Here is a 115,343-nt window from a genome sequence, read left to right on the forward strand (position 1 = left end):
CCCCGCGCAGCGGGTGCTCGTGCGCGGCTCGGGCGGCATGGCGAAGGCGACCGTCGCGGCGTTCCGCGGCGCGGGGTTCGACCACGTCACGGTGCTCGCCCGCAACACCGAGCTCGGGCCCGCGATCGCGGGGCAATACGGGTACGAGTGGGTCCCGACCGACCCCGAGCCGGGCACCGCCGACCTCATCGTGAACGTGACGCCGCTCGGCATGGCCGGTGCCGACGCCGACGCGCTCTCGTTCTCGCGTGCGCACGTCGACGCCGCGCAGGCCGTGTTCGACGTCGTGGCGTTCCCCGCCGAGACCCCGTTGATCCGCGCTGCGCGCGAGGCGGGCAAGACCGTCATCACGGGAGCCGAGGTGCACGCGCTGCAGGCCGCGAAGCAGTTCGAGCGCTACACGGGGGTCGCGATCACGCGCGAGCAGGTGGCGCGGGCGGCCGCCTTCTCCCGCGCACCCTGACGCTGCACCCGCGCGCTCCGCGCCACTTCGGCCCCCTCCGCGCCGGCACAGCTGGCGCAGGGCCGCCCAAGTGGCGCGGAGCCCGGGTCAGCGGCGTGCGGCCTTCAGTTCGTGGCCGTGCACCGTGAGGGCGTAGATGACGAGGATGTCGAGCGTGAGCACCACGAGCGACCACCACGGCTGCACGGGCAGCAGCGCGAGCTGACCGAACGCGTTGAGCGCCACGAGGATGATGGCGACCACGCGCGCCCACGTCGCACCCGTGATGAGTGCGGCACCGACCAGGATGAGCAGCACCCCGAGGATCAGGTGCCACCAGCCCCACCCCGAGGTGTCGAACAGGATCAGCCCACCCTCGGCGGCGACGAAGTATGCGCTGTTCGGCATCAGGATCGCCACGAGTCCGTAGATCGCATCGAAGACGCCGGCGATCATGATGACGATGGCGGCGAACCACCCCCACCCGACCCAACCGGTCGTATTGGTGTCCACTGTGCTCATCGGAACCCCCTCGGTTCGAGCATTCCTCATGGAATGCGCCTACGCGCATCATCCACCCAGCGAACACCCAGGGTCAAGCGCGCCGCGCCGGGTCTCGCAGCGCACCCCGTCGGCGGCCGGCCGGCGTGCGGCCGGCGCCCGGCGCGGCATCGGGCCCACGGAGGGCCGACGGCAGGCCCACCCGCCCCGCGCGGCTAGACTTGGCAGGTCAGGCACCCGCCCCGCGGCATCCGCCCGCCGCCGTTCTCTGGAGCTCGCCACCTGTGACCGCTGAAGCATCCGTCCCGACCGCGCCCGCGACCGGCTCCAAGCCGGTGCTCGACACCGTCGAGGTCGCCGCCTCCACGCCCGAGAAGGAGCAGCCGTACGCGGCGCTCGGCCTGAAGCCCGACGAGTACGAGCGCATCCGCAACATCCTCGGCCGCCGGCCCACGAGCGCCGAGCTCGCCATGTACTCGGTCATGTGGAGCGAGCACTGCTCGTACAAGTCGAGCAAGGTGTACCTGCGCCAGTTCGGCCAGAAGGTCACGCCCGAGATGAAGCAGCACCTCATGGTGGGCATGGGCGAGAACGCGGGCGTGCTCGACATCGGCGAGGGCTGGGCCGTCACCTTCAAGATCGAGTCGCACAACCACCCGTCGTACATCGAGCCGTTCCAGGGCGCCGCGACCGGCGTCGGCGGCATCGTGCGCGACATCATCTCGATGGGCGCGCGCCCCGTCGCGGTCATGGATGCGCTGCGATTCGGCGACATCAGCCACCCCGACACCGCGCGCGTCGTGCACGGCGTCGTCTCGGGCATCAGCTTCTACGGCAACTGCCTCGGCCTGCCGAACATCGGCGGCGAGACCTGGTTCGATCCGGTGTACCAGGCGAACCCGCTCGTCAACGCGCTCGCGGTCGGCGTGCTGCGGCACGAGGACCTGCACCTCGCGAACGCGAAGGGCGCCGGCAACAAGGTCGTGCTGTTCGGCGCCCGCACGGGCGGCGACGGCATCGGCGGTGCCTCGATCCTCGCGTCCGACACGTTCGCCGAGGGCGGGCCGACCAAGCGCCCCGCGGTGCAGGTCGGCGACCCGTTCGCCGAGAAGGTGCTCATCGAGTGCTGTCTCGAGCTGTTCGCGGGCGACCTCGTCGAGGGCATCCAGGACCTCGGCGCGGCCGGCATCTCCTGCGCGACGAGCGAGCTCGCCAGCAACGGCGACGGCGGCATGGCCATCGTGCTCGACGACGTGCTGCTGCGCGACCCCACGCTCACGCCCGAAGAGATCCTGATGTCCGAGAGCCAGGAGCGCATGATGGCCATCGTGCGGCCGGAGAAGCTCGAGGGCTTCATGAAGGTCGTCGAGAAGTGGGACGTCGAGACCAGCGTGCTCGGCGAGGTCACCGACACCGGCCGCCTCTCGATCATGTGGCACGGCGAGGAGATCGTGAACGTCGACCCGCGCACGGTCGCGGTCGACGGCCCGGTCTACGAGCGCCCGGTCGCCTACCCGACCTGGATCGACGCGGTGCAGGCCGACTCGGCCGCGGGCCTCGCCCGCCCGCAGACCGGCGACGGGCTGCGCGCGCAGTTCCTGCAGCTGCTCGGCTCCCCCAACCAGGCGGATGCCTCGTGGATCACGAACCAGTACGACAAGTACGTGCTCGGCAACACCGCGCTCAGCTACCCCGACGATGCGGGCATGGTGCGCGTCGACGAGGCATCCGGTCTGGGCGTCTCGGTCGCGACCGACGCGAACGGCCGCTACTCGTACCTCGACCCCCGCCAGGGCGCGAAGCTCGCCCTCGCCGAGGCGTACCGCAATGTCGCCGCGACGGGTGCCGCCCCGATGGGCGTGAGCGACTGCCTCAACTTCGGCTCCCCCGAGAACCCCGAGGTCATGTGGCAGTTCAGCGAGTCGGTCGAAGGTTTGAGCGACGGATGCCTCGAGCTGGGCATCCCCGTCACTGGCGGCAATGTCAGCTTCTACAACCAGACCGGTGACGTGCCGATCCACCCGACGCCCGTCATCGCCGTGCTCGGCGTCATCGACGACGTCGCGCGCCGCATCCCGAGCGGCTGGCAGGACGACGGACACAACATCTACCTGCTCGGCGACACGGCGCTCGAGCTGGATGGCTCGGCCTGGGCCGGTGTCGTGCACGGGCACCTCGGCGGGCGGCCGCCCGCCGTCGACCTCGGGCGTGAGAAGGCACTCGCGGAGCTGCTGCACGCGGCCGCGATCGAAGGTCTCGTCGACTCGGCGCACGACCTCTCCGACGGCGGCCTCGCGATCGCGCTGGCCGAGGCGGTCGGCCGGTTCGGCGTGGGCGCACGCGTGTTCCTCGGCGAGGTCACCGAAGACGCCGGCATCGACGTGGCGACGGCGCTGTTCTCGGAGTCGACCGGGCGCGTCATCGTGACCGTGCCACGCGAAGACGACGTGCGCTTCCGCGGGCTGTGCGAGGGGCGCGGGTACGCGGTGCGACGCATCGGCGTGACGGATGCCTCGTCGCAGGCGCTCGAGGTGCAGGACGCGTTCACCGTGTCGGTCGACGAGCTGCGTTCGGTCAATCGCGCGCCGCTGCAGGACGCGTTCGGGCCGGTCGTCGGGTACTGATCACGAGTCGGGTGCGGCGGCATGCGCCGCCCGCTGCGTCTGCGCCGCGCTCCACGTTCGCGGCACGTCCGTCGCGGGTGGCGCGGAACCGCGGACACGGCGGGATGGGCTGCGGTGAGCGCGGCCGGTGAGGTGAGCGCGGCCGGTGAGCGGATGCCTCGCGGATGCCTCGCGGATGGCGACGGCGTCGCTGATACGGCGGACGGCGTAGAGTCGGCGGCGGACGCGGGCCGGCTGGCGCGAGGAGGCGCGAATGGGCGAAGCACGACAGCGATACTCCGAGGAGTACGCGGCGAGCCATGGCCGGTTCGCGCTGATCCCCGCCTCCTACGTGTTCCTGTTCGACGGATCCCCGGGCGAGGCCGACGAACGCGTGCTGCTGCAGCGCCGTGCGAACACCGGGTACTACGACGGCTGGTGGGCGGCGTCGGCCGCGGGCCACGTCGACCCGGGTGAGTCGGTGTTCGCGTGCGCGGCCCGCGAGGCGGCTGAAGAGATCGGCGTCGAGGTGTCGGAGTCGTCGCTGCAGCCGCTCACGGCCATGCACCGTACGACGCGGGGCGGCGGCCCCATCGAGCAGCGCCTCGACGTGTTCTTCGCGTGCCGCTCGTGGGCGGGTGAGCCGCGGCTCGTCGAGCCCAAGGCCGACGCCCTCGAGTGGTTCGCGCTCGACGCACTGCCCGACCGGGTCGTGCACCACGAGCGCTTCGTGCTCGAGGGCCACCGCGACGGCACGCTGCTGCCCGTCACCGCGTTCGGCTTCTGAGCCGCACGCGGGCCTGTACCCACAGGCCGAGATCCAGGCGAACCCCGGGGCCGTCGATCTCCTCGGCATCGAGAAGTCACGGATGGCGGGTCAGCGGCGAGCGCACCCACCATCCGCGACCGTTCGAGGAGATCTGCGTCACGGGCGGGGTCGGACGGCGTGCCACAGGGCCGACCAATCGGCCGGGGCGAGGCGCGCGGGGAGGGCGTCGGCCCGGATGCCACGGCGGGTGAGCCACGTCTTCGCGTTCGGGAGCGGCCGCGACGCGCGCGACAGCACCTGCGCGAGTCCACGACCGCGGCCGCCGAAGACGGACGCGACGTAGGCCTGGTAGGCGCGACGCTCCCGGTCGGCCACGAGCGGCTCCGCCCGGCGGCGGATGGTGAAGAGCCCGCCGTCGACCGACGGTGCCGGACGGAAGGCGCGGGCCGGCACGCGCCGATCGAGCTCGAACTCGAACCACGGCGCCCACTGCACGGTGAGCTGGCTCGTGCCGCCGACCCCGCACCGGCGCCGCGCGACCTCCCACTGGGTGAGCAGCACCGCGTCGGTCCACGCCGGCTCGGCGAGGATCCGACGAAGGATCGGCGTCGTCACGTGGAACGGCACATTGCTCGCGATCACATGCGGCTCCGAGGGGAGTGGCCAGGTCAATGCGTCGCCCGTGACCACGCGCACCGGGCGCGAAGCTCCAGCGCCACCGGGTGGCGCGTGGTCGCGCTGACTCCCGTGGCGACGACCGTCTCGCGCGGTCCGATGCATCCGACCCGCGTGGCGTCCGGGATCCGCCGCGCGGCGGTGATCGGCGCGGCCCGCGCGGCTCACGCCGTCCCCCAGCTCTCGCCGAAGCGCATCCGCGCGACGCGGGTCGAGCTCGACGGCCGTGAGCGGCCGACCGAGCGCGGCGAGTGGACGCGTGAGCGCGCCACCGCCGGCGCCGAGTTCGACGATCGACCCGTCGGTCGCGCCGACGAGCTCGACGACGCGATCGATCACGCGGCGATCGATGAGGAAGTTCTGGCCGAGCTCGTGCCGTCCGCCAACGGGTTCGAACGCACTCGGCGCATCGGCGGCCGGCCGCGACCGGCCCCGCGCCGGCCGCTCGGGCCGATCCGACCCGATGCGGTCGTGTGCCTGCGCGCGGCCGGGGTCATGGTGGAGACGGTCGGGCCGGCCGGACGGGCGCCGGTCGGATGGGTGACGTGAAGGGTCTGAGGATCGATGGGTGTGCAACTGCTGCTCCGCTGGCGAGAAGACCTGCAGCCGGGCACGCCGAACGCGCACCGGCCATGGACAGGTGGCCGAGGCGAAGGGTCGCGAACGAGGGTCGGACGCTCCGCCTCAGGCGGTGCGGGGCCGAATGATCATCGCGGAGAAGTCAGCTGACACAGTCGGCGAGCCTAGCAAGCCGTGTGGAGTCGTCGCAATCTACGGGCGCGGCGGGCCGAACACCCGTACATCGTGACGGTGTGGAAACGGTGGGTCGCGCGGGACGCGGCTGCTCGGGCGGCGTCGGGTGGGGAGCGGGCAAGCGGGGGCGGATGCCTCGGTCAGGCGCCCTGGGGCGGGTGCGCGAGCAGGTCGGCGCGCTCGGCGAGGTAGCGGTCGAGGGGGACGAGGGCGTTCGCCTGGGTCGGGCTCCAGCGGACCTGCACGACGCCGTCGCGCACCTGCACGTCGGCGTCGGGGTCGGTGAGCTCGACGGCGTCGAGCGCGATCGGGCGCGCATCGAACACGACGGTCTCGCCCTCGGCGATGCCGCCCTTCACCGCGGCCGCACGGAACGCGCGATGCTCGGCGACGGCGTTCGCCGTGATCGAGCGCCGGGCCGGGCGTTCGGCGCGGACGACGCGGCCCGCCTCGTACAGCCGGCCGGCGTCGTCGAGCACCAGCACACCGAGCCGCCACACTCTGCCGAGCGGCCGCAGTCTCGGCGCCCGCGGGATGCCGAGCACGCGACGCGGCGGCTCGTACTCGGCCAGCACTTCGGTCCTCGCGCCTGCGGCGCGGAGCGTCTCGACCGCGTCTGCCACCGCCGCCCGCGCGACGGCGAGCGCGGCGGCCGCACCCGAGGCATCCGGCCCACCCGAGGCATCCGGCCCGCCCGGGGCATCCGGCCCGCCCGAGGCAGCCGGCCCGCCCGAGGCATCCGGCTCGCTCACCGCGACCGCCCGATGAGCTCGAGCAGCGCGAGGCCGTAGGCCTCGGCGGGCTCGGGGTGCTCGAACCGGCGCCGCTCGCCGTCGAGCTCGATCTCGACCTCGAAGGCGTCGTCGAGTCGGCGCAGCAAGCGGAACGACCCTCGCAGCAGTTCGCGCAGCTGATCCTCGCGCGGCAGCCAGACGGCGTCGCCGAGGCTCACCGAGTCGAGCGCCCACTCGGTCGTTCCGTTGAAGCCCAGGATCGTCGCGCCCGAGGGCGTGCGGTGCGACTCGATGGTCATCTCGCTCACCGTGAACACCTGCGCCTCGAACTCGGGCTCGACCTGGTCGGAGAGGTCGAGCTGGAAGCGGTCGCCAGACGCCGGGCGCCAGACGAGCCCGACGCGCTTGAGCGTGACGGCGAGCTCTCGGCTGATCATGCGTCCCACGCTACCGAGTCGCGCTCGGAACCGGGTTACGGCCCCGAAATGGCGTAAGCCCCGCCGGGGTGAAGGGCGGGGCTTACGCGGTAGGCATCGCTGCCTGGCGCGAACGACGGCTCCGGGGTGGTGAGGGTAGAGCGTCGATCACGTGATTCGAGAATAGCACACTGATATATTCTCCGCAATGAGACCTGGGCAGTATTGCGGTGTTCTGGTGAGAGGTGTAAACCGACAGGCGACGCGGAGGTTCAGGGGTGGGTGCGTTGCGTCAGTCCTCGATGCAGCAAAGGAGTTCCATCATGTGGAGGACAGCACCCAATCACCCGATCACGCCCGCGCGATCACTCACCCACGACGACGTACGACGCCGCCCGCACTGGAGGCGCACCGCCGTCGCCATCGGGCTCATCGCCGCCCTGACCGGCGCCGGGGCCGCCCCCGCGCTCGCGGCACCCGAGCATCAGGGCGTCATCGCCTGGGGCAGCCAGACCCCGCTGCCGATCCCCACGGCTGCCGAATCCGGTGTCGCCGCGGTGAGCATCAACCGATCGCTGCCGCTCACGGCGCTCGCGCTCAAGACCGATGGCACGGTCATCGGCTGGGGCAACAATGCCAACGACATGGCCACACCGCCGCCGGCCGCGCAATCCGGTGTCGAGGGGATCGCCGTGGGAAGCACGTTCTCGATGGTGCTGAAGGCCGACGGCTCGGTCGTCGCCTGGGGAGCCACGAGTGCCGGGCAGACCCCCGCCCCTCCGGCCGCGCAGTCGGGGGTCGTCGGCATCGCTGCCGGCGCGACGCATGCGCTCGCGGTCAAGTCCGATGGCAGCGTCATCGGCTGGGGCTCGAACTCCGTCGGCGAGATCACCATCCCTCCGGCGGCCCAATCCGGGGTGATCGCCGTCGCCGCGTCGAGTGGCTTCTCGCTCGCCCTGAAATCCGACGGAACCGTGGTCGGCTGGGGACTGAACTTCGCGGGCCAGGCGACGCCGCCGCCCGGACTCGCGAACGTGACCGCCATCTCCGCGGGCTCCTTCCACGCACTCGCGCTGAGATCCGACGGGTCGGTCGTCGGCTGGGGCGACAACGGTGCGGCGCAAGCCGCACCGCCACCCGCCGCATCTTCAGGGGTGGTCGCCATCTCTGCAGGCGCCGCGCATTCGCTCGCGCTGAAGTCCGACGGGTCGGTCGTCGGGTGGGGAACCGGCACAGCCGTAAGCCCTCCGCCGGCCGCAAGCAGTGGGGTCGTCGCCATCTCCGCCGGCAACGAGGCATCCCTCGCCGTGAAGGATCTCTCGGTCGCGCCGACGATCTCGGGGACGCCGCCGAGCGGCGCGGTCGGGACGCCGTACTCGTTCGCGTACGACGTGAACGGGGTCCCGGCGCCGAGCACCTCGGTGTTCGCCGGCACCACACTGCCGCCTGGGCTCAGCCTGTCTGCTGACGGGGTGATCTCCGGGACCCCGACCGAGGCGGGCACGTTCTCGTTCGTCGTGGTCGCGTTCAACGGCGTGAGCCCGGACGCCGCGCTGGAGTCGACGATCACGATCAACCAGGCGCCGACGATCTCGGGCACTCCGCCCGGGGGCACGGTCGGGCAGCCGTACTCGTTCGGGTACACGGTGACGGGAACGCCAGCGCCGACCGTCGCACTCCTGGCCGGCACGTCGCTGCCGCCCGGACTGACACTGTCGGCGGCGGGGGTGATCTCTGGCACGCCGACCACGGCGGGCACGTTCAGCTTCACGGTCGAGGCCTCGAACGGGGTCAACCCGACGGCGTTGCTGGAGTCGACGATCACGGTTCAGGCGGCGCCCAAGCCGAAGGCGGATGTCTCGGTCGCGATCACCGGGCCCGCCACGGCGAAGAAGGGCACGCCCGTGTCGTATCAGGTGACGGTGAGCAATGCCGGACCGCAGACGTCGGTCAACGTGGGGGCGACGATCCTCGTGTCGACGGACTTCACGATCCAGACGATCCCGGCCGGTGCGACCCGGATCGGACAGCTCGTGACCTTCCCGACGGCCAGCTACACCGCCGGCCAGCAGCGGCAGTTCACGATCACGCTCGTGCCGAAGGCGAACTCGGGCACCGCCCTGCTCGCCGCCGCGACCGGGTCGCTCGTCACGCCTGATCCGAAGCTGGTGAACAACGCGGCAGCGAAATCGGTGAAACTCACCAAGTAGTCCGCGGTGCGACCGGCGGGACCGCCTCTCGGGGTGGCCCCGCCGATCTCTGGGTGAATGTTTCGACCACCTGGAGACCGTATGCTGATATGCTAGCCGACGTACGATGACGTTCACCGCAAGGGGAAAACACCGATGTTTTCACTCCGGCCCGGGAGCGCCGCGCTCGTCGCCGCGCTCCTCACCGCCGCTCCACTGACCGCCGACGGCCCCGCCCGAGCGGAGCCCCCCGACCTCGCGGCGACGACCTGCATCGCGCGGATCGGCGTGCAGGTCTCGTGCAAGGTGCTCGACGCCGCCCAGTTCAGGGCGGCAGACGCCCGCGTGGCGGCGACCGTGCTGCCGCCCGGACTCGAGCTCACCGACGACGGGCGGATCGCCGGAACGCCGACCCACGCGGGAATCACCCACGTGAGCCTGACGACGGGTGGCACGACCACCAGCGTGCCGGTCGTGGTCTCCGATGTCGACTACCTCGCGGTGACGCTCTCCGCCGACGGCAAGACCCTGCGCGGGACGCGGTGGGACGGCGCCCATGTGGTGCTCCATCAGGGATTGACCGCGAGCGACGTGCGTGGCCTGGGCATCCACCCGAACGGCTCGGTGTATCTCTTGACCGAGCGGACGCTGCTCCGGATCGTCCGCCCCGGCCAGGTCAGCGTGGTGCTCGACGGCCTGCAGGCCGAGGCGATGGACCTCTCGCCGAGCGGCGAGATCCACATCGCCTCCCGGACCGAGATCCTCAGCCTGCAGACCGACGGGCAGGTGTTCCACCGTGCCCGCAGCGGCAAGGTCATGGACGTCCTCGAGGACGACGCGGGCGACATCTGGACCCTCGAGTGGGCCGGTGAACGGCGGGTCCTCCATCACATCGCGGTGGACACCTGTGAGTGGCACGCGCACGACGTCGGCTACTCGCCCTCCTCCATCGCGGACAACCGCGGCCAGATCTATGTCACGACCAACGCGTCCCTGTTCGACCCGTACCACGTCGTGGCGACCGACCACTCCGGGAGCCTGACCACGCTGCCGCTGCCCGATCGCTCGTTCCGTCTCGAGTACAGCGACCTCTTCGGACTGCTCGCCACGGATCGGCACGAGAGCGCGCAGCTCGCACTTGGCGCGCCGCTGGCACACAGCCAGCTCGCCGACCCGACCTTCCAACGGGTGGCCGCAGCCGAACATCTCACGCACACCGAGTGACTCCCCGGGGAGGCCTGCGGAACCCGTCGACGCCGGAGCCCCCGGTGCAGCCGGGGCTCGGGCGTCCACGCTGTGGCATGCGGTGACTATTTCACCTTGCTCGGGTGATTCTCGACGAGGACGCGCTGGCCCCGAGCGATGAGGTCCGTGGTGATCGCGGCGTACTGCCCGAACTGGTTCGGGTTCGAGAGCAGTGCCCGCGTGCCGTCGTAGAGGAGACGGTCGCTCACCAGGCGCAGCTGTTCGGCCACGTGGTCCTGCTGCGCCAACGGCAGGGACGCGGTGCCGGGCAGTGCGATCGTGCGGAACTGGACGCTGACGGTCGTGCCCGTGAGACTGTGCAGTGCGGCCCCGGCCGCGGGATCCATGAGCGCGCACGGATCCCATCCACGCTCGTCGCACGAGCCGACCGCGAGCCCACCGGCGCCGGTACCGTCGGTGAGCAGCGTGTTCGCCATCGGGCGGAGCGGGAGGGAGTGCGAGGGTGGCGCCGTCTTGGCCCCGTCGGTACGCAGGAGGGCCTTCACCTGGCGGTTCTGCTGCGTGGACTTCATCGAGAAGGAGACCCCGATCGAACTGCCCGCCGCCGCGCTGAGCCCCTCGTTGGCGTATTGACCCGGCTGCAGCGAGAACATGACCAGCTGGTTCGGGTCGGCCGGGTCGCCGAGCCCCGTGATCAGCGACTCGGTCGAAGGGTCGCGGAAATAGATCCGCCGGTACAGATCGGCGTGCGTCTCGGTGTCGAGCCCCTGCGACGAGCTGTTCAGGAGCGTCACGCGCATCGGCGCCTGATCCAGTCCGTTCGCCCGCGGCGTTCCCGTGCCGGAGAGGTTCGGCCGCGCCACCTGCGTCGTCGCGGGCGGCGCTTCGAGCGCGTGCGCGTCGACCACGGCAGACGTACGCCCACCGACGACGACCCGGAAGTATCGGTAGTCCCGCTTGGCATCGGGCGAGGTCTGCCAGTCGAACACCGAGTGCCCCAGCGTGACCCGCTCGCCCTCGAGGGTCGGAGTCAGCGGCGAGGCGAGCGTGCCCAGCGCGTTCCAGGTCACGCCATCGACGGAGCCCTCGGCGACCGGGAGCGGAAGGGTGACCGAGGTCAGATCGGCGGTCGCGCCCGGAACCTGCCAGGCCGTGCCGGACACCGCGAAACGGTACACCGGCCGCGACGGGTCGTCGGGTGACGATGTGGGGACGGCATCCACCGGTGCCGGCGTCAGCCGAGACGCCTCGATCGTCGGGGCGTCCAGGATCGTCGGCACGGCATGCCGGTTGGCGATCACGATCCGGAACCCATGCAGGCCGACGGGTTCGACGTGCGCGACCAGGCGGCCCGTGCCGACCTGGTCTTTGACACTGACCGTGTACTTCTCCGCCTGGAACTGCACCACCTGCCGGTGGCCCGACTCGCCCACGGCCTCCAGCTGCGCGTAGAACAGGCCCGGATTGTCTCCACAGGAGTCGCCGAACGTGACCTGCGCGGTCGCGAAGGGGCCGGCCGACGACCCCACCGGGATCTTCGTCAGCTGGGCCGGGAGCGGCGCTGCGGCGCCACCCAGTTGCGTGTTCCGCCAGCATCCCTCCGCGCGGGTCGGGCTCGCGAAGGTCCGCAGCGCGACCTCGGATCGCGAGCGGTTCTCGATCTGCACCGACCACGCCCGGTAGCCGGGGACCATCCATTCCAGATCGCGCTCAGCGCCGTTCTCGATCACGACCGGCCGACCCGCGGGATCGTGCTTGGCCACATGCGAGGACCACCCCTCGGCGCGGCCGTGCCGGTACCCGACCCGGGGCTCACCCGACGCCTCCGTGAAGAACCGCACCGTGCCCACCACGCCGCCCTCGATGTCCCCGCGGTCGGTGCCGTCGACCGCGTCCATGAAACTCAACCGGCCCAACGTCGGCCAGCCCACCGCGATCTGCACCCGCCCGTTCACCTCATACGGGCTGAACTCGACCTCCTGCGGCCACTCAAACCGCGCCGGATCGTTCGGGCGCAGATTCTTGGTCCACAACTCCTGCCCGGTGTTCGCGTCGAACGCCAACAACGCCGGCATGTCCCCGGTCAGCACCCCGACCATCAACTGCACCCGGCCCCCGACCACCCCGAACCCCAACTCGGTGATCTGATCCCGCTCATTCGTCGGCAACGACCCGAACCGATCCGGACCCTTGAAATGCTCCATCAGCGCGTGCACGTCCGGCAACCACGGCACCGTAGGATCAGCGATCCGCACCCCCGAATAGTTCAACCCGATCGCCAGATACGGCTTGCCCTCATGCTCGAACCCCGCCAACGACGTCACCGCGAACACGCCCGGGAACACCCGCTCACCCACCTGCACCCCATCGGGCGTGTACTTGCGCACCACCGACCCATCGACGACCTTCGGAACGAACGGCCCCCCATCCTTGGTCCGCAAATTGCTCACATAGATGAACCCGCCAGCCACCGCGACCCGGCTCGCACTGTGCCCGGTCACCCGATCGGCCATATTGACCCCGCCATAGAACATCGGAATGTCCCACAGCCGCGGCCACGCCTGCGACGCCCCCACCTCGAACGACCGCACCACCGCACCACCCCGCGTCACCGGCTCCGCGACCTCCACCCGCGACCCGTTCAACCGCACCACCTGCTCGTACCCCACCCCGAGCACATCCACCGCAACCGAGTTCCCCCCAGCCACCGTCACCCCCGCACTCGACGGCAACACGGCCGCAGCGGCAGACGTCGACGACTCGGCCGCCGAGACATCCGTCGCGGGTGCCGGTACCTCGTGGCCGGCCGCTTCCTCGATCGTCGCGTCGGTTCGCGGCTCGGCCGCGATCGCCGGCACGCTCACGCCGGACGCGGTCGCCAACACGCTCACCATGGCCGCCGCCCACACGAGTGGCCGCGTACGGCGTCGCGGACGCGTGCGTACGATGTTCATCTCTGGCGGCTCCGCCCTGCTCATCGGATGCTCCGGTTCTCGAAAGTGATCCGCTCACCGTGCGTGACCACGTGTGACGTGATCGTCGAGACGGGGCCGAACGCATTCGGATTGGAGAGCGTGGCTCGCCCCGCGCCGATCAGCACGGTGTCGCTCGGCAGTGGCTGAATGAGCGCGCCCCCCTCGGGTCTGAGCATCGGCAAGGACCCCGAGCCCGGAACGGCTCCGGTGCGCAACTGCACGCTGACGCTCGTCGCGGTGAGGCTGTGCAGCGCGGGCGCTGCCCCGGGATCGGCGAGCACACAGGCACCCTCGGCGCACGAGCCGACGCTCAGGCCACCCGCACCCGTGCCCTGCGTCGTGAGCGCATGCTTCGCCGGGCTGACCCACTGCCCGGCAGGCGAGCCATGGGCCGACTTCTTGGTGCCGTCCGACTTGAACACCGCGATGATCTGGCGGCCGGCCTCGGGCGACCGGATCGAGAAGAACGCGCCGATCGAGCTCGCCTGAGCGCTCAGCCCATCGTTCGGGTACTGTCCCGGCTGCAGCGAGAACATGATCGCCTGGTTTGGCACCGTCGGATCGCCGAGACCGGTGATGAGGGCTTTGGTCTCCAGGTCCCGGTAGTAGACCCGCGCGTACAGCTCTGGATAGTCCGTGGGATCCAGTGCGGCACCGCCGTGCAGCGAGACTCGCATCGCGATCTGGTCGAGCCCGTTGCCCCTCGGCGTTCCGGTACCGGACATGTCCACCTTCGTCACGATCGACGTCGGTGTCGGGGCGGCCAGCGTGGTGACGTCGACGACCTGCGAGATCGCGCCGCCCGCGGCGACCCGGAAGTACCGGTAGTCGTTCGCCGCACCCACGGCGGTCTGCCAATCGAAGACGGCGGCGCCCATCGTGACGCGGTCACCCTCGCGGCTCGGCGCGAGCGGCGAGGCGATCGTGCCGAGATCGTCCCAGCGTTCGCCGTCGACCGAGGCCTGTGCACGCGGGAGCGGCAGCGTCGCGTCGGCGAGATCCGCGTCCGACCCCTGCACCCGCCAGGTCACACCGGACACGGTGAATCGGTGTACGGGCCGCGTGGGGTCGTTCACGTCGTCGCCCGGCTGGTGGCCTTCTGCCGGCGCGGGGGTCAGCCGGGCCGCCTCGATCACGGGGGCGCCCACGATGGACGGTGCCGCATGCCGGTCGGTCACGACGAGCCGCACGCCGCGCGGGCCGTTGGGCTCGGTGCGCACGGAGAATCGACCCCCGCCGACTTGATCGTGGACCCAGAGTCCGTGGCCGTCGGTGATCACTTGCGCCACCTGGCGGTGACCCGGCTCGCCCAGAGGATCCAGCTGCATCGAGAATGCTCCGGCCCGCGCGAGCCGGCACGCGTTCCCCGGCTCGCCCCAGAGGATGTGCGCGGCGACGTACTGCGCCGATGACGCGCCCGCGGCGACCTGCACGGGCTGCGAGGGGAACGGGCTGGTGACGCCCTGCATACCACTGTTCATCCAGCAGCCCTGTTCGTCGCTCGCCCCCGTGAACAGCTGGAATCTGAGCCCGACGCCCGTGCGGTTGTCGATCTGCACCGACATCGCCCGATACCCGGGCGCCATCCACGCGAGCTCGGCGCCGCCGCCGCTGGCAGTGGCGGCCAGCTCGCCGTCGGCACCCACTTTCAGGACGAACGACTCGAACACGTGGCCGATGCCGCGACGCAAGGCGACCCTCGGCTCGCCCGACACGCTCGTGAAGTACCGGGCCGACGCGAGCACACCACCGTCCCAGCTCTTCCACGTGTCACCTGTGGCCAGGTCGATGATGTTCACGTTGCCGAGGGTGGGCCAGCCCACCACAGCCTGCGGCTGCCCTCGGAGTCCGGACGTGCCGATCGACACCACCTCGGGCCACTGCCACGCGTCGGTCGAGCTCCGGAAGTTCTTCGCCCAGATCTCCCGATCGTTGGTCACGTCGTAGCCCAGCAATGTGGGCATCGAGAAGGTCAGCACACCGACCACCACCAGCAGGTTCTCGCCGTCTGTCCCGAGCTCGACCTCGGTGATCTGGTCCCGATGATGCGTCATGAAGAGCTCCTCGCGATCGGGACCCGAGTAGTGCGTCATGAATACCCGGAAGTCCGGCATCCCCCACTGGCCGGGCTTGACGATCCGGACCCCCGAATAGTTGAGCCCGATGGCGAGGTACTCCTCCCCTTTCCACTCGAACGCATCCAGCGCCGTCACCGCGAACTCGCGACCCTCGGTCCGCCAGTTCTTCACCTCGCCGTCGACCGTGAACATGGTCGTCACCGTCCCAGCCGCTACGAGGCGGGGCCTGCCGATCGAGTCAGGCACCTGCTCGGACCTCATGGTCGTGACGTAGATGTGCGACTTCGTCACGGCGAGTCGACTGGCGCTGTGTCCGACGAGCAACGTGGTCATGTTGCTCCCCCCGTAGAACAGCGGGGCGCCGACCTCGGTCTTCGGCCACGCCGCGCTCGCTCCCGCCTCGAACGACCGGAGCACGTGCGAGCCGCGCGTCACGGGTTCCACGATCTCGACACGGGACCCATTGAGGCGAACGATCTGCTCGTAGCCCAGGCCGAGGATGTCGACGGCGTGTTCGTTCTTCCCGGACGGGACCGTGATGCCGGAGTCGGCGGGAAAGCCCGGGCCGGAGTCCGCCGAGGCGGCGGCGGCGGCTTCCGTCTGATCTGCGGGAGCCTCCGCCTGATCTGCGGGAGCCTCCGCCGCGCCCGCGGTGGGCACACCGATGCCCACCACCAGTGCGAGACTGACGAGCATCGTCAGACCCGCCCTGCGAAGTGTGCTACTCATGCGGACCTCCTGGTTGTGATACATCAGTATTTTACACGATCACGCGATGGCCGGCGACGGTCGGCGCACGCCCGCTCGGCTATTTGGTCCTGATCCAGTGGTTCTCTGCGACGAGCCGCTCTCCGTGCGCGACGAGATCCGTCGTGATCGTCCCGTTGTAGGCGAATTGGTTCGGGTTCTCGAGCATGGCCCGCGTGCTGTGGTACATGAACGAGTCGCTCTGCAGCGGCAGCTCCTCGGGCACCCGGTTGGGCTGGGTGAGCGGCAGCGATGCCGCTCCGGGAACCGCGATCGCCCGGAACTGGACGCCCAAGCTCGTCGCCGTGAGGCTGTGCAGTGCAGGCGCCTCCCAGGGATCCGCGAGCTTGAGTGCGCACCGGCTCTCGCCGCACGCGCCCACGCTCAGGCCGTTGGCGGCCGTGCCCATCGTGAGCAGGTTGTTCGTCGCCGGCGCCAGCGTCACGGCTCGGTTGTGGGTACGAAGGTCCCGACCGTCCGCCTTGAACACCGCCATGATCGGGCGGGCCTGTCCCAGGCGTGTCGAGAAATACACACCGATCGACGTGGTCGCGGCTGCGTCGAGCAACTCGTTCGCGTACTGACCGGGTTCGAGCGAGAACATCACCAGCTGGTTCGGCTCCGCCGGGTTCCCGAGCCCGGTGATCAGCGCCTTGGTCTGCACGTCACGGTAGTAGATCCGGTCGTAGAGAACCCCGTACTCGGCCGCGTCGAGCGCCTGTTCCGCCGATCCGCGCAGGCTGACCCGCATCGGGATCTGGTCGAGCCCATTGGCCCTCGGGGTGCCTGCGCCCGTGATCGTGAGCGACAGCACGGCCAAGGACGGCTCGGGCGCGCTGAGCTGCGTCACGTCGACGACGTTCGACGAGACACCGCCGGACACGACCCGGAAGAACCGGTAGTCGTTCGTGGCGCCGGGCGCGGTCTGCCAGTCGAACACCGCGCCGCCCATCGTGAGCTGATCGCCGTCGAGTGCGGGCGTGACCGGCGACGCGACGGTGCCCAGCGCATCCCACCGTGCTCCGTCGACGGAGCCCTCGGCGACCGGGAGCGGCACCGCCACCTCCGAGAGGTCGGCCTCGGCCCCCGGCACGTTCCAGCTGAGCCCCGACACGCGGAACCGATGCACCGGCCGCGACGGGTCATCCGGGTCCATCGTCACCGTGCGGCCCGGCACTGCGGCCGGCGTCAACCGGGAGGCCTCGAGCACCGGGGCGTCCACCTGGACGGGAGTCGCGTGCCCATCGGTGATCACGAGCCGGGCCGCGAGACCGCCGGTGCGCTCGACCTGCACGTTCAGCCGACCGCTGCCGACCTGCTGATCGACCTCCATCGTGCTCATCCTCGTCAATACGCGTGCGACGCGCCGGTTGCCCGGCTCGCCCGTGGGTTCCACCTGGAGGTAGAACACGCCGGGCGTGCTCTGGTCGCAGGACTGGCCACGCGTCGTGTGGCCGGCCTGGAATGGGCCCGTCCGCTCGCCGGCGGCGGCGTGCTGGGGTTGCGATGGGAGCGGGTTCGTCGCACCCCGCAGCGCAGTCGTGAGCCAGCACCCCTCCGCACGGGACGACCCCGCGAACGAGTTGAACGTGACCGCCGACCGGGAGCGATTGTCGATCAGGATGGACCACGGCCGGTAGCCCGGCACCATCCATTCCAGGTCACGTTCGGCACCATTGTCGAGCACGACCGGCCGCCCCGCGGCATCCTGCTTGGCCACATGCGACGACCACCCCGACGCCCGCCCGTGCCGATACCCGACCCGCGGCTCCCCCGACGCGTCCGTGAAGAACCGCACCGTGCCCACCACACCACCGTCGATGTTGCCCCGGTCGGTGCCGTCGACCGCGTCCATGAAACTCAACCGGCCCAACGTCGGCCAACCCACCCCGATCTGCACCCGCCCGTTCACCTCATACGGACTGAACTCGACCTCCTGCGGCCACTCGAACCGCGCCGGATCGTTCGGACGCAGATTCTTCGTCCACAACTCCTGCCCCGTGTTCGCGTCGAACGCCAACAACGCCGGCATATCCCCGGTCAGCACCCCGACCATCAACTGCACCCGGCCCCCGACCACCCCGAACCCCAACTCGGTGATCTGATCCCGCTCATTCGTCGGCAACGACCCGAACCGATCCGGACCCTTGAAATGCTCCATCAGCGCGTGCACGTCCGGCAACCACGGCACCGTAGGATCAGCGATCCGCACCCCCGAATAGTTCAACCCGATCGCCAGATACGGCTTGCCCTCATGCTCGAACCCCGCCAACGACGTCACCGCGAACACCCCCGGGAACACCCGCTCACCCACCTGCACCCCATCGGGCGTGTACTTGCGCACCACCGACCCATCGACGACCTTCGGAACGAACGGCCCCCCATCCTTGGTCCGCAAATTGCTCACATAGATGAACCCGCCAGCCACCGCGACCCGGCTCGCACTGTGCCCGGTCACCCGATCGGCCATATTGACCCCGCCATAGAACATCGGAATGTCCCACAGCCGCGGCCACGCCTGCGACGCCCCCACCTCGAACGACCGCACCACCGCACCACCCCGCGTCACCGGCTCCGCGACCTCCACCCGCGACCCGTTCAACCGCACCACCTGCTCGTACCCCACCCCGAGCACATCCACCGCAACCGAGTTCCCCCCAGCCACCGTCACCCCCGCACTCGACGGCAACGACCCCGCAGCCGCAGACGTCGACGCCGACGCAGACGCAGACTCTGCGGCTGGGTTCGGAGCGGCAGGCGTTGCGGTTGCACTGGGCACACCGACCGCGAGCGCGAGCGAAACCGCGCTCACGGCCGTCGTCACCCACCGCGCCCACCGCATTCCGCGCGGGCCCCGCTCAGCGCGCCGGCCTCCGTTCGCGGACCTCATCGCGAGACCCCCTGCTTCAGACGTAGAGGTTCTCGAGAGCGACGCGTTCGCCATGACTGATCACCTGCCCCGAGATCGTCGCGTTGTACCCGAGCACGCTCGGATTGCGGAGGCTCGCTCGGCTACCCGAGATCTCGAACGAGTCCTCGGCCACGGTGAGCACCTCACCCGGCGTATTGGGTGCCGACAGGGGCAGCGACGCGCCGCCGTGGACCGCGATCGCTCGGAACTGGACACTGACACTCGTCGAGGTCAGACTGTGCAACACGGGCGCAACCGACGGATCGGCGATCGCGCAGGGCCCCTCGGCGCACGTGTCGATGCTGATTCCTGCAGCGCCGGAGCTCTCCCGGCTCGGAACGAGGAAGTTCGTGATCGGGGTGAGCGGAGCGCTGCCCTCGAACGCATCGGGCCCGACCGCATTGTGCTTGAACATGGCCCGCACCTGGCGGCCGGGCTGCATCGAGCGGGTCGAGAAGTACGCCCCGATCGAGGTGGTCGCCGACGCGGACGCGCTCTCGTTGGCGTACTGCCCCGGCTTCAGCGAGAACATGACCAGCTGGCTCGGGTCCGCCGGATCGCCGAGGCCCGTGATCAGCGCCTTCGTGAGGCCGTCGCGGTAATAGATGCGCTGGTAGAGCTCGGCGTGCGCGGTCGCGTCCAACTCGCGGAGGTCGGAGCCGACCAGGCTGACCCGCATGGGCGCTTGATCGAGCCCGTTCGCCCGGGCGCCGCCGTCGGCCACCATCGAGACGCCCTGCACCAGGTCGGCCGCAGGCGGCACCGGGAGCCCCACGAGATCGACGACGTTCGAGATCGCGCCACCGGCGTTCACGCGGAGATACCGGTAGTCGTTCGCGGCACCCGGCGGGGTCTGCCAATCGAACACGCCCTGCCCCATCGTCACGCGGTCGCCGTCACGGGTCGGCGCCAGCGGCGAGGCGACCGTACCCAGCCGGTGCCACGTCTGCCCGTCGACGGACCCCTCGGCGAAGGGCAGCGGGAGCACGGCCTCGCTCAGGCCGCTCGCGGCGCCCGGCACCGTCCAGCTGACGTCGGAGACCGTGAACCGGTGGACCGGGCGCGACGGGTCGTCGACCTTGTCGGTCGGTTGCCGGCCCTCGGCCGGGGCCGGCGTGAGCCGCGCCCCCTCGAGCTTCGGTGTGCCCGCGACGGTCGGTGCGGCGTAGGTGTCGGTCACGACCAGACGGGCTCCGTACAGGCCGTCGACGGAGGCGTTGCGCGGCTCGACGCGCACCGAGAGCCGGTCGCCGCCGACCTGCTCCTTGATGCGGACACCGTCTTTGTCGCCCTGCAATTGCACGATGCGCCGGTGCCCCGGCTCGCCCGGCAGGTCGAGCTGCAGATAGACGACGCCCACATCCGACGAGTAGCACTGCTCGCCGACGGTCCGCCAGGCGGACGTGTAGGGCCCGGCGTTGGCACCGGGCGCGATCCGCACCGGCTGCTTCGGCACCGCGGGTGCCGCACCCTTCAGCTCGGACCCGTACCAGCAGCCGCGTGTGCGCGTCGACCCCGAGTAGGTCTTGAAGCTGAGCTCGGCGCGCGACCGATTCTCGACCTGCAGCGAGACGGGCCGGTACCCGGGCACCATCCACTCCAGATCCCCCGCTCCTCCGTTCTCGGTGAACGCCGGCACACCGCCGGCGTCGAGCCGCGCGACATGCGAGGTGAACTCCATGCCGACGCCGCGACGAATGCCGACCCGATGCTCCCCCGCGGCGTCCGTGAAGAAGCGGATCACGCTCACGACACCGCCGTCGAGCCAGCCCTTCTCCTGACCGGTCTCCGCATCCATGAAGCTCACCCGGCCTTGCGTGGGCCAGCCCATGGCGACGTGCGGCCGACCCTCGGCGCCGAGCGCGCCGAACGCGACGACCTCGGGCCACTCCCAGCCGAGCTGGTGCGGGCGGAAGTTCTTCGTCCAGAGCTCAGCGCCCGAGAGAGCGTAGTGCACCGCGAGCGCCGGCATCTCCTGCGTCACCGCACCCATCGCCACGAGCAGCCGGCCGTCCGTGTCGGTTCCGAACTTGACCTCGATGATCTGGTCGCGCTCGACCACGCCCCCGGGCCGGTCCGGACCCTTCCAGTGGGTGAGCAGCTCCTGCACGTCTGGCATGCCGTCAGGCTTGCCGTCGACCGCCGGCTTCACGATCCGGACGCCGTACTTGTTGAGCCCGAACGCGAGATACTCCTCGCCGTTCCAGACGACCCCGTCCAGCGAGATGATCGCGAAGTCGGCCGGCAGCCTCCGCTGATCGACGAACATGCCGGTGGCGGTGTACCTGGTGAGCGTCGAGCCGTCGGCCTCGATGACCGCCTTGCCCCATGGGTCGAACGACGTCTTGGTCAGCAGATTGCTGACGTAGATGTGCCGGCCGGCCACGGCCACGCGGGTCGCGCTGTGCCCGACGACCTTCGTGGTCATATTGGTGCCGCCGTAGAACAGCGGGAGGCCGAAGCCGTAGGTGGGCCATGCCTGCTTCGCGCCGACCTCGAACGACTTCAGCACCTTGGAGCCGCGGCTGACCGGCTCGACCACCTCGACCTTCGACTCGTTGAGCCGTACGACCTGCTCGTAACCGAGCCCCAGCACATCGGCCGCGACCTCGTTCTTGCCACCCGGAACGGTGATGCCGGTGTCGGCCGGCAGCGTCGACGTCTGTGCGGCGCCCGCCGTCTCCGCAGCCTCCGCCTCCTGCGGAGCCACGTGTTCCGCGGCCACCGGCGCGGCGGACGCAGGCCCGCTCACCGACGCAACCGCGTTCGCGCCCAGCAGCAGCGCCATCGCTCCGATCACCGCACTGAGCCGCTTCACGCCCACCGTCGTCTTCACCGGTACTCCATTCGCCGCGTGCATGCAACTCCAGTATTCTAGCATGCTCAGCGCGGTCGGAATAGAGGCCAGACGAACGGCGGATGCCACGGAGATGCGCGATGTGCCGGCACCGTCGCACCCGAGTGGCTCCCGCCGCCGACGCAGCGGCGCTGCCGCCGTCGCGGCCGATCAACGCCGGGGTCGCCCGCTCAGCGCCGCCGTCGCGCCCGATCAACCCCGTCGCGCCCGATCAACGCCGGGGTCGCCCGCTCAGCGCCGCCGTCGCGCCCGATCAACCCCGTCGCGCCCGCTCAGCGCCGACGCCTCCCAGCGGCAGCACCCAGTCCGACGAGCAGCAGTGCCACCACGAGCAGTCCCCACCGCCCGGCGGCCACGGCGATCACGGCGCACAGCACGCCCGCGATCACGAGCACGCGCGCGATCACGAGGCGAACCTTCGGCCCGATCCCGCTCACTGCAGCCCGCTCACAGCCCGCTCACCGCCCGCTCACCGCCCGCTCACCGCCCGCTCAGCAGCGGTCTCACCGCGGCGCGATCGCCGCGACGTCGAACGGGACGCCCGTCGCCTGCTCTGCGACGGCCCACACGCGCGCACCGATCCCCGCATCCCGCGAGACTCGCGTCGCGTTCGCGAGCACCGGCTCGCCCTTGGTGCGGAACCGCGGCCCCCAGAACTGACCGCCCTCGACGTCGCGCGCCGTGAGCGCGTGCAGCACGGGCTCGGCGCCGCGGTGCTTGCCCTGCGCCCAGAGCCCCTGCAACTGGTCCGCGAACCGGCTGCCGCGCGACGGCTCGTTGACGCCCGGCACGAACGGCGTGCGGCCCGAGATCGAATATCCGGGATGCGCAACCACGCTCAGCACGCTCGACCCGGCGGCACGCAGCCGCCGGTCGAGTTCGAACGCGATCGACTGCGACGCGATCTTCGACTGGGCGTACGCGCGCCAGAGGTCGTACCCGCGCTCGAGCTGCAGGTCGTCGACGCGGAACGTCGACAGCTGCGTCGACAGCGACCCGAGCGACACGACCCGACCATCGGCTCCAAGCCTCCCGAGCAGCCGCGCGAGCAGCGCGAAATGGCCGAGCACGTTCGTCGCGAGCACGAGCTCGTTGCCATCGACGCTCAGCTCGCGGCGGGCCGGCGTGTGCACGAGACCGGCGTTCAGCACGAACCCGTCGAACGGCACCCCGCCCGCGAGCGAGGCGGCCTCGGCCGCTCCCTCCGCGACCGACTCGAGCGACGATTGGTCGATGACCAGCGTGGTCGCGGTCCCTCCGGCCTCGCCCGCACGCACGCCCTGCGCCACCCGCGCGTTGATCACATCGGCCGCGGTCTGCAGGCGTTCACGGCTCCGCCCCGTCATCACCACCTGCGCGCCCGCACCCACGAGCCGCGCAGTGGTGAAGAACCCCAGGCCCGCGTTGGCGCCGGTCACGAGGAACTTGCGCCCGGTCTGGTCGGGCAGCGGAGCCGGGTACCAGCTCACAGCGCCACCATGCTCACAGCGCCACCCAGCTCACAGCGCCACCATGCTCACAGCACCACCATGCTCACAGCACCACCATGCTCACAGGCCCTCGGCGCGCTCCGAGCCACGGCCGTTGCCGGCGAGCTCCTCGTGGTGCTGGATCACCTCGGCCACGACGAAGTTGAACCACTTCTCGGCGAACGCGGGGTCGAGGTGCGCGTCCTCGGCGAGCGCGCGCAGGCGCGCGATCTGCCGCTTCTCGCGATCGGGATCGCTCGGCGGCAGCCCGTGCGTCGCCTTCAACCGCCCGACCTGCTGCGTGAACTTGAACCGTTCGGCGAGCAGGTGGATGAGGGCGGCGTCGATGTTGTCGATGCTCGAGCGGATGCCGAGCAGCTCCGACATCGCGGCGTCGCGGTCGTCGATGGCACTCATGCCTTCGACCCTAGAGCACGGACCCGAACGCACGGTCGACCCGTCGTCGCCGTGGCGAGCACGCACCGGATCGCACGAGCAGGCCGAGCGCAACACACCGGCGCAGGTGTCAGCCGTGGCTACGTCACCACCGCCTGCGCCGAGTCGGAGGCGGCCCGTTCGAGCACTGGACGGGTCGCACGTAGCCCGAGCCAGACGACGCCGATGCCGGCCGCGAGCACGGCCGCGATGACCACGAGCGAGAGCGGGGCGACGATGAGCGTGATACCGGTGAGCGGCAGCATGACGATCGCGGCCGCGACGGCCGAGCCGATCGCGGTGATCCGCAGCGGCGACATGACGGCTCGGCGGCGGGCCGCGTCCATGGTCGAGATCGGCATGCCGAGCAGGCCGAGCGACCGGTACACGTCGCGCCGGTCGAGCACGCCGGCCGCCTGATTGACCCCGACCGAGCACGCCACCATGAGGAACGAGCCGATCACCGTGATGAGGATGCCCGTGCGGATGTCCTCGATGAGCAGCATCGACACGCGATCTCCCGCGTCCGTGCCCATGACGTCGAGCACGGCGACCCCCGACCCCGCGAACACCGCCATGAAGCTCGTCATCGCGACCCCAGAGACCTGACGCCACGCCGCCTTCGGCGATTCGAGCACGGTACGTGCCGCGATGAGGCGCGCGGTCGTCTTCGCGCGCTTCACCTGGGCGGATGCCACGAGCCGCAGGATCCACGGACCCATGAGGTTCAGCACGGCGATCGTGCCGCCGAAGGCGGCGGCGAGCATGCCGAGGATCACGAGCACGGTCGGCGCGACCTGCAGCGCGGCCATGGCGCCGAACGCGAGCACGACGACCACGAGGCCGATCACGATGCGCAGCCAGTGCGGACGCGGCGCCTCCTGCTTGGTGCGCACGCCGAGCGGCGAGATCACGACGCGGCGGAGGCTCACGATGGCGCTCACCACGGCGAGCGCGGTCACGCCGAGCGGCACGAGGGCGACGGATGCTCCGAGCCACACCCCCTCGATGCCGAGCGCCTGCCCGCGGAACGGGATGAGCGCGAGCGCGGGCAGCAGCGCGGCGTAGAGCACGACCCCGACGAGCGCACCGATGCCGGCGAGCACGCCGGCCTCGATGACGGCCAGGGCGGACACCGTCGCGGGCGTCGCGCCCAGCAGGCGGAGCGTCGCGAGCCGGTCGTCCCGACGACGGGCCGACAGCCGGGCGGCGGAGCCGCCGAGCGACGCGAGCGGCACGACGAGCAGCACGAGCGCGATCACCGCGAGCGCCTGGTAGGTCACGGCGAGTTCGTCGGTCCACGTCCAGAACGTCTGGGCGCCGCCGAGCACGGTGAGCAGCAGCGCGGTCACGATCGCGAACGCCGTCACGGGGAGCGCGATGGTCGCGACCCCCTGTCGGCCAGGCCGAGCGAGCAACCAGGCCACGCGCGCGATCACAAGCGCACCGCCTCGCCGGTCGCGCTCACGGCAGGCGCGGCGCCCGAGGCATCCGTCCCACCCGAGGCATCCGTCCCACCCTCGCGACCCGTCGCCGGGTGCCCCGCCCGCTCGGCGACGATCCGGCCGTCGCGCACCTCCACGATGCGCGCACAGCGCGCGGCGACCCCCGCGTCGTGCGTCACGAGCACGAGCGTGCGCCCCTGCCCGACGGTCGACTCGAGCAATGCGCGCATCACGTCGGCCGAGGTCGCCGAGTCGAGCGCGCCCGTCGGCTCGTCGGCGAACACCACCGGAGCGCCCGTGACCTGGGCCCGCGCGATCGCGACGCGCTGCGCCTGCCCGCCGGAGAGCTGACCGATGCGACGATCCTCGAGCCCCGCGAGCCCGAGCGCGGCGATCCAGCCGCGAGCGTGCTCCTCGGCCTTCGGCCGCGGGATGCCGTTCAGCATGAGCGCGAGCGCGACGTTCTCGGACGCCGTGAGCTCCGGGATGAGCAGGCCCTGCTGGAACACGAAGCCGAACGCCTCGCGGCGGAGCCGCGAGCGCTCACGCTCGGACAGTGCGGTGACCTCGGTGCGAGCCGTGCCGTACCGGAAGGCCACCGTGCCGGCGTCGGGCGCGACGATCCCCGCCAGGCAGTGCAGCAGCGTCGTCTTCCCCGAACCCGACGCGCCCATGATGGCCACGGACTCGCCCGGGCGCACCGAGAGGTCGACGCCGTCGAGCGCACGGGTGGAACCGAAGGACTTCACGAGGCCGGCGGCCTCGAGCACGTAAGAACTCATGCTCGCAAGCCTCGCGCGCCGCCCGCGGGCGGCGCGTCGGGCCGGAGCATGAACCGTCGGAGCATCCGTCATCCCGCAGGATGACCTGCCCGCATCCCCTCCCCATCCCCGCATCCTCGCGATGGAGGTCGTTTTTCGTATGGGAGGTCGGTCCTGACCGACCTCCCATACGAAAAACGACCTCCATCGTGAAAGCGGGACGTGGGCGGGATGCGTGAAGCGACGCGGCATCCGCCTTGGGGGGACGGATGCCGCGCCGCGGACTGTGCCCGCAGGATCAGCGGGGCGTGGCCCTCCGGATGACGAGGAAGCCGGCGACCGCGAAGAACGCCGCGAGACCCAGCACGATCGTGAACACGCCCACGACCCCGATGCTGCCGAACCAGGTGAACACGCCGACCCACGAGTCGGTGAAGGACGCGATGGCGATGAGACCGAGCACGAGGACGACCGCGGCGAGCGCGACGATCAGCATGCCGCGGGTGCGCCAGCGCATGTACACCGTGGTCGCGCTCGCCCCGATGAAGAGCACGAGCAGCTGCAGCGCGAACGTCGTATAGAAGTCGACCAGCCAGCCCTCCTGGCCGTACCAGAGCGAACTGAACATGGCCGCGCCGATGCCCCAGCCGTCGGTCGCGAGCTCGATCTGCACGAGCGTCGCGATCGCCACGGCCATCTCGAACGACACGAACAGGAACATCAGCGCGGTGCCGAGCCAGAAGTCCCGGCGCGTCGCGCCGAACCCGAGTGCGAACGAGAAGGTGTACGCGACGGCCTGCACCCCGACGACGACGAGGTACCACTGCGGCGAGAGCACCGCCCAGCTGTACCCGAAGCCCTCGGTCATGTCCGCGCCGGCGCCGCCGGCCCCGCGGATGATGAGCGCGATCACCATGGTGACGGCCCAGGCCACGCCGAGGATGATCCACGGGATGCCGAAGAACACCGACGGGTTCACGGCGTGCAGCCGGATGATGCGCCAGAGCTCGTTGGGGCGGACGCGCGAGGTCGAGGTGGCGACGGGCGCGGTGGCGACGGCGGTCATGCTGCGGCCTCCTGTTCGGACGAACCGGCGAGATCGGTGCCGGTGAGGTGGACGATGAGTTGCTGGAGCGAGACCGGCGCGAGCTCGAGGCCGAGCTGGGCGGCCTCGACGCGCGCGGCCTGGTCGAGCCGGCCGTCGATCGTGACCGACGCGAGCCCGCCGAGGCCTTCGCGGCCGATGACCGGCCGATCCGCCGTGAACTGCTCGACCGCGGCCTTCGGGCCGGCGACCGTCGTCGCCGAACCGCGCACTTCGTCGGCGTCGCGGTCGAGCAGGATGCGGCCCTGATCGATGAGGATCACGTGCTCGAGGAGGTTCGCGACCTCGTCGATGAGGTGCGTCGACAACACGACGGTGCGCGGGTGCTCGGCGTAGTCCTCGAGCAGCCGGTCGTAGAAGATGTGCCGCGCGACCGCGTCGAGGCCGAGGTACGGCTCGTCGAAGAAGGTCAGCGGGGCGCGCGACGCGAGGCCGACGATGACACCGACCGCCGAGAGCTGGCCGCGGCTCAGCTTCTTGATGCGGCGCTTCACCGGGAGCCGGAAGTCGGCGATGAGCCGCTCGGCGAACTCCTGGTCCCAGTTCTCGAAGAACCACGGCGCAGCCTTGAACACGTGCGCGGCCGTGAAGTCTTCGGGGTAGCGCTGGGACTCGGCGATGAAGCAGACCTTGCGTAGGACATCGGCGTGCTCGGCCGGCGTGCGACCGAACACGTCGAGCGTGCCGCCATCGGCGAAGAGCTGGCCGGTCAGCAGCTGCATGATCGTGGTCTTGCCCGCGCCGTTCCGGCCGAGCAGGCCGTAGATGCGGTTCTCCTCGAGGCTGAAGCCGACGCGGTCGAGGGCGGTGAACGAGCCGTAGCGCTTGGTCAGCCCCTCCACGCGGACGACGGTGGCGGTCATGATTCGATCCTTTCGGCGCGGAGCAGACCCGCGAGCTGGTCGATGTCGATGCCGAGCTTCTCGGCCTCGATGATGAGCGGTCGGATGTACTGGGCACTGAACTCGGCACGCCGCCGTTCGACGAGCCGGTCCCTGGCCCCGACGGTCACGAACATGCCGATCCCCCGTCGTTTCTCCACGATGCCGTCGTCGACAAGGCGGTTCACCCCTTTCAGTGCGGTTGCCGGATTCACCCGGAGGAAGGCCGCGAACGCGTTCGTCGACGGGATCTGGGTGCCCTCGGGCATGCTCCCGTCGATGATGTCGTTCTCGATCTGCTCCGCGATCTGGATGAAGATCGGTCGTGATTCGTCCATGCCCGCCTTCACATACCGGTTCGAACCTCGCTGGTTCATTACTTGTGTAACTAACCAACCACCCCGACGATGGCACTGTCAAGTCCGTTTCGGGGCCTCGGCCGGAATTTCTTGCTCAGGAAGATCTGCACGACTCGCCGTGTCGGCGTGTGCAACACGCCGCGCGGCAGCGCGAAGTTCCTGAGCAAGGAAATTCGGGCGGGCGGGCCCGGGCGCGTCGCGGGCGGGTCGCGGGCGGGCGCGGGCGGGTCGCGGGCGGGTCGCGGGCGGGTCGCGGGCGGGCGCGGGCGGGCGCGGGCGGGCGCGGGCGGGCGCGGGCGGGCCCGGGCGCGCGCGGGCGCGCGCGGGCGGGCGCGGGCGCGGGCGGGCGGACGAGGGGGCGCGAGGGTTACGCCGGCACGCGCCGCCCGAGCCGGAGCCGGCCCTGGGCGAACAGGATGCCGAGGAACACGACCAGGGCGCCGACGGGCTCATGCCACGAGAGCCGCTCACCGAGGATCGCCATGCCGAGGGCGACGCCGACGACGGGCGTCACGTAGGTCACGGTCGAGATGCCGGTCGGCCCCCAGGCGCGCAACACGTTGATGTTCCAGATGTAGGCGAGGCCCGTGCCGAGCACGCCGAGGGCGAGCAGCGAGAGCACGATCGGCCACGTGAGCGTGACGGGCTCGAGCGCGAGCACCGGGGTGAGCACGAGCATGACGACCGCGGCGGTGCCGATCGAGAGGAACGCGAACGTCGCCGGCGCGATCGGCCGCTGGCTGAGGAACCGGCGCTGGTACCCGAACGTGATGCCGTAGCAGAGCGTCGCGATGAGGCACGCGATCTGCCCGGCCAGGCTGCCCGTGAGGCCCGCGAGCTGCCACGGCCCGATGACCACGAGCACGCCGAGGATGCCGAGCCCGACGCCGAACCACCGGCTCGCACCCAGTTTCTCGACGCGGAACACCAACGTCGCCATGATCGCCGTCATGATCGGCGTGGTCGCGTTGTAGATCGACGCGAGACTCGACGAGACGTACTGCTCGGCCCACGCGAAGCACAGGTAGGGGATCACGCAGGTCGTCAGCGACACCACCAGGAAGTGCACCCACACGATCGGCTCTCGCGGCAGCACCGGCCCGCGAGTGCCGTCGGGCGCCGTCACGTGCGGCCGGGTCACGAGCACGATGAGGCCGAGTGCGAGCCCGCCGAGCACCGTTCGGGACCACGCGACCTGACCGAACGACACCCCATCGAGCGCGACCTTCATGAACAGGAAGCTCGCACCCCAGACCAGCCCCATCGCGAGGAACTGCACCCACGCAGAGACCGGTCCAGGTTTGGTGGCGGATGCCCCGGGCTGGGTCTGCTGCAACGTGCGCGGTTCACTCACGGCCCGAGCTTAGGACCGGCCGCCGACACCCGCTCGCCCCCGCCGGCACGTTGTCCGGAATCCGCCGGTCGTCGGCAGGCGAACGCGTCGATCGCGTCGAATCGGACGGCGACCCCCGTTCTCCGCTAGGTTCGCGCCATGCCTTCCCTGAATGCATCGAGGCGACGCCGCCTCCGCATCGCCGGCCTCACCGCACTCGCCGGGCTCGCCGCAGCCGTGACGCTCAGCGCCTGCGCCACGACTCCCGCCACCCCCGCGGCCGACACCGCAGGCCCGGCCACGACGTCCGCCCCCGCCACGACCCCGCCGTCACCCGTGACCGTCGAAGAGCTCGGCGCAGGCGAGACCGAGGCCACCGTCGAGGTCGACGTTGCGGGGCCGGTCGCGGTCACGTACCGGAGGATCACGATCGCCCCTGGCGCCGGCACCGGCCTGCACTGCCACTACGGCCAGCTCATCGCGGTCGTCGAGTCCGGCGAGTTCACGCATCGAGCGCCCATCTATCCAGACGGCGTCCACATCTACGAGGCGGGCGACTCGGTCGTCGAGGGCGCGGGCTACGTGCACGAGGGGATGAACGAGGGCGACCAGGACCTTGTGCTGCTCGTGACGTACGTCACCGAAGAGGGCAAACCCCTCGCCGAGACCGATCTGGCGAACTGCGAACCGACCGCGCACTGAGCCGGACCACTGCCCGAGACATCCGGCCGCCCCTGCCGCGGGCCGACCGACCGGCCTAGGCTGGCCCGCATGAGCCACTTCGACGTCATCGTTCTCGGCGCGGGCCCCGGCGGCTACGTCGCCGCCATCCGCGCCGCGCAGCTCGGCCAGAAGGTCGCGGTCATCGAGGAGAAGTACTGGGGCGGGGTCTGTCTCAATGTGGGCTGCATCCCCTCGAAGGCACTGCTGCGCAACGCCGAGCTGTCGCACATCTTCCACGACCAGGCCGCGACCTTCGGCATCTCGGGCGACGTGCACTTCGACTTCGGGGCGGCGTTCGACCGCAGCCGGCAGGTCTCCGAGAAGCACGTCAAGGGCGTGCACTTCCTGATGAAGAAGAACGGCATCACCGAGCTCGACGGGCGCGGTACGTTCCGCGACGCGAACACGATCGACGTCGCGAAGGCCGACGGCACGACCGAGACCGTGACGTTCGCCAACGCGATCATCGCGACCGGTTCGAGGGTGCGCCTGCTGCCCGGCGTGCAGCTCTCGGACAACGTCGTGACGTACGAGACGCAGATCCTGACGCGCGACCTGCCGAAGTCGATCGCGATCGTCGGCGCCGGCGCCATCGGCATGGAGTTCGCGTATGTGCTGCGCAACTACGGCGTCGAGGTCACAGTCATCGAGTTCCTCGACCGGGCGCTCCCGAACGAGGACGTCGAGGTGTCGAAGGAGATCACGCGGCAGTACCGCAACCTCGGCATCCCGATCCTCGCGTCGACCAAGGTCGAGACGGTGACCGACAACGGGTCGTCGGTGACGGTCACGTACACCGGATCCGACGGCACGCCCGGCTCGCTCGAGGTCGACCGCGTGCTCATGGCCGTGGGCTTCGCGCCCAACGTCGAGGACTTCGGGCTCGAGCAGGCCGGTGTGCAGCTCACCGAGCGCGGCGCGATCGGCATCGACGAACGCATGCGCACGAACGTGCCGCACATCTACGCCATCGGCGACGTGACCGCGAAGCTCATGCTCGCGCACGTGGCCGAGGCGCAGGGCGTCGTCGCCGCCGAGACCATCGGCGACGCCGAGACCATGGAACTCGGCGACTACCGCATGATGCCGCGCGCGACCTTCTGCTCGCCGCAGATCGCCAGCTTCGGGCTCACCGAGCAGCAGGCGCGCGACGAGGGCTACGACGTGGTCGTCGCGAAGTTCCCGTTCACCGCGAACGGCAAGGCCAACGGCCTCGGCGACCCGGTGGGCTTCGTCAAGTTGGTCGCCGACGCGAACCACCTCGAGCTGCTGGGCGGTCACCTCATCGGTCCGGATGCCTCTGAGCTGCTGCCCGAACTCACGCTCGCGCAGAAGTGGGACCTCGGCGCCCTCGAGCTCGCCCGCAACGTGCACACCCACCCGACGCTGTCGGAGGCGCTGCAAGAGGCCTTCCACGGCCTCACCGGCCACATGATCAACATGTGAGCCGGGGCGATATCGCTTCTGCACAGCACGCGCGTGGTACTCGTTCTCCACGGTTCGGGGCCGGTTCTCTACACCCTTACCGTCGGCGCTGGCAGACTCCCTCCCGATATACAAGAATGGGAAGGTGATCGAGTTGACAGAACCTCAGATATGGACGGTGATCGGCGCATTCACGACCCTCATGGTCGGGATGATCACGATCGTATCGATGGCGTTTGTTCGCGCCGTCCACGCCGAAAGTCGCATCGTGCAAGCAGAGATCCGCGGCGTTCGTGAAGAGATCAAGGGAGTGAGCTCTCGGATCGACGGACTCGATCGCGATGTCCAGGCCCTGGTGAAGCGCACCTTCGGGCTCGACCGCGGCTGACACACGGGCGACGATCGAGATGACTGAGGCGCAGATCTGGGTGGTCCTCGGAGTGTGTTCGGCGATCTCGGTCGCCGTCTTCATGATCGCCCTGATCGATTTCATCTGTGTGGTGCGGGAGAGCCTGCGCGCAGATCATGGCGTGACGCGCGGGACGCCTTCGGACTGACTGCAGACGTGTTTCGGCCCGGCCCCGGGCAGGCGATGCGGGGGGCCGGGCCGAAGTTCGTCTCCGGGCGGCGGGGCGCTAGTGCTGCGTCGCGCCCTCGGCGCCGACGCCCGTGAGCGAGCGCACCTCCATCTCGGACTGCTTCGCGGGGTCCTCCTTCTCCTTCGACAGCACGGTGCCGAGCCAGCCGAGGAAGAACGCCAGCGGAATCGACACGATGCCCGGGTTCGACAGCGGGAAGATCGCGAAGTCGATCGCGTCCGTCTTCAGCATCGACGCCTCCGACCCCGACACGACGGGCGAGAACACGATCAGCACGATCGCCGAGATCAGCCCGCCGTACATGCTCCACAGCGCGCCCCGCGTCGTGAACCGCTTCCAGAACAGCGAGTACACGATCGTCGGCAGGTTCGCCGACGCGGCCACCGCGAACGCGAGGGCGACGAGGAACGCGACGTTCTGCCCGTTCGCGCCGATGCCGCCGACGATCGCGACGACGCCGATGATCACGACCGTGCGGCGCGCGACCTTCACCTCGGCACCCGGCTCGGGCTTGCCCTTCTTCACCACCGACGCGTAGATGTCGTGCGCGAAGCTCGCCGCCGCGGTGATGGTGAGACCGGCCACCACCGCGAGGATCGTCGCGAACGCGATCGCCGAGATCAACCCGAGCAGCAGCGGACCGCCGAGCTCGAACGCGAGCAGCGGCGCCGCCGAGTTCGGGCCGCCGGGCGCAGCGGAGATGACCGCGGGCCCCACGAGCGCAGCCGCGCCGTAGCCCAGCACGAGCGTGAACACGTAGAAGATGCCGATCAGCCAGATCGCCCACACGACCGACTTGCGAGCCTCCTTCGCGGTGGGCACCGTGTAGAACCGCATGAGCACGTGCGGCAGCGCAGCCGTGCCCAGCACGAGCGCGAGCCCGAGCGACACGAAGTCGACCTTCGCGATCTCCGAGACGCCGTACTTCAGGCCCGGGTCGAGGATCGCCGGGTTCTCAGCGACAGCGACGGCCTTGTCGAGCAGCGCCGAGAAGTCGAATCCGTTCACGGCGAGCACCCAGATCGTCATCGCGCCGGCGCCCGCGATGAGCAGCACGGCTTTGATGATCTGCACCCAGGTCGTGCCCTTCATGCCGCCGATCAGCACGTAGAGGATCATGAGCGCGCCGACGACCGTGATCACGAGCGCCTGGCCGAGCTGGTCGCCGATGCCGAGCAGCAGCGACACGAGACCGCCGGCTCCCGCCATCTGCGCGAGCAGGTAGAAGAAGCAGACGACGAGCGTGGTGGTCGCCGCCGCGATACGCACGGGCTTCTGCTTGAGCCGGAAGCTCAGGACGTCGGCCATCGTGAACTTGCCGGTGTTGCGCAGCAGCTCGGCGACGAGCAGCAGCGCCACGAGCCAGGCCACGAGGAAGCCGATCGAGTAGAGGAACCCGTCGTATCCGGTCAGCGCGATCGCGCCGACGATGCCGAGGAAGGAGGCGGCCGAGAGGTAGTCGCCCGCGATGGCCGACCCGTTCTGGCCGCCCGTGAACGACCGGCCCGCGGCGTAGTAGTCGGCGGCGGTCTTGTTGTTGCGGCTCGCCCGGAACACGATGACCATCGTGATCGCGACGAACGCACCGAAGATCGCGATATTGAGCCAGGGCTCGCCGGGCGCGGTCGCCGCGGCCTGTTCGAATCGCAGCATCAGCGCCCACCGTCCTTCGCCTCGGGGTGCGCCCGCGTGTCGAAGTCGTCCGCGAGGATCTCGTCCCGGATCTGCCCGGCCAGCGGGTCGAGCCGCCGGTTCGCGAAGCTCACGTACCAGGTCGTCACCGCGAACGTGGTGATCACCTGGGCGAGCCCGAGCACCATGGCGAGGTTGACGCTCCCCCAGACACGCGTCGACATCAGGTCGTGCGCGTACACCGCGAGCAGCACGTACGCGAGGTACCAGACGAGGCACGCGCCCAGCACGGGGAAGACGAAGCGGCGGTGCCTGCGCCGTAGCTGCTGGAACTCCGGGGACTCTTGCACGGCGCGGTAGTCGACATGCTCGAGGGTGGCACGTCCCGCACTCAGGGCGTCGTTGCCCATGACATCTCCTTCGATGGTCGCTGCACGACGCGCGAGTCGGGCGTCTGCAGTTCGCACCATCGTGCCGATGCGGTCGCCTGCACCGCGGGTGGGCACCACTCGTCGTCGGTGAGCGGTGGGCATGGTGCGACGAACGGTGCCCGAGGCCCGACGAACGACGGTTAGCGTTGAACCATGCCCGAGTCGATGCTGCTCGCCGCCGCAGGCGGTGTCGTGGCCGGTGCACTCGCCGTGGGCCTGGTCGTCCTGCTCCGGCGCATCGTGCTGGCCTCGCGCGAGCTCGGCACCGACGAAGAGCGCGCGACGTACCGGACCCTGCATCTCGCGTCGCGCGCCGCGGCGCACCTGCGGAACGGGCTCGGAGAGCCCGACGCGGCACGAGCCGTACGTCACCTCCGCACCCTGCTGGGGAGCGAGGGGGTCGCGCTCGTCGATCGCGCCGGCGGCGTCGCGCTCGACGGCGACGACGCGATGCGCTCGGCGGCCGCCGAGCTCGCCGCCCAGGTCACCGCGAGCGGACGGCCGCAGATCCGGCGAGGCATCCGCTCGGGTCGTCGCGAATCGGATGCCGCGGCCGCACCCGTCCGCGTCGGCGGCCGCGCCGTGGGCGCGGTGGTCGCGTTCGAGCCGACCGTCCGGGCCGGGCTCGTGCGCGCCACCGGCGAGGTCGCGGACTGGGTCGCGGCGCAGGTCGAGCTCGGTGAGCTCGACGCGTCGCGCGCCGCGCTCGCAGAGGCCGAGGTGCGCGCCCTCCGCGCCCAGATCAGCCCGCACTTCATCTACAACTCGCTGAACGCGATCGCGTCGTTCATCAACACCGACCCGGCGACCGCGCGCGAGCTCGTGCTCGAGTTCGCCGACTTCACGCGGTACTCGTTCCGGCGTCACGGCGACTTCACGACCGTCGCCGAAGAGCTGCGCTCGATCGACAGCTATCTGCGGCTCGAGCGCGCCAGGTTCGGCGAACGCCTGACCGTGACCCTGCAGATCGCCCCAGAGGTGCTCTCGACGGTCGTGCCCTTCCTCTCGATCCAGCCGCTCGTCGAGAACGCCGTACGGCACGGGCTCGAGTCGAAGGAGGGCGGCGGGCGCATCTCGATCACGGCCGTCGACTCCGGGGCGTATGCCGAGCTCAGCGTCGAGGACGACGGCGTCGGCATCGATCCGGCCGCGCTCGAACGCGCGCTCGCGGGCGGTGCGGCCGGCGAGCACGTCGGCCTGCGCAACGTGGACGCCCGGCTCAGGCAGGTCTACGGCGACGAGCACGGCCTCGTCGTCGAGACGAACGTCGGCGCGGGCACGCTCGTGCGCATGCGGGTGCCGAAATCGCAGCCGCGCCACGCCCCCGATGGAAGGATCGAACGGTGATCTCCGTCCTCATCGCCGACGATGAGCAACCCGCGATCGACGAGCTGGCCTTCCTGCTCCGGCAGGATCCACGCGTCGGCGTCATCCACGTCGCGTCCTCGGGCTCCGAGGCGATCCGGCTGCTCACGCGCGAGCCCGTCGACGCGGCCTTCCTCGACATCCACATGCCGGGTCTCAACGGCTTCGATCTCGCCCGCGCGTTGCAGCGCTTCGAGCGCGCGCCCGCGCTCGTGTTCGTCACGGCCGACGAAGAGGGCGCCCTCGAGGCCTTCGATCTCGCAGCGGTCGACTACCTGTTGAAGCCGGTGCGCACCGAGCGTCTCCAGCGATCGGTGTCCCGCATCGTCGAGAACCTGCGTGCCGGCGCGACCGCCGAGCCGGCGCCGCCGCGGCAGCCCGAGACCATCGCCGTGACCCTCGGCGGCACGACACGCATGATCCGCCGGGACGACGTGCGGTATGTGCAGGCGCAGGGCGACTACGCCCGCCTGCACACCGAGGAGGCGAGCTACCTCGTGCGCGTGCCCATGGCCGACCTCGAACGGCAGTGGGCCGACGCGGGGTTCGTGCGCGTGCACCGCTCCTACCTCGTCGCGCTCGGGCACGTTACCCGCGTGCGGCTCGGGGCCGACCAGGCGAGCGTGACCGTCGGCGGCGCCGAGCTGCCGGTGAGCCGCCGGCTGCTGCCCGCCCTGCGCGAGCGGCTGGAGTCGACGACGCTTCGGGTGCGGCCGTGACGGACGCGGATGCGCGCGATGGCGGGCCGGATGCGCCTGACGGCGAACCGGATGCCTCGCCGGCCGGTGGCACCCCACTCGGCGGCGAGCCGACCGGGGCGCATGACGCGGATACCCCTGCTGCACCTGCACCTGCACCCGCGCCGCCCGCCCGCGTCCGGGTCACCGCGCCACGACCGATCGCCTCGCACGAACCGACCGTCGCAAGCGATGCCGTCACGCTCGGCCGGGCCGGCATGCCGGAATCGGCATATGTGGCCGGCGCGGCATCCGCCGCCCGCTCGCGGACCGCGGCCCGCGGACCCGGCGCGACCGATGCGACCGACGTCCCGGGCGTGTACGTACGCTCGCTGATCCGCTCGCAGCTGCGGCTCGCGCTCGTGTGCGCGGGCGGGTTCGTCATCGCGACGGCCCTGTTCGTGCTCGCGATCGTCTGGGCGCCCGCACTCGACGACACCTTCGTCGCGGGCGTCCCGGTGTCATGGCTGTTGCTCGCGATCGGCGTCTATCCCCTCGCGCTCACGATCGCGGCGCTGTACGTGCGCGCGGCGGCCCGCAACGAGACCCGGTACCGATCGCTCGCGGACGACTCGTGAACCCGGTCATCGGCTACACCGCGATCGCGCTCGTCGCGGTGGCCTCCGCGCTGATCGGGTTCTACGGGCTTCGCGTATCGCGCACCACCGGCGACTTCTACGTCGCGAGCCGCACGGTGCGTCCGTGGTGGAACGCATCCGCGATCGGCGGCGAGTACCTGTCGGCGGCCTCGTTCCTCGGCGTCGCCGGGCTGATCCTGCTGACGGGCGCGGGCGGGCTGTGGTTCCCGATCGGGTACACGGCCGGATACCTCATGCTGCTGCTCTTCGTCGCGGCACCGCTGCGACGATCCGGGGCGTACACCGTGCCCGACTTCACCGAGGCGCGCCTCGACTCGGTCGCGGTGCGGCGGGTCACGAGCACGCTGGTCATCGTGATCGGCTGGTTCTACATCGTGCCCCAGCTGCAGGGTGCGGCCCTCACCGTGCGGATCACGACCGGCCTGCCATCCTGGGTGGGTTCGCTCGCCGTGGCGGTCATCGTCGCCGCCGTGGTCGCGATGGGCGGCATGCGCTCGATCACGTTCGTGCAGGCGTTCCAGTTCTGGCTGAAGCTCACCGCGCTCGCCGTGCCCGTCGTCGTGGTGCTGCTCGTCATCGGGGGCGGCGAGCCGCGGCCCGAGCTCGCGCAGGATGCCGCGTTCCCCGCGTCGGCCGGGCCGGGGTCCCTCGACGCGTACCGCACGATCTCGCTCATGGTGGCGCTGCTGCTCGGCACGCTCGGCCTGCCGCACGTGCTCGTGCGGTTCTACACCAACCCGGATGGCCCGGCGGCACGACGGACGACCCTCATCGTGCTCGGCCTGCTCTCGGTGTTCTACCTGTTCCCGACCGCGTTCGGTCTGCTCGGGCGAGCGTTCGCGCCCGACCTCGCCGTGCCGGGCGAGGCCGACGCACTCATCCTGGTGCTGCCCGACCGGCTCGTGCCGGGCCCGGTCGGTCAGCTGCTCACCGCACTCGTGATCGCGGGCGCGTTCGCGGCGTTCCTGTCGACCTCGTCAGGACTCGTGGTCTCGCTCGCGGGCGTGATCAGCCAGGACCTGATGGGCGGAAGCGTGCGCGGCTTCCGCGTCGCCGCGGTGATCTCGTCGCTCGTCCCGCTCGGGGTCGCGCTGCTCACCGAGCCCGCCGGCCTCGCCGGGAGCGTCGGTCTCGTATTCGCGTTCACGGCCTCGACGCTCTGCCCCGTGCTGCTGCTCGGCATCTGGTGGCGCGGGCTCACCGCACGCGGAGCGATCTGGGGCATGGTCAGTGGCGCGCTGCTCTCGGGCATCGCGATCCTCGCGGTGCCGGCGGTCGCGGCCGCCGCGCCCGGCCTGTCGCCGTTCGTCGAGCAACCCGCGGCCTGGACCGTGCCGATCGCCATCGCCGTCACGGTCCTCGTCTCCCGCCTCGACCGCGGGCGCGTCCCGCGCGGCGCCGACGCGTTCCTGGCGCGGTTGCACGTGCCGGAGCGGTAACCCGCGGTCGACTCGGCGGGTGGCAACCCCTTCCAGGCGAGACATCCGACGCCCTAGCATGTGGCCGATGACGCCGTTTCGTCATCGCGTGATGCGAGGGAGGAAGCTTCGATGGGTGCACTGGACGACCTCGGCAAGAAGGCACAGGACTTCATCGCCGACAACAAGGACAAGATCGACGAGGCGCTGAAGAGCGAGCAGGCCGAGAACGTCAGCGACAAGATCCTCGGCGGCCTCGCCGAGGGCGTGAAGAAGATCACCCCCGACGAGCACGACGCGAAGATCGACGGCGTGCGCGAGAACCTCGACAAGAAGATCGGCAACCAGTAGCCCTTCCGCCGCCGGGTAGCGCCGACACGCGGTGGCGACGCGTATCGAGAACCGATGAGCGAGTCCAAGGATCGGCTCATCGGGTCTCGATACGCTCGCTGGCGCTCGCTACTCGACCAGCGAGCGGCGACGGCGCACGAGCAGCCACGCGCCGGCGGCAAGCGCGAGCACGCCGCCGAGCAGTGCGGTGGCCTGCCATGGGCCGAGGTCGAGGCCGGTCGACGCGAGGCCCGGGATGACCTCGTAGTCGTTCGTGGCGGTGAGCGCGACCGATGCGCCCGGCTCGGCTGACACCGTGACCACGACGGCCGGCACCCCGGACTCGGCGACGGCGCGCACGCGCTCGTCGTCCGAGGCCCAGCTCACGCCCGTCCAGCGCACGTCACCCGGAAGCGCCCGCTCGGTCTCGCCTTCGACGAGCCGGACCTCGACGCCGAGCGGAAGCTCCTCGAGCGTCGCGGATGCCCCGGCCTTCAGCTCGACGCGGCGCTCATGCTGCTCGCCGAGCAGGTCCGTCCAGGTCGCCGTCACCGGGAAGACCCGGTCGGCCGGGAGCTTCGCCGCACCGGCACCCGTGAGCGCCTTGGTGAGCACGAGCTGCCCGGTCGAGGCGATCGCGGCGTTGGTCAGCTCGACCTCGGCCACCGTGGCCGCGCCGATCGTGAGCGTCGCGGTGCCGTCCTCGTTCGCGACGACACCGGTGCCCGCCCACTGCGGCGCCGCCCACGTGAAGCTCGGCGCATCGGCCAGCGCGACCTCGGTCAGCGTGACCTCGGTGAGATGCGGCAGGACTTCGCCGAAGTCGACCACGGTGCCGTCGGTCGGCACGGTCAGCTCACGAGACTGCTCGATCTCCTCGTCGTCCAGCCAGGTCGCGACGACCAGGACCGACTCGGGCACATCCGGGTGATCGAGCGCGATCCCGGTCACATCCTTCGAGATCGAGAAGGTGCCCGGCGCCCAGGTGGCCTCGTTCACGACGGTGACCAGCGTGACGTCGTCCTGCAGATCGGAGACGACCACCGTCGCGCTGCCGTCGCCGGCATCCTCGACGCGCTCACCGCTGATGACGATCGAGCCCCAGACGACCGTGTCGATCTCGGGGCGATCGCCCTCGGTGATCGTCACCACGGTGCCGGCCGGCAGTTCCTCGCCGAGCGAGGTCGGCTCGAGCGCGCCGATCAGCAGGTCCCTCGACTGCTCGACGCCCTCGGCGTCGGTCCACGTCGCGGTCACCGGGAACTGCGCGTCAGGGTCGACCTCGCCGGCCGCCTCGCCGCCGATGCCCTTCAGCAGGCTGATGCCGGCCGTCGACGTGGCGGCGTGATTCTGGAGTGCGACCGCGGCCGAGGCATCCCGGCCGATCGTCACGATCGCGGACTCGCCCGCGAGCTCGACGCCCGTGCCCGACCAGACCGGCGCACCCCAGGCGATGCCCGATCCGTTCACGAGCGGCGTCTCCGTGAGTGTGACCTCGGTGCCGACGAGGAGATCCGCGCCGAACGGCACCGAGGTGCCGTCGGTCGGGAGGGTGAGGGTCGTCGAGCCCGGCGTGCCCTCCTCATCCCAGGTCGCGGTGACCGTCACCTCGGCCGGGACGGCCGGGTTCTCGGCTTCGTCACCCGTCACCGTCTTCGACAGCGCGAAGGTGCCGACAGTCCGCTCGACCGTGTTCGTCACCGAGATGACGACCGGCTCCGCGAGGTGTGCCGGAAGGACCTGGATGCTGCCAGGCTCGATGACCGGCTCGGACCAGGTCAGCACATCGTCATCGGTCGGCTGCGTCTCGGAGAAGGTCACCGTCGCGCCGATCGGCAGGTCTTCGAGCACGTACGTCTCGCCCGCCGTGACCGCGAACTGACGGTCCGGCTGGGCCGGGAAGCCCGCCCCGAGCGCCGTGACGTCGATCGCCGCGGTCATCGAGAACTCGCGGTCCGCGTCGACGAGGCCGGCAGCCGGACCCTCGACCGTCTTGACGATCTCGGCCGCACCGAGCTCGGCCGAGTTCGTCAGCGACACCGCGATGTTCGACGCGGGGACGAGCGCCGCGGTCGCGACCGTGCCGTCCTCGCTCACCGTCACACCGTCGGTCTCGGCGAACACCGGCGCGCCGAAGACCACGCCGGGAATCGTCGGGAACGTGGGCTCGGAGAGCTCGACCGTCCAGCCCGTGCCGCGCGAGTTCGGCCCGCTCACCGGCGCGCCGTCGATCGGCAGCTGCAGGTCGTACTCGATCTGCACGGCGCCCGTCGGATCGATCTCCTTCACATGCACCGAGAACGTCGCGTTCTCGGGCACGAACGCCGCACCCGGCGTGTCCGCGAGCGACTTCACGATGGCGACCGAGCCGCGCGTGACGCCCGTGCCGGTGCCGCTGCCGCGATTGTTCTGCGTCACCGACTGCGTGTACGAGTTCCCCGCGACCTCGGCGGCATTGCCGTAGGTCGTGCCCGGAGCATCCATGCCGCCGCTGGTCGTGCAGGTCGCGTAGCTGACCACGTACTGGTACTCGCGGCTGAAGCCCGTCGCAGAGCTGCCGCCCGGCAGCGCGAGCGTGGGCTGCGGGATCGTGACGATGATCTGACCCTCGACGAGCGCCACGGCCGCACTCTCGGTCAGGTCGACCGTCGCGAGGCCGCCACCCGAGATCTGGTCGCGCGCCTCGACCCGCAGTCCGAGCCGGTCGACGAGGTCGCCGCCCGACCCCGCGCACACCTCGTGCGCGCCGGTCAGGGTGTCGGTGACCGTCAGCGGGCCACCGACCTCGGCGACCTCCTCACCCGGAACCGTGATCGTCCAGCCCAGCGTGGTCTGCGGGAGGTAGGTCACGCCGTCGAGCTCGACCGGTGCCGTGTTGATACGGCCGCCCTTGCCCTCGGATCGGCCCGGCACGGTCGCCTCGCCGCCGTCGATGGCGCCGTCGACGCTCGCGGCGTTGCCGAAGGCCGTGCCCGCCTCGGGGAGGCCGTCGGTGTTCGCGCAGGTCTGGTACCTGATGACGTAGAGGTAGTCGGATGCGCGGAACTCGAAGCCGGAGCCGGCGACGACGTCGAAGTCGATCGTGAAGCTGGTCCGTTCCAAACTCACGGCGGTCGCGCCGAGCAGATCGGCACCGATCGAGCGCGTCAGCGCCTGACTGGGCCCGTACCGCTCCTCGACGCTCAGCGCCCGAACGGTGTAGCCGCCCGCGCTGTCGACGCAGAGCTCGTGGGCGCCGGTCAGCAGGTCGCTGAAGGTGAACCCGTCCTTGCCGACGAGGTGGTCGCCCGCGACGGTCACGGTCCACTGGATGACGCCGTTGCGGTTGGCTCCGCCGAGCACGCTGCCCTGCTTGTTCAGCAGCCCCGAGAACGCCCAGTCCTGCTCGACGCCGATGACGCCGGAGGTCTCGCCCCAGATGTCGACGGTGGCCTCGTTCAGGTACTCGGTGCCCTGCGGGTCGATCTGTCCGTCGGGGGTGCACGTGTCATAGCTGATGCGGTACGTCACGCCGGGGTCGAACCCGCCGTCGGGGGCGGTCAGCACGATCGAGAAGTCGTACGGGTCGGCGACCTCGGTCGAGGTGGCCGCGATCGAGGTGACGTCGACGACCGTCGATCCGCGCACCGTCTCGACCTTGAGGTTCGACGGGTCGCAGAGCTGGTGGTTGTCGCTCACGTCCTCGAGGATGTTGACGACGTCCTGGCCGGCGAGGCGTGCCCCCGGCAGCTCGATGGTCCAGGACATGGACCACTTGTCGTCGTTCAGTGCGCCGGACTTGGTCCAGTCGTCGGGGATGACGATGCCGTCGTCGATGCCGCCCGTACCGGGCAGGTCGACGAGGACGTCGGAGCCGTTGAGGTTGAAGACCACCTGCTCCTCGGTCGTCGCCCGCACGGCCTGCACGTCGAACTCGAACGTGCCCTGCACCAGCTCGGGATACAGCGCGACCTCGGACGTGAGCGTGCACGTGGCGATACCCGTCGCGGGGTCGGTCAGGCAGTTCGCCCACGTGACGTTCGTACCGCTCGGGTTGGGTCCGGTGAGCGCGAAGGGCACGGCCTGCCCGAACGCGAGCTCGACGGGCAGCCCGATCGTGAACGTGTCGCCCTCGTGCGGGTCTGCGGTCGTGGCATCCCATGTGCCCGAGACGGTCAGCGTGTCGCCGACCGTGGCCTGGCCGCCGTCCGCGCTCGTGACGGTGACATCGCCGACGACGATCGCCGGGTTCGGTGCCGCGACGGCCGCCGCCGGCAGCATGACCGCCGACGTCACGGTGAGCGCGAGCGCGGCGAGCACGGCGCCGACGCGCCGGAGCACGGGGCGCCGCGAACGCGGACGCCGGCTGACGGGTCCGGGGTGGGCGTGGGCATGGGCGTGCGGAACCAGGCGTGCCATGTGCGGGCCTTTCGGGCGGCTCGAGATTCGCCGGCGGGCAGCGTAGGGGACCCACCGTCGCGATGCCCTCCCCGGGGCACCGTCTCCGACCTTAGCAAAAAACGGAAGTCACGCTCCAAATCGGAGTCGCCGCGCGATACCCCCGCCGAGTGATGACGAAACGCGCAAAACGGGTCGTCATTTCGTACTCACTCGGCGCATTTCGTCAACACTCGGCGGGGGTGGTGCAGCGGGGCGGGGCCGGGCGGACGGGGCGGGCGGACGGGCCGGGCGGGCCGGGCGGGCGGGCGGGCGGGTCAGTCGAGCAGGTCGTGCACCTGGACGATCTGGTCGCGCTCGGGACCGACGCCGATCGCCGAGATCCGCGAACCCGACATGGCCTCGAGCTCGCGCACGTAGCTCTGCGCGTTCGCGGGCAGGTCGGAGAGCTCACGCGCGCCGGAGAGGTCTTCGCTCCAGCCGGGGAACTCCTCGTACACCGGCTTCGCGTGGTGGAAGTCCGACTGCGAGACCGGCACCTCCTCCATGATCACGCCGTCGACGTCGTAGGCGACGCACACCGGGATGCGCTCGATGCCCGTCAGCACGTCGAGCTTCGTGAGCACGAAGTCGGTCACCCCGTTGATCCGGCTCGCGTACCGCGCGATGGGCGCGTCGTACCAGCCCGTGCGCCGACGGCGGCCGGTCGTGGTGCCGAACTCGTGGCCGTGCTCGCTGAGGAAGTCGCCCCACTGGTCGAAGAGCTCGGTCGGGAACGGCCCCGCGCCGACGCGCGTCGTGTATGCCTTCACGACCGCGATGACCCGGTCGATCGCGTTCGGCGCGATGCCCGAGCCCGTGACGGCCCCGCCTGACGTCGCGTTCGACGACGTCACGAACGGGTAGGTGCCGTGATCGACGTCGAGCATGGTGGCCTGGCCACCCTCGAACAGCACGGTGTCGCCGGCGCTGATCGCCTGGTGCAGCAGCAGCGACGTGTCGGTCACCATGGGGCGCAGCCGGTCGACGTACGTCAGCAGTTCTTCGACGACCTCGTCGACGCCGATCGCCCGCCGGTTGTACACCTTCACCAGCAGGTGGTTCTTCTGATCGAGCGCGCCCTCGACCTTCTGCCGCAGGATGTTCTCGTCGAACAGGTCCTGCATGCGAATGCCGACGCGGTTGATCTTGTCGGCGTACGTCGGCCCGATGCCGCGACCGGTCGTGCCGATCTGACGCTTCCCGAGGAAGCGCTCGGTCACCTTGTCGAGCGTGCGGTGGTACTGCGTGATGACGTGGGCGTTCGCGGAGACACGCAGCTTCGAGACATCCACCCCGCGGCTCTCGAGCCCCTCGAGCTCCTCGAACAGCACCTCGATGTCGACCACGACGCCGTTCGAGATGACCGGCGTGACACCGGGCGTCAGGATGCCCGACGGCAGCAGGTGCAACGCGTACTTCTCGTCACCGACGACGACGGTGTGGCCCGCATTGTTGCCGCCGTTGAACTTCACGACGTAGTCGAGGCGCGAGCCGAGCAGGTCGGTCGCCTTGCCCTTGCCCTCATCGCCCCACTGTGCTCCGACGAGTACGACCGCGGGCATATCAGTCCTCTCCGGCGCCGGCGGCGCCACCGGCATCGAGCGAGCCGGGCGTGGTGACCTCGTCGCCGACGACGGCGAAGGTCGGGGTGGCGCGGCCGATGGCCGCTTCGACGTCGGCGATCGACAGGATCTGGGTGGGCGTGAACTCGCTCGCGATGCGCGCGGGCGCCTCCGCGTCGGCGGCACGGAGCTCCTCGGCGAGGCGCTCGGCACGCGCGTCGAGACCGAGTGCACGCGCGGCGCGGCGCTGGGCATCGAGCGCGCGCAGGTACGCACGGTTCGGCTCGGCCGACCAGACCACCGGCGTACCCGGCTCCCAGCCGGCGTCGCGGAGCTGCTCGCACGCAAGGTCGACCGCGACGACCGCATACGCGAACGCGTCGACGGGTCGCCCCTTCGAGTCGGCGACGTCGGCGAGTTCGGCCCACGCGAGCGGGGACGACGGATGCTCCGCCACGACCTCGCCGACGGCACCGCGCTCGCGCTCGGCGAGCGCCGCGCGGACTTCGGGTTCGTCGGCGAGCGAGGGCACGCTCGCCGGTGATGTCTGGTCTGCAGTCACACCTCACTGTATCGCGGGGCCCCACGCGGGCCCGGGAGGCGGAGTCGCGAGGCACACGTGCGCGCCCGAGGCATCCGGCCCGCGTCGTCTCGCGCCCGCGCGCGCAAGTAGGCTGGTGCGCATGTCCAAGGTCCTCTCCTCCCTTCCCGTCGGCGAGCGCGTCGGCATCGCGTTCTCCGGTGGTCTCGACACCTCGGTGGCCGTCGCGTGGATGCGCGAGAAGGGGGCCGTGCCCTGCACGTACACCGCCGACCTCGGACAGCCCGACGAGCCCGACGTCGAAGCCGTGCCCGGTCGCGCGCTGGAATACGGCGCCGAGCTGTCGCGCCTCGTCGACTGCCGTTCGGCGCTCGTCGAAGAGGGGCTCGTCGCGATGCAGTGCGGCGCGTTCCACATCCGCTCGGGCGGCAAGACCTACTTCAACACGACGCCGCTCGGCCGCGCGGTCACGGGCACCCTGCTCGTGCGCGCCATGATGGAAGACGGCGTCGACATCTGGGGCGACGGCTCGACCTACAAGGGCAATGACATCGAGCGGTTCTACCGCTACGGCCTCATGGCCAACCCGCGCCTGCGCATCTACAAGCCCTGGCTCGACTCCGAGTTCGTGACCGAGCTCGGCGGCCGCACCGAGATGAGCGAGTGGCTGCAGGCCCGCGACCTGCCCTACCGGTCGAGCGTCGAGAAGGCGTACTCGACCGACGCGAACATCTGGGGCGCGACGCACGAGGCGAAGAAGCTCGAGGACCTCGACGCCGGCGTCACGATCGTCGAGCCGATCATGGGCGTGCGGTTCTGGGACGAGTCTGTCGCGATCGCCGCCGAAGACGTCACGGTGCGGTTCGAGCAGGGCCGCCCGGTCGCGCTCAACGGCGTCGAGTACACCGACGCGGTCGAGCTCGTGCTCGAGGCGAACCGCATCGGCGGCCGGCACGGGCTCGGCATGAGCGACCAGATCGAGAACCGCATCATCGAGGCGAAGTCGCGCGGCATCTACGAGGCGCCGGGCATGGCGCTGCTGCACCTCACGTACGAGCGCCTGCTGAACGCCATCCACAATGAAGACACGATCGCGAACTACCACAACGAGGGTCGCCGTCTCGGCCGGCTCATGTACGAGGGTCGCTGGCTCGACCCGCAGTCGCTCATGCTGCGCGAGTCGATCGTGCGCTGGGTCGCCTCGGCGGTGACGGGCGAGGTCACCCTGCGCCTCCGCCGCGGCGACGACTACACGATCCTGAACACGACCGGCCCGGCGCTCAGCTACCACCCCGACAAGCTCTCCATGGAGCGCGTCGGCGACCAGGCGTTCGGCCCCGAGGACCGCATCGGTCAGCTCACCATGCGCAACCTCGACATCGCGGACTCGCGGGCACGTCTCGAGCAGTACGCACAGCTCGGCATCGTCGGCGGCGCGACCGCGGCCCTCGTCGGCGACCTCGCCCCGGGCGAGGCGGCCGAGATCGCGGCCGGCGTCACCGAGAGCGACCTCGAGGCCGCGACGGATGCCGCGAACGAGGCCGCGGCGTTCGACCTCGGTACCGACTGAGCGCGGACCCGCACAGCACGCACGCCCGCCTCTGCACGCCCGCGCCACCTCAGCACGCCCGCGCCACTTCTGGCCGCCAGAAGTGGCGCAGCAGTGCAGAGGTGGCGCGGAGCGCGAGACGGTGCCGCCCAGTCCACGCGGCGCCCCGGGCGAGCGGATGCCTCGGGGCCGGCGCCGACACCGAGGCATCCTCACCCGTGACGCGGGCGGACCACCCGGGTAGCGTGGAACCATGACCGAGATCACCGACGATCTGCCCGCCCGCCTGCTGCACGAGGAACACACGGGGTGGCGCGCGATCCTCGCGGGCCGTGGCGGCGAACACTATGCGCGGGCGATGACGCGCGATGCGCTCATGGTCATCGAAGGCGCCGTGCTCGGCCGCGACGACATGATCGCCGCGTTTCGCAGCGCTCCGCCGTGGGATGAGTACGAGCTGCACGAGCCTGCCGTGATCCGGCTCGGCGAGCACGCCGGAGTGCTCGTCTACCGGGCGGTCGCGAAGCGCGGCGACGACGTCGCGAACCTCCGCATGTCCACCACGTACCTCTACGACGACGGCGCCTGGCACGTCGCGGCCCACCAGCAGACTGCCGCCTGACCCAGCGACTCGGCTCTGCGCCACGTCACGCGTCTGCGCGCCACCCGTACTGGCGCAGGGCTGCAGAAGTGGCGCAGCGGCGAACGGGCGGGGAGTCAGCGCGGCAGGTCGGCGTGGCTCAGCACCCAGGAGTGCATGGCGATCGCGGCCGCGGCGCTCGCATTGAGCGAGCGGGTCGAGCCGAACTGCGTGATCTCGACGACGGCGTCGGCCGCGGCCTGCGCCTCGACTGAGAGACCAGGCCCCTCCTGGCCGAAGAGCAGCACGCAGCGCGCGGGCCATGCGAACGCCTCGATCGGCACGGCGCCGTCGACGTTGTCGACCGCGACGACCGGAAGCCCGGCCCCTCTGGCCCAGGCCACGAACGCCGGGACGTCCTCGTGATACGCGAGGTGCTGGTAGCGGTCGGTGACCATTGCACCCCGCTTGTTCCAGCGCCTCCGGCCGATGATGTGCACGGTGTCGGCCGCGAACGCGTTCGCGCTGCGCACGATCGAGCCGATGTTCATGTCGTGTTGCCAGTTCTCGATCGCGACGTGGAACGGGTGCCGCTGCGCGTCGAGGTCGGCGACGATCGCGTCCATCAGCCAGTACCGGTACTTGTCGACGACGTTGCGGGTGTCGCCCGCCGCGAGCAGCTCGGGGTCGTAGTGCGGGTCGTCGGGCCACTCGTCCGGGCCGCCAGGCCAGGGGCCCACGCCGTGCATGGGCAGGCCCGGAGCATCCGCCTCGCCCGGAGCATCCGTCTCGCCTGAAGCATCCGCCTCGCCTGCAGCGGCCCGCTCGTCGTCCACCCGCTCACGCTATCGCCCCCCATCGCCGGTTCCCCAGCTCAGGAAGCGCGGATGCCTCCGCGGCGCGCCGCGGCACCGTGTGCGGCGGGTCGGCGCGATCTTCCTGAGCAGGCGATGGCGTCGGCGCAGAACACATGCGCGCGGCGGGTTTTCGGCGACCCGAAATATGTGTACGATTTAGGCGTGCCGAAAACCCTCGAAGACGAGTCCGTCGATCGCAATGCGCCAGCCACCCCCACTCGGACGTCACGCACCGGCGTGCCGCGCGTCGCCTGGCTGATCGGCCCGGCGCTCGTCGCGGGCGTCGCGTACCTCGACCCGGGCAACGTCGCGAGCAACATGACCGCGGGCGCACAGTACGGCTACCTGCTGGTCTGGGTCGTCGTGCTCGGCAATGTGATGGCCTGGCTCATCCAGTACCTGTCGGCGAAGCTCGGCATCGTCACGGGCCGCAGTCTCCCCGAGGTGCTCGGCGGCCGGCTGCGCAACGCCTGGGGCCGGCGCGCGTACTGGCTGCAGGCCGAGCTCGTCGCGATGGCGACCGATCTCGCCGAGATCATCGGCGGCGCCGTGGCGCTCTACCTCCTGTTCGGCATCCCGCTCGTGTGGGGTGGACTCATCACCGGAGCGGTGTCGATCGCCCTGCTCGTGCTCCAGTCGAAGCGCGGGCCGCGAACCTTCGAGTTCGTCATCATGGGCCTGCTCGCGATCATCGCGATCGGGTTCACGGTCGGAGTGTTCATCGCACCGCCCGACCCCGCAGGACTCCTCGCCGGGCTCGAGCCGCGCTTCGAGGACACGAACTCGGTCCTGCTCGCGGCCTCCATCCTGGGCGCCACGATCATGCCGCACGCGATCTACGCGCACTCGGCACTGAGCCGCGACCGCTTCGTCTCGCCCGGCGCGCGGTCGCGCGAGGCCGGAGGCGTCACGGCCGCCCGAGGCATCCGCTCGTGGTTCCGCGTGACTCGCGGGACCGACCGCGTCGAGCTGCTCCCCGGCACCGCGACCAAGCTGCCGACCGACACCCTGCTCCGCGCGACCCGCATCGACGTGACCGTCGCGATGGCGATCGCGGGCACCGTGAACCTCTGCATCCTGCTGCTCGCGGCGGTCAATCTCGCGGGCGTCGAGGGTACCGACAGCCTCGAGGGCGCGTACGCCGCGCTCGACATGTCGCTCGGCCCGGTCATCGCGACCCTGTTCGCGGTCGGCCTGCTCGCATCGGGTCTCGCCTCCACCTCGGTCGGGGCATACGCGGGCGCCGAGATCATGCACGGCCTGCTGCGGGTGCGGATCCCGCTCATCGTGCGCCGCCTCGTGACGCTCGTGCCCGCCCTCGTGATCCTCGCGCTCGGCTTCGATCCCACGCTCTCGCTCGTGCTGAGCCAGGTCGTGCTCTCGTTCGGCATCCCGTTCGCGCTCGTGCCGCTCGTCGCGCTGACCGCGCGCCGCGGGCTGCTCGGCCGGTGGCGGAACCACTGGGTGACGACCGCTGCCGGCGTCGGCGCCTCCGTCTTCCTCATCGCGCTCAACGGGCTGCTGCTGTGGCTCGTGTTCACGGGCGCGTAGTTACCAGCGGCGAACCGATCGCGTTCTGAGGCAACGCTCAGATTCCGGATGCCTCGGCGGCACGCCGCCCGCCGTCGCGGGCGACGAGGCTCCCAGGATCTCTCAGGGACCGACGCCGTGCGACCCGGATCCCGGGCGAGTCGGCGCCACCGCGCAATCCGATTCCGACCCGGCGCCGGACCCCTTCACGTCCCGGGCAGCACGGCCACCGCACGGTAGCCGGCCCGGATCCACGACGGAAAGGAAGAGTTCACATGAACGCGTTCACCGGCACCCGTAAGACCCGCGCCACCGCCATCGGCTTCTCGGCCCTCGCCGCGGGAGGCCTGCTCGCCGCGGGCCTCGCCATGCCCGCGACGGCCGACGACTGGTCGAACGACTCGTCCACCACGGACACGACGACCTCGACCTGGACCGACATCCTCACCGACGTCGTCGGCAGCATCTCGACCGGCCTCGGCGTGGGCGACGTGGTCGGTGACGTCGCGAACGGTGGCGTCGCGAACGGCGACGTCTCGAACTCGAGCCCCGTGGTCGTCGCGCCCGGCGACATCGGTTCGGGCAACGCCTCGGGCAATGAGGTCGGCGACGTGGGCTCGGGCAACGAGGTCGGCTCGGGCAACGCGATCGGCTCGGGCAATGACGTGCAGGCGCCCATCGGCTCGGGCAACGAGACGAACGTGGACCTCGGCGGCGTGAACGCCGACGTGAACGACGTCGTCGGCGACGTCACCGGCAGCGTCGACGGCATCGTCGAAGACGTGATGGGCAGCGTGGACGTCGGCGGCATCGTCGAAGACGTCACCGGCGCCATCGACCTGGGCGGTCTCGGCAACTGACCGCCCGCTGAGCGGCGGGGCGACTGACGAGGATCGCACCCGCTGAACCGGCCGCCCCGGTCGCCCGCATGAGGTGACCGGGGCGGTCTCGGTCGCGCCCGAGGGAGTGCTGCGCCCCAGAGTCGGTCGCGCCCGAGGACTGTCGTGCCCGGCAGATCGGCTCGAGACATCCGCCCGATGCCGCCCATCGGTATCCTGAAGCCGATGCCCACGACCGCCAGCCCCGCCATCGAGGACTACCTCAAGACGGTGTACGCCCACACCGAGTGGCAGCCCGACCCCATCACGCCGTCCGTGCTCGCCGCGAAGCTCGGCGTGGCGCCGTCGTCGGTCACCGAGATGGTGAAGAAGATGGCGGCGCAGGGCCTCGTGCAGCACGTGCCGTACGGCCCGCTCCGGCTCACCGACGCGGGCCGCGCCCACGCGCTCGCCGTCGTGCGCCGGCACCGGCTCATCGAGACCTGGCTCGTCCGCGAGATGGGCTACGGGTGGGACGAGGTGCACGACGAGGCCGAGGTGCTCGAGCACGCGGTCTCCGATCGACTGCTCGAGGCGGTCGACGCGCGACTCGGGCGCCCCACCCGGGACCCGCACGGCGACGCCATCCCCGCCGCCGACGGCACGCTCGTGAGCGAGCCGTATGCGCTCCTCGCCGACGCGCCCGTCGGCCACGCCGGCCGGGTGATCCGAATCAGCGACCGCGACCCCGCGATCCTGCGCGACCTCGACGACGCGGGGCTCGGGCCGGGTGCGGTCGTCGAGGTGACGGATGTCTCACCCGAGGCGGTTCGCGTGCACCTCGCCGGCGGCGAGGCATCCGTCGTGCTGCCGCGCCTCGCGGCCGAGGCGATCTGGGTGAGCGCCTGACGCATCCGACACCCGCCCGCCCCTCGACCAATGCCGGGCCGTGGGGCAGGATGGCGGCATGGGAGCCCCGCACCCCGACATCGTCCCCGAACTGACCGACGCGCAGTGGGAGCGCCTGCGGCAGTACGGCACGCCGGTCGAGACCCACGCCGGCGACGTGCTGTTCCAGTCGGGCGAGCGATGGTACGACCTCATCCTCGTCGAGACGGGCACCATCGACGTCGTGCGCGACGCGCTCGCCTGGATCGACGAGACGCACATCGCGACGCTCGGCCCACGCACGTTCGTCGGCGAGCTCGGGCTGCTGAACGGCCAGCGCGCATTCCTCACGGCGCGCGTCGTGCAGCCCGGCCTGGTTCGCCGCGTCGACCACGAGGCGTTGCAGCGCATGATGGCCGATGACGACGAGCTCTGCGACCTCATGCTGCGCACACTCTGGGCGCGCCGCGAGGAGCTACGCCGGGGGCCCGCCGCGTGGACGCTGAAGATCGTGGGCTCTGAGCGCGACGGGAACGCGGTCGCGCTGCGCCGCTACGCGGAACGTCTCGACCTCGTGCACACCTGGTACGACATCGACCAGCCGGGCGGCGCCGAGTCGATGGCCTCGCACGGGTTCCGGCCCGACGACCTGCCGGTCGCGCTCGTCCAGGGCGAGCCGATCCTGCAGGCCACGCCCGGCCGGCTCGCGGAGGTCATGGGGCTCGCGTACACCGCCGAAGACGACCAGTCCGTCGACCTCGCGGTCGTCGGCGCCGGGCCCGCCGGGCTCGCCGCCGCGATCTACGGGGCATCCGAGGGGCTGCGCACCGTACTGCTCGACTCGGTCGCCCCGGGCGGCCAGTCGGCCGCGACGAGCCGCATCGAGAACTACCTCGGCTTCCCGTTCGGCGTGAGCGGCGACCAGCTGACCTCGCAGGCGTCGCTGCAGGCGTTCAAGTTCGGGGTACGCGTGATCGCGCCGTGCGAGGCCGTGCGGCTCGAACAGGCGACGGGCGGGCTCGAACTGACCCTCGCCGACGGCGCGACGGTGCACGCCCGCGCGGTCGTCGTGACGACCGGCGTCGCGTACCGCTCGCTCGGGCTCGACCGCTGGAAGGACTTCGAGGGCGCCGGCATCCACTACGCGGCGTCGACGCTCGAGCTGCGGCAGGTCGCGGGGTCGGAGGTGACGGTCGTCGGCGGCGCCAACTCGGCCGGGCAGGCGGCGCTCGCGCTGGCCGCGAACGGATGCCACGTGCGACTCGTCGTACGCTCGAGCGACCTCGGCGCGCAGATGTCGAGCTACCTCACCGACCGCATCGTCGAGGACGCGCGCATCGACGTGCACACCGGCACGCAGGTGGTCGAGCTGCACGGCGACGACCGCCTCGAGCGCGTGACACTCGCGGGCTCGGTCGCGGGCACCGTCGACTGTGCTGCGCTCTTCTGCTTCATCGGCGCGGAGCCCGCGACCGACTGGCTCGGCGCGGTCGAACGCGACGAGCACGGCTTCGTGCACACGGGCGCCGACGTCATCTCGCTCGGCGACCCGTGGCGGAGCCTCGGCCGCATGCCGCTGCCGTTCGAGACGAGCCTGCCGCGCGTGTTCGCCGCGGGCGACGTGCGCCGCGGGTCGATGAAGCGGGTCGCCGCGGCGGTCGGCGAGGGGTCGAGCGCCGTCGCGTCGGTGCATCGGGCGCTCGCGGCGGCCGAGGTGTTCGCGTGACGCCGCTCGCGCCTGCACCGTCGGGCACGGGCTGCGTCGACTGCGTCGAGACCGGGGGCTGGTGGTTGCATCTGCGCCGGTGCGTGGAGTGCGGGCACGTCGGATGCTGCGACTCGTCTCCGTCGCAGCACGCGAGCGGGCATGCGCGCGACACCGGGCATCCGGTCGCCGCGTCGTTCGAACCCGGCGAGGGGTGGTTCTGGAACTACGCCACCGGCACCGCCGCGCGCCCGGTGCCGCTCACGCCGCCGCGCTGGCGGCCGGAGGAGCAGGAGTGCCCGGGGCCGAACGGGAGTGTGCCGGAGGACTGGCAGAGCCGGCTGCACTGAGCGGGTGTGCCGGGGCGGTGTGCTCGGGGCGGTGCGCCGAGGGCTGAGTGCCGAGGGCTGTGCGCCGAGGGCTGTGCGCCGAGGGCTGTGCGCTCGGGCCGCGCCGATGGGCCGTTCGTGGCTCGGGCGGAAATGTGCGCGGAACCTGCCCGACCCGGCGGGCCTCTACGCTTGACGCATGGAGCGCTTGCGAGGACGTGACGAGGTCGAGGCCTGGCTGACCGACATGGACGGGGTGCTGGTCCACGAGAACCATGCGCTGCCGGGCGCCGCCGAGCTGCTGCAGCAGTGGGAGGACGCGGGCACGCCGTATCTCGTGCTGACCAACAACTCGATCTTCACCGCGCGCGACCTGTCGGCGCGCTTGCGCGCGTCGGGGCTGAACGTGCCCGAGGAGCGCATCTGGACGTCGGCGCTCGCGACCGCCGACTTCCTCAAGCAGCAGGTGCCGGGCGGGTCGGCGTTCGTCATCGGCGAAGCCGGGATCCTCACGGCGCTGCACGAGGCGGGGTTCGTGATGACCGAGACCGACCCCGACTTCGTCGTCGTCGGCGAGACCCGCAACTACTCGTTCGAGGCGATCACGAAGGCGATCCGGTTGATCGGCAAGGGCGCGCGCTTCATCGTGACGAACCCCGACGCGACGGGCCCGAGCGCCGAGGGCCCGCTGCCCGCGACGGGCGCGATCGCGGCGCTCATCACGAAGGCGACCGGCAAAGAGCCGTACGTGGTGGGCAAGCCGAACCCGATGATGTTCCGCTCGGCGCTCAACACGATCGGCGCACACTCGGAGAACACCGCCATGATCGGCGACCGCATGGACACCGACATCGTGGCGGGCATCGAGGCGGGGCTGCACACCGTGCTCGTGCTCTCCGGGATCAGTGACCAGCGCGAGATCGAGAAGTACCCGTTCCGGCCGGATGAGATCTTGCAGGGCGTGCACGAGCTGGTCGCGGCGGAGCCGCGCGAGACGGAGCTGTAGTCGGAGGCGCAGGCACGGGCGTCAGTCGTACTTCGGTGTCGCGCCTCCGCCACGATTGAACTGCGGGGGGATGCTCTCGGGTGGAACCCAGTATTCGTCGCCGCCGTAGAGACGCCACGAGTGCGACGGCTTGGGTCGCGGCGGCCGACCTTTCGTTCGACTCACCAGGACCTCCGCCGCGTCTCCCCACTCTGCCCACCACCGCTTGGAGTAGTCGTCGAGTGTCTTGACGTTCCGGACGACGTTTCGCAACTGGTCCTCCGTGCGTCGCGCGGTGGGAGCTGCGAGCAGCGGCCTCGTGAGCCAGGATCCGCCTGACGCCTCCGTGATCTTCCATGAGTCCTTCAGCAGGGTCTTCGTCTGAGTCAGACGACCTTCCTCGTGGGCTATGGCGTCATCGATGAGCTTCCGATCGCGGTCGAATCGCTCGAATGTGCCGGTACGGAGCTGTTCGTCGACGTGCCCGCCGTTTCGCTTGAGCCAACCCTGGAAAGCCGTTCGCCGCGATGGAAGCTCGGCGATGTCGTTGAGCTCGGTGAACGTGAGCTTCGACGCCGCGGAGTGCAGTTTTTCGGCTTTCGGCAAGTTCCTGACCGTGTGCGCGAGCGCTCCCACCCCCACCGCGGTGAACGCGATCTCGGTCGCGAACAGTGCCGTCTCGACCTCCGGATCGATTGCTCTGCCTCGCACCGTGGCATCAAGCCGGTAGACCGAAGTACCGATCGTGACCGCGTCGGCGACCCACCCGGCGATGCCGAGCATCGTCAATGACCAGCCGCCGGTGAAGATCGCCGCGGCCGCCATGCTGAAGGCGAGGGCCACGGCTGCGGTGAGTACGACCAGGTCGACGGCGGTGTCGTACTCCGGGGCACGGCCGCTCGGGTCGACCAGCATGATCGGGTTGAGGTCGGCGAAGTTGTAGCCGTTCAGCAGGTCGGCCTCGTCCATGGTGAGGAAACGCATGGCGACTGGGTCGTAGGTGCGGACCCGCAGCCACTGCGTGCCGTCGGCATGCGTGTAGCCGCCCGCGTATTGGAACGGGTTCGTGCGGAGCGGGTCGGACTCGGCCCCGCCACCCCGCACCGTGACGCGCCCGTAGTCGCTGTACACGTAGCGCGTCGTGATCGCGCCACCGCCGTCGGTGAGCTCGGTGACATTGCCGTGCCGATCGGTGCCGTAGTACGCCGTCTCGGTCGCCCCCTGCGACGGCGCGACGACGCGCGCGTGCCGGCCCGCCCCGATCAGGTACGACGCCATGCCGGCCGCGCCGGCCGCGTCGCGGTGCTCCTCCGTGAGCAGCGTGTCGCCGTCCCAGTAGAAGGTCACCGCACCCGCGTCGCTCGAACGGCCTCGCCGCGCGCCGTCGGCCCAGTACTGCGTGTCGGTGCGCTGCCCGTCGCGGATCTCGGCAACGACCCGGTTCGCGGCGTCATAGCGATACTCGGTGCCGTCGGCCGCACGTGCGAGGTTGCCCGCGACGTCGTACTCCTGGGCGACACGCTCGCCGTCGGTCGTCACGGCCGCGAGCTCGCCGAGCGGCGAGTACTCGAAGGTGCGGGTGACCGGTTCGTCGACCAAGCCGGTCGCGTCAGCGGGCGCTGCGTCAGCGGGTGCCGCGTCTGCGGGCCCCGGGTCGGCCGAGGGCGCCTCAGGGGCCTCAGGGGCCTCACCGGACGCCACGTCGGCGGGCTGCGTGTCAGCCGACGCCCACACCCGTTCCGTTCGGACGTCGCCGCCCACCATCGGGTCGTACTCGGCCCGCGACGTCTCGGGCGCGTCCGGCGCGTCCCCGCCATACGACGTCGAACGCACCGCATTGCCGAACGCGTCGTACTCGACGCGGTTGCGCCGCGTGCCGTCGTCGGTCGCGATGACCCGGCCCAGGACGTCGTACCCGGCGGCCTGCTGGTTGCCCGCGGCGTCGACCGACGAGACGGCACCGCCGTGCACGAGCGACACGGTCGTCGCCGTGGTGGCCTCGGCCTCGGTGCCGGCGGCCATGGTCTCGGTGACGGTCCGCTCCCCCGCGGCGAGGTCCGTCGTCCGCTGCCACCGCGTGATCACCGGCGTCGCGGCCGGGTCGCCCGACGGATACGCGCGCTGCTCCGACACGAACCCATCGGCCTCGACGGTGAACTCGGTGCGCGACGTGACCGTGAGCGCCTCGGGATCGTCACCGGCCAGCGTCTCGGTCGCGACGACGGCGCTGCCTGCGGCGTCGAGCGTGTGCCGCGTCTCGGCGATCGATCCGTCAGGCCCGGTGACCCGCTCGCGCACGGCGAGGCCGATGGGCGGCCGGGTCGCGCCGGGCTCGCCCGGAGCGTACTCGGTCTCGGTCACCGTGCCGTCGACGCCCGACTCTCGGACGGTGCGCCCGAAGTCGTCGATCTCGTACTCGGTGCGCACCGCACGATCGGCTCCGCCCTGGCCGAGGTGCGTGAGCACGGCCTCGGCAGGCCGCGACCAATTGCCGGGCAGCGCACGTGGATCGGGCAGCTCGCCGCCCTCGGCCATGGGGTAGCTGTAGGCGTGTCGTCGCAGCACCTGCTCGCCCGACGCGCCGGACACGCGCAGGTCGCGCGACTCCATCGTGTGCAGGCTGCGGTACGTCGAGCGCACGCTCGTCGCGCCGTCGGAGACCTCGGTCACGTACCGGAACGCGGCGTCGTGTGAGAAGAACAGCTCGCGATCGCCGCCGTACTGCGGCCACCCCGACGGCAGCGCCCCGCCGACCGGCTGCCAGTGCCGCACGCTGAGCTCCGCGCCGCCGGGATCGACGGTGCGGATCGTCTCGATGCGCGGAACCTGGTCTGTGTAGGCGCGCCAGGTCAGCTCGGTGTGCGCGCCGGACGCCGCGCTCGCGCGGCTCACCAACCCCTCGCGCGTGTACCCGACGGCGAAGGCCGCGCCGACCGGGTCGACGACCCGCTCGACGCGCCCGCCGTCGAGTCGCACGCGCCAGATGCGCTCGACGCCGTCGTCGGCCGGCGGCAGGTTCACGGCCTGACGGACCAGCACCTCGCCGGGATCACGCCAATCCAGTTCGGTGACCACCCCGTCGGCGCTCACCGATGCCCGCAGCTTCGCGGCGTCGCCGGCCTGCCCATCCCACCGCCAGTCGGCGCGCAGCCCGCGCGCCCCGATGCGTGCGACCGGACGACCGTCTGTGTCGAAGTAGGTCACCGCACCGCCGAGCTCGGCCAGCGTGTAGGCGTACGCGATCTCGCCCGCGGCGCCGTCGGCGCGGCCCTCGAGCACCCGACCCGGTGTGACGTCGAACCTGAGGTCGCCGACGCCGTACCCGGCGAGCCCGGACGGCTGGGTGTCATCGGCCTCGTGGACCCCGCCCGAGGGCAGGGCCACGGTCACCCCGCCGTGCACGCCGAGCCGAGTGAGCCCGAGCCCCCACCCGCGCCCGAATCCGGTCTGATCGCCGGCCGCGACCGCCCTCGAGTCCCAGGTCAGCGCGAGATCTGCGACAGGGACCGAGAGCTGCACCGAGCCGTCACGCTCGTCGATCATCGCCTCGGTCGCGTCACCGACGCCGAACCCGCCGACCACCGGCGCCTCCGCCGCGCCGCCCTCAGCGCCGGCCCCCCATGCCGCTGTGACGCCGCCCGCGGCGATCGCCACGCTGACCAGCCCGCCCAGCAAGGCCGACCCGAAGGCGCGGTTGCGCTGTGCCATGATCGATCGCCCCCGTCACGTCGAAGATTCGAACAGCATATCACTATGCTGGTGCGCGGGCTGGTCGGATTAGTCAGGTGGGGAGAGTTCGAGCTCGCGCGCTGCATCCCACGGCTCGCCCCAGCCGAGCCGCTCGAAGACCTGATCGAGCAGCATCGCGGTGAAGCCCCAGACGAGCTGGCGCCCACCGTCGGCCTCGACGAGGAACGCCGGGCCTCGCCATTCGCGCCCGTCGCGCCGCACCACCGAGGTGTACCGGTTGCCCGGGTCGAGCAGGTCGGCGACCGGGGTCCGGAACACGACCGCGGACTCGGCGACGTCGACCACCCGAACGGGCGACGGCACGACCCACCAGCCCAGCACGGGTGTCACGACGTGCCCCGAATACGGCAGCGGGATCTGACGCAGGCGGCCGAGCACCTCGACGCCCGCCGGGTCCAGCCCCGTCTCCTCGCGCGCCTCGCGCAGCGCCGCGTCGACCGGACCGCGATCGTCCGGGTCGACGCGCCCACCGGGAAACGCCACCTGCCCGGGGTGCGAGCGCAGCGTGGCGGCTCGCGCGAGCAGCAGGACGTCGAGATCGGTCGAGACCGCGCTCGCCTCGGCGTCGCGAGCGCTGCGGACCCGGTCGAGGACGCCGAAGAGCATGAGCACGGCAGCGGGTTTCGGCTCGAGCCCGTCGGGCCAGTGCCCGCTCTGCCAGTCGGCGAGCAGCTCGGGGTCGCCGACGAGCGCCGCGAGCTGCGCCCTCGCCGCCCCGGCCGCTTCGCTCACCGGCTCGGCGGAACCCATGCCCCGACGCTATCGCCTGAGCGGCCGTCGACGAACCTCCGGCCTCGGGCCGGAGGCGGATTATCCTGCGGCGACGACGCGCTGTCGCTGGCTCCCGAGACCGTCGATGCCCAGCTCCACGACATCACCGGCACGCAGGTACGGGAACCGGCCGGAGAGCGCGACCCCCTGCGGTGTGCCGGTGTTGATCAGATCGCCCGGCTCGAGCGCGAGGTACCAGGAGAGGTGCCGCACGATCTCCGCGACCGAGAACACCATGTCGGCCGTGTTCGAATCCTGCCTGGTCTGCCCGTTCACGCGCGACCAGAGCCTGAGCGCCTGCGGATCGACCTCGTCGGCCGGGACGAGCTCAGGGCCGAGCGGATTGAACGTGGGCGCCGACTTGCCTTTCGACCACTGCCCGCCCGACTCCCGGATCTGCCAGTCGCGCTCGGAGACGTCATGGCTCACCACGTAGCCGGCAACGCAGGCGAGCGCCTCGGCCTCGGTGGCGAGCCGGTGCGCACGCCGGCCGATCACCACCCCGAGCTCGACCTCCCAGTCGAGCGCCGACGTCCCCGGAGGGGCTTCGACGTCGTCATCGGGGCCGACGATCGTGTTCGGATGCTTGAAGAAGACGATGGGCACCGCCGGCGGCGCGTCACCCGACTCGGCGGCGTGAGCGGCATAGTTCTGTCCGATGCAGACCACGGCCTGCGGCCGGGCGATCGGCGCGCCGACCCTCAGCGACGCTGCGTCCGCGAGGATCGGGAGCCGTTCGAGCTCGCGTCGCGCACGCGCGATGCCGTCCGCCGCGAGGAAGTCCCCGGTGAGGTCATCGGTCACCGGCCGAAGGTCCCGCACGAGACCATCGGCACCGCGCGCGGCGGGGATCTCGGCTCCGCGGGCGCCGAGTCGCATCAGCCGGAGCGTCGGGGCCGTCAACGGTCGAACCTGACGAGGATCTTCGCGGCCACCGCACCCGGAGCGGTGAGCCGACGGAACGCGTCATCCGCCTCCTCGGGCCGGACCTGCTCGCTCACCATCAGGTCGAGGACGTCCCGGCGCTCGGCCGCGAGCGCAGCCGCGCGGACGAAATGCGCGTCGCTGTAACAGAAGCTGCCCACGAGGGTCCGCTCCTCGGTGCTGACCTGGTATGCGGCGAGCGCGATCTCGGGACTGCCCATTCCGACGAGACAGATGGTCGCGCCGGAGCTCGACGCGGCGAACGCGTCGCGCAGGGTGGCGGTCACCCCGACCGCGTCGATGACCACGTCGACCGGGCCTCCGGCGTGCTGGTGCACCAACTCGGAGATCGTTCCGTCCGCCGGGTCGATCGCGATCGCGCCGAGCCGCTCGCAGAGGGCGCGACGAGCGGGATCGGGCTCGGAGACGATGACGAGCCGTGCCCCGGCGGCGAGACCGGCCAGCACCACGGACTGACCGATGGGCCCGCCGCCCAGGACCAGGATCGGCAGCCCCTCCACGGCGCCCGCGCGGGCCACGGCATGAACGGCGACCGCGAGCGGTTCGATGAGTGCGCCGTACTCGACCGGCAACGCCGGGTCGAGCGGGACGACGTTCTCTGCGGGCACGAGCACGCGATCCGCGAAGGCTGCGGGGACGTCCGGCGCGACCCCCAGCACCTTCCGATCCGGGCAGCGCTGTTCCCGGCCCGCGTACGCCCTGCGCGACTCCGGGGTGAGCATGACCGGGTTGACGGTGACCCGGTCGCCGACACTCACCGACTCGACCCCGTCGCCGACGGCCTCGACGATCCCTGCGGTCTCGTGGCCCATGATCTGGCCTGGAACACGCCGGCCGTTCTCGCCGGTGTACCCGTGCAGGTCGGAGCCGCAGATGCCGGTCGCGACGACCCGGACCACGACCTCGCCATCGCCAGGCGGCGGGACCTCGAACCGGGTGGGCACGATGCGCCCGAACGCTTCGAGCACCAATGCTCGTGTGCTGCTCATTCATCCTCCAGTCGGAACACGCGGGTCAGGTACAGGGGCCGGCCCTCTTCGTCGGCCACGGCTTCGAACAGGTCGCCGAGCGCTTCGGTCCAGGCGCGCTGCACGTCGTGCGCGGCGAGACGCGCCATCGTCTCGCCGAACGGCTCGCGGGTGCGGAGCGAGCAGACCACGATCTCCTCGTGCCGGAAGATCTCGTAGTCGTGCACCCCCTCGGCACGGAGCAGCGCCGTGAGCTCGGGCCAGACCTCGCGGTGACGACGGTCGTATTCCGGACCCGCGCCGGGCCTCAGCCGATACAGGTAGCGGACGGGCGGTTCGGTGCTCACTTGACCGCCCCGGCCATGGCTCCCGCGAGGATCTGACGCTGGAACACCAGGTAGATGATCATCACCGGCAGCAGAGCGACGACGAGCGCCGCGCTGATGAGCGGGATGGAGATGTCGTACTGTCCCGACAGGAGCGAGACGCCGACCATGAGTGTCGCGTTCTCGGAACCGCCCAGGATGACCAGCGGCAGGATGAGGTCGTTCCACATCCAGACGAAGTTGAAGATCGCCAGGGACGCGATGGCCGGCGTGGCGACCGGCAGCATGACCGAGAACAGCGTCCGGACATGGCCGGCGCCGTCCATGCGCGCCGCCTCCAGCATCTCGTCCGGCACCGCTCGGAAGTACGTCGCGAGCAGATAGACGGACAGTGGCAGGCCGAAGGCCGCGTACACCAGCACGACGCCCGCGAGATTCCCGCCGAGGCCGACCCCGATCACCGTCTCGTAGAGCGGATAGATGATGGCCTGACTCGGGATCACGAGCATCGCGATCATGAACAGGAACACGATGCTCCGCCCGGGGAAGCGCATCTTCGTGGTGACATAGGCGACGAGCAGCGCGGCCAGCGTCGAGAGCACCACGCCGCCGGCGCTCGCGAGCAGGCTGTTCACCAGCAGTCGCGGCACATTCATCCGCTGGAACGTCTCGAGATAGTTGTCCCACGTGATCGTCGCCGGGAGACCCATCGGGTTGCCGGCGAAGTCGCTGTTCTCCTTCAGCGAGTTGATCACCGTGTAGAGGAGCGGATACAGCGTGACCACGGCGATCATGACGAGGACGCCCGTCACGATCCAGCGCACGACACCGGACCGGACGGCCGCGGAGCGGGGCGGTGTGAGCGATCGGCGGCTCATGCGGACTTCCCTTCCCGGTACATGAAGCGCACCGCAAAGATCGAGATGAGCCCGACGAAGAGGAACAGGACGATGCCGATCGCGGAGCCGTACCCGCGGTCGAGGAACTGGAAGGTCGTCAGGAACACCAGGAACTCGGGCAGCATGGTGGCGTTGCCCGGCCCGCCCTTCGTCAAGGCGTAGATGAGCGGGAACATCCAGATCAGCACGCCCGAGGCGCACAACACCGTCCAGTAGCCGACCACCCCGCGGATGAGCGGGAGGATGATCTGGAAGAGCAACCGCCAGAAGCCGGCTCCGTCGATGCGCGCGGCCTCGATCGTCTCCGCCGGAACGGTCGACAGGCCGGCGAGGTAGGTGAGCACGCCATAGCCGAAGAAGCACCACAGCGCGACGCCGACCAATGAGAAGAGCGCGCTGACCGGTCCGTTCAACCATTCGATCGCGAGGGCGCCGAGCCCCATGCCGCGGAGGATCTCGTTCAACGGCCCGTCGGGCGCGAGGATCTGCCGGAACATGATGCCGACGACGATCGGTGCGATCGTGTACGGCAGGAAGTACGCCGCTCGGAAGAACCGCCACCCGGGCGTGCGCTGGTGGATCAGGACGGCGAGCACGAGCGGCAGCAGCACCCACACCGGCAGGGTCAGCGTCACCACGATCGCATTGCGGAACGCCTCGAGCACCACCGGATCGCTGAGCATCCGCTCGTAGTTCGCGAGGCCCGCGAACTCCGGTTCGGCGAATCCCTGCGTGCGCTGCAGGCTGAGTGAGACGCCCCCGGCGAGTGGAATGAGCTTGAAGCCCACCGCGAGCAGCACGCCGGGAAGGAGGAAGAGCGCGCCGATCAGGAGATCACGCCGGAGGCGCGCCTTCTTGGGCTCTGAGGCCCGATCCGCGGCGGGACGCACCTTCTTCCGAGCCGGAACTGCCGCCGCGGACCGCTCGGCGGCCGCGTGAGTGGGGATCGTCATGGAATCGACTCCTGGGTCGGAGGGGACGAGGCGCGCGCGCCCCGCCCCCTCGGCGTCCTACTGCTTGCCCGGCGAGTTCTCCAGGGCGGTCTGCATCTGCGCCGCCCAGTCGTCGACGGTGAGCTGGCCGAGTGCGACCTGCTGCCAGCCGCGCGCGAGCGCGTCGGTCTCCTGCCCGCTCAACATCACGCCGACGTGCAGGGTCGGGTCCGCGATGATCTCCTGGATCTGCTGGAGGGCGGGCGAGTCGGGGAAGGCACTCGTGTCGACCTGGGTGTTCAGCGGCTGTCCGTTCACGATCTCGGCCCACAGCTGGCCGTTCTCCGCGCCCGCCATCCACTTCACGAACTCGAACGCGGCCTCCTGCTTCGTGCTCCAGGTCGTGACTCCGTAGACCGAGCCCTCGATTCCCGAGAACTGCTTCACGCGCGGCGCATCGGGAACGATGGCCGGCCACAGCATGGCGCCCAGGTTCTCCGGGCCGATGGCCTCGCCGAACGCCTGCCAGTTGACGGCGTCGGAGAGGATCGTGCCCGCGAATGCCGCCTGTCCGCTCTGGAACAGGTCGGCGCCGTCGGGGAGCATGGTGATCGACGGGGCGTTGCTGTTGTTCCAGCCTGCGTCGGTGATGCTCGCGAGGCCTTCCAAGACCGAGACCATCTTCGGGTCCGTCCAGTCGAGCTCGCCCTTCAGCACCGCTCGCACATCGTCCTCGCTGAGGTAGTTCTTCGCGACCTCGGGGAAGTCCCAGTAGGCCGGGAAGACACCGGTGAGGCCGAGCGCGAGGCAGGTCTTGCCCGCGGCGGAGACCGCATCGCACGCGGCGCCGAACTCCTCCCACGTGGTCGGCGGGGCCTCGGGGTCGAGCCCGGCCTCGGCCAGGACCTGCTTGTTGTAGTACATGACGTTGCCCTGATACGAAAAGGGCAATCCGTAACACGGGTTGGCCGTGTCGAAGTCCAGACAGGCGCCGCTGTACGTCAGCAGGTCCTCACCGGCCGCGAGCACCTCATCCGGCAGCTCGACGTAGGCCGAGACCCGGTCGAAGAGCTCGAGGCCGGCGTTGTTGGCCATGACGTCCGGACCGGTCTTGCTGGTGATGTACGGACCCTGGACCTCGGGGTACCGGTCGAACGGCACGGTCTCGAGCTCCACCTTGATGTCGGGGTGCGCGGCTTCGAACGCCGCGACCGTCGCATCCCAGAACTCGCTGCCTCCCGGCTCCCAGTTCAGCACCTTGATCGTCGTCACGCCGTCGGCGCCGGTATCCGATCCATCTGCCGAGCATGCGGTCACCGTCAGGGCGACCGCGGCGGTCATGGCGATCGACGCTGCGATGTTCCGGCGCCGTACACGTGAAGGCCGACTGTTCATCTGTCCTCCTACTGCGTTGTATGCCGCGGTCCGTCCCGAGTGGCCGAGTGCCGACCCGTCCGCGATTTCGTCCAATGTATAGGTACGTCGTTCTATCTGTCGAACGTTTTTTGTTTCAATTCGATGAAATGCACTGACACGCCGACCCCGACACGCCGGCGACGGTCGCGCGAACAGCGCTCGCGTGGATGCCGCGCGTGCGGCCGCGCGGAGCCCTCGAACCTCTCGCCCGCGTACCACGGACGACGAAGCCCCCGGGCGGCCGTCCGACCGGATGCCGACTCAGGAATGCTCTGGATACTGCTGGACCGTGACCAGTCGCGCCGGCCCGCCCAGGGCGTGATAGAAATGTGGCCGATCAGCCGGGAACGTGAACATGTCGCCCGGGTCGAGCTCGGCGGAGTCGAGGTCGGTGCCCACGCGGACGCGGCCTTCCACACACAGGACGCGCTCGATGATCCCGGGAGCATTGCCCTCGGAGTTGCGCTTGGCCCGATCGCCGAAGATCATCACGCACAGCTCGACCTCACCGGTCGGCCGCCAGAGCGACAGGAGCTGCGCACGAAAGTGGTCGCCCTCCTGCACCATGATCGGGGCGTCGTCGAGGCGGAGCAGCTCCACCTCGGGCTTGCCGCCCGGCTCCTCGAAGAACGAGCCGAGCGAGATGTTCAAGCTCCTCGCCAGCGACCAGAGGGTGTCGAGTGACGGGTTGCCGTTGCCCCGCTCCAGCTCCGAGACGACGGACTTCGACAGCCCCGCCTTGGCGGCCAACGCGGAGAGCGACAGGCCGCGCCGCTGACGCCACACCTTGAGATTCTCCGAGAGTGGGGAGATCGGAGCACCCTCATCGGCCATCGCTCGACCCTCCCTCGCCGGGTTGCAGGACCCCCGCCTGCACAGAGCACCATATCGCGATCATTCGGGACGCACCGCGACCGCCTCGATCTCCACCCCGTAGGCAGGGGCGAGCCGGACGCCGACCGTGCTGCGGGCCGGACGGTGCTCGCCGAACACCTCACGATAGGCGGCGTCGAAGACCGGGAAGTCGTCGAGGTCGGCGAGGAAGCACGTGGTCTTGAGCACATCCTCGAGGCCGAGGCCGGCCTCCGCCAGGACGGCCGCGATGTTCGCGAGCGCCTGTTTCGTCTGGTCGCCGACGCCCTCCGGCACCCGCCCGGTCACGGGATCCAGGCCGACCTGTCCAGCGGTCATCACGACCGCGCCGCGGGCGACCGCGTGGGCGTAGTAGCCTCCGGGCGGCGGCGCCGCCTCACTCATGATCGTCTCGACACTCATGTGCTCTCCTTTCCTGTCCAGGGCGCTCCGGCCCCGTATCCGGCAGCCAGCCGGGCGTAGATGCGTGCCGCCTGTCGCAGTGCGCGGAGGGAGACACGTTCGTTCGGCCCGTGCGCGTGCGCGATCAGGCCGGGTCCGAAGGACGGCAACGTGGGCACGTCCGCCTCCGTGAACCACGGCGCATCGGTCGCGCCCGGGAAGATGCTGATCGGCGGCGGCGACCCGAGGACGTCGCGAGCGGCCGCGGCGGTCGCCGCAACCAGCGGATGCCCCGGAGCGAGGTCGCTCGGAGGAACCCACTCGAGTCCCGGCTCGAACACCAGCTCGACGTCGAGCAGCGGGTCGAGCGCACGGCGGCGGTCGAGCCAGCCCTCGATCGCGGTGCGGACACCCTCGAACGTCATGCCCGGCACCGTCCGCAGGTCGCACGCGAACTCGGCCTCGCCGGGCACGACGCCGAACCAGGTTCCGCCCGCGACGGTCACGCCCCGGTTCAACGTCGGGCCCGTCTGACCGATCGGATGCGGTGTGAACGGCAGCTCGAGCTCGTCGGCCATGTCGACGAGCAGGCGCGCCATGCGCTCGGACGCGTTGACGAAGGGCAGCCGGTCGCTGAGGCTGGAGTGACCCTGCGTCCCGCGTACGCGGATCCGGAAACAGCTCGAGCCGCGCGAGACCAGGTGCAGGCCCTGCCAGTCGTGGGTCCACCCGCTCGGCTCGCCGAGGAGGAGCCCGTCGACGTCGCCGAGCTCCGGGGCGACGAGTCGCGCCCCGCGCGAGCCGCCCGCCTCCTCGTCGGCGACGAGCGCGAGCACCACGTCGCCGGGCGGGGTCCCGGTCGCCATGACGGCGTCGAGCGCGACGATCATGGCGGCGATCGCACCCTTCATGTCGGCGGCGCCGAGTCCATGGAGCTCCCCGTCCACGATCACGGGGTCGAGCGGGTCGGTCCGCCACTGGTCGCGCGCCGACCCGACCGGCTTGGTGTCGATGTGGCCGGCCAGGGCGAGGACTGGCCCGCCGTCCCCGGTGAGGCGCGCGACGACGCTCGGACGCGCGTCACGGTCACCTGCGAGGCGCACGTCGAGTCCACGGTCGGCGAGCACGTCGACGAGGAAGGCCGCGATTGCCCGCTCATCGGCGTGCGGCGGAATCTGACTGTCGATCGCGATGAGGTCTCGCGCGAGTGCGATGAGTCGATCGTCATGCGCGACGAGGTAGGCATCGAGTGCGGCGGCGGTCATGGCGCCGCCGGGAGGGTCTCGAAGACGTCGGCGAGCCCCGCCATGAGGCGATCGACGTCGTCGAGTCGGTTCATGACGTGACTCGAGGCCCGCACGCGCCCGTCACCGCCCCACACGTAGATCCCCGCATCGGCGAGCTGGTCGGCGACCTCTTCGCCGCGCGGATGCAGGAAGGAGACATTGCCGAGGCGGCGATCCGGGTCCTCCGGCGTGGTGATCGAGAGGCCGAGTCCCCGGAACCCCTCGTACACGCGGGCGGTGATCGCCGCGGCATGCTGCTGCACCGCGCCGAGCCCCAGGTCGGCGAGCACGCGTGCGCCCTCCCCGAGCGCGGCGATGTCGCTCAACGCCGGCGCACCGAGCTGGAAGCGCCGGCCGCCGGGAGACCAGTCGAGATCGCCGAAGCGGCCGGGGCGGAAGATGTCCTCCACGGACCGCCAGCCGACATTGCCGGGTCGGAAGTCCGGAAGCCGGTCGCGGTTCCAGTACACGATGCCGACCCCGTAGGGTCCGAGCGTCCATTTGTAGGAGGCGCTCACGATGAGCGCGGCGTGGCTGAGGGCCAGCGGCATGACGCCGAGCGAGTGCGAGACGTCGAGAATGACCGGGATGCCGCGCGAGTCGGCGAAGGCGGCCACCTCGGCCGGGTCGTAGCGCAGTCCGGTGACATATCCGACGTGACTGAGGCCGATCGCCACCGTGCGCTCATCGCACGCGGCGGCCAGGTCGGCGAGCGGCAGGTCCCAGTCGTCCCGGCGGCGGACGAACCGGACCTCGAGGCCACGATCGCGCAACCGGATCCACGGCGCGAACACGCTCGGGTGCTCGAACTCGTTGAGCACGACATTGTCTCCGGGCTTCCAGTCCCAGCCGTTGGCGATCGAGCTCCAGGCGGTCGAGGCATCCCCCAGCAGCCCGACGTCATCGGCACTCGCGCCGTCGACCAGCCGCGCGACCTGCTCGCGCGCGGCCTCCTCGCGTTCGAAGAGGTGCGCGCGACCGCGCGGTCCGGTGCTCTTCATCGCGTAGGCCCACTCCATGGCAGCGGCGCCGGCCTTGAGCCCCGGGGCATGGGCGCCGGTGTAGAAGTAGGCCTCGTCCTCGAGCCCGATGAATGCACTGAGCGGAAGGAGCGGCTGGGCGCCGACGGTGGTCACGTGTCCTCCAGATGTTCGATAAATCAACTGTTGTTCACTGTATCGAACGAGAGTCCCGAGCGAAACGGTTCCGGTCCACTCGGTCGGCGAGTCGCCACCAGCGGTCCGCAGCGCCGCCCGCCGGCGCATCCGCCGCGCCGGCCCGTACGCGGGCGACCAGCGCGTCGGCCTCTGACGGCGCCAACGGATCGCCCTGCAGGACGTCGGTGATCGCGAGATACTCGTCGGCCGCCGTCTCCCCGCCGAGCAGCGGGTCGACGACCTCGGCCCGGAATCCCGCCCAATCGCGGTCCGGCGTCGTGCCGAAATAGGCGAAGGCGAGGTAGTTGAGCTCATTGGCTCCCGTGTAGGGCGACGCCTCGCCCCAGATCGTGAGCCCCTGCATGCCCGACCGCGCGGCGACCCGGGCCGCATCGGCGATGTCCCGCCCGATGAAGGCGTGCCGCTCGGTGCGCTCGTCGCCGTTCCACTGCGAGCCGAGGTGCAGACGAAGCGCGCTGACCGGGTACGGCAGAGCGGCGATCCGCTCGGCCGTGAGCTCGTGACGCAGCCGGTCGAGGTAGCTGCGGTTGGCCGTGTGCTGGTAGATCGCACGCGGCGGGAGCCCCTCGTGTCGGTGCTCGTCGGGGTCGAGCACGTTGTCCCACTGCAGCTCGCAGGTGATCCAGAGGTCGTCACGGACCGCGCGCGCCGCGGCCTCGAGCGGCGGGAAGTTCTCGGCGAGATCGTCGTGAGACCAGGTCTCCCCGCCGTCTCCGGTCGCCGCGCCGCGCCGACGCAGGCAGCGGTCGCAGCCGCACACCCCGTAATCACCGCTCTCGATGTTGATGCCGCCGATCTCGAACGTCTCGGCGAGCCACTCGACGCTGTCGCGCATCCAAGAGAGCGTCTCGGGGCGTGACGGGCATGCGGCCTGCGTGTAGTCGCTCCGCGGGAACGAGAGCGGGAACCCGAGGTCGTCGATCGAGAACCCCACGCCCCCGTGCAGGCTCGCCGCATGTTCGGGGTGCTCACGGAGCCAGGTCGACAGGTTCGCGGGGTGATCGCCGTCCCAGTAGACCCCGCCGTACGCGCCGATCGCGATGCCGGGGACGATCCGGACACCCCGTTCCTTCGCATAGCGGCACAGCTCGGCCGCGGCGTCGACCCCGCCGTGGGCGTCGCGGAGGAACCCGTAGACGACGATCGCTCCGATGCGGTTCCGGCTGCAGAAGTCGACCATCGCGCGGTAGTCGTTGAGGAATCCGCCCGGCGGCTTGCCGTATGGATTGAACACCCCGGTCTCCTGGACACCGATCTGGCCGAGGTCCCAGTTCGAGGAGTGGTCCCAGGTCCAGAATGTGCGGTGCGGCAGCGCCGGGCGGTCCTCCGTGCGCCCCGGCTCGACCTCGAGCCCGCCACGCACGGCGTGACGATCGAGGAGCCGTTCGACGCCTCCGATCACCCCGGAGAACGGCCCTCCCGCGATCTCGACCCGCACCGGATCGACGGAGGCCACGAGATCGAAGGCACCCTCGGGGATCTCCGCCGCCGTTGTGAGCTCGAGCACCGGATACTCGGCACGGTCGGGGTGCTCCAGGTCGACCCAGTCGATGCGTGACGTCCCCGCTCGCAGCCTCCTCGCGGCGTGGGGGTGGTCCCGCCCACCGACCAATCCCACCCGGCCCTCAAGTCGAATCGTCATCGCTCGCTCCTCCCGATCACACTTGCGCGGTTCGACATATCAAACGATGATTTTCATACCGAACGCAAGTGGAGGCTCGATGAGCGAGAACGGAGCGCGGCCCGACCTGCTTCGCGTCGCCGTCGTCGGCGTCGGCCGTTTCGGCCGCGAACACGCCAGGCGGTACGCGAGACGCACCGACTGCCGGCTCGTGGCCGTCGTGGACCCCGACGTCGGACTCGCCGGGGAGGTCGCACGTGAGTTCGAGTGCGAGGCGTTCGCCGATCTCGCCGCGCTGCTCGACGCCCGCCCCGACGCCCGCCCCGACGCGGTGTCCATCGTCAACCCCGGGTGGGCGCACGTCGAGACCGCCGAGCGCGTACTCGGGGCCGGCATCCCGGCGCTCGTCGAGAAGCCCGTCGCCCTCACAGCGGACGACGGGCATCGGCTGATCGAGGCCGAGCGAGCGTCGTCCGCCTTCGTGCTTCCCGGGCACATCCTCCGGTTCAGCACGGCGTACCGTGAGCTTCGCGCCCGGGTCCGGTCGGGCGAGGTCGGGCGACCGGTCGGCATGAGCTTCACCAAACACCGCACGCGCGACCACGATGCGCGCTACCCGGACGAGCATCCGGTGCTCCTGACCGGCATCCACGACATCGACATGGCGCTCTGGCTCACCGGCGAACCGGTGGTGAGCGTTCGCTCGACCGAGCGACACGCGCCGGGCCGCAACCAGCCCGTCGCCGTGTTCAGCGACCTCGAGACCGAGTCGGGGATCGCCATCCGGCTCGTCAACACCTGGTCGCCCGCGGAGGGTGCCGCGGTCCCGGACCGGGTCGAGATCTACGGAACCGACGGCATGCTCCAGCTCGATCTGACGCCACGTGTGACCAATCCCGGATCCGCCCCGCTCGACGACGAGTTCACGCCCGCCTCCGGCGGCGGCGCGCTCGCCACGGAGATCGATCACTTCCTCGAACGCGTGCGTCTGGGCGAACCCTCCGACGTCATCACGCTGGAGGAGGCGATCGACGCGATCCGGGTCGCCGAGCGTGTGGTGCAGGCCGGAGCGGCGGGATGACTCGGAGCAGCGGGATGACTCGGAGCGGTGGGATGACTCGGCGCGACGCCCACGTGCACCTCTCGCGGCGCACCGGCTTCTCGGCAGCGCTGGAGGGGCACGACGAGGTCGACACGTACGACCGCGCGCGCACGGACGCCGGCGTCGTCGAGGCGCTCGTCGTCGGCTACGAACGCGACGGACACAGGGGGAACAACGCCGAGATCCTCGAGTTGTCGCGGACCCGGCCCTGGCTCCGGCCACTCGCCTTCCTGGAGACTCAGGGGCCGCCGGACGCGATGCTCCTGCATGACGGTCTCGACATGGGATACGCGGGCTGGGCGGTCTACCTCGACCGGCACGCGTTCCGCCGGTGGCCGCACCAGCATCTCGCGGCACTCGGGCGCGGCGGCGGGGTGCTGAGCGTCAACGTGGGGATGGCCGATCTCGACGGCCTGGCGGACGGGCTCCGCCTCCTCCCAGAGGTTCCCGTGCTGGTCTCGCATCTCGGCCTCCCCGGTGCCGACGGGAACGTCGACGCCCTCGTCGCGCTGGCCGCGGACGCCCGGGTGCATGTGAAGCTCTCGGGGCTGTATGCGATCGATCCGACGCTCGGCCACGCGGGTGCTCGCGAGCCGGCCGAGCGCCTCATCGAGGCCTTCGGTCCCGGACGGGTGCACTGGGGCAGCGACTTCTCCCCGGTGCTCGACGTCGCCCCGGATTCGATGCAGCTCCCCGACTGGCTGCCGAGCGTCGCCGGCGACCACCTCGACGCGATACTCGGCGATGCGCTCGGCGACCTTCTCCAGAGCTGAGCGCCCCGACGCCTCGCGGGGTGCTCGGGCCGCGGCGCGGCGCCCCGAGCACCCCGACCAGGCGACTCAGGCCGCTGGACCCGGCCCTTGCAGCGACCCCGTCAGCGGCTCCCCGCCCGCCCGGTTGACGAAGCAGTAGTAGGTGCGCTCGCCCTCGGCCCACTGCTCCTCGGTGACCGGGTAGGAGCCCTGGACCTGCAGGTCGTTGACGCCGGAGGCGGCCCCGACCTCGATCACGCCCGGTGCGGTGCACAGCAGGTTCATGCGCGACCCGATCTCGGCCTCACCGGGGAACGGCGCCGCGGCGTCCTCGGGCAGCTCGCCGCGGAGCACGAGCTGTGCCGCGTGCGGCGCGGCGCAATCCACGACCGTGAACTCCTCGGCCCACGGCGACGTGAAGCCGTCGAGGCATTCGCCGCCGAAGAGGGTGTCCCATGCGTGAACGCCTGCGGGCTGCGGTCCGGTCGGCTCGGGCGTGGGCGTGGGCTCCGCGGTCGGCTCGGGCGTCGCGACCGGCGTCTCGGCCTCGCCGCCGCCGGCGAGCTGCGTGCCGAGCAGGTAGAGCCCGGCGAGGACCAACGCGACGACGAGGCCGCCACCGATCCAGAGCAGGGTTCGCGTGCGGCGGCGCGAGCCGCCCGTGCCGGGACGACGCGGGCCGCCGCCGGACCCGCCCGCTCCGCCCGGCGCGACGGCCGGGCGCGGACCGCGCGCAGCAGGCTGCGCTCCCGCAGCGGTCATCGCGACCGTGCGCTGGGTCTCGGGTGCGGTGGGCGCGGCGGATGCCTCGGGCCGCGCCGTGGTCGGAAACACCGCGGTCGGTGTGGGCGCGGGCGGCGCCACCGCGGGCGCCTGCGAGGTGGGCGCAGCGGCGTCGTGCGTCGCTTCGGGCTCGACCGGTTCGGGCTCGACGGTCTCGGGCGTGGGCGGCTGCGCCGGCTCGGGCTGCACCGGCTCGGGCTGCGCCGGCTCGGGCTGCACCGGCTCGGGCTGCGCCGACTCGGGCTGGGCGGGCTCTGCTTCGACCGGCGCTGCCACGATCGGCTCTGGTTCGGGTGCCCGCGCCCCGCGACGCGAGCGGTCGTCGGCCACCCTCGGATCAGCTGCGTTCGGGTCCGGCGTGAGGTTCCAGACGAACCCGCCCTGCGGGCCGGTGTCTTCCACCTCGTCGCGGTCGGGGTCGTCGGCACGGCTCGCGTCGACTCCGCTCGCCGCCTCGGCGCGCGGCGCCGGGGCACCCGGCGCGTCTCCGGCGGGCGTGCCGAGCAGGTCCTCGACCGGTTCGCCCTCCGGCGGGCGTGCAGGTTCTCCCCAACGGGCTCTCGCGAACGCCGGGAACGGCGGACGCGGCCGCTGCATGCCGGGCTCGCCCGGCACGGTTTCGGATGCCTCGGCCCCGGCCCCCGTCTCTGCAGCGTCGCCCGGGGCGCCGAACACCCCGGCTCCCGCGGACGCAGCGGCCGGAGCGGCCGGAACGGCCGGTGCCACGCCATCCCGGCTCGCGCCCGGTGCCGCCGCGGGCTCGGCCGGCGTGACCGGCCCGTCCGGTTCGGTGAGGGCAGACCACAGCGCCGCGCCGTAGTCGTCGACGGGCGGCGCACCGCTCGGCTCAGCGGGCTCCACGACCGGCTGTACCGACGGCGGAACGGCAGGCCTCGGCGCATCGGCAGGCGCAGGTTCGGTCGGTTCGGCAGAACCCACCGGCGCCGGCACGCCGTCGGCCGCGGCGGGCGGCTCCGCGGGGCTCGGCGGTGCAGCGGCAGCCGCCGCGCCCGAAGCGCCCGCGCCGTCGACACCGCCGAGCGGCACACCGGCCGACTCGGCGTCATCGAACGGCGGCGTGAACGAACGCCTGGCGGCACGCGGGGGCGCGAACGGCGCGACCGGGGTGTCGGCTCCGCCCACCTGATCGCCCCAGGTCAGGGCGAACGGCGCGGTCGGCGTGACCGGCCCGGGGACGCCGGCGTGCTCGCCCTCGCGGGCCGTCGCTGCGGCATCCTCGCCTGCGCCTGCGCCTGCGCCTGCGCCAGCGCCGTCGTCCGTGCCCGCGAACGCCGGGCGGTCGGCGCTCGACCCGGGGACCGTCCCGTCGTGCACCGGGCGCGGGGCCGGCGCGACCGAGAACCAGTCGTCGCCCTCGTCACGACGTTCCCGTCGCGACGACCAGGCCGCCGGTTCCGGGGTCGAAAGGTCGGCCGGTTCGGGGGGTGACGCCTGCGAATCGGCTGGCGGGGACGCCGCGGGTTCGTCGTCGTCCTCGCCGGCAAGCTCACCGAGCAGCCAGTCGGCGCCGTCGCGCTCGTCGGGCTCGTCCTGCCCGTCTCGTCCCCCGCGCATCAGGCGAGTCCCAGGTCGTCCAGTCCGATCGCGGCGAGGTAGGGCACGCCCTCCGCCTCGATGATCTCGCGCGCGCCCGTTGCGCGGTCGACGACGACCGCGACGGCGGCGACCTCGGCCCCGGCGGCCCGCAGGGCGGCGATCGCCTTGATGGGGGATCCGCCCGTGGTGGAGGTGTCCTCGAGCACGATGACGCGCTTGCCCGAGACATCCGGCCCCTCGACCTGCTTGCCCCGGCCGTGGTCCTTCGGTTCCTTGCGCACGACGAACGCGTCATAGGCGAGCCCGCGCGCGGCGCCCTGGTGCAGCACCGCGGTGGCGATCGGGTCGGCGCCCATCGTGAGCCCGCCGACCGCGGTCACACCCGGCACGTCGGCGATGAGGTCGAGCATCACCTGCCCGATCAGCGGAGCGACCCGGTGGTCGAGGCTGACCTTGCGCAGGTCGACGTAGTAGCTCGCCTGCTTGCCGCTGGTGAGCGTGAAGTCACCATGGAAGACCGCGTCCGCGGCGATGTGGTCGATGAGCCGGCGGCGCACGTCGGCGGCCTGGGTGTCGTGCGGGGTCACCCCCCGAGTGTATTGGTCGAACCGCGCCGTGCGTGGCAGGCGAGGGCCACACGGCTCATTCCGTTACCCCCTCGGGCGCCGTGGCCCGCGGCGCGGACGGGTCGGTGTCTCGCCGGGCCCCGCCGACCCGATGCACGAGCCGCGCCCAGAACGACGGCCGGACCGCCTCGACCACCCTGGCCGGCATCTCGATGTGGAACGCGGCGATCTCTTCCGCCCCGCGATGCACGAATCGGTACAGCGCGGTCCCGAGCAAGACGCCGAGCGCGATCGACATGACCGACGTGAGCGCCGCCGCGAAGTCGTCGGCGCCGCCGTCGGCGCCGACGACCTCGGTGAGACCCACGAGACCGGCCGCTCCCGGCACGAGCAACCAGAAGGCGGGCAGGAACGTGAGCTGCGACGGCGCGCCATGCCGCAACGACGACACCCAGAGCACGAGCGGCGTGACCGCGAGCGCGCCGATGAACCCGCTCACGGTCGGGCCCGCCACGAGCTGGCCGACCGATTGCCCCGCATACGCGACGACGAGGGCGAGCAGCACCCACCCGAACGTCCGCCTCGGGGCGGAGAAATGCAGGAAGTTCCCCACCGCGAACAGCAGCACCCCGCCGAGCGCGGCCCACCATGGAAGCCGTTCGGCCTGGTCGAGCGGCACATAGCTCTCGGCGCCGACGCCGAGGATGGTGCCGGCGGCGAGAATGCCGAAGGCGAGCAGTCCGAGCTGGACGAGACCCGTGACGAGCCGTGACGCGCCCGCGATCATCTGTCCGGCCGCGAGTTCCATCGTCGCGGTCGTGAGCACCCCGCCGGGCAGGAACGTCGCGAGGGGCGCGATGAGCAGGCGGAGCGGGTCCCCCACAGGCACGTACGGGGCGATCAGGAAGACCGCCAGCGCCGACCCGAAGGCCGCGACGACGGGGAAGACGAGTTGCAGGGTCGGCGAGCGGATGAGCTTGGCGAGCCCCAGCACCGCGCCGAGGCCGAACGCGACCAGTGCGCCCTGCCACGTCGGGGTGAGCAGCAGGGCGAGACCCGCGGTCAACAGCGCATGCCCGAACACCCGCACGGGCCACGGCTGGCCCGGCCGCATCGCGCCGATCTCATTGAGCCGGCGGATCGCATCGGCCGGGTCGACCGACGCCGAGCGGGCCTCGCCGACGAGCTGGTAGAGCGCCGCGATCTGATCGAATCTGAACGTGGCGACAGCCGACGACCGCAGGGCGACATGGGCGGACGGGCCGCTGCCGGTCTCGATCACGATGGCCGTCGGCAGCACCACGAAATCGGTGTCGTCCCGCCCGTACGCACGCGACACCTCGTTCATGATGTCGCGGATCCGGTCCACCGACTCGGACGCCGCATTCAGCGCCTCCGCGAGCCCCAGGAGGAAGCTGCGGAGCACTGCCGAGTCGTCGTCCGCGGTCACCCCCGCACCCATCGACCGGCCACCCGCGTCACGCCACGACCACGAGCGAGAGCAGCACCCCGACGATGATCGCGACGACGATGTACACGAGGTTCGGGAGCTGGAAGGAGTGATCGACGACGAACTTGCCCATGCGGGTGGTACCCGTCTGGTCGAACGCGACGGTCGCGACCTGGCTGCCGTTGGCGGGCAGCGTGTAGATGCCCATCGCACTCGGCCAGAGCCCGACGAGCAGCGACGCCGGCAGGCCGATGGTGATGCCGATCGGCACGATCGCGTTCGTGGCGCTCGACTGGCTGGTCGTGAGCGCGGCGACGAGGAACAGCGCGAGCGCGAAGAGCAGCGCACCCAGGAACGCCGAGGAGCCCGACACGAGCGCCCCGAGCCCGTCGACGATGAGCTGGTTGTTCGCCGCGACGAACGTGTTCGCGAGCCACGCGATGCCGAACAGCGCGATCGCGCCGACCATGCCGGCGGGGAACGTCGACTGCTTCGGGACATCCGATGCCTTGACCTTGCAGGTCAGGAAGATGAGCGCCGCGATGACGCCCATGATGACCTCGATGATGACCGTGACCGACACCCGTACGGGGTCGCCGTCGTCGTCGGTGCCGATGATCGGCCGGAGCCCTTCGAAGAGACCGAAGATCACGATCACGCCGACCCCGGCGAGGAACAGCGACGCCGAGAGCACCGCGCTGCGCGGCAGCTTCTGCTCGTGCGCGTCTTCGGCCGGAGGCTTCACGAGATGCTCCGCGAGCCGGCGCTGGAACTCGGGGTCGTCCTCGAGGTCTTTGCCGTGGCGGACCATGATCAGCGAGGCCACCAGCAGGCCGGCGATCGACGCGGGCCACATGATGAGCAGCAGCTTGCCGAGGTCGACGCCCTCGGGCGCGAGCAGCACGACCATGGAGGCGGTCGCGGCGGACACGGGCGAGCACAGGATGCCCACCTGCGACGCGACCGCCGAGACCGACAGCGCCCGCTCCGGGCGGATCTTCTGCTGGTACGACACGTCGTAGATGACCGGGAGCAACGGGTAGAAGATATTGCCCGTGCCAGCGCCGACCGTGAACAGGAACGACATGGCGGGCGCGAGGAACACGACCGACTTCGGCCGTCGACGGATCACCTTCGCGGCGACCGAGACCATCCAGTCGATGCCGCCGGCCGCCTGCATGACGGATGCGGCGGTGATCACCGTGATGACGATGAACACGGCGTCGACGGGCGCGTTTCCCGGCGCCTCCCCGAAGCCGAAGACCAGCACCGCGACGCCGACGAGCCCCCACACACCGAGACCGATGCCGCTCGTGCGCGTGCCCATGTAGATCGCGAGGATCACGACCAGGAGTTCGGCGAACAGGATCCAGACGTTGTCGTTCATGCGCTCGGCCCCGCGACGATGGGGGCGGGTGCCGCCAGGACGCGCACCGGCAACGGGGCCTCGACGATCTGCCCGTCGCGGGCCTCGACCCGGAGTGCGAGCGGGTCGTCGACCGGGCTGATCGCCGTGACGAGCCGGTCGCCGTCGAAGTGCAGCGACTGCAGATTGCCCACCGCATAGCCTGCCGGCAACGAGCCGTCGATGAGCGCCCGGTGGTAGAGCGGGCGTCGTTGGTCTTCGGCGTCGTAGTGCGGGCAGAAGCTCCCGGCGAGGAATCCGAGGCCCTCCGGAAGCACCTGCAGGGTGGGACCGTAACTGTCGGTCGTGCCGCCCTCGAACCAGCAGATGCCTCCGGCGGAGCCGCCCGCGAACACGACGTTCGAGTCGGGATCCCGCCACATGCCGCGGAGTATCTCGTCGAGCCCCTGCCGCTTCCAGACGTCGAGCATGTTCGCGGTGTTGCCGCCGCCGACATGGATCACGTCGAACCCGCGGACCAAGCCCGCGAGATCGTCGATGTCGCGATGGAACAGCGTGAGATGGTGCGGTGCAGCGCGGTCGGAGTCGTAGGTCCGGTAGAAGCTCACGATGTACGCCGCGTCGTCTCCGGTCGCGGTGCCGACGAAGAGCACCCGGGGTCGCGCCTTGCCGGTGAGTTCGAGAATGTAGTCGTGCGTCGGATCCGACCGACGCTCCATCATCGCCTTGCCTGCTCCGGTTGCCACGACGTGCGCCATCGTTCCCCCTCGGTCCCCGACCCTGTGTGAGGCCAAGCTAGACCCGGGAGCGACGAAAAGTCGAGCGGTCTTCCGGTTCAGCTCGACGCGCCCACGCGGACACAGCGAAGGGCCGCCCCGCGGGGTGTCCCTCCCCCGCGCGGCGGCCCTGCGTTGACGGGGCGACCGAGCCCCGGATCGCGCGACCTAGACGGTGCGCGCGAACGTCTCCTTCGGCACGCGGCGGTATCCGTCGCGCGTGGTCATGACCACGGAGCTGACGACGCCGAACGCGGCGATGACGCCGAAGATGCCGAGGAGGACGATGGACGAGAACACGGTGTTTCCTTTCAGAGCGCGAAGGGGAGCTGATCGAGCGACGATGGCCCCATTGCCCGTGTTCGACACTTCTATTGAACCGCGAAAGACCGTGCAGCACAATCGAACAGTTCTACAGCGACGATGTAGCCTGGCTACATGGATGTGCGACGCCTCGACCTGCTGCGGGAGCTGTCCGAACGGGGCAGTGTGACGGCCGTCGCCGACGCGACCGGGCGCACACCGTCGGCCGTCTCCCAGCAGCTCAAGATCCTCGAACGCGAGGCCGGCATGCCGCTCACCCAACGCAGCGGCCGGGGCATCGCCTTGACCGGTGCCGGCCAAGCGCTCGCGCGGAGCGCGGCCGATGTCGCGGTCGCGCTCGAGCGCGCCTCGGCCCTCTGGGACGAGTTCCGGAACCACCCGAGCGGTGAGGTCACGCTGCTCACCTTTCCGACCATGGGCGCCGCGGTGCTCCCCGGCGTCCTGCTGGAGATCGCGAGCATCCCGGGCCTCGTCGTGCGCGCGACCGACTCCGACGCCGAGCTCAGCGAGTTCGCCGATCTCACGAACGATCACGACATCGTGCTGGCGTACACCATGCCCGGCGAGCTGCCATGGGGCGGCCGAGGACTGACCGTGATCCCGCTGTTCACCGAGCCGCTCGACATCGGACTCCCGACCGACCATCGCCTGGCCGAGCGCACCTACGTGACCGCCGACGACGTCGCCGATGAGCAATGGCTCGGCGTGCCGGCGGGCTATCCGTTCGAGCGGCTCGAGCACGCCGTCGAACAGCAGGCGGGGCGTCGCGTGCACATCGCGCAGCGATTCAGCGACATGCGCATCGTCGAGGCATTCATCCAGGCCGGGCTCGGCATCGGCTTCGTCCCGCGGTACACGTCGGGCTCGGTGCCCGAGGGCATCGTGCTGAAACCGGTGCGCGGGCTCAGCGCGGTCCGGCAGATCGTGGCACTCGTGCGGCCCGACGTCGCCGAGCGGCTCGCCGTTCGCACCGTGCTCGACGTGCTGGTCGCGCACGCCGCCCGCCTCACCGAGCAGTTCGGCGCTCGCACCTGACCGCAAGCCCGTCCTGTCGTCGGCCGGACCGGCCAGACTGAGAACACGTTGGAAGTCGGATAGTGGGTTGGAAGTCGCCCCGGAGTGCCTTCCAACCCACTTTCCGACTTCCCACACACAATCTCGCGTTTCCCACACACAATCTCGCGCACGAGGGAGCAACATGCAGGATCCGGCAGAGGAGTACGCCGAGGATGCGGCGGAGATCGCCGAGCGCGTCACGCAGCTCGGGTTGACGGTCGCCACGGCCGAGTCGCTGACGGCGGGGGCTATCTCGGTCGCGCTCGGGGCCGCGCCCGAGGCATCCGACTGGTATCGAGGCGGCGTCGCCGCCTACTCAGAGGAGGTCAAGCGCGAGGTGCTCGGCGTGACCGCCGAGCAGGTCACGTCGGCCGAGTGCGCGCGCGAGCTCGCGCTGGGCGTCGCGAGGCTTCTGGGGGCGGATGCCTCGGTCGCGGTCACGGGCGTCGGAGGCCCCGGCCCGACCGAGGGCGAGCCCGAGGGCACCGTGTTCGCCGCCGCGCAGGTGCACGGCGAGGTCTTCGAGGCGCACCACGTGTTCGTGGGCGACCCCGCCGAGGTCGTGCACGAGACCGTCGGAGCCGCCCTCGCGCTGCTCCGGCACGCGCTCGAGGCGACCGCGTCGGTCGACTAGCGAGCTGCGTTCGTCAGGGGATGATCGCGGCGCGGGTGACCTCGCGTCGGGCGGAGGCGTTCAGCGCATCCTCGATCCCCTCGATCGGGAACGTGGCGTCGACGAGCGCGTCGTACGGCAGTAGGTCGATCGTCTCCTCGAGGAAGGCCAGCGCCGTACGCAGGTACCGCGGTTCGTACCGGTCGACGTGACGGACCGTGAGCGCACGCCGTGTCGACAGACCCGGGTCGTAGTCCACCGTCGTCCCGGGCGACAGGTTGCCCATGACGAGGTAGGTTCCGCCGCGCCGGAGGGTGGTGAGGCCCTCGGCGAAGGCGGCGGGCACCCCGGTGAGTTCGACCGCGCCGTCGGGACCGCGTCCTCCGGTGAGGTCGAGCACCTTGCTGCGGCGCTCCTCCGAGTCGGGCACGCGCTGGATGTCGATCGTCTCGTGAGCGCCGAACCGCTTCGCGAGTTCGAGGCGGGAGGCGACGCCGTCGACGACGATGACACGGTTGCCCCGGTGCGCGAGGATGGCGGTCGCGTACAGCCCGAGGCCGCCGGCGCCCTGGATCATCACGGTCTCGTCGGGGCGGAAGCCGACCTGATCGAGGCCGAAGAGCACCTGGGCCAACGCGCAGTTCGCCGATGCGGCGACGCCGTCCGGCAGGTCCTCGCGCACCTTGTACACGTACTGGCGCGGCGCGATGTAGTAGTGCGTGGCGTACGACGTGTGGAAGTGCGGCCACTCGTCCGGGCTCTTCGTGTAGTGCTCGTACGCGTTGTCGCACAGGTTCCACTCGCCGCGCACGCAGTGGAAGCACCGCTCGCAGGTCTGGAAGTAGGGCGCGACGATGCGGTCGCCGACCTGCAGAGGCTCCCCGGCATTGTCGACCGTCCGGCCGTCGCCGAGCGCCACGACGACGCCGACCATCTCGTGACCGAGGCCTCCGCTCTTCTTCTGCGGGTGCTTGCCGTTCCAGATGTGCAGCTCCGAGCCGCACACGTTCGCCCGCAGGACGCGCATCACGATGGCCCCGGGGGCGGGCTCGGGCACGTCGTACGAACGGAGCTCGAGCCGGCCCGGTTCGGTCATGTACGCGAGCGTGCCGGAAGCGTTAGCCATGGTTCCTCCTGGTGATGAATGGATGCATGCCGCCCGGCCCGGTCACATCAGACTCGGCAGCAGCGTGACGATGCCGGGCACCGCGATCAGTATCGCGATCACGAGCAGGTCCGAGGCGATGAACGGGAGTGCGCTCTTGTAGATGTCCCCCATCGTCATCGAGGTGGGCGCGTACTGCCTGATCACGAACAGGGACATCCCGAACGGCGGTGTCACCGTGCCGATCTGGATGGCGACGATCATGATGATGCCGAACCAGATCGGGTCGAAGCCGGCCACCGCCACGATCGGCATGAACAGGGGGATGGTGAGCAGCACGATGGCGATCGACTCCAGGAACAGGCCCAGGATGATCACGATCACCAGCATGATGACCAGCAACAGCGTCGGGTTGCCCGTGAGGCCCGTGATGAACTCCACGAATGCCGTGACACTGCCGCTGCCCGCCAGCACCCGCCCGTAGATCGCGGCGCTCGCGATGATCAGGAAGATCATCCCGGTTGCGAGGAGGGTGTGCTTGAAGGCCTCGACGAGCACGGCGCGCGTGAGCCGCCGGAAGACGACCAGCAGCAGCACCGTCGCACCCACGGCGACGGCCGCGGCCTCGGTCGGTGTGGCGATGCCGAACAGGATCAGGAGCAGCACGCCGACGATGATCGTCAGCATCCCGAAGAGGCTCACGAGCGAGCCCTGCTTCTCCGCGGGCGAGCTCGCGGTAGCCAGCGCGGCCGCGGTCGTCTTCGCCCGCGTCAGGAGCGCGCCACCGGGAGCCCCGGATGCCTCGCCGGCCGGCGCCGGCCCGCCCGGTGCCGACGGGCGCAGCGATGCGCCCGCCCGACGGCTGGGGCGTTCGGCGCCGCCGAAGAAGTACGCCCACACGGCGACGACGATGGCGTAGCCGATCGCCATCGCGATGCCCGGCAGGATTCCGGCGATGAGCAGCGGACCGACGGGAACGCCCGCGGTCGCGCCCCACACGATGACGACCGTGCTCGGCGGCAGGATCATCGCGAGCCCGCCGGAGCCCAGCACCGATCCCACCGCGAGCCTGGGCGAGTAGCCACGACGCGCCATCTCGGGCACGAGGGTCCCGCCCAGCATCGCCGTGGACGCCATAACGGACCCGGAGAGGACGCCGAGGAGGGCGCCCATGCCGACGGAGATGAACGCGAGACGGCCGGGCAGTCGTTTCAGCCCGCGCTCCACCGCGGCGATGGCGTCGAAGGCGAGCCCGGATCGGAAGAAGAGCTCACCCATGAGGATGAACATCGGAATCGCCGTCAGGGTGAAGGTCGCGAGGCCCGACACCATCGAGACGACGGTCATCTCGATGCCCGGTCCGAATCCGTAGAGGATGACGGCGCCGATCGCCGACACGACGAGGAGGGCGATCGCGACGGGGAACCGCAGCGAGAGCATGATCGCGAGGCCCGCGACGAAGAGCACCAGCCAGCCCATGGGGTCGAGTCCGCCCATGCTCACTCACCCCCCGCTTCCATCGCCACGGCGGGCACCGCGTCGCGAGCCTGCCGAGCGCGCTGGATGCCGCTCAACAGCTCGTTCGCGGCCAGCAGCACGAGTCCGATGAAGAGCGCGAGCATGAGGACCCATCTGGGCAGTCCGAACGTCGAGCCCATCTTGATCCCGGTGGACAGGTCGCGCGCGAGCATCTGCACCGCGAACCAGGCGAGGGCCGCGGCGATGACCGAGGTGCCGAAGCGCGAGAAGACGTCGGCGACGTGGCGCGCACGCGAGAACCGCGGCGGGATGAGGTCGACTCGCACGTTCCGATCGCGCAGCGCGACATACCCCAGGGCGAGGAAGACGGTGAGCGCGAGCGCGAACTCCGTGGATTCGAACAGGAAGCGGTTGGGCTGCCGGAAGACGTACCGCAACACCACCCCTCCGATCGTGGCGACGGCGATGTAGGCGAGCGTGACGGCGGCGAGCGTAGCGCTCGCCACCGTCACCGCCTTGATGAGTCGTGTCATGGTGCGAAGGTCGCCGTTCCCCGTCAGTTGCCTTCGTAGAACGCCCGGACCTCGGCGGCCCGCGGGACGCGCGCCTCGAGGAGGTCCCAGCCGATGTCACGCGCCTGCTGCTGGAATCGCTCGATGCCGGCCTCGGTCGGAAGGAGCTGTTCCTTGCCCTCGCTCTCCCATTGGGCGTACTCCTCCTCGATGATCGGGCCGTAGATCTCGGGGAGCTCGCGCTCGACCTCGGCGACCGCGTCGGTCAGCGCCTCCTGCGAGCGCTCGTCCAGCGAGTTCCAGGTGTCGAGGTTCATCAGCAGCGGGTAGCGGATCGTCAGGTACGGCGCACGGTACGACGCCTGGATGGGCTCGGCGATGCCGAGCGCGTACATCCCGGTGTTGCCGGCCGCGAAGCCGTCGATGGTGCCACGCTCCATGGCCGTGTAGATCTCGCCGACCGGCATGTTCACGACCTCAGCGCCCAGCGCCTCGAGCATCGGCTGCTGCGTCGGGCCGCCGCGCATGAGCCACCCGCTCAGGTCGGGATTCTCGAGGTCGATCTCGGGCCACCGGTCGCCGAAGTGCAGCATGTAGGCCATGTCGGAGATGGTGGCTCCGAGGACGTGCAGTCCGACCTCCTCGTGCCACTCGTTGATGAGGTCGAGGGCACCGTTCTCCCGGTCCTCGGCGGGCTGGTTCGGGGTGAGGTCGAAGACCTCGGCCTCCGGCAGGATCTGCGTGTAGTAGGCGCTCGAGACGTTCGCGAGGTCGAGCGCGCCGCTCTGCACGTTCTCGGCGGCGTCGTTCGGCGTGATCGCCTCGGGTCCACCGACGTACTCGATGGTGATCCAGGGAGCGTCTTCCTCGAGCTTCTCGACGATCCGCCACAGGCCGAGATTCTCGGGCGCATCCTTGGTCTGCGTGGTCGCGAGACGCAGCGTGACCTCGCCGCCCTCGGCCATCGCTCCGCCTCCGGCCCCGCCTCCGAGGCAGCCCGTCATCGTCATGGTGAGTGCCGCAGCGAAGGCGGCGACACCCAGTGTGCGAGCTCTGTTCTTCCTGGACATCTTTGTCGTTCCTTTGGTGTGAGAGTTCGGACTGCCTCTACGGCAACACGAGTGATCGTATGACAATCAGGTGAAATTGCAAACACCCGACGCGTCATCGGTTGCGTATTTCCGCGTCATTGCCGAAGATGGATGAGCGCGCTGCGTTCACGTCTGTACTATTGTCAGACGATATCTGCCCTGCGCGATACAGAGAGGTAGCTCGCATGACGACCGATGTCCGGCACCGGATCACGGTGGTGCGATACGGCACCCGAACGGGTCATCGCCACCAGATGTTCCTCAACGACCACCTGTCGTCCGTGCCGGACGCCGAGATCGACATGGACTACTTCTTCTGGGTGGTGGACGGCCCGGCCGGGGTGTTCGTCGTCGACACCGGGTTCTCACGGGCCGGCGGCGCGGCCCGGGGGCGCGAGCTGCTCGCCGACCCGAAAGACCTCTTCGCGGCGGCCGGCGCCGACCCCGCTTCGGCTCCCACCGTCATCGTGACGCACGGCCACTACGACCATGTGGGCAACATCGACGCGTTCGGGTCGTCGACGGTCGTCATGGCACAGGCCGAATTCGACTTCTGGACCGGCCCGCTCGCCGGCCGCGCCCACTTCGCGCATTCGACCGACGCCTCCGACGTCGCGGCGCTGCGACAGGCGGCCGCATCCGGTCGGCTGCGCACCTTCGAGGGCCGACTCGAGGTCGCGCCCGGGCTGACGCTCATCGAGGTCGGTGGCCACACGCCCGGTCAGTGCATCGTGCTCGTCGAGACGACGGAAGGCGCCGTGCTGCTCACCAGCGACGCCGCGCACTACTACGAGGAGCTGGAGGCGGACCGGCCGTTCGCGGTCGTCGCGGACCTCCCGGCCATGTACGAGGCCTTCGACCTCGTGAACGCGATGGTCGCCGACGGCACGGCTGCACACGTCATCGCCGGGCACGACCCCTCGGTGACGCACCGCTATCAGCGGTACGCGACCGGCGAGGAGGTCGGTGTCGTGCTGCAGATCGGCGAGCCGGCCACGAAGGAAGGATGACGATGGAGCACTCAGGACGGTTCTCGGGCCAGGTGGCGGTGGTGACGGGCGGCGGTGGCGGCATCGGCAGCGCCTCCGCCCGCCGTCTCTCACAGGACGGCGCCGCGGTCGTCGTCGTGGATCGCGATCTCGAATCCGCCCAGCGCGTCGTCGACTCCCTTCCGGGTCAGGCCATCGCGGTCGCAGCGGATGTCTCGGAGGAAGCCGGCGTCGCCGAGTACATCGACCGGGCCGTGGAGGCGTTCGGCAGGGTCGACCTGCATCACCTCAATGCCGGCATCTTCGGCGGGTTCACCGAGCTCGTCGATCAGGACGTCGCCGAGTTCGACCGGGTCATGGCGGTCAACGTCAGGGGGACGTTCCTCGGCGTCCGCGCCGCGTTCCAGCGCTATCGCACGCAGGGGACCCGCGGAGCGGTCGTCCTGACGGGCTCGATCGCCGGGCACACCGGCAGCGCCGATCTGCTGCCCTACCAGGTCTCAAAGCACGCCGTCGGCGGGCTCGTGCACGCCGCGGCCGTCTATGGCGGGCCTCTCGGCGTACGCGTGAACGCGGTGGCTCCGGGGATCGTGCCGACCGCGCTGTTCGCGTCGGCCGGCGACGGCCAGCTCGGCGGCGGGAACGACATGGTGCGTCGCGCGAGCACGACTCCGCTGCGTCGCGCCGGCACACCCGAGGAGATGGCCGGTGTCGCGGCGTTCCTGCTCAGTGAGGACGCCGGATACGTCACGGGCCAGATCGTCGTCGCCGACGGCGGCGCCACCATCGTCAACACCGTGCGCCCCTCCGGGGGTGCGGGTGCCTGGTCGACGGGCGCCGTCGACGATGCGATGTACGGCGAGGGGTGGGGACGATGACACACGGTGCCCGACCCGTCGGCTTCATCGGCCTGGGCAACATGGGCGGCCGGATGGCCCGACGTTTGCGTGACGCGGGCGTCGACGTGCTCGGGTTCGACCCGCGGGCCGGCGTAGCCGAGGAGATCGGCGTGCGGGCGGCGACCTCTTCGGGAGCGGTGTTCGCCGACGCGTCGATCGTGCTGCTCTCGCTGCCCGACGACAACGTGGTGCGATCGGTGATGACCGATCCCGCCGTGCGCGAGGAGCTCCGCGCGGACCACCTCGTGATCGACCTCAGCACGTCGGCGCCCGAGGTCTCGCAGCAGCTCGCGACGGAGGTCGCAGCGCGCGGCGCGCGGTTCCTGGACGCGGGGATCTCAGGTGGTGCCGCTGCCGCGGAGGCCGGCACGCTCACCATCATGATCGGCGGGGACGCCGCGGACGTCCAACGCGCGGAACCGGTCTTCGCGCCGTTCGCGAGCCGTGTGATCCACTGCGGGCCGAGCGGGGCGGGGCACACCGTCAAGCTGCTCAACAACTTCCTCAACGCCGTCACCCTTTCGGCAACCGCCGAGGTGATGGTCGCCGCCAAGAAGGCCGGCCTCGACCTGGCGACGGTCCTCGAGGTGATCAATGCGAGCTCGGGCGTCTCCTTCGCGAGCCAGAAGCGCTTCCCGGCGATCATCCAGGGCGACTACCTGGAGGGCGGCCTGACGAACACCCTCATGCTGAAGGACGTCGCGCTGTACCTGTCCATGTTGTCGAGCCTGGGCGTCGCGAGCCTGAACGCGCCGGGCCCCGTCGCCAGCTTCGGTCTCGCCCGCTCGCTCGGCTACGCCGACCGCATCAGCAACACCGTCGTGGACGCGATCGGGGATGTGTCCGGCGGCATCCGACTCCACGAACCCACCCCCTCAGAGGACGGCACGCCATGATCATCACGTCAGCGCACGACCAAGCGGGAACTGCGGGGAAGAAGGGGTCCCAGTTCACCGGGGCCGCCTATCCCTACCTCACCATGCCCGCGACCGACGGCGTCACGATCAACACCGTCACGTTCACACCCGGCGCACGGACCTTCTGGCACCGGCACGAACACGGGCAGATCCTGCAGGTGCTCGCCGGCCGCGGCCGCATCCAGTCGGAGGGCACCGACGTCGAATGGCTTCGCGCCGGCGACACCGTGTGGATCCCGCCGGGGGAACGTCACTGGCACGGCGCCGACGCCGACGCGTTCATGGTGCACGTGGCCATCTCGCTCGGCGAGACGCAGTGGGAGGAGCCGCTCTCCGAAGACGACTACGAGACCGCAACGCCGAAGGGATCCGCCCGATGACCACCGAGAACACCGCGACCACCGAGCACACCACCGTGTACGAGGCCTACGATCGCGGACTCGGGATTCGCCGCGAAGTGCTGGGCGACGCGCATGTCGAGCGCTCGCTGGCGGGGGTCACCGAGTTCACCAGGCCGATCCAGGAGCTGGTCACCGCGTATTGCTGGGGCGAGGTGTGGTCGCGGCCCGGCATCGACCGCAAGACGCGCAGCCTCGTGAACCTCGCCATGCTCACCGCACTGAACCGCAACCACGAGCTCGGCGTGCACGTGCGCGGGGCCGTCAACAATGGCTGCACTCCCGAGGAGATCCGCGAGGTGCTGATCCAGACCGCGATCTACGTGGGGGTCCCTGCCTCGCTGGAGTCGTTCCGCGTGGCCGACCAGGTCATCACGGAGATGCAGCAGGATGACTGAGCACGAACCGTCCACCGCGCGGCCCGCCGTGGGCGTGATCGGCCTGGGGAACATGGGACTGCCGATCGCCCTGAACATGGTCCGCGCCGGCTTCGGCGTGATCGGTGCCGACGTGTCGTCGGAACGGCTCGGGCGACTCGAGCAGGCGGGGGGCCGGCGCGCCGAGACGACCGCAGAGCTGGCCGGCCGGGCAGACGTGATCGTACTGCTGCTTCCCGACTCGAAGGTCGTGACGTCCGTGGTGACGGCGCCCGCGTTCGTGGCCTCGCTGCGGCCGGGCACCGTGATCGTCGACATGAGCTCGTCGGAGCCGATGCGCACCCGCGAACTCGGCGAGGCGCTCCGGGAGCACGGGGTGTCCATGGTGGACGCCCCCGTCTCGGGCGGCGTGAAGGCGGCCGTGGCCGCGCGGCTCACGATCATGGCGGGTGGCGACGCCGACGACCTCGCCGTGGTGCGGCCCGTCCTCGACGCGCTCGGCACCGTCACGCACACCGGTGCGCTCGGTTCGGGTCACGCACTGAAGGCGATCAACAACCTGCTCTCGGCCACCCACCTGTGGGCGACGAGCGAGGCGATGGTGCTCGGCGAGCAGTTCGGACTCGATCCCGCGGTGATGCTCACCGTGCTGAACGGATCGAGCGGCCGGAGCGGGTCGACCGAGAACAAGTGGCCGAACTTCATCCTCCCGGGCACCTTCGACTCAGGCTTCGCACTCCGCCTCATGCTGAAGGACGTCCGCACCGCAGTGGCGCTCGCCGATGAGATCGGGGTGCCCGGCCGTATGGCGCAGCTCACCGAATCGCTCTGGGCCGAGGCATCCGACGGCCTCGCCGCCGACGCGGACCACACCGAGATCGCCCGATGGGTGACCGCGGACGCCGCATCAACGGGCCCTGATCCACGATGACGGAAGCGTCCGGCTCTAGGGTGAGTGACATGCCGACCGAGGTCGAACCTGCGCAGGCGCGGTGGAGCGCACTGCCCATCGCCCGTGTCGCCGCGCCCCTTCGCGAGCAGGTGATCGCCGCCCTCCGGGCGGCCATCCTCGAGTCCGAGCTGAAGCCCGGACAGCGTCTCGTCGAGCGCGAGCTGATCGAACGGCTCGGCGTCTCACGCACGACGGTGCGCGAGGCGATCCGCGAGCTCGCCTCGGAAGGGCTCGTCACCGTCGTTCCACAGAAGGGCGCGCGGGTCAGCTCGCCGTCGTACGAAGATGCCGCCGACCTCTACGAGGTGCGCGCGGCACTCGAATCCCTCGTCGTGCGGCGGTTCGTCGAGCGCGCCGACGACGCGCAGGTGGCGGAGCTCTACGGCACGGTCGACGACTACGACCGGATCGCGCGGGAGACCGGAGACATCCGTGCCGCGCTGCGCGCCAAGGACGAGTTCTACGCCGTCCTCGTGAAGGGCGCCGCGAGTCCGCCACTGCAGCAGCTGCTCGAAGCGATCCAGGCGCGGGTGCGGGTGCTGCGCGTGACGTCCATGTCCCACCCGGGTCGTCTCCGGGCGATCACCGTCGAGATGCGCGACATCGTCGACGCGATCGCCGCGCGCAACGCCGACCGCGCGGCGCGCCTGTGCGGTGAGCACATCGCGATGGCCGCGAGAACCGCGCTCAGCGAGCTCCGGCGCACCGACGAGGCATCCACGCCGTCCGGCTCCCCGATCGAGCTCGACTAGCGCCCATACGCTGAACGCATGGATCTGCGACTCGAACAGCACGTCGCCCTCGTCGTCGGCGGCGCGGGATTCATCGGCAGCGCGATCAGCGAACGCCTCCGGGCGGAGGGCGCCACGGTGATCACCGCTGGGCGAACGTCGGGCGACGTCCGGATGGACGCTGCCGACGAGGCATCCGTGTCCTCCGCGGTCACCGCGGTCCTCGCGGAGCACGGCCGCATCGACGTGCTCGTCGTGACGTCCGCGCCGAGCGCGCGCACGCTCGACCCGGCCCGCCGTTCAGATCCCGAGCTCGTGCTCGACGCGGTCGCGGGCAAGGCGCTGACCTTCCTCCGCGTCGTCAATGCCGTCATGCCGGGCATGGTCGAAGCCGGCTACGGGCGGGTTGTCGGGATCAGCGGCCAGAACGCATTCCTGACCGGGAACCTCGCCGGCGCGGTCCGCAACTCCGCGCTCCTCGTCGCCGCGAAGAACCTGGCCGACGAGGTCGCCGGGTCCGGGGTGACGGTGAACACCGTGAACCCGGGCCAGGTCTCCGACGAGCCGGTCACGGCCGTGGAGATCGGCCGCGGCGGGGAATCGAGCCCCGGGCAGATCGCCGACCTCGTCGCGTTCCTCGCCTCGCCGCTCGCCGGCGCGATCTCGGGCGAGTCGATCGCCATCGGGCACCGCGTCCGCGGGGTCGCCTTCCTCTCCTGAGGCACCATCCGTCATCTCCACCTGTCGCGAGTTCTTGCTCAGGAATCACGCCGCGACACGCCGCTGTTCATAGCGATGCGAACGGCGCGTCGTGACGTACTTCCTGAGCAAGGATTCGGGATGGAAAGGCCGAGCCGAGCGCCGAGCGCTCCTCGCGCACCTCAGTCGTGCCGCGGGAAGCCCAGGTCGATGCCGCCGTGGCTCGGGTCGAGCCAGCGGCTCGTCACCGCCTTCTCCTGGGTGTAGAAGTCGAACCCGTGCGGGCCGTACGACTTCGCACTGCCGAACAGCGACTCCTTCCAGCCGCCGAACGAGTGGTACGCGACCGGCACCGGGATCGGCACGTTCACGCCGATCATGCCGACGGTCGCCTCGCGCTGGAACCGGCGGGCCGCCCCGCCGTCATTGGTGAAGATCGCCGTGCCGTTGCCCCAGCGCGACGCATTGATGATGTCGAGTCCGGCCTCGTACCCCTCGACCCGCACGATCGAGAGCACGGGCCCGAAGATCTCGTCGCGGTACACCGATGACGAGACCGGCACCCGGTCGACGAGTGTCGGCCCGAGCCAGAACCCGCCGGGCTCGCCGTCGACCTGCGGGTCGCGTCCGTCGACGACCACGGTCGCCCCGTCGGCGGCGGCCACGTCGACATACCCCGCGACCCGATCGCGGTGCTCGCGCGTGATCAGCGGCCCCATGTCGGTGCCGCGGGTGCCGTCGCCGGTCGTGAGCCGAGACATCCGCTCGCGCACCTTGGCGACCAGCTCGTCGGCGACCGTGTCGACGGCCAGCACGACCGACACCGCCATGCACCGCTCGCCCGCGGAGCCGAAGCCGGCGTTCACCGCCGCATCGGCGGCGAGGTCGAGGTCGGCGTCGGGCAGCACGAGCATGTGGTTCTTCGCGCCGCCGAGCGCCTGCACACGCTTGCCGTTCGCCGACGCCGTGTCGTAGATGTGCTTGGCGATCGGGGTCGACCCGACGAACGAGATCGCGCGCACGGTCGGGTGCTCGAGGAGTGCGTCGACCGCGACCCGGTCGCCGTGCACGACGTTCAGCACACCGTCGGGCAGGCCCGCCTCCTGCATGAGCCTCGCGAGCCAGACCGCCGCAGACGGATCCTTCTCGCTGGGCTTCAGCACGACCGTGTTGCCCGCCGCGATCGCGATCGGAAAGAACCACAGCGGCACCATCGCCGGGAAGTTGAACGGGCTGATGACCCCCACGACGCCGAGCGGCTGGCGCAGCGTGTACACGTCGATGCCCGTCGAGACGTTCTCGGAGTACTCGCCCTTCGTGTAGCCCGGCATCGCGCACGCGAGCTCGACGACCTCGAGGCCGCGCGCGATCTCGCCCTGCGCATCCCCGAGCACCTTGCCGTGCTCGCTCGTGAGGATCGCCGCGAGCTCACCCGAGCGCGCATTGAGTAGCTCGCGGAACGCGAACATGATCTGCTGCCGCTTCGCGATCGACACGTCGCGCCAGGTCTCGAACGCGCGCGCCGCGACCTCGACGGCCGTCGCCACGTCGGCCACGTCGGCGAAGTGCACGCGTTTCTGCACGACGCCGCGGGCGGGATCGTAGACGGGTCCGGTGCGTTCGCCGCGACCGGCGACGGATGCCCCGTCGATCCAATGCTCGATCGTCGGCACCGTCTCGTCCGGCGTGCCGGTCGTCTCGATGCCTGACGGTGTTCCTGCAGCGGTCTGGCTCATGAGTCAGCCCTCTCCTTCGAGTGCGGTGCTCAGGACTTCATCGTAGATCGACATCGCCTCAGCCACCTCGTCTTCGGTGACGACGCACGGCGGCACGACGTGGATGCGATTGTCCTGCACGAACGGCAACAGACCGCGCTCGAGCAGCGCGCCCTTGATGCGGGTCATCGCCGCAGCGGGCAGCGGGTCGCGGGTCGTCGGGTCCGCAACCAGCTCGACCGCCCAGAACACGCCTTCGCCGCGCACCTCGCCGATGACCGCGTGCCGCTCGGCGAGCGCGGCGAGCTGCGGCCCGATCACGGCCTCGCCGATCCGGCGCGCATGGTCGACGATGCCCTCCGACTCCATGGCGTCGAGCGCCGCGACGATGGACGCCATGGCGAGCGGATGCCCCGAGTAGGTGAGCCCGCCCGGGAACACGCGCTCGTCGAACTGCGCGGCGATCGGCTCGTCGATGATGACGCCGCCGACCGGCACGTACCCCGAGTTCACGCCCTTGGCGAAGGTGATGAGGTCGGGGCGCACGTCGTAGCCGTCGAACGCGAACCAGCGCCCGGTGCGCCCGAAGCCCGCCATGACCTCGTCGAGGATGAGCAGGATGCCGTGCGCGTCGCACAGCTCGCGCACGCCCGCGAGGTAGCCGGGCGGCGGCACGAGCACGCCCGCGGTGCCCGGAACGGTCTCGAGCAGCACGGCCGCGATCGACGACGGCCCCTCGGCCTCGATCACGCGGCGCAGGTGGTGCAGCGCGCGCTCGGACTCCTGCTCGGGGGTCTCGGCCCAGAACTCGGAGCGGTACAGGTACGGGCCGAAGAAGTGCACGTGCCCGCGCGCGAACTCGTTCGGCACCCGCCGCCAGTCGCCCGTCGAGACGATGGCCGCGCCGGTGTTGCCGTGGTACGAGCGGTACGTCGACAGGATCTTGTCCCGCCCGGTCGCGAGCCGGGCGAGCCGAATCGCGTTCTCGTTCGCGTCGGCGCCGCCGTTCGTGAAGAAGACCCGCTGGAACCCCTCGGGCGCGCGGTCGACGATGCGCTTCGCGGCCTCGCCGCGCGCGAGGTTCACGGTCGCGGGGGCGACCGTCGTCAGCAGGTCGGCCTGCTCATGGATCGCCGCGACGACGGCCGGGTGCTGGTGGCCGATGTTGACGTTCACGAGCTGGCTCGAGAAGTCGAGGTAGCTGCGGCCGGCGTGGTCCCAGACCCGCGACCCCTTGCCGGAGGCGAGGGTGAGCGAGCCGACATGCGCCTGCGCCGACCACGAATGGAAGACGTGCGCCCGGTCGAGCGTGCGCGCGAGCTGGTCGAGGTCGGAGTCGTCTGGTTGCAGGCTCATGGCGGCACTGCCTCTCTGCGGCTCTCGGCCGCGCCGATGGTTCGAACGTCGGCATGGGCGCCTGGGGCGCCGTCCTCCAGTTGCTGCGAGTGTAGGTGCCGAGCGGGCGAGCCGCGAGGCCTTGGATCGGCCACCGTTTAGAGGAAAGAGCGTATTATAAAAAAAAGCGCTTTATAAAAAGGAGCGCTTTATAAAAAAGAGTGCGAAATGCGCGAGGAGTCGCCATGCCTAATCCGTTCACCCCGGGATTCGGGACTCCGCCGACCGTACTGTACGGGCGGGAAACCGAGATGACGCTCATCGATCGCACCTCATTCACGCTCGGTGCCAAGCGACCGGCGCACAGCCGCGCCACGATCATCACCGGCAATCGAGGTATCGGCAAGACCACTCTTCTGACAGCCACGGTGCGCCGGGCCGAAGCGATGGGCATCCCGGTGCTCCGGATCAGCGCCAAGCGGGGCTTTCTGAACGATGTGCACTACGCCGTGGACTGGATGGCCGATGAGCTGCACCGGAAACCGAACCTCTCGCTCGCGGAGATCAACATCGGACTCACCGCGTTCGGCGTCGGCGTCCCGGGCACGAAGCTGACCCGCAGCACACGAGCAACAGAGACCCACGCCCGCCCGTTCGGGGCCTCGATCCGGGCGCTCATCGATCTCCTGCTGAAGCGGAAGATGCCCGGCCTGATGATCGTCATCGATGAGATGAACTTCAAGCACGCGCGCGACGCGACGCTCGAACAGATCGTCTCCTTCTCGAGCGCCTACCAGTCGCTGATCGAGGACGAGTTGCCGGTGGCCGTCGTCATCTCAGGACTGCCGATTCCGATCGAGCGGGCACGCAAGAATCAACACATCTCGTTCCTCAGGCGGGCCGAAGAGATCCGCCTTCATGAGTTCACCTATTCCGAGAGCATGGAGGTCATCCGCTCCATCGCGCGCGCGTCCGATACGTCGATCTCCGGGCCGGCAGTCGAAACCATGGCCGCACTGAGCCGAGGCAATACGTACATGATTCAGGAGATCGGATACCTCGCGTACGAGCACGCCGACGGCGGCCCCGTGGATCTCAGGGATGTCCTCGCCGTGCGTCAGGAATTCATGGACAAGGCGATCTGGTCCGTCGCCGGTGTCGCGTACGACGAGTTGACCACGAAGCAGAAGCTGATCATCAGCACGATCGCGGCGAACCCGGAGGTCACACCCAAAGAGATGGCGGCGGTACTCAACACGCGCGAGACGAATCTGCCCGCCTACCGCAAGGACCTGGTCGATGCCGGCATTCTGGTTGCCGACCCCGGCGCGCGCGGTCGCTTCATCATCGCGTTCCCGTACATGGCCGAGTACGCACTGACCCTCGAAGCGGAGGCCCGCGACGATGGCGCGTATGCCCGCGTCACCGGATTCCCAGAGGTGTGAGGCATCCGGCCCGCTCGTCCTAGTTGCCGCCCTCCTCGAGGGTGACCTCGATGGGTTCGAAGTTCTCGCCCGTGAGGTCGAGCCCTTCGCTCTCGAGCTCGTCGAGCGCCTGCTGGATCCAGTCGTTCGACCAGGCGGTCGCCGGCGGTTCCTCGGTGATGAGGTGGTCGCCGGCCTCGTTGACCGCGGCGAGCGCGCCGTCGACCGTCTTCTGCCACGCGGCCTCGTCGATGATGCCGATGCCGTCGGGCGAGGGCCAGATCAGCTTGTTGGTCTCGTTGACCATCCAGAGCTCATGACTCGGTCCCCATCCGGAGCCCGCGGCGATGGTGATCTCCGACGCCTCCTCCGGGTTCTCGGCCGCATAGATCCAACCCTTGATGACGGCCTTGAGGAAGGCCACGGTCGTGTCCTGGTAGGCCTCGTCGCTCTCGAGCCGCTCGGTGTCGGCCCAGATCGCGTCCTGGAGCATGGCGCCCGCGGTCTCCTCGTAGCTGATGACGTTGAAGTCCGAGGGTACGTAGAGCTCGCCGGTGTCGGGGTTCACGGTCTCGAGCAGCTGCGCGTACTCGTTGTAGGTCATCGCCTGGGCCGCGTCGATGTCGCCCTGCAGGAAGGCGTTCATGTTGAAGTCCTGCGTGATGATCTGCACGGTCGTCGCGTCGAGTCCCTCGTCGGCCATGGCGGCGAAGATCTCCCATTCGTTGCCGAACCCCCATGAGCCGATCTTCTTGCCCTCGAAGTCGGCGATCGACTCGATGCCCGAGTCCGCCCACGACACCTGCAGCGTGCCCGAGCGCTGGAAGATCTGCGCGATGTCGGTGAGGTTCGCACCCTGCTCGATCGAGCCGAGCACCTTCGGCACCCACGCGATCGCGTAGTCGACGTCGCCGTTGGCGAGCGCGTCCTGCGGCACGATGTCACCGCCCGACGGGATGATCTCGACCTCGAGGCCCTCCTCCTCGAAGTAGCCGAGCTCCTGCGCGGCGAAGTAGCCGGCGAACTGCCCCTGCGGCAGCCACTGCAGCTGCAGCTTCACGGGCGTGAGCTCGCCCGCGTCGGCGGATCCTGAAGCCTCGGTCCCTCCGTCGCCTGATGAACATGCCGTGAGGGCGAGCGCGGCCGCGAGGGCGAGCCCGCCGATCGTCGCGAGGCGACGTCTGCTGTGGTTCATGATCATTCCTTTCGATTGCCGGTGCGGTTCGGTGCTGGGATTCCGCCGGGGCCGCAGCCCCGGTGGCATTGGCTCAGGGGCGTCGTCGCGCCTGGGGCGTGCGGGTGCGCTGGGCGTGCGGTTGCAGGAGACGCTCGAGCGCGAGCGTCGCGAGATAGAAGAGGAGTCCGAGGGCGATGGATGCCACGACGTACGCCCAGGCGCGCGCATAGGCGCTCGACGCGGCCGAGGTCGAGATGAGGCTGCCGAGGCCGCCGCGCGGACCGCCGAAGTACTCGGCCACGAGCGCCGAGATGACCGCGAGCGACGACGCGATGCGCACCCCGGTGAGGATGAACGGGCGCGCGGTCGGCAGCGTGATGGTGCGCAGCACCTGCCCCGACGATGCCGCGTAGGCCCGCATCAGTTCGCGATGCACGGGCGTGGTCTGCCGGAACCCGCGCAGGGTGTTGAGGAACACGGGCACGAACGACGCGAGCGTCGCGATCGCCTGCCGGCCGAACTGGCTGTCGGCGCCGAACATGGAGTTCAGCACGGGCGCGAGCGCGACGATCGGCACGACGGCGAGCGCGGCGACGACCGGGGCGCTCATGCCGTCGATCGCGCGCCAGCGCGCGGCGAGCGCGGCGAGCCCGATGCCGAGGATCGAGCCCAGCACGAGGCCGATGAGCGCGTTGGTGCCGGTCGTGATCGTGGCCGACACGATCGACGGCCAGGATGCGACGAACGCCTCGGCGATCGAGGCCGGGCTCGGCAGCAGGTAGTCGGAGACGCCGACGACGCTCACGAGGAACTGCCAGACGCCGAGCACGATGAGCCCGACGGCGATCGGGGCGACGATGCGCAGCGTCGTCTCGGCGCGGGGCGTGAGGTGCGCGCGGGGGCGCGCTCGGCCGCGCGGTGCGCGACGCGGCCGCGCTCCGCGGGTCTCGGCGGTCGGCGTCCCGGTCGTCGCCGTCATCAGCGCGTCTCCACGCCCCGGGGCTGCGTGCCGACGGCGGATCCGCCGTGCAGGGCCTCGCGCACGGCGGTCACCATGTCGAAGAACGCGCGCTCCTCGCGCAGCTCCTCGGTGCGTTCGGCTCGGCGCGCGTCGGCGCCGAGCCGCATGGGCACGATCTCGCGGATGCGGCCCGGTCGCGGCGACATGACCACGACCCGATCCGAGAGGAACACCGCCTCGGGGATCGAATGGGTCACGAACACGACCGCGGCGCCCGTCTCGGCCGAGATGCGCACGAGATCGCTCTGCATCTTCTCGCGCGTCATCTCGTCGAGCGCGCCGAACGGCTCGTCCATGAGCAGCAGGCGCGGTCGCTCGGCGAGCGCGCGAGCGATCGCGACGCGTTGCTGCATGCCGCCCGAGAGCTGGTCGGGGTACCGGTCGGCGAAGTCCGCGAGGCCCACCATCTCGAGCAGCTCGGCCACACGGACGGCGCGGGCAGCGGATGCTTCGCCGTGCACCTCGAGCGGCAGCGCCACGTTGCTCGCGACGGTGCGCCACGGCAGCAGGCCCGCCTGCTGGAACGCGATGCCGTACTCCTGGTCGAGCCGCGCCTTCGACGGCGTCTTCCCGAACACCGAGATCGCCCCGGCCGTGGGCTCGTCGAGGTCGGCGATGAGCCGCATGAGCGTGGACTTCCCGCACCCGCTCGGCCCGATCAGGGACACGAACTCGCCCGCGGCGACCGTGAGGTCGATGTCCTCGAGCGCTCGCACCTCGCCGCTCCTGGTCTCGAACACCTTGTCGACGCCGCGCACCTCGACCGCCGCGACGGCGGTGCCGTCGGTTCGGGTGCTGACCGGGGCATCCGTCATGCCGTCTCCTCGCCTCGTCGGTAGTTCTTGAGCAGCACACCCAGGAGCGCGACCGAGCCCGCGGCGACGAGGCCCAGGACGATCGCGCCGAAGATCGGGCCCCACGCCTTCGCGGGGTCGCCCGACGCCTGGCCGGCGAACTGGATCAGGATGCGCCCGATGCCGCCCTGGAGGCCGGTCGACACCTCGGCGACGACGGCGCCGATGACCGCGTTCGCGGCGCCGAGCCGGAGGGCGGGGAGCAGGTAGGGCACGGCGGCCGGGAAGCGCAGCTTCCAGAGCGTGCGCCAGTAGCCGGCCGCGTACGAGCACATGAGCTCCTCGTGGATCACGTCGGGCGATTGCAGCCCCTTCAGCGCGCCGATCGCGATCGGGAAGAACGCGAGATAGCTCGCGATGAGCGCGACCGACATCCAGTCCTGCCACTCGAACGCGCCGATCTCGACGCGCGAGCCCCAGCTCTTGACGACCGGGGCGAACGCGATGAGCGGCACGGTCTGGCTGATCACGATCCACGGCAGGAGTCCCCATTCGGCGATGCGCCAGCGCTGCATGATGAGCGCGAAGCCGAGACCCACCACCAGGCCCACGAGCCACCCGGCCGCGGCGATGCCGAGCGTCGTGAGCGCCGCGAGTGCGATCACGAGCCAGAGCGGCTGCGCCGAAGGCGAGCGTGTCACCGGTTCGGCGAGCCGGGCGAACATGTCCCAGACGTGCGGCATGGCGAGGTCGGTCGTGCGCGGCAGGACACGCGCACCCCCGACGACGACACCGTCGGCGGGGCCGAGGAACTTATAGGCCTCCCAGACGAGCACGAGCAGCACGATGCCGGCGAGGCCCCACAGCCACGCGGATGCGGCGGCGCGCCGGCGCATGCTCAGGCCTTCGCCGTGAGGTGCTCGGAGAGCGCGGGGATCACGGTCTCGCCGTAGACACGCAACGTCTCCTCCTTGTTGTCGTGCTGCAGATAGCCCGCGAACTGATCGACACCGAGGTCGGCGAGCTTCTTGAGCTTGGCGATGTGCTCGTCGGCGGTGCCGAGCACGCAGAACCGGTCGACGATCTCGTCGGGCACGAAGTCGGTGTGCGTGTTGCCCGCGCGGCCGTGCTCGTTGTAGTCGTAGCCCTCACGGCCCCTGATGTAGTCGGTGAGCGCGTCGGGCACCGCGCCGTGGGCGCCGTACTTCGCGACGATGTCGGCGACGTGGTTGCCGACCATGCCGCCGAACCAGCGGCTCTGGTCGCGCTGATGCGCGAGGTCCTCGCCGATGTACATGGGTGCGGCGACGCAGAACTTCACCGCGGCGGGGTCGCGGCCTGCGGCCGCGGCCGCATCCCGGACCGTGCGGATCATCCACTCGGCGATGTCGAGGTCCGCGAGCTGCAGGATGAACCCGTCGCCCACCTCACCCGTGAGCTTCAGGGCCATCGGGCCGTACGCGGCCACCCACACCTCGAGCTCGGACCCCACGCTCCAGGGGAAGCGCAGCGTCGACCCGTGGTACTCGACCGCCCGCGAGTTGCCGAGCTCGCGGATCACGTGGATCGCCTCGCGGAGTTCGGCGATCGTGGTGGGCTTGCCGTTCGTGACCCGCACGGCCGAGTCGCCGCGGCCGATGCCGCACACTGTGCGGTTGCCGAACATCTCGTTGAGGGTGGCGAAGGTCGACGCGGTGACGGTCCAGTCCCGCGTCGCCGGGTTCGTGACGAACGGCCCGACCTTGATGCGCCTCGTCTGCGCGAGGATCTGGCTGTGGATGACGTACGGCTCCTCCCAGAGGAGGTGCGAGTCGAACGTCCAGACATGGCTGAAGCCGTGCGCCTCGGCGAGTTGCGCGAGCTGGATCGTCCGCGCCGCCGGCGGGTTGGTCTGCAGCACTGCTCCGAACTCCATGGTGCCCCTCTCATCCAAACCCCTCGGGCCCCCGAGGCATCCGTCACCGCAACGGCGGCGTCACCTCACATACGTGCTGAGCCCGCGCTTGAGATAGCGGCCGTCGCCCTTCGTGCCCAGGTACTCGCCGCCGTCGACGACGACCTTGCCGCGCGAGAGCACCGTGTCGACGTGTCCGTCGACCTCGAAGCCCTCCCACGCGGAGTGGTCCATGTTCATGTGCGCGGTCGCGAGGCCGATCGAGGTGTGCCCATTCGGGTCGTAGACCACGACGTCGGCGTCCGCGCCCGGCTGGATCACACCCTTGCGGCCGTACAGCCCGAACATGCGGGCCGGCGTGGTGCTCGTCAGCTCGACCCAGCGCTCGAGCGTGATCTCGCCCGTCACGACGCCCTGATACATGAGGTCCATGCGGTGCTCGACGCCGCCGATGCCGTTCGGGATCTTGCGGAAGTCGCCGCGGCCGAGCTCCTTCTGGTCCTTCATGCAGAACGGGCAGTGGTCGGTCGAGACCATCTGCAGGTCGTTCGTGCGCAGCGCCTGCCACATGGCCTCCTGGTGGCCGTGCTCGCGCGTGCGGAGCGGCGTCGAACACACCCACTTGGCGCCCTCGAACGAGCCCCACTGCTCGCTCGCCGCGCCGAGCTGCGCCTCGAGGCTGAGATAGAGGTACTGCGGGCAGGTCTCGCCGTAGACGTTCCAGCCCTGGTCGCGCGCCCACGCGAGTTGCTCGACCGCCTGCTTCGCGGAGACGTGCACGACGTACAGCGGCGCGCCCGTGAGCTTCGCGAGCATGATCGCGCGGTGGGTGGCCTCCTCCTCCATCTCCCATGCGCGGGCGATGCCGTGGAAGTACGGGTCGGTGTCGCCCATGTCGACGAGCTGCTCGGCGAGCACGTCGATCGCCGGGCCGTTCTCGGCGTGCATCATCGTGAGCATGCCGGTGTCGCGCGACACCTGCATGGCCCGCAGGATCTGCGCGTCATCGGCGTAGAACACGCCCGGGTAGGCCATGAAGAGCTTGAAGCTCGTGACGCCCTCGTCGGGCAGCCGCCGCATCGCGGCGAGCGCGTCGGCGTCGACGCCGCCGACGATCTGGTGGAAGCCGTAGTCGATCGCGCAGTTGCCCGCGGCCTTCTCGTGCCACGCGGCGAGCCCGTCTTCGACGCGCTCGCCCGTGCGCTGCACGGCGAAGTCGATGATCGTGGTGGTGCCACCGTGCGCCGCTGCCCGGGTGCCGGTCTCGAACGTGTCGGACGCCTCGGTGCCGCCGAACGGCAGCTGCATGTGCGTGTGCGCGTCGATGCCACCGGGGATCACGTACTTGCCGGTCGCATCGATCACCCGGTCGACGGACGCCGCGAGGTCCGTGCCGAGCAGCCGACTGCCGGGCTCGAGCACCGCGACGATGCGCTCGCCGTCGACGAGCACGTCGGCCGCGGAGCGGCCGGTCGCGGAGACGACCGTGCCTCCGGTGATGAGGGTCGTGGCCATGACACTCCTTCGTTGGTCGAGTCGGCCGCCCGCGGCCGTCTCGAGATCCGGTCGCTACGGCTTCGGGATCGACGTGTACGAGTCGGGCCGCCGATCGCGGTAGAACTGCCAGCTGTTGCGCACCTCGCGGATCAGGTCGAGGTCGAGGTCGCGCACCACGACCTCCTCGTGCTCGTCGGACCCGTAGTCGCCGATGAGGTTGCCGCGCGGGTCGACGAACTGGCTCTTGCCGTAGAACGTGACGGCGAGCTCGCCGTACTCGTTGTCCTCGGTGCCGACGCGGTTCGGCGCCGCCACGAAGTAGCCGTTCGCGGCGGCCGCGGCGGGCTGCTCGATCTCCCAGAGCCGGTTCGAGAGGGCGGGCTTGGTCGCATTCGGGTTGAAGACGATCTGCGCGCCGTTGAGGCCGAGCTCGCGCCACCCCTCGGGGAAGTGCCGGTCGTAGCAGATGTAGACGCCGATCGGCCCCACGGCCGTGTCGAACACGGGGTAGCCGAGGTTGCCGGGGCGGAAGTAGAACTTCTCCCAGAACTTGTCGAGGTTCGGCAGGTGGTGCTTGCGGTACTTGCCGAGGATCGTGCCGTCGGCATCCACCACGACCGCCGTGTTGTAGTAGACGCCCGGCTGGTCCTCCTCGTAGATCGGCAGGATCATGACGAGGCCGAGCTCCTTGGCGAGCGTCGCGAAGCGCTGCACGATCGGCCCGTCGGCCGCTTCCGCGTAGTCGTAGTACTTCACGTCCTCGGTGATGCCGAAGTACGGCCCGTAGAACAGCTCCTGGAAGCAGATCACCTGCGCGCCCTGCGCCGCAGCGTCGCGCGCGAACTGCTCGTGCTTGGCGATCATGGATTCCTTGTCGCCGGTCCAGGTCGTCTGCGTGATGGCCGCTCGAACGATCGTCATGGTGCCTCCTGCCGTGCGGGGGTGATGCTGGAGAAGTGCTCGCGTTGCGCCGTGGTTCCCTCATCTTGGCGCTCCCGAGCCCCCGGGGCAATGCTTTCCTTGCGCGTCGGGCCTCGCGCGGCGACGGCGCGGCGCTACCCCCGGTCGGTGCAGTGGAGCCTGACGGTGACGTCACCCGAGCCGCTCAGGGACGTGATCGTCCCGCCGATGATGCCGCGTCGCCCTTCGTTCGGGCGCAGGTTCGCGCCCACGAACAGACCCCGGGTGTCGATCGTGACCCCACCGGGAATGAGCCAGCCGCTTCCCGGGTGATATTCACTGCCATCGAGGTATGGCGCGGTGTTCGGGCACGCCTTCGCGGGGACGTGCACGAAGCTCAAGAATCCTGTGAGGCGGAAGGTCCCGACGTTCACCACTTCGCCCCCGGCGCCGGCGGCGGCAACCCGCGCGGACGAGTGGTCGGCGGGCGCGCCGGCCGGAACGGCGACGGGAGCCGCCAACACGAGGGTCGCCGCCAGGGCACTGATCGCAAGTGCATTCATGACGATCAGCATACCAATAGGATTTCGGGTCACCGAAACTCATGCGGGACGTGCGTCCATCGCCCTCACTAGGCTTGAGGGATGCGGATCACGGTGCTAGCGGGCGGGGTCGGCGGGTCGCGGTTCGTGCTCGGGCTACGCGAGGAACTGCGGCGCCGCGAGGCATCCGGCGCCCTCGCACCCGGCGAGGCCGAGGTGACCGTCGTCGTGAACACCGGCGACGACCTGTGGCTCGCGGGCGTGCGGCTCATGCCCGACTTCGACACGCTGCTGTACGCGCTCGCGGGGGTCAATGACACCGAGCGCGGCTGGGGCCGCGCGGGCGACAGCGAGCGTGTCGCCGAAGAACTGCGCGAGTGGGGCGTCGGCTGGCCGTGGTTCACGCTCGGCGACCTCGACCTCGGCACGCACCTCGCGCGCACGGCCTGGCTGCGCGAGGGGCTCACGCCCTCGCAGGTCGCGGCGCGACTCCAGCACCGGTGGGAGCTCGGGGTGCGACTCATCCCGGCGACCGACGCCGAGGTCGACCTGCACGTCGAGGTCGCCGACCCCGACGAGCTCGACGGCACGCGCACCATGCACTTCCAGGAGTGGTGGACGCGCTACCGCGCGAGCCTGCCCGCCGTCGCGTTCCGGCAGCAGGGGCTCGACGGCGCGGCGCCGGCGCCCGGGGTCGTCGAGGCGATCCTCGGCGCCGACGCGGTGCTGCTCGCACCGTCGAACCCGGTCGTGTCGATCGGCACGATCCTCGCGATCCCCGGTATCCGCGAGGCGCTCGACGAGACGCACGCCCCGGTCGTCGGCGTCTCGCCGATCATCGGCGGCGCGGTCGTGCGCGGCATGGCCGACGCGTGCCTGCCGGTGATCGGCGTCGAGACCGACGCCGCCGCGGTCGCCCGGCACTACGGGCGGCGGGCGGGCGGCGGCCTGCTCGACGGCTGGCTCGTCGACGAGACGGATGCCCCGGCCGCGGCCGCGCTCAGGGCCGACGGGTTCCGGGCCGAGGCGGTGCCGCTCTGGATGCGCGACCCCGACACGTCGGCCGCCCTCGCAGCCGCCGCCCTCGCCCTCACCACCCCCTGACCCCCTCACCCGCCCCACCCTTGCCCCCGCGCCCCGCGCGTCCCCCACCCCGCCCGACCCCCCGCCCCCACCCCCACCCCACCCCCGCCGAGTGATACCGAAATGACTCGAGTGATGACGGAACGAGGGGGTCATTCGGCCATTTCGGTATCACTCGGCGACGAGGACTTCGGTCGGCGACGAGGACTTCGGTCGGCGACGGGCGCGGCGGGCGCGAGCGCGACTAGGATTGGGCGTAGACCGCCGGTCGGCTGTGGCCGGTGAAGCGGATCCGGGATTGGGCCGCACGTCCTCGTTCACCTCGAGTCAGACGTCTCACCTGCCCCCGGAGTATCCATGATCTCGCGTTCCCCACGTCCGCCGCACCGCGCTGCGCGGCCCACCACCGTCGCCGGGCCGCTCGTCGGCCTGATGCTCGCCGCTCTCCTCGCCGGCTGCGCGATCGGCTCCCCCGGCGCCGCCGACGAGGCGGAGGGTTCAGGCACGGCTCCGGCCGAGGCATCCGCGTACCCGCTCACCGTCGACAACTGCGGCACCGACGTGACCTTCGAGGCGCCGCCTGAGCGCGTCGTCACGGTGAAGTCGTCGACGCTCGAGCTCATGCTCGCGCTCGGCCTCGAGGACCGCGTGGTGGGTGCCGCGTTCAGCGACGGGCCCGTGCCGTCGGCGTACGCCGACGCGGCCGCCGGGCTCGAGACGATCTCCGACAAGGTGCCCTCGCGCGAGGCCACGCTCGCGCTCGAGCCCGACCTCGTGTTCGCCGGGTGGGAGTCGAACTTCTCGGCCGAGGGCGTGGGCGAGCGCGCCGAGCTCGAACGGCTCGGCGTGCACACCTATGTCGCACCCGCCGCGTGCAAGGCCGCCGGGTACATGCCCGACCCGCTCACGTTCGACGAGGTCTTCCGCGAGTTCGACGAGGCGGGCGCGATCTTCGGTGTTCCGGATGCCTCGGCCGAGCTCGTCGCGGAACAGCGCGCCGCGCTCGACGCGATCGAGCCGAGCACGGCCGGGCTGCGTGCGCTCTGGTACAGCTCAGGCGAGGACACGCCGTACGTCGGGGCCGGCATCGGCGCCCCGCAGATGATCATGGCGGCCGCAGGACTGTCGAACATCGCCGCCGAGGTGCGAGACACGTGGACGTCGATGAGCTGGGAGGCGATCGTCGCCGCCGAGCCCGACGTCATCGTGCTCGTCGACGCGGTGTGGAACACCGCCGAGTCGAAGATCGCGCACCTCGAGTCGAACGCGGCGACCGCGCAGCTGCCGGCCGTGCAGCAGGGGCGGTACGTGATCGTCGATTTCCCCGCAACTGAGGCGGGTGTGCGCAATGTCGACGCCGTGGCATCCGTCGTCGATCAGCTGGCGGCGCTGGAGTCGCGATGAGCGACGCGCCCACGGTGTCGCCGGTCGTCGGCGAGATCTCGCGACACGCCGATGCTGCGGCGTCGACGTCGACGTCGACATCGGCGCGCCGCGCAGCGGCGCCGACGATTGACGACGACCGCGGCGGCGGCCGGTACCCCAGTCGACGTGGCTCGAGCGGGACACGTCCGGCGCGGAGCGCCGCCGGCCGCACGATCGGCTGGGCCATCGCCCTCGGTGCGGCGCTCGTGGCATCCGTCGTCGTGGCCGTCGCGATCGGACCCGCGGGACTCAGCCCAGCCGAGGTGCTCGCCAGCGTCGGCGCGCATCTCGGCCTCGGCGAGCCGACCCTCTCGCCGCTGCGCGACGCGATCGTGTGGGAGCTGCGCGTGCCGCGCGTGCTCACCGCCGCCGCAGTCGGCGCGGGGCTCGCGCTGTGCGGCGCGGTCATGCAGGCCCTCACGCGGAACCCGCTCGCCGACCCGTATCTGCTCGGGCTCTCGTCTGGCGCGTCGGTCGGCGCGGTCGTGGTGCTCGTGCTGGGGGTCGGCGTGCTGTTGCCGCTCGCCGCCTTCGGCGGCGCGCTCGCGGCGCTCGTCGCGACGCTCGGACTGGCATATGCCGCCGGGGCCGGGCGCCTGCAACCGACGTCGACCGTGCTCGCGGGCATCGCGGTCACCGCGGTGTTCGGCGCGCTCACGAGCTTCGTCATCTTCTGGAGCGCGACGGGCGACAGCTACCGCGAGATCCTGAACTGGCTGCTCGGGTCGCTCGCCGGGGCCGACTGGTCCGCGGTGGCCATCGCCGGTGGTGCACTCCTCGTGGTCGGCGCGCCACTGATCGCGAGCGCCCGGACGCTCGACGCGTTCGGCGTGGGCGAGACCGGCGCCGCCGCGCTGGGCATCCATGTCGGGCGGACGCGGGCCGTGCTGCTCGGTGCGACGGCGTTGCTGACGGGCGCCCTCGTCGCGGTGAGCGGATCGATCGGGTTCATCGGGCTCGTGTTGCCGCACGCGGTGCGACTCGTCGTGGGGCCCGGGCACCGGGCGCTGCTGCCACTGTCGGCGCTCGCCGGCGCGATCTTCCTGATCTGGGCCGACACCGGCGCGCGCACGCTGTTCGACCCGCGCGAACTGCCGGTCGGCATCATCACCGCGCTCGTCGGCGGCCCCGTGTTCGCGTGGCTGCTCGTGCGCGCGAGGAGGGCTGCGGCATGAGTCTCGATCTCTCACGCGTGCGATTCGCGCGCGGCGACCGGGTCATCGTCGACGGGGTCGACGTGACCGTTCCGCGCGGTGCGCTCACCGCGCTCGTCGGGCCGAACGGCGCGGGCAAGTCGACCCTGCTGCACCTCATCGCCGCGATCGAGCGCGCCGACGACGGCGAGCTCCAGTTCGAGGGTGCGTCGCTGACCCGGATGCGCCGGCGGGATCGGGCGCGGGTCGTGGCGTTGGCGGAGCAGCACGGCGAGGCCGACGCGCGGCTGACCGTCGAGGCGTTCGTGCTGCTCGGGCGAACGCCGCATCTGGGGGCGTTCACGGCGCCGGGCGTCGCGGATCACGCCATCGTGGCGCGGGCACTGACCGAGGTCGGGGCGTCGGAGTTCGCGGCGCGGCCGATGGGGTCGCTGTCGGGCGGCGAGCGTCAGCGCGCGGTGCTCGCGAGGGCGCTCGCGCAAGACCCGGCGCTGCTGCTTGTCGACGAACCGACGAACCATCTCGACCTGCAAGCGCAGCTCGTCGCGCTCGACGCGCTGGCCGCGCTCGCGCGCCGCGGCATCACCGTGGTCGCCGCACTGCACGACCTGAGTCATGCCGCGGCGTATGCCGACCACGTGGTCGTGCTCGCCCACGGCAAGGTCGTGGCCGCCGGAATACCCGCCGACGTGTTGACGCCCGAGCTCATCCTCGCGGTGTACGGCGTGCGCGCCGAGGTGCTCGAACATCCGCTCACGGGCCGCCCGCTCATCGCGGTCGCGAGCACCGCGGCCACCGCACGCGCCACGGGTGCCCGGGCACGGGCGTAGCCTGGGCGCCATGGCTGAGATGAGCGACGCACGACGTGACCAGCTCGACTCGATCGTCGAGGAGTTCCTGCACAACTTCCGCACGGGCAGGCGGCTCATCGCCGTCGACGGTTCGTCGCCCGAGCTCGCGGCGCGGTTCGCCGACGACCTCGGGGCGCGGATCGTGGCGCACGATCAGCTCGCGGCCCGCGCATCGGTCGGCGCCGCCGACGAGACGACGCTGAGGTCGGGGACGATCGAGCCGTTCCGCGCGGGCGAACTGCCCGGCGCCGAGTCGCCCGACACCGTGCTCGTGGTCGACGGGCAGGGCGTGCTCGACCAGCCGATCCACGGCATCTGGCACTTCCGCGTCTGGGTGCTGACGGGCGAGGAGCTCCCGCACGCGGGCGCCGACGTCATCGTCGACGCGACCGACGAGCAGGCACCGACCCGCTTCTTCTACGACTACTGCCGCATCCCGCCGAGCGCCGGGGATGGCGGCCGCCGCTGACGCCGCCGCCGACGACGCCGCCGCTATGTCGAGAGGCGGAGCGGAGCGCGTCTCGACGACCCGTGCTAGAATACTGGAATGCTACTTTCTGCAATGGCCTCGATCGGTCTGGCATCGACCCTGCTCAACCCGCTCCCCGCGGCTGCGGCGGATGACCCGACCATCGCTTGGAAGCCACTCGTTCGCGAGCACGCCGGCCTGTCGTACATCATGTACGTGGACGAGACATGCGACGAGCCGTATCCATATGTGCACCGAGACGTCTACCGCGGGGGTATCCCCCAGCACGTGACGTTCACATATTCGGGCGCGAATGCGCAGGGTGACAGCGTTCATGCGACCAGAATCCACGGTTCGATCTTCAATTGGTTCGTTCTGCCCGCCCCGTACCTCGAGCTCGACCTGAAGTGCACCTCAGACCCCGCCCAGGCGTTGCGGGCACCGCAGCATTCGACGGGCATCTCCTGAACGACCTCACTCATCCAGCGCTTCCACGAAGGAGAACCGCGTGCCTGCTCACATGCTGACCGGGTCGGTGCTGGGCTCGACCGTGCTGGCATCGACCCTGCTGGCATCGACCCTGCTGGCATCGACCCTGCTCAGCCCGCTGCCTGCGTCCGCAGCCGAGACGAACGCGTCCGACGTCACGGTGATCGAGCTCGTCGGCGAGTCGATCGGCGTATGGTTCACGGTCAAGGTGAATCAGGCATGCCCCGACACACACCCCTACGTGCACGTCGACGGCTGGACCGGCTCGCTGCCCGAACACGTCTACTTCGACTACCGGTACGAAGGCGTCTCGGGCGGGCCCGCGACCAGGATCCGCGGGGCCGTGAAGAACTGGAATCTCGGGCTTCGCTACGCCCCGCTCGACCTCACGTGCACGTCCGACCCCAACCGGGCGATCCGAATCCCGCAAGACTGAGGGCTGACCGCGGCTACGAGAGCACGTCCTTCGTCGCGAGGCGCCAAGCCGCGAGGCCACCGAACACGACGACGTACGCACCCTGCAGCAGCGCATTGTCGGCGAACGACGCCCACGACGGCGGCGAGCGCAGCAGGTCGGCGAAGTCGAACCAGCGGTCCGTGAACAGCCACGGATGCAGCCACTCGAGCTGCGGGATCGCGCCCGCGATCTGCGCGCTCACCGCGAGGATCGCCGTCGCCGCCATGGCCCCGACCGGCACTGTCGTGAGCGTCGAGAGGCACAGCCCGATCGCCGCGAGCCCGAGCAGCGACACACACACGTAGGCCGCGATCGCGAGGAACCGCAGCAGGCCTTCCCCGACCGAGATCTGCCCGCCCGAGAGCAGCGTGACCGGCCCGATCGGGAACAACGCCCAGCCGATGAGCGTGCCGACGATCACGACCGTGAGCGCCGCGACGAAGCAGAACACCGCGGCCCCGGCGTATTTCACGACGAGCAGCCGGAGCCTGCCGGCGGGCGCGATGAGCAGGTAGCGCAGCGTGCCGAGACTCGCCTCGCCGGCGATCGTGTCGCCCGCGACCACCGCGATCGTGAGCGGCAGGAAGAGGGGTGTCGCGACGACGAGCGCGGTGAGCCCCACGAACAGGCCGTTCCCCGCGATCTGATCCAGGAACCCCGGCCCGCGCCCGGGCGAGCTGCCGCCCGCGATGCGGATGGCGATCGCGATCAGGATCGGGATGAGTGCGAGCGCGGCGAGCATGGCCCAGGTGCGCCAGCGCCGGAACAGCGTCGACAGCTCGGTCCCGAACAACGACAGGATGCCCCCGCCACGCCCGCCGCCACCAACCCCACCAACCCCACCAACCCCACCGCCGAGTGATGAAGATTCGACGCGAGTGTTGACGAAATCGCCCGGCATTCGCACCGAATCGTCATCACTCGGCGACCCAGGGACGGGCGGCCCGGGGACGGGCGACCCAGGGACGGGCGGCCCGGGGGGTGAGGGGTGAGCGGGGTCAGGCGACGACATCGAAGCCCTCCCCGGTGAGCTCGACGAAGCGTTCCTCGAGGCTCTCCTCGCGCACGGCGAAGCCGCGTACCCGCACACCCTCGGCGACGAGTTCGGCGACGATCTGTTCGGCGGGAGGCACCCCATCTCCGTGCGCAGGCCGAGCGGCCCGGTCCACGTCGAACACGGCCGTGACCAGCGCACCGCCGGCCGCGATCCACGACCGCGGGTCCGCGGCGGCATGCACGCCGGCAGATGTATCCGCGCCCGCCGGCCCACCCGAAGCATCCGCCCGACCCGCACCCGCAGTGACACCCGGCCCACCCGAGACACGCGAGACACCCGCCCCACCCGAGACATCCGCCACCTCGTCGTCGACGTCCGCTCGCAACCCGAACCGCGCGAGCACCTCGCGCGCGAGCGCGACGTCGGGGGTCCGTACCTCGATGCGGGCCGCCCCGGCCCGCCGGAACTCGTCGAGCGTGCCCTGCGCGACCAGACGCCCCGCGCTCATGACGCCGACGTGCGTGCAGAGCTGCTCGACCTCGGCGAGCAGATGACTCGAGACGAACACCGTGGTGCCGTCGGCCGCGAACGAGCGAACGAGCGCGCGCACCTCGCGCGTGCCCTGCGGGTCGAGGCCGTTCGTCGGCTCGTCGAGCACGAGCAGGTCGCGCGGCATGAGCAGCGCGTTCGCCAGCCCGAGCCGCTGCTTCATGCCGAGCGAGTAGGCGCCCGCCTTCTTGTGCGCGGCATGCGAGAGACCGACCCGGTCGAGGGCGCTCGCCACGCGCGCGGCCCGCGTCGACGGCGACGCATGCCGATCGGCCGAGTCGAAACGCCGCAGGTTCGCCTCGCCCGAGAGGAACGGCGCGAACGCGGGCCCCTCGACGAGTGCACCGACGCGCGGCAGCACCTCGCCGAGCCCGTGCGGCATGTCGGAGCCGAGCACGCGTGCCGTGCCCGAGGTCGCGCGGACGAGCGCCAGCAGCATGCGGATCGTGGTGGTCTTGCCCGATCCGTTCGGCCCGAGGAATCCGAAGACCGAGCCCCGCGGCACGGCCAGGTCGATGCCGTCGACGGCAGCCTGCGCGCCGAAGCGCTTCGTGAGTCCGTGCGTCTCGATCGCCAGTTCGGCCACGCTGCCGGGCCCGCCCGTCAGTGCTCGCCGCCGGCGAGCTCGACGAGCCGCTCGACCGGGACCGACCCGGCGAGCACGCGACCGTCGTCAGTCACGAGCACCGAGACGAGCGAGGTCGAGAGCGCCTGTCCGCCGGCGACCGGCTGCAGGATCGCGGACAGCTGCGCAAGCAGGTCGGAGGCCTCGGGCGCGGCACGGGTCGCGTCACCGTCGGCGCCCTCGGCACCGCCCGCGATCGCGTCAGCGGGGATCGTCACCTCCACGACACTCGCCCAGCCTTCGCCGTGGACCACGGGCGCAGGGCCGTCGGGCCGCGCCGCCGGATCGGCCGCGGCGTGCGCCTCGGCCTCGGCCTTCCACCGCGCGAGCTCGTCGGCGGCGGGCAGCGGCAGCGGCTTCTCGGTCACGGTGAGGTCCGCGGCCGGTTCGAACACGAGGGCGGATGCCTCGGGCGCGGCGAACGACACGTCGGAGAAGCCGATCGAGTACGCGGGCTCGTCGGCACCGCGAGCCGTCACCGACGCGGACAACGGCGCCCCGGTCTCACCGTCGATCGCGAATCGGACCTCGCCGACCAGGGTCTCGTCCGTGCGCGGCTCGAGCACGAGCTCGTACGCATCGCGGCCGGCGACCCGGCCATCGCTGCCTACCGACACCTCGGTGGTCTCATCGAGGCGGGTGAGGGCCTGGTCGAGCATCTGCTGCGGCGACGGCAGCTCGGCTGCGGCGTCGCGCTTCGCCTGGGCCTCGGCCGCGGCGTCGGGGAACGTCGCCTCGAGGTCGTCGTGCAGGCGTTGCACCTCGTCGTCGGAGGGCAGGATGAGCCGCGTCGCGGTCGCCGTCTCGGAGTCGACGAACCATGCATCGTCGGGGCTCACGTACACGTTGCGCTCGGCGAGCCGGTCGAGCACCTGCAGCCGGGCGCGGTCGCCGTCGAGGTAGACGCGTGCGTCCCAGCTGCCGGTCGCGAGCGCGAGCAGGTCGTCGATGCTCGCCTCGGAGGCGTCGGATGCCTCGTCACCGCCGCCCGCGCCGCCGGTGATCGCGGAGAGATCGGGAAGGCCGAGCTCGGTGCGCTGCTGCACCGTGCCGCTCAGCGCGTCGACGTCGTTCGCCGCAGCGAACTCGAGCAGCTGCGCGGGCGTCTTGTCGGGCAGATCGACGGCTGCGGTGGCCTGCAGCGGCACGAACACGGCGGCCGCGATGACCAGCGGCACGCCGATCGCGGGGACGAGGACTCGGGCGCGAACACGCGACGGCCCGGAAACACGTGGGCTCATGCGCCCAGCGTACGCGCGACTCCGGGCTCCGGCACTCGTGCGGAGCAAACCCACAGGCTCGCCTGAATGCCGGATGGTGAGCGCCGGGGAGGGTGTCGGAACCTCAGCCGAGCGCGCGGAGCCGCGGGGCGAGGTCGCGTTCGAACAGCTGCATGAAGCGGCGCTGATCGTGGCCGGGCGCGTGGAAGACGAGGTGGGTGAAGCCCCAGTCGACGTAGCGGCCGATCTCGGCGACGACCGCGTCGGGGTCGGTGCCGACGATCCAGCGCTTGGCGATCTGCTCGATCGGCAGCGCATCGGCCGCGCGCTCCATCTCGACCGGGTCGGTGATGTCGTGCTTCTGCTCCTTCGAGAGCGACAGCGGCGACCAGAAACGGGTGTTCTCGAGCGCGGCCTCCTCCGTCTCTTCGTACGAGAGCTTGATCTCGATCATGCGGTCGAGCGCGTCGTACGAGCGCCCGGCGGCCTCGCTGCCGGCCTTCACGGCCGGGATGAGCTCGTCGACGTACAGCGACTCGCCCTTGCCCGACGTGCAGATGAAGCCGTCACCGGATCGGCCGGCGTATTTCGCCACGGTCGGGCCGCCCGCCGCGATGTAGATCGGCACCGGGGCATCCGGCCGGTCGTAGATCGACGCGCCGTGCGTGGAGTAGTACTCGCCCTCGAAGCTGACCTGGCCGCCCTCGGTCCAGAGCGCGCGCATGAGCCGCACAGCCTCGCGCAGCCTCGCGAACCGTTCCTTGAACTCGGGCCAGTCCTGCGCACCCGCACCCCGGAACCCGGTCGCGATCTCGTTCAGCGCCTCTCCGGTGCCGAACCCGGCGATCACCCGCCTCGGATACAGCACTCCGAGCGACGCGAACGCCTGCGCGAGCACCGCCGGGTTGTACCGGAACGTCGGCGTCATCACGCTCGTGCCGATCCGGATCGTCGAGGTCCGCTCGCCCACCGCGGCCATCCAGGTCAGGGAGAACGGCGCGTGCCCGCCCTCGTGCCGCCACGGCTGGAAGTGATCGCTCGTCCACACCGATTCGAAGCCGTGCCCCTCGGCCGCGACGCCGAGCTCGACGAGCTCGCGCGGTCCGAACTGCTCGGCTGAGGCCTTGTATCCGAGGGTGAGCGCCATGCTCCCGATCCTCGCACAGCCCGCCGACGCCGTCGCCGGCCGCGATGCGCGTTGACCGCGGGAGTGCTCGGGACGATGCGATGGAAGTCGGTTGGTGGGTGGGACGCCCGTCCTGCACGACCTCCGACACACCAGCCGGCGTCGCACCCACTTTTCGAGGCGCGGACGCGGGCGCGGGCCGGGCGGGCACGCGCGCGCCGGGCGGAGACACCGGGCGGCGGCCGGCGGGCGCCCGATCATCCCGCCGGGGGCGCGGGGCGGCGGTCGGCGAGCGTCGCGACGACGTGCGCGGTGTGCGGGCCTGTTCCGAGGGCGATCGCGTCCTCGAGCGCGGCGAGCGTGTCGACGTCGCGGCGCAGGCGAGCGGATGCCTCGAGCGGCACGAACCCCGCACGCCGGTGCCCGGCCGCCGAGTCAGGACCGAAGTGCGGCTCGAATCGGACTCCCGCTCGCGCCGTCGCGAGCGTCGTGCCGGTGCCGTCGGCGTCGGACACGAACGCGAGCGGATGCTCCGCGGCGAGCGCGAGCGCGTCGTCGAGGTCGTCCGATCGCAGGCACGGCAGATCGCCGAGCAGCACGGCCACGCCACCGGCCCCCGTCCCCCGTGCGTGCGCGACCCCGAACGCGATGGCCGCAGTGAGCCCCGTCCCGCCGGTCTCGTGAGGACGAGATTCGTCCAGGATCCGGGAGCCGGGTCCACGATTGCCGTCCTCACCCGCGGGCGAACCACGATTGCCGTCCTCACGGGTCGGCGACTCCGGGGAGCGTCCCGGATCGCGGTCGCGGTCACGCCCGCGCTCGTCGAGGAACTCGGCGTCTCCCGCGAGCGACGGGTCGTCGCCGACGACGATCACCCGGGCGACCGACGACGCGGTGAGCGCGGCCGCGATCGTGTCGGCCGCGAACGCCCGCGCGAGCGCCGCCCGAGACGCGTCATCCACGTGCGGAGCGAGCCGGCTCTTCGCCCGCGCGGGCGCCTTCGCCGGGATCACGACCGTCCACGATGCCGCCACCCCACCCGATGCGGCCTCCCCGAACGGGCGCGGATGGCGGGTGTGCTCCGCGCGCACCCGCCATCCGCGACCGCTCGATGGGGCCGCGTTCGGGGTGGCGGCCGCAGGCCGGCCGGGCGTCCTCACGTGCGGAGCGCCGGCAGCACGTCGCGGCCGAAGACCTCGAGGAAGGCGGCCTGGTCGCGGCCGACGTTGTGCAGGTAGATGCGGTCGAACCCGAGGTCGAGGTACCGCTGGATCGCGGCCCTGTGCCGATCGGGGTCGGCGCTGACGAGCAGCCGGCCGGCGAAGTCCTCCGGGCGCACCGTGCGCGCGAACTGCTCGACGTCGTAGGGCGAACGCAGGTCGGCGCGCGGAGCGCGCAACCCCGCCATGGGCCACTCCTCGAGGGCGTTGCGCATGGCCTGCTCGTCGGTCGGCGCCCACGAGAGGTGCAGCTGCAGCACCCGAGACATCCGCTCGGGGTCGCGGCCCGCCTCACGCGCCCCCTCGCCGAACCGCTGCAGCAGCGCCGCGAGCCGCTCGTCGGGCGCACCCATCGTGATCAGGCCGTCGGCCGTGCGGCCGGCTCGACGTGCGGTGACGGGCCCGCTCGCGGCGACGAACACCTCGGGCGGCTCGGCCGGCATCGTCCAGAGCCGCGTCGACTCGAGCTTGAAGAACTGCCCGGCGAAGCGCACATCGCGCCCGGCGATCGAGGCCTGGAAGAGGCGCTTGATGAGCTCGACGGCCTCGAACATGCGGGCGATGCGCTCGGGCGCCTCCGGCCAGTACTGCCCGACGACGTGCTCGTTGAGCGCCTCGCCCGAGCCGAGCCCCAGCCAGTGACGGCCGGGGTACATCGACGCGAGCGTGGCACTGGCCTGCGCCACGACGGCCGGATGCATGCGGAACCCCGGCGTGGTGACGCCAGGGCCAAGGTCGCCCGCCGTGCGGGCACCGATCGCGGCGAGCACGCTCCAGACGAACGGTGACTCGCCGTGCGCGGGCAGCCAGGGCTGGAAGTGGTCGCTCGCCATGGTTCCGGCGAACCCGTGCCGTTCGGCGAGCGCGGCGAGC

At 70.8% G+C, this 115,343-nt stretch carries 104 protein-coding genes (2 of these 104 cut by a window edge); 42 read left to right on the top strand and 62 right to left on the bottom strand.

The window, feature by feature from the left end; translation table 11 throughout:
• Positions 1-463: the 3' portion of a shikimate 5-dehydrogenase gene (locus QU602_RS16195; RefSeq protein ID WP_308797487.1), read on the top strand. 356 nt of this gene lie to the left of the window's left edge; only the last 463 of its 819 coding nucleotides appear in the window; its start codon lies off the left edge, out of view; its stop codon occupies positions 461-463.
• An 87-nt stretch (positions 464-550) separates the two neighbouring features.
• Here the strand turns inward: QU602_RS16195 and QU602_RS16200 are convergent, their stop codons facing one another.
• On the bottom strand, positions 551-964 hold the full coding sequence (locus QU602_RS16200) for a DUF7144 family membrane protein (RefSeq protein WP_308797488.1): 414 nt from the start codon (positions 962-964) through the stop codon (positions 551-553).
• 263 nt (positions 965-1,227) lie between these two features.
• On the opposite strand from QU602_RS16200, the gene purL reads away from it, so the two are divergent.
• Together purL and QU602_RS16210 are read left to right on the top strand one after the other, a co-directional pair.
• Positions 1,228-3,567 (top strand): phosphoribosylformylglycinamidine synthase subunit PurL, encoded by a 2,340-nt coding sequence (purL, locus tag QU602_RS16205; protein ID WP_308797489.1) that lies wholly within the window; start codon positions 1,228-1,230, stop codon positions 3,565-3,567.
• Between the two features lie 253 nt (positions 3,568-3,820).
• Positions 3,821-4,333 (top strand): NUDIX domain-containing protein, encoded by a 513-nt coding sequence (locus QU602_RS16210; RefSeq protein WP_308797490.1) that lies wholly within the window; start codon positions 3,821-3,823, stop codon positions 4,331-4,333.
• A 138-nt stretch (positions 4,334-4,471) separates the two neighbouring features.
• Here QU602_RS16210 and QU602_RS16215 read toward each other — a convergent pair whose 3' ends face one another.
• The 3 genes from QU602_RS16215 to QU602_RS16225 all read right to left on the bottom strand — a co-directional run bounded on the left by QU602_RS16215 (position 4,472) and on the right by QU602_RS16225 (position 6,914).
• A complete protein-coding gene (locus QU602_RS16215; protein WP_308800204.1) occupies positions 4,472-5,341 on the bottom strand; it encodes a ribosomal RNA small subunit methyltransferase A in 870 nt (289 codons plus the stop codon).
• A gap of 542 nt (positions 5,342-5,883) precedes the next feature.
• Complete coding sequence (locus tag QU602_RS16220; protein WP_308797491.1) at positions 5,884-6,495, bottom strand: hypothetical protein; 612 nt, start codon at positions 6,493-6,495, stop codon at positions 5,884-5,886.
• Positions 6,492-6,914, bottom strand: a complete 423-nt coding sequence (locus QU602_RS16225; protein WP_308797492.1) for a pilus assembly protein CpaE — start codon at positions 6,912-6,914, stop codon at positions 6,492-6,494. Before QU602_RS16225 ends, QU602_RS16220 begins: the two co-directional genes overlap by 4 nt.
• 302 nt (positions 6,915-7,216) lie before the next feature.
• Here QU602_RS16225 and QU602_RS16230 point away from each other — a divergent pair, with 302 nt between their 5' ends.
• Both QU602_RS16230 and QU602_RS16235 read left to right on the top strand, forming a co-directional pair.
• On the top strand, positions 7,217-9,103 hold the full coding sequence (locus QU602_RS16230) for a hypothetical protein (RefSeq protein ID WP_308797493.1): 1,887 nt from the start codon (positions 7,217-7,219) through the stop codon (positions 9,101-9,103).
• Between the two features lie 135 nt (positions 9,104-9,238).
• Positions 9,239-10,306, top strand: a complete 1,068-nt coding sequence (locus QU602_RS16235) for a hypothetical protein (protein ID WP_308797494.1) — start codon at positions 9,239-9,241, stop codon at positions 10,304-10,306.
• A gap of 86 nt (positions 10,307-10,392) precedes the next feature.
• Here QU602_RS16235 and QU602_RS16240 read toward each other — a convergent pair whose 3' ends face one another.
• The 13 genes from QU602_RS16240 to QU602_RS16300 form a co-directional block, all read right to left on the bottom strand.
• Positions 10,393-13,182, bottom strand: a complete 2,790-nt coding sequence (locus QU602_RS16240) for a hypothetical protein (protein WP_308797495.1) — start codon at positions 13,180-13,182, stop codon at positions 10,393-10,395.
• A gap of 80 nt (positions 13,183-13,262) precedes the next feature.
• Positions 13,263-16,070 carry a hypothetical protein gene (locus QU602_RS16245; RefSeq protein ID WP_308797496.1) on the bottom strand — a complete coding sequence of 936 codons (2,808 nt, stop codon included), beginning with the start codon at positions 16,068-16,070 and terminating at the stop codon, positions 13,263-13,265.
• Positions 16,071-16,149: 79 nt separating this feature from the next.
• Positions 16,150-18,759 (bottom strand): hypothetical protein, encoded by a 2,610-nt coding sequence (locus QU602_RS16250; RefSeq protein ID WP_308797497.1) that lies wholly within the window; start codon positions 18,757-18,759, stop codon positions 16,150-16,152.
• A 235-nt stretch (positions 18,760-18,994) separates the two neighbouring features.
• Positions 18,995-21,835, bottom strand: coding sequence for a hypothetical protein (locus QU602_RS16255; RefSeq protein WP_308797498.1), 2,841 nt, complete (start codon positions 21,833-21,835; stop codon positions 18,995-18,997).
• A gap of 293 nt (positions 21,836-22,128) precedes the next feature.
• Entirely contained in the window at positions 22,129-22,293 is a 165-nt protein-coding gene (locus tag QU602_RS16260; RefSeq protein ID WP_308797499.1) for a hypothetical protein, read from the bottom strand.
• Positions 22,294-22,359: 66 nt separating this feature from the next.
• Positions 22,360-23,325, bottom strand: coding sequence for an SDR family NAD(P)-dependent oxidoreductase (locus QU602_RS16265; RefSeq protein WP_308797500.1), 966 nt, complete (start codon positions 23,323-23,325; stop codon positions 22,360-22,362).
• Between the two features lie 81 nt (positions 23,326-23,406).
• A complete protein-coding gene (locus QU602_RS16270) occupies positions 23,407-23,742 on the bottom strand; it encodes a chorismate mutase (protein ID WP_308797501.1) in 336 nt (111 codons plus the stop codon).
• 119 nt (positions 23,743-23,861) lie between these two features.
• The gene (locus tag QU602_RS16275; RefSeq protein ID WP_308797502.1) at positions 23,862-25,187 is read right to left on the bottom strand and encodes an FtsX-like permease family protein; all 1,326 of its coding nucleotides are present in this window, start codon (positions 25,185-25,187) and stop codon (positions 23,862-23,864) included.
• A gap of 8 nt (positions 25,188-25,195) precedes the next feature.
• Positions 25,196-25,987: an ABC transporter ATP-binding protein gene (locus QU602_RS16280; protein WP_308797503.1), complete on the bottom strand. Its 792-nt coding sequence runs from the start codon at positions 25,985-25,987 to the stop codon at positions 25,196-25,198.
• A 277-nt stretch (positions 25,988-26,264) separates the two neighbouring features.
• Entirely contained in the window at positions 26,265-27,032 is a 768-nt protein-coding gene (locus QU602_RS16285; RefSeq protein ID WP_308797504.1) for a hypothetical protein, read from the bottom strand.
• A complete protein-coding gene (locus QU602_RS16290; protein WP_308797505.1) occupies positions 27,029-27,934 on the bottom strand; it encodes an ABC transporter ATP-binding protein in 906 nt (301 codons plus the stop codon). Before QU602_RS16290 ends, QU602_RS16285 begins: the two co-directional genes overlap by 4 nt.
• A complete protein-coding gene (locus QU602_RS16295; RefSeq protein WP_308797506.1) occupies positions 27,931-28,290 on the bottom strand; it encodes a GntR family transcriptional regulator in 360 nt (119 codons plus the stop codon). The genes QU602_RS16290 and QU602_RS16295 overlap by 4 nt, the downstream gene beginning before the upstream one ends.
• 388 nt (positions 28,291-28,678) lie before the next feature.
• Positions 28,679-29,665 (bottom strand): DMT family transporter, encoded by a 987-nt coding sequence (locus tag QU602_RS16300; RefSeq protein ID WP_373692843.1) that lies wholly within the window; start codon positions 29,663-29,665, stop codon positions 28,679-28,681.
• Positions 29,666-29,803: 138 nt separating this feature from the next.
• On the opposite strand from QU602_RS16300, the gene QU602_RS16305 reads away from it, so the two are divergent.
• The 4 genes from QU602_RS16305 to QU602_RS16320 all read left to right on the top strand — a co-directional run bounded on the left by QU602_RS16305 (position 29,804) and on the right by QU602_RS16320 (position 32,349).
• Positions 29,804-30,346 (top strand): cupin domain-containing protein, encoded by a 543-nt coding sequence (locus tag QU602_RS16305; protein WP_308797507.1) that lies wholly within the window; start codon positions 29,804-29,806, stop codon positions 30,344-30,346.
• Positions 30,347-30,415: 69 nt separating this feature from the next.
• Positions 30,416-31,813: a dihydrolipoyl dehydrogenase gene (gene lpdA / locus QU602_RS16310; protein ID WP_308797508.1), complete on the top strand. Its 1,398-nt coding sequence runs from the start codon at positions 30,416-30,418 to the stop codon at positions 31,811-31,813.
• A gap of 124 nt (positions 31,814-31,937) precedes the next feature.
• Positions 31,938-32,180, top strand: a complete 243-nt coding sequence (locus QU602_RS16315; protein ID WP_308797509.1) for a hypothetical protein — start codon at positions 31,938-31,940, stop codon at positions 32,178-32,180.
• A 19-nt stretch (positions 32,181-32,199) separates the two neighbouring features.
• On the top strand, positions 32,200-32,349 hold the full coding sequence (locus QU602_RS16320) for a hypothetical protein (protein WP_308797510.1): 150 nt from the start codon (positions 32,200-32,202) through the stop codon (positions 32,347-32,349).
• 78 nt (positions 32,350-32,427) lie between these two features.
• Here QU602_RS16320 and QU602_RS16325 read toward each other — a convergent pair whose 3' ends face one another.
• Both QU602_RS16325 and QU602_RS16330 read right to left on the bottom strand, forming a co-directional pair.
• Positions 32,428-34,044, bottom strand: a complete 1,617-nt coding sequence (locus QU602_RS16325; protein WP_308797511.1) for a solute symporter family protein — start codon at positions 34,042-34,044, stop codon at positions 32,428-32,430.
• Entirely contained in the window at positions 34,044-34,433 is a 390-nt protein-coding gene (locus tag QU602_RS16330) for a DUF485 domain-containing protein (protein WP_308797512.1), read from the bottom strand. The genes QU602_RS16325 and QU602_RS16330 overlap by 1 nt, the downstream gene beginning before the upstream one ends.
• A 174-nt stretch (positions 34,434-34,607) precedes the next feature.
• Here QU602_RS16330 and QU602_RS16335 point away from each other — a divergent pair, with 174 nt between their 5' ends.
• From QU602_RS16335 to QU602_RS16355, 5 genes are all read left to right on the top strand, one after another.
• Positions 34,608-35,801, top strand: a complete 1,194-nt coding sequence (locus QU602_RS16335) for a sensor histidine kinase (RefSeq protein WP_308797513.1) — start codon at positions 34,608-34,610, stop codon at positions 35,799-35,801.
• A complete protein-coding gene (locus QU602_RS16340; RefSeq protein WP_308797514.1) occupies positions 35,798-36,538 on the top strand; it encodes a LytR/AlgR family response regulator transcription factor in 741 nt (246 codons plus the stop codon). The genes QU602_RS16335 and QU602_RS16340 overlap by 4 nt, the downstream gene beginning before the upstream one ends.
• Positions 36,535-37,134: a DUF485 domain-containing protein gene (locus QU602_RS16345; protein WP_308797515.1), complete on the top strand. Its 600-nt coding sequence runs from the start codon at positions 36,535-36,537 to the stop codon at positions 37,132-37,134. Before QU602_RS16340 ends, QU602_RS16345 begins: the two co-directional genes overlap by 4 nt.
• Positions 37,131-38,594: a sodium/solute symporter gene (locus QU602_RS16350; RefSeq protein WP_308797516.1), complete on the top strand. Its 1,464-nt coding sequence runs from the start codon at positions 37,131-37,133 to the stop codon at positions 38,592-38,594. The genes QU602_RS16345 and QU602_RS16350 overlap by 4 nt, the downstream gene beginning before the upstream one ends.
• A 111-nt stretch (positions 38,595-38,705) precedes the next feature.
• Positions 38,706-38,924: a hypothetical protein gene (locus QU602_RS16355; RefSeq protein WP_308797517.1), complete on the top strand. Its 219-nt coding sequence runs from the start codon at positions 38,706-38,708 to the stop codon at positions 38,922-38,924.
• Positions 38,925-39,032: 108 nt separating this feature from the next.
• Here the strand turns inward: QU602_RS16355 and QU602_RS16360 are convergent, their stop codons facing one another.
• The 3 genes from QU602_RS16360 to QU602_RS16370 form a co-directional block, all read right to left on the bottom strand.
• Entirely contained in the window at positions 39,033-43,301 is a 4,269-nt protein-coding gene (locus tag QU602_RS16360) for a DUF5979 domain-containing protein (RefSeq protein WP_308797518.1), read from the bottom strand.
• Between the two features lie 296 nt (positions 43,302-43,597).
• Positions 43,598-44,884 (bottom strand): adenylosuccinate synthase, encoded by a 1,287-nt coding sequence (locus QU602_RS16365; RefSeq protein ID WP_308797519.1) that lies wholly within the window; start codon positions 44,882-44,884, stop codon positions 43,598-43,600.
• A 1-nt stretch (position 44,885) separates the two neighbouring features.
• Positions 44,886-45,446, bottom strand: coding sequence for a DUF3151 family protein (locus QU602_RS16370; protein ID WP_308797520.1), 561 nt, complete (start codon positions 45,444-45,446; stop codon positions 44,886-44,888).
• Positions 45,447-45,567: 121 nt separating this feature from the next.
• Here QU602_RS16370 and argG point away from each other — a divergent pair, with 121 nt between their 5' ends.
• Positions 45,568-46,995, top strand: coding sequence for an argininosuccinate synthase (argG, locus tag QU602_RS16375; protein WP_308797521.1), 1,428 nt, complete (start codon positions 45,568-45,570; stop codon positions 46,993-46,995).
• A gap of 232 nt (positions 46,996-47,227) precedes the next feature.
• Positions 47,228-47,596 (top strand): nuclear transport factor 2 family protein, encoded by a 369-nt coding sequence (locus tag QU602_RS16380; RefSeq protein WP_308797522.1) that lies wholly within the window; start codon positions 47,228-47,230, stop codon positions 47,594-47,596.
• Positions 47,597-47,691: 95 nt separating this feature from the next.
• Here QU602_RS16380 and QU602_RS16385 read toward each other — a convergent pair whose 3' ends face one another.
• Positions 47,692-48,303: a TrmH family RNA methyltransferase gene (locus QU602_RS16385; protein WP_308800206.1), complete on the bottom strand. Its 612-nt coding sequence runs from the start codon at positions 48,301-48,303 to the stop codon at positions 47,692-47,694.
• 345 nt (positions 48,304-48,648) lie between these two features.
• Here QU602_RS16385 and QU602_RS16390 point away from each other — a divergent pair, with 345 nt between their 5' ends.
• The 6 genes from QU602_RS16390 (at position 48,649) to QU602_RS16415 (ending at position 54,687) form a co-directional block, all read left to right on the top strand.
• Positions 48,649-49,962 (top strand): Nramp family divalent metal transporter, encoded by a 1,314-nt coding sequence (locus tag QU602_RS16390; RefSeq protein ID WP_308800208.1) that lies wholly within the window; start codon positions 48,649-48,651, stop codon positions 49,960-49,962.
• Between the two features lie 254 nt (positions 49,963-50,216).
• The gene (locus QU602_RS16395) at positions 50,217-50,801 is read left to right on the top strand and encodes a hypothetical protein (protein WP_308797523.1); all 585 of its coding nucleotides are present in this window, start codon (positions 50,217-50,219) and stop codon (positions 50,799-50,801) included.
• A gap of 204 nt (positions 50,802-51,005) precedes the next feature.
• Positions 51,006-51,668: a metal-dependent transcriptional regulator gene (locus tag QU602_RS16400; RefSeq protein ID WP_308797524.1), complete on the top strand. Its 663-nt coding sequence runs from the start codon at positions 51,006-51,008 to the stop codon at positions 51,666-51,668.
• Between the two features lie 58 nt (positions 51,669-51,726).
• A complete protein-coding gene (locus tag QU602_RS16405) occupies positions 51,727-53,373 on the top strand; it encodes an FAD-dependent oxidoreductase (RefSeq protein ID WP_308797525.1) in 1,647 nt (548 codons plus the stop codon).
• Complete coding sequence (locus tag QU602_RS16410; protein ID WP_308797526.1) at positions 53,370-53,702, top strand: UBP-type zinc finger domain-containing protein; 333 nt, start codon at positions 53,370-53,372, stop codon at positions 53,700-53,702. Before QU602_RS16405 ends, QU602_RS16410 begins: the two co-directional genes overlap by 4 nt.
• A 178-nt stretch (positions 53,703-53,880) precedes the next feature.
• Entirely contained in the window at positions 53,881-54,687 is an 807-nt protein-coding gene (locus tag QU602_RS16415; protein ID WP_373692844.1) for an HAD-IIA family hydrolase, read from the top strand.
• Between the two features lie 21 nt (positions 54,688-54,708).
• On the opposite strand, the gene QU602_RS16420 is transcribed toward QU602_RS16415, so the two are convergent.
• The 13 genes from QU602_RS16420 to QU602_RS16480 all read right to left on the bottom strand — a co-directional run bounded on the left by QU602_RS16420 (position 54,709) and on the right by QU602_RS16480 (position 70,033).
• Positions 54,709-58,374 (bottom strand): RHS repeat domain-containing protein, encoded by a 3,666-nt coding sequence (locus QU602_RS16420; protein ID WP_308797527.1) that lies wholly within the window; start codon positions 58,372-58,374, stop codon positions 54,709-54,711.
• Positions 58,375-58,443: 69 nt separating this feature from the next.
• On the bottom strand, positions 58,444-59,166 hold the full coding sequence (locus QU602_RS16425) for an NUDIX hydrolase (RefSeq protein ID WP_308797528.1): 723 nt from the start codon (positions 59,164-59,166) through the stop codon (positions 58,444-58,446).
• A gap of 60 nt (positions 59,167-59,226) precedes the next feature.
• Positions 59,227-60,066 carry a fumarylacetoacetate hydrolase family protein gene (locus QU602_RS16430; RefSeq protein ID WP_308797529.1) on the bottom strand — a complete coding sequence of 280 codons (840 nt, stop codon included), beginning with the start codon at positions 60,064-60,066 and terminating at the stop codon, positions 59,227-59,229.
• Between the two features lie 20 nt (positions 60,067-60,086).
• Positions 60,087-61,121 (bottom strand): zinc-dependent alcohol dehydrogenase, encoded by a 1,035-nt coding sequence (locus tag QU602_RS16435; RefSeq protein WP_308797530.1) that lies wholly within the window; start codon positions 61,119-61,121, stop codon positions 60,087-60,089.
• The gene (locus QU602_RS16440; RefSeq protein ID WP_308797531.1) at positions 61,118-61,447 is read right to left on the bottom strand and encodes an L-rhamnose mutarotase; all 330 of its coding nucleotides are present in this window, start codon (positions 61,445-61,447) and stop codon (positions 61,118-61,120) included. Before QU602_RS16440 ends, QU602_RS16435 begins: the two co-directional genes overlap by 4 nt.
• On the bottom strand, positions 61,444-62,304 hold the full coding sequence (locus QU602_RS16445) for a carbohydrate ABC transporter permease (protein WP_308797532.1): 861 nt from the start codon (positions 62,302-62,304) through the stop codon (positions 61,444-61,446). Before QU602_RS16445 ends, QU602_RS16440 begins: the two co-directional genes overlap by 4 nt.
• The gene (locus QU602_RS16450; protein WP_308797533.1) at positions 62,301-63,278 is read right to left on the bottom strand and encodes a carbohydrate ABC transporter permease; all 978 of its coding nucleotides are present in this window, start codon (positions 63,276-63,278) and stop codon (positions 62,301-62,303) included. Before QU602_RS16450 ends, QU602_RS16445 begins: the two co-directional genes overlap by 4 nt.
• Before the next feature lie 57 nt (positions 63,279-63,335).
• A complete protein-coding gene (locus tag QU602_RS16455; RefSeq protein WP_308797534.1) occupies positions 63,336-64,652 on the bottom strand; it encodes an ABC transporter substrate-binding protein in 1,317 nt (438 codons plus the stop codon).
• A gap of 282 nt (positions 64,653-64,934) precedes the next feature.
• Positions 64,935-65,507 carry a helix-turn-helix domain-containing protein gene (locus QU602_RS16460; protein WP_308797535.1) on the bottom strand — a complete coding sequence of 191 codons (573 nt, stop codon included), beginning with the start codon at positions 65,505-65,507 and terminating at the stop codon, positions 64,935-64,937.
• Positions 65,508-65,567: 60 nt separating this feature from the next.
• Positions 65,568-65,948 carry a RidA family protein gene (locus QU602_RS16465; RefSeq protein ID WP_308797536.1) on the bottom strand — a complete coding sequence of 127 codons (381 nt, stop codon included), beginning with the start codon at positions 65,946-65,948 and terminating at the stop codon, positions 65,568-65,570.
• Positions 65,945-67,192 (bottom strand): M20 family metallopeptidase, encoded by a 1,248-nt coding sequence (locus QU602_RS16470; protein ID WP_308797537.1) that lies wholly within the window; start codon positions 67,190-67,192, stop codon positions 65,945-65,947. Before QU602_RS16470 ends, QU602_RS16465 begins: the two co-directional genes overlap by 4 nt.
• Positions 67,189-68,349 (bottom strand): aminotransferase class V-fold PLP-dependent enzyme, encoded by a 1,161-nt coding sequence (locus QU602_RS16475; protein ID WP_308797538.1) that lies wholly within the window; start codon positions 68,347-68,349, stop codon positions 67,189-67,191. Before QU602_RS16475 ends, QU602_RS16470 begins: the two co-directional genes overlap by 4 nt.
• A gap of 34 nt (positions 68,350-68,383) precedes the next feature.
• On the bottom strand, positions 68,384-70,033 hold the full coding sequence (locus QU602_RS16480; RefSeq protein ID WP_308797539.1) for a hypothetical protein: 1,650 nt from the start codon (positions 70,031-70,033) through the stop codon (positions 68,384-68,386).
• 79 nt (positions 70,034-70,112) lie between these two features.
• On the opposite strand from QU602_RS16480, the gene QU602_RS16485 reads away from it, so the two are divergent.
• Complete coding sequence (locus QU602_RS16485; protein WP_308797540.1) at positions 70,113-71,093, top strand: Gfo/Idh/MocA family protein; 981 nt, start codon at positions 70,113-70,115, stop codon at positions 71,091-71,093.
• Between the two features lie 32 nt (positions 71,094-71,125).
• The gene (locus QU602_RS16490; protein WP_308797541.1) at positions 71,126-71,887 is read left to right on the top strand and encodes an amidohydrolase family protein; all 762 of its coding nucleotides are present in this window, start codon (positions 71,126-71,128) and stop codon (positions 71,885-71,887) included.
• A gap of 66 nt (positions 71,888-71,953) precedes the next feature.
• Here QU602_RS16490 and QU602_RS16495 read toward each other — a convergent pair whose 3' ends face one another.
• The 6 genes from QU602_RS16495 to QU602_RS16520 all read right to left on the bottom strand — a co-directional run bounded on the left by QU602_RS16495 (position 71,954) and on the right by QU602_RS16520 (position 78,664).
• Entirely contained in the window at positions 71,954-74,224 is a 2,271-nt protein-coding gene (locus tag QU602_RS16495) for a hypothetical protein (protein WP_308797542.1), read from the bottom strand.
• The gene (gene pyrE / locus QU602_RS16500; protein WP_308797543.1) at positions 74,224-74,793 is read right to left on the bottom strand and encodes an orotate phosphoribosyltransferase; all 570 of its coding nucleotides are present in this window, start codon (positions 74,791-74,793) and stop codon (positions 74,224-74,226) included. Before pyrE ends, QU602_RS16495 begins: the two co-directional genes overlap by 1 nt.
• Positions 74,794-74,848: 55 nt before the next feature.
• Complete coding sequence (locus QU602_RS16505; RefSeq protein ID WP_308797544.1) at positions 74,849-76,222, bottom strand: threonine/serine exporter family protein; 1,374 nt, start codon at positions 76,220-76,222, stop codon at positions 74,849-74,851.
• A 28-nt stretch (positions 76,223-76,250) separates the two neighbouring features.
• Positions 76,251-77,609, bottom strand: coding sequence for an anaerobic C4-dicarboxylate transporter family protein (locus QU602_RS16510; RefSeq protein WP_308797545.1), 1,359 nt, complete (start codon positions 77,607-77,609; stop codon positions 76,251-76,253).
• On the bottom strand, positions 77,606-78,334 hold the full coding sequence (locus QU602_RS16515) for a Type 1 glutamine amidotransferase-like domain-containing protein (protein WP_308797546.1): 729 nt from the start codon (positions 78,332-78,334) through the stop codon (positions 77,606-77,608). Before QU602_RS16515 ends, QU602_RS16510 begins: the two co-directional genes overlap by 4 nt.
• 198 nt (positions 78,335-78,532) lie before the next feature.
• Positions 78,533-78,664, bottom strand: a complete 132-nt coding sequence (locus tag QU602_RS16520) for a hypothetical protein (RefSeq protein WP_308797547.1) — start codon at positions 78,662-78,664, stop codon at positions 78,533-78,535.
• A 138-nt stretch (positions 78,665-78,802) separates the two neighbouring features.
• Between QU602_RS16520 and QU602_RS16525 the strand changes: the two genes are divergently transcribed.
• Together QU602_RS16525 and QU602_RS16530 are read left to right on the top strand one after the other, a co-directional pair.
• Complete coding sequence (locus QU602_RS16525; protein ID WP_308797548.1) at positions 78,803-79,723, top strand: LysR family transcriptional regulator; 921 nt, start codon at positions 78,803-78,805, stop codon at positions 79,721-79,723.
• 163 nt (positions 79,724-79,886) lie between these two features.
• A complete protein-coding gene (locus QU602_RS16530) occupies positions 79,887-80,378 on the top strand; it encodes a CinA family protein (protein WP_308797549.1) in 492 nt (163 codons plus the stop codon).
• Between the two features lie 13 nt (positions 80,379-80,391).
• Here the strand turns inward: QU602_RS16530 and QU602_RS16535 are convergent, their stop codons facing one another.
• Genes QU602_RS16535 through dctP form a run of 4 tightly spaced genes read right to left on the bottom strand, consistent with a single transcriptional unit; the run spans position 80,392 to position 84,523 of the window.
• Positions 80,392-81,483, bottom strand: a complete 1,092-nt coding sequence (locus QU602_RS16535) for a zinc-binding dehydrogenase (RefSeq protein ID WP_308797550.1) — start codon at positions 81,481-81,483, stop codon at positions 80,392-80,394.
• Positions 81,484-81,525: 42 nt separating this feature from the next.
• Entirely contained in the window at positions 81,526-82,959 is a 1,434-nt protein-coding gene (locus QU602_RS16540) for a TRAP transporter large permease (RefSeq protein WP_308797551.1), read from the bottom strand.
• A 2-nt stretch (positions 82,960-82,961) separates the two neighbouring features.
• Positions 82,962-83,474, bottom strand: a complete 513-nt coding sequence (locus tag QU602_RS16545) for a TRAP transporter small permease (protein WP_308797552.1) — start codon at positions 83,472-83,474, stop codon at positions 82,962-82,964.
• A gap of 23 nt (positions 83,475-83,497) precedes the next feature.
• Complete coding sequence (gene dctP / locus QU602_RS16550) at positions 83,498-84,523, bottom strand: TRAP transporter substrate-binding protein DctP (RefSeq protein WP_308797553.1); 1,026 nt, start codon at positions 84,521-84,523, stop codon at positions 83,498-83,500.
• 206 nt (positions 84,524-84,729) lie between these two features.
• On the opposite strand from dctP, the gene QU602_RS16555 reads away from it, so the two are divergent.
• From QU602_RS16555 to QU602_RS16590, 8 genes are read left to right on the top strand one after another with little or no spacing between them, the layout of a single operon-like run.
• Positions 84,730-85,554: an N-acyl homoserine lactonase family protein gene (locus QU602_RS16555; RefSeq protein ID WP_308797554.1), complete on the top strand. Its 825-nt coding sequence runs from the start codon at positions 84,730-84,732 to the stop codon at positions 85,552-85,554.
• A gap of 2 nt (positions 85,555-85,556) precedes the next feature.
• On the top strand, positions 85,557-86,411 hold the full coding sequence (locus tag QU602_RS16560; protein ID WP_308797555.1) for an SDR family NAD(P)-dependent oxidoreductase: 855 nt from the start codon (positions 85,557-85,559) through the stop codon (positions 86,409-86,411).
• Positions 86,408-87,328 (top strand): NAD(P)-dependent oxidoreductase, encoded by a 921-nt coding sequence (locus QU602_RS16565; RefSeq protein WP_308797556.1) that lies wholly within the window; start codon positions 86,408-86,410, stop codon positions 87,326-87,328. Before QU602_RS16560 ends, QU602_RS16565 begins: the two co-directional genes overlap by 4 nt.
• Positions 87,325-87,729 carry a cupin domain-containing protein gene (locus QU602_RS16570; protein WP_308797557.1) on the top strand — a complete coding sequence of 135 codons (405 nt, stop codon included), beginning with the start codon at positions 87,325-87,327 and terminating at the stop codon, positions 87,727-87,729. Before QU602_RS16565 ends, QU602_RS16570 begins: the two co-directional genes overlap by 4 nt.
• Entirely contained in the window at positions 87,726-88,145 is a 420-nt protein-coding gene (gene pcaC, locus QU602_RS16575) for a 4-carboxymuconolactone decarboxylase (protein ID WP_308797558.1), read from the top strand. The genes QU602_RS16570 and pcaC overlap by 4 nt, the downstream gene beginning before the upstream one ends.
• Complete coding sequence (locus QU602_RS16580; protein ID WP_308797559.1) at positions 88,138-89,055, top strand: NAD(P)-dependent oxidoreductase; 918 nt, start codon at positions 88,138-88,140, stop codon at positions 89,053-89,055. Before pcaC ends, QU602_RS16580 begins: the two co-directional genes overlap by 8 nt.
• A 29-nt stretch (positions 89,056-89,084) precedes the next feature.
• Positions 89,085-89,828, top strand: a complete 744-nt coding sequence (locus QU602_RS16585; RefSeq protein ID WP_308797560.1) for a GntR family transcriptional regulator — start codon at positions 89,085-89,087, stop codon at positions 89,826-89,828.
• An 18-nt stretch (positions 89,829-89,846) separates the two neighbouring features.
• A complete protein-coding gene (locus QU602_RS16590; protein ID WP_308797561.1) occupies positions 89,847-90,527 on the top strand; it encodes an SDR family NAD(P)-dependent oxidoreductase in 681 nt (226 codons plus the stop codon).
• A gap of 161 nt (positions 90,528-90,688) precedes the next feature.
• On the opposite strand, the gene QU602_RS16595 is transcribed toward QU602_RS16590, so the two are convergent.
• Positions 90,689-92,242 carry a CoA-acylating methylmalonate-semialdehyde dehydrogenase gene (locus QU602_RS16595; protein WP_308797562.1) on the bottom strand — a complete coding sequence of 518 codons (1,554 nt, stop codon included), beginning with the start codon at positions 92,240-92,242 and terminating at the stop codon, positions 90,689-90,691.
• Between the two features lie 3 nt (positions 92,243-92,245).
• Positions 92,246-93,577, bottom strand: coding sequence for an aspartate aminotransferase family protein (locus tag QU602_RS16600; RefSeq protein WP_308797563.1), 1,332 nt, complete (start codon positions 93,575-93,577; stop codon positions 92,246-92,248).
• A gap of 224 nt (positions 93,578-93,801) precedes the next feature.
• On the opposite strand from QU602_RS16600, the gene QU602_RS16605 reads away from it, so the two are divergent.
• Positions 93,802-95,001: an ATP-binding protein gene (locus QU602_RS16605; RefSeq protein WP_308797564.1), complete on the top strand. Its 1,200-nt coding sequence runs from the start codon at positions 93,802-93,804 to the stop codon at positions 94,999-95,001.
• A gap of 19 nt (positions 95,002-95,020) precedes the next feature.
• Here QU602_RS16605 and QU602_RS16610 read toward each other — a convergent pair whose 3' ends face one another.
• The 8 genes from QU602_RS16610 to QU602_RS16645 form a co-directional block, all read right to left on the bottom strand.
• The gene (locus QU602_RS16610) at positions 95,021-96,175 is read right to left on the bottom strand and encodes an ABC transporter substrate-binding protein (protein ID WP_308797565.1); all 1,155 of its coding nucleotides are present in this window, start codon (positions 96,173-96,175) and stop codon (positions 95,021-95,023) included.
• Positions 96,176-96,248: 73 nt separating this feature from the next.
• Positions 96,249-97,136 carry an ABC transporter permease gene (locus QU602_RS16615; RefSeq protein ID WP_308797566.1) on the bottom strand — a complete coding sequence of 296 codons (888 nt, stop codon included), beginning with the start codon at positions 97,134-97,136 and terminating at the stop codon, positions 96,249-96,251.
• Positions 97,136-97,993 (bottom strand): ABC transporter ATP-binding protein, encoded by an 858-nt coding sequence (locus tag QU602_RS16620; RefSeq protein ID WP_308797567.1) that lies wholly within the window; start codon positions 97,991-97,993, stop codon positions 97,136-97,138. The genes QU602_RS16615 and QU602_RS16620 overlap by 1 nt, the downstream gene beginning before the upstream one ends.
• On the bottom strand, positions 97,990-98,868 hold the full coding sequence (locus QU602_RS16625; protein WP_308797568.1) for an ABC transporter permease: 879 nt from the start codon (positions 98,866-98,868) through the stop codon (positions 97,990-97,992). The genes QU602_RS16620 and QU602_RS16625 overlap by 4 nt, the downstream gene beginning before the upstream one ends.
• A 2-nt stretch (positions 98,869-98,870) precedes the next feature.
• Positions 98,871-99,887, bottom strand: a complete 1,017-nt coding sequence (locus QU602_RS16630; protein ID WP_308797569.1) for a TIGR03842 family LLM class F420-dependent oxidoreductase — start codon at positions 99,885-99,887, stop codon at positions 98,871-98,873.
• 60 nt (positions 99,888-99,947) lie between these two features.
• Positions 99,948-101,381 (bottom strand): dihydropyrimidinase, encoded by a 1,434-nt coding sequence (gene hydA, locus QU602_RS16635; RefSeq protein ID WP_308797570.1) that lies wholly within the window; start codon positions 101,379-101,381, stop codon positions 99,948-99,950.
• Positions 101,382-101,435: 54 nt separating this feature from the next.
• Complete coding sequence (locus tag QU602_RS16640) at positions 101,436-102,284, bottom strand: nitrilase-related carbon-nitrogen hydrolase (protein ID WP_308797571.1); 849 nt, start codon at positions 102,282-102,284, stop codon at positions 101,436-101,438.
• A gap of 134 nt (positions 102,285-102,418) precedes the next feature.
• Complete coding sequence (locus QU602_RS16645) at positions 102,419-102,826, bottom strand: hypothetical protein (RefSeq protein ID WP_308797572.1); 408 nt, start codon at positions 102,824-102,826, stop codon at positions 102,419-102,421.
• A gap of 81 nt (positions 102,827-102,907) precedes the next feature.
• Between QU602_RS16645 and cofD the strand changes: the two genes are divergently transcribed.
• The 7 genes from cofD (at position 102,908) to QU602_RS16680 (ending at position 108,712) form a co-directional block, all read left to right on the top strand.
• Positions 102,908-103,909 (top strand): 2-phospho-L-lactate transferase, encoded by a 1,002-nt coding sequence (gene cofD / locus QU602_RS16650; RefSeq protein ID WP_308797573.1) that lies wholly within the window; start codon positions 102,908-102,910, stop codon positions 103,907-103,909.
• Positions 103,910-104,245: 336 nt separating this feature from the next.
• Entirely contained in the window at positions 104,246-105,292 is a 1,047-nt protein-coding gene (locus tag QU602_RS16655) for a putative F420-0 ABC transporter substrate-binding protein (protein WP_308797574.1), read from the top strand.
• Positions 105,289-106,488: a putative F420-0 ABC transporter permease subunit gene (locus QU602_RS16660; protein ID WP_308797575.1), complete on the top strand. Its 1,200-nt coding sequence runs from the start codon at positions 105,289-105,291 to the stop codon at positions 106,486-106,488. The genes QU602_RS16655 and QU602_RS16660 overlap by 4 nt, the downstream gene beginning before the upstream one ends.
• On the top strand, positions 106,485-107,297 hold the full coding sequence (locus tag QU602_RS16665) for an ABC transporter ATP-binding protein (protein WP_308797576.1): 813 nt from the start codon (positions 106,485-106,487) through the stop codon (positions 107,295-107,297). Before QU602_RS16660 ends, QU602_RS16665 begins: the two co-directional genes overlap by 4 nt.
• A gap of 10 nt (positions 107,298-107,307) precedes the next feature.
• Positions 107,308-107,787 (top strand): hypothetical protein, encoded by a 480-nt coding sequence (locus QU602_RS16670; RefSeq protein WP_308797577.1) that lies wholly within the window; start codon positions 107,308-107,310, stop codon positions 107,785-107,787.
• Positions 107,788-107,865: 78 nt separating this feature from the next.
• Entirely contained in the window at positions 107,866-108,255 is a 390-nt protein-coding gene (locus tag QU602_RS16675; RefSeq protein WP_308797578.1) for a hypothetical protein, read from the top strand.
• Between the two features lie 40 nt (positions 108,256-108,295).
• On the top strand, positions 108,296-108,712 hold the full coding sequence (locus tag QU602_RS16680) for a hypothetical protein (protein WP_308797579.1): 417 nt from the start codon (positions 108,296-108,298) through the stop codon (positions 108,710-108,712).
• A gap of 13 nt (positions 108,713-108,725) precedes the next feature.
• Here QU602_RS16680 and QU602_RS16685 read toward each other — a convergent pair whose 3' ends face one another.
• From QU602_RS16685 to QU602_RS16710, 6 genes are all read right to left on the bottom strand, one after another.
• On the bottom strand, positions 108,726-109,532 hold the full coding sequence (locus QU602_RS16685; protein WP_308800210.1) for an ABC transporter permease: 807 nt from the start codon (positions 109,530-109,532) through the stop codon (positions 108,726-108,728).
• Positions 109,533-109,731: 199 nt separating this feature from the next.
• On the bottom strand, positions 109,732-110,865 hold the full coding sequence (locus tag QU602_RS16690; RefSeq protein ID WP_308797580.1) for an ABC transporter ATP-binding protein: 1,134 nt from the start codon (positions 110,863-110,865) through the stop codon (positions 109,732-109,734).
• A gap of 17 nt (positions 110,866-110,882) precedes the next feature.
• Positions 110,883-112,145 (bottom strand): LolA family protein, encoded by a 1,263-nt coding sequence (locus QU602_RS16695; protein WP_308797581.1) that lies wholly within the window; start codon positions 112,143-112,145, stop codon positions 110,883-110,885.
• Positions 112,146-112,248: 103 nt separating this feature from the next.
• On the bottom strand, positions 112,249-113,271 hold the full coding sequence (fgd, locus tag QU602_RS16700; protein ID WP_308797582.1) for a glucose-6-phosphate dehydrogenase (coenzyme-F420): 1,023 nt from the start codon (positions 113,269-113,271) through the stop codon (positions 112,249-112,251).
• A 236-nt stretch (positions 113,272-113,507) separates the two neighbouring features.
• Positions 113,508-114,341, bottom strand: a complete 834-nt coding sequence (cofC, locus tag QU602_RS16705; RefSeq protein ID WP_308797583.1) for a 2-phospho-L-lactate guanylyltransferase — start codon at positions 114,339-114,341, stop codon at positions 113,508-113,510.
• Positions 114,342-114,406: 65 nt separating this feature from the next.
• Positions 114,407-115,343 carry the 3' portion of a TIGR03557 family F420-dependent LLM class oxidoreductase gene (locus tag QU602_RS16710; protein ID WP_308797584.1) on the bottom strand. Its footprint extends 62 nt past the window's final position, so the window shows 937 of its 999 coding nt (coding positions 63-999); its start codon lies off the right edge, out of view; its stop codon occupies positions 114,407-114,409.

The organism is Agromyces protaetiae, from assembly GCF_030866785.1.
GTDB classification, from domain to species: Bacteria; Actinomycetota; Actinomycetes; order Actinomycetales; family Microbacteriaceae; genus Agromyces; species Agromyces silvae.

Coding starts and splice junctions, on each gene's coding strand:
- QU602_RS16225 (WP_308797492.1), bottom strand. CDS start 6,914: ATGATCAGCCGAGAGCTCGCCGTCACGCTCAAGCGCGTCGGGCTCGTC.
- QU602_RS16670 (WP_308797577.1), top strand. CDS start 107,308: ATGGCTGAGATGAGCGACGCACGACGTGACCAGCTCGACTCGATCGTC.
- QU602_RS16360 (WP_308797518.1), bottom strand. CDS start 43,301: ATGGCACGCCTGGTTCCGCACGCCCATGCCCACGCCCACCCCGGACCC.
- QU602_RS16485 (WP_308797540.1), top strand. CDS start 70,113: ATGAGCGAGAACGGAGCGCGGCCCGACCTGCTTCGCGTCGCCGTCGTC.
- QU602_RS16400 (WP_308797524.1), top strand. CDS start 51,006: ATGCCCACGACCGCCAGCCCCGCCATCGAGGACTACCTCAAGACGGTG.
- QU602_RS16460 (WP_308797535.1), bottom strand. CDS start 65,507: ATGGCCGATGAGGGTGCTCCGATCTCCCCACTCTCGGAGAATCTCAAG.
- fgd (WP_308797582.1), bottom strand. CDS start 113,271: ATGGCGCTCACCCTCGGATACAAGGCCTCAGCCGAGCAGTTCGGACCG.
- QU602_RS16470 (WP_308797537.1), bottom strand. CDS start 67,192: ATGACCGCCGCCGCACTCGATGCCTACCTCGTCGCGCATGACGATCGA.
- cofD (WP_308797573.1), top strand. CDS start 102,908: ATGCGGATCACGGTGCTAGCGGGCGGGGTCGGCGGGTCGCGGTTCGTG.
- QU602_RS16480 (WP_308797539.1), bottom strand. CDS start 70,033: ATGACGATTCGACTTGAGGGCCGGGTGGGATTGGTCGGTGGGCGGGAC.
- QU602_RS16605 (WP_308797564.1), top strand. CDS start 93,802: ATGCCTAATCCGTTCACCCCGGGATTCGGGACTCCGCCGACCGTACTG.
- QU602_RS16660 (WP_308797575.1), top strand. CDS start 105,289: ATGAGCGACGCGCCCACGGTGTCGCCGGTCGTCGGCGAGATCTCGCGA.
- QU602_RS16420 (WP_308797527.1), bottom strand. CDS start 58,374: ATGGCACAGCGCAACCGCGCCTTCGGGTCGGCCTTGCTGGGCGGGCTG.
- QU602_RS16495 (WP_308797542.1), bottom strand. CDS start 74,224: ATGCGCGGGGGACGAGACGGGCAGGACGAGCCCGACGAGCGCGACGGC.
- QU602_RS16570 (WP_308797557.1), top strand. CDS start 87,325: ATGATCATCACGTCAGCGCACGACCAAGCGGGAACTGCGGGGAAGAAG.
- QU602_RS16645 (WP_308797572.1), bottom strand. CDS start 102,826: ATGAATGCACTTGCGATCAGTGCCCTGGCGGCGACCCTCGTGTTGGCG.
- QU602_RS16415 (WP_373692844.1), top strand. CDS start 53,881: ATGGAGCGCTTGCGAGGACGTGACGAGGTCGAGGCCTGGCTGACCGAC.
- QU602_RS16430 (WP_308797529.1), bottom strand. CDS start 60,066: ATGCGACTCGGCGCCCGCGGAGCCGAGATCCCCGCCGCGCGCGGTGCC.
- argG (WP_308797521.1), top strand. CDS start 45,568: ATGTCCAAGGTCCTCTCCTCCCTTCCCGTCGGCGAGCGCGTCGGCATC.
- QU602_RS16285 (WP_308797504.1), bottom strand. CDS start 27,032: ATGACCGCCGTCGCCACCGCGCCCGTCGCCACCTCGACCTCGCGCGTC.
- QU602_RS16280 (WP_308797503.1), bottom strand. CDS start 25,987: ATGAGTTCTTACGTGCTCGAGGCCGCCGGCCTCGTGAAGTCCTTCGGT.
- QU602_RS16655 (WP_308797574.1), top strand. CDS start 104,246: ATGATCTCGCGTTCCCCACGTCCGCCGCACCGCGCTGCGCGGCCCACC.
- QU602_RS16580 (WP_308797559.1), top strand. CDS start 88,138: ATGACTGAGCACGAACCGTCCACCGCGCGGCCCGCCGTGGGCGTGATC.
- QU602_RS16615 (WP_308797566.1), bottom strand. CDS start 97,136: ATGACGGCGACGACCGGGACGCCGACCGCCGAGACCCGCGGAGCGCGG.
- QU602_RS16395 (WP_308797523.1), top strand. CDS start 50,217: ATGAACGCGTTCACCGGCACCCGTAAGACCCGCGCCACCGCCATCGGC.
- QU602_RS16270 (WP_308797501.1), bottom strand. CDS start 23,742: ATGAGTGCCATCGACGACCGCGACGCCGCGATGTCGGAGCTGCTCGGC.
- QU602_RS16630 (WP_308797569.1), bottom strand. CDS start 99,887: ATGGAGTTCGGAGCAGTGCTGCAGACCAACCCGCCGGCGGCGCGGACG.
- QU602_RS16535 (WP_308797550.1), bottom strand. CDS start 81,483: ATGGCTAACGCTTCCGGCACGCTCGCGTACATGACCGAACCGGGCCGG.
- QU602_RS16295 (WP_308797506.1), bottom strand. CDS start 28,290: ATGGACGAATCACGACCGATCTTCATCCAGATCGCGGAGCAGATCGAG.
- QU602_RS16545 (WP_308797552.1), bottom strand. CDS start 83,474: ATGACACGACTCATCAAGGCGGTGACGGTGGCGAGCGCTACGCTCGCC.
- QU602_RS16465 (WP_308797536.1), bottom strand. CDS start 65,948: ATGAGTGTCGAGACGATCATGAGTGAGGCGGCGCCGCCGCCCGGAGGC.
- QU602_RS16365 (WP_308797519.1), bottom strand. CDS start 44,884: ATGCCCGCGGTCGTACTCGTCGGAGCACAGTGGGGCGATGAGGGCAAG.
- QU602_RS16305 (WP_308797507.1), top strand. CDS start 29,804: ATGCCTTCCCTGAATGCATCGAGGCGACGCCGCCTCCGCATCGCCGGC.
- QU602_RS16560 (WP_308797555.1), top strand. CDS start 85,557: ATGGAGCACTCAGGACGGTTCTCGGGCCAGGTGGCGGTGGTGACGGGC.
- hydA (WP_308797570.1), bottom strand. CDS start 101,381: ATGGCCACGACCCTCATCACCGGAGGCACGGTCGTCTCCGCGACCGGC.
- QU602_RS16435 (WP_308797530.1), bottom strand. CDS start 61,121: ATGAGCAGCACACGAGCATTGGTGCTCGAAGCGTTCGGGCGCATCGTG.
- QU602_RS16385 (WP_308800206.1), bottom strand. CDS start 48,303: ATGCACGGCGTGGGCCCCTGGCCTGGCGGCCCGGACGAGTGGCCCGAC.
- QU602_RS16455 (WP_308797534.1), bottom strand. CDS start 64,652: ATGAACAGTCGGCCTTCACGTGTACGGCGCCGGAACATCGCAGCGTCG.
- QU602_RS16625 (WP_308797568.1), bottom strand. CDS start 98,868: ATGCGCCGGCGCGCCGCCGCATCCGCGTGGCTGTGGGGCCTCGCCGGC.
- QU602_RS16245 (WP_308797496.1), bottom strand. CDS start 16,070: ATGAGTAGCACACTTCGCAGGGCGGGTCTGACGATGCTCGTCAGTCTC.
- QU602_RS16235 (WP_308797494.1), top strand. CDS start 9,239: ATGTTTTCACTCCGGCCCGGGAGCGCCGCGCTCGTCGCCGCGCTCCTC.
- QU602_RS16230 (WP_308797493.1), top strand. CDS start 7,217: ATGTGGAGGACAGCACCCAATCACCCGATCACGCCCGCGCGATCACTC.
- QU602_RS16330 (WP_308797512.1), bottom strand. CDS start 34,433: ATGGGCAACGACGCCCTGAGTGCGGGACGTGCCACCCTCGAGCATGTC.
- QU602_RS16590 (WP_308797561.1), top strand. CDS start 89,847: ATGGATCTGCGACTCGAACAGCACGTCGCCCTCGTCGTCGGCGGCGCG.
- QU602_RS16200 (WP_308797488.1), bottom strand. CDS start 964: ATGAGCACAGTGGACACCAATACGACCGGTTGGGTCGGGTGGGGGTGG.
- QU602_RS16565 (WP_308797556.1), top strand. CDS start 86,408: ATGACACACGGTGCCCGACCCGTCGGCTTCATCGGCCTGGGCAACATG.
- QU602_RS16530 (WP_308797549.1), top strand. CDS start 79,887: ATGCAGGATCCGGCAGAGGAGTACGCCGAGGATGCGGCGGAGATCGCC.
- QU602_RS16640 (WP_308797571.1), bottom strand. CDS start 102,284: ATGACGATCGTTCGAGCGGCCATCACGCAGACGACCTGGACCGGCGAC.
- QU602_RS16355 (WP_308797517.1), top strand. CDS start 38,706: ATGGGTGCACTGGACGACCTCGGCAAGAAGGCACAGGACTTCATCGCC.
- QU602_RS16290 (WP_308797505.1), bottom strand. CDS start 27,934: ATGACCGCCACCGTCGTCCGCGTGGAGGGGCTGACCAAGCGCTACGGC.
- QU602_RS16425 (WP_308797528.1), bottom strand. CDS start 59,166: ATGGGTTCCGCCGAGCCGGTGAGCGAAGCGGCCGGGGCGGCGAGGGCG.
- QU602_RS16555 (WP_308797554.1), top strand. CDS start 84,730: ATGACGACCGATGTCCGGCACCGGATCACGGTGGTGCGATACGGCACC.
- pcaC (WP_308797558.1), top strand. CDS start 87,726: ATGACCACCGAGAACACCGCGACCACCGAGCACACCACCGTGTACGAG.
- QU602_RS16525 (WP_308797548.1), top strand. CDS start 78,803: ATGGATGTGCGACGCCTCGACCTGCTGCGGGAGCTGTCCGAACGGGGC.
- lpdA (WP_308797508.1), top strand. CDS start 30,416: ATGAGCCACTTCGACGTCATCGTTCTCGGCGCGGGCCCCGGCGGCTAC.
- QU602_RS16325 (WP_308797511.1), bottom strand. CDS start 34,044: ATGCTGCGATTCGAACAGGCCGCGGCGACCGCGCCCGGCGAGCCCTGG.
- QU602_RS16540 (WP_308797551.1), bottom strand. CDS start 82,959: ATGGGCGGACTCGACCCCATGGGCTGGCTGGTGCTCTTCGTCGCGGGC.
- QU602_RS16695 (WP_308797581.1), bottom strand. CDS start 112,145: ATGAGCCCACGTGTTTCCGGGCCGTCGCGTGTTCGCGCCCGAGTCCTC.
- QU602_RS16320 (WP_308797510.1), top strand. CDS start 32,200: ATGACTGAGGCGCAGATCTGGGTGGTCCTCGGAGTGTGTTCGGCGATC.
- QU602_RS16620 (WP_308797567.1), bottom strand. CDS start 97,993: ATGACGGATGCCCCGGTCAGCACCCGAACCGACGGCACCGCCGTCGCG.
- QU602_RS16665 (WP_308797576.1), top strand. CDS start 106,485: ATGAGTCTCGATCTCTCACGCGTGCGATTCGCGCGCGGCGACCGGGTC.
- QU602_RS16380 (WP_308797522.1), top strand. CDS start 47,228: ATGACCGAGATCACCGACGATCTGCCCGCCCGCCTGCTGCACGAGGAA.
- QU602_RS16450 (WP_308797533.1), bottom strand. CDS start 63,278: ATGACGATCCCCACTCACGCGGCCGCCGAGCGGTCCGCGGCGGCAGTT.
- QU602_RS16445 (WP_308797532.1), bottom strand. CDS start 62,304: ATGAGCCGCCGATCGCTCACACCGCCCCGCTCCGCGGCCGTCCGGTCC.
- QU602_RS16585 (WP_308797560.1), top strand. CDS start 89,085: ATGCCGACCGAGGTCGAACCTGCGCAGGCGCGGTGGAGCGCACTGCCC.
- QU602_RS16610 (WP_308797565.1), bottom strand. CDS start 96,175: ATGAACCACAGCAGACGTCGCCTCGCGACGATCGGCGGGCTCGCCCTC.
- QU602_RS16675 (WP_308797578.1), top strand. CDS start 107,866: ATGCTACTTTCTGCAATGGCCTCGATCGGTCTGGCATCGACCCTGCTC.
- QU602_RS16490 (WP_308797541.1), top strand. CDS start 71,126: ATGACTCGGCGCGACGCCCACGTGCACCTCTCGCGGCGCACCGGCTTC.
- QU602_RS16595 (WP_308797562.1), bottom strand. CDS start 92,242: ATGAGCCAGACCGCTGCAGGAACACCGTCAGGCATCGAGACGACCGGC.
- QU602_RS16240 (WP_308797495.1), bottom strand. CDS start 13,182: ATGGTGAGCGTGTTGGCGACCGCGTCCGGCGTGAGCGTGCCGGCGATC.
- QU602_RS16405 (WP_308797525.1), top strand. CDS start 51,727: ATGGGAGCCCCGCACCCCGACATCGTCCCCGAACTGACCGACGCGCAG.
- QU602_RS16600 (WP_308797563.1), bottom strand. CDS start 93,577: ATGAGCCTGCAACCAGACGACTCCGACCTCGACCAGCTCGCGCGCACG.
- dctP (WP_308797553.1), bottom strand. CDS start 84,523: ATGTCCAGGAAGAACAGAGCTCGCACACTGGGTGTCGCCGCCTTCGCT.
- QU602_RS16510 (WP_308797545.1), bottom strand. CDS start 77,609: ATGAACGACAACGTCTGGATCCTGTTCGCCGAACTCCTGGTCGTGATC.
- QU602_RS16335 (WP_308797513.1), top strand. CDS start 34,608: ATGCCCGAGTCGATGCTGCTCGCCGCCGCAGGCGGTGTCGTGGCCGGT.
- QU602_RS16210 (WP_308797490.1), top strand. CDS start 3,821: ATGGGCGAAGCACGACAGCGATACTCCGAGGAGTACGCGGCGAGCCAT.